The sequence below is a fragment of the Bradyrhizobium sp. WSM2793 genome (assembly GCF_000379585.1).
In the GTDB taxonomy this organism is placed as follows: domain Bacteria; phylum Pseudomonadota; class Alphaproteobacteria; order Rhizobiales; family Xanthobacteraceae; genus Bradyrhizobium.
The window spans coordinates 1-115,343 of sequence record NZ_KB902787.1 but is presented as its reverse complement, the minus strand read 5'-3'; the positions used below and the strand labels follow the sequence as shown (position 1 = coordinate 115,343).

Genomic DNA, 115,343 nt, shown 5'->3' with positions numbered 1-115,343 from the left:
GGAGCGGTGCGCATGAGCCTAGCTGCCCGCAACAAAATTGATGTCACCGTATCGCTTGCTACCGACGTAGTCGCCGCGGTTGAGATCCTGCCGCGAGTCCGACCGCCACTGACGCAGCTGTTCGCCGGCAAACAGGCCTCGTCACTGCTCAACGTGCTGCCGCGGCTCTTCGCGTTGTGTGCCGCTGCGCAGCAAACCGCACTGCTGTCCGCGATCGAGATGGCGCGCGATGAAGCGATCACCCGCGCAACAGAGCAGCATCGTATTGCGCTTATCGTTACCGAGCGCATCGCGGAATTGCTACGCGGCCTCTTTGTCGGACATCTTACGCAAGACGTCGCCAGTGCAGCGGTCATCCGCTCCCTGATGCGGGGAATGTCAGCGCTTGTCGGCTGCGCACAGCCAGCCTGGGGCTCCGCTCAACGCGAAGCAACAGCGCGGATTGTGGGTGCGCTGGCCGCGCTCGGCATGCCGAATGAGGGTGGCGCGCTGAGGTCCGGTAGCCCATTGGCGCTTCGCATTGCAGCGCTTGATGAGATCGACCTGAAGCCAATTCCGGCGGAGCACTCGTTCCTGTCGGTCGCCGACGACCGCAACATCATTAAACGGCTGCTCGTGGATGACGCGACATTTTGCTGTTGTCCCAATCTTGACGGACATGCGCCCGAGACGGGTCCATGGGCGCGCCAAATGACGCGTGATCGGCTCTCGCCGGGTCCCGTCGGTGCGGCCGAGCGATTGAGGGCCAGAATTACTGAAATCCTCCGGCTATGCGTCTGGCTCAAGTCCGGTGCTCAGATTGACTCCGCGGAGCATGGGATTATCGAAAGATATAAGCTAGGGCCCGGCCGTGCAGCGGCCGCGGTCGAATGCGCCAGGGGGCGTCTCTACCACGCGGTTGAGCTTGATTCTCAGGGCCGGATATCCCGCTTCGAATTCCTTGCGCCGACGGAGTGGAATTTCCACCGGCGCGGACCGCTTGTCCGGAACCTGCAGGGCGCGGTGCTGACGGCTAGACGACGTCGGGATGCAGTCCATGCGGTGATTGCATCGCTCGATCCGTGCGTCGGGTTCACCCTCAATTTTCGCGAAGTTGGCGATGCATGAAATGACGATTTGTCTTGGCATCATTCAAATCGTCGAGGAGGAGGTACGTCACCGATCCTTTTCGCGGGTGCGGAGCGTCTGTCTAGAGATGGGAGCGCTGAGCCATGCAGCGCCTGAAGCGATCAGGTTCTGCTTTGCTGTCGTTGCAACGCGAACCGTTGCCGAGGGCGCGGCCCTTAATATCGTCGAACTGCCAGGCGTTGCCTGGTGCATGAGCTGTTCGAAGAGCGTCGAAATTGCACGGCGCGGTGAATGCTGTCCTTGCTGCGGCAGCTATCAATTGCAGGTAACGGCGGGCGAACAGATGCGCGTGAAAGAGCTGGAGATCGATTGATGTGCACCGTTTGCGGCTGCGCCGAAGCGACGCCGTTGACCAAACGCGCGAAGGCGCATGATGCGGAGAGCCATGAGCGATACGATGCCCATGTGCAGGACGATTGCGATCCCGATTGCGCCCATCCGCATGGCGACCAAGGCCCGCAGCGTTCAAACCATGCTGGCGATGGTCATAGTCGCAATCATCGCTCTGCCCATCACCAGGCTCATGGCGTGCAGGCGCTTGTGAGCGGCGGCGCCGAGCCGGCTGGCTTGAAGGTCGGGGGCATGACCAGAGAGCGGGTCATTCAGGTCGAGCGCGATATTCTTGGCAAGAATAATGGGATTGCGGCGGACAACCGCGCGCTCTTTATAGCCGATGACCTCCTTGTATTTAATCTTTTGTCCAGTCCCGGTGCAGGTAAAACGACGTTGCTCGTCCGCGCCGTGCCCGAACTCAAGCGTAGCCGACCGGTCGGGGTCATCGAAGGCGACCAACAGACCTCGAACGATGCCGAACGCATTCGGGCCGCCGGCGTGCCAGCCATTCAAGTCAACACCGGCAAGGGTTGCCATCTCGATGCTGCAATGATTGGCGAGGCTTATCGGCGCTTGCCGCTGCTCACGGGCGGTATTCTCTTCATCGAGAACGTCGGTAATCTGATCTGTCCCGCAGCCTTCGATCTTGGCGAGGCCTGCAAGATCGTAGTGCTGTCGATGACCGAAGGTGAAGACAAGCCGCTCAAATATCCCGATATGTTTGCCGCTTCTTCGCTCATGGTTATCAACAAGATTGATCTGGCGTCGCTGCTTGAGTTCGATTTGGGCAAGACCATCGAATACGCCAGACGCGTCAATCCAAAGATCGACGTGCTTGTAGTTTCGGCGCGTACTGGCGAGGGTTTTGGCGCGCTCTACGCCTGGATCGATAGACAGGCGAGGCATCAGAGGCGCGCCGTAGAGGACACAAGGCGATGAGCGCCGCAACCACCTGCGACCGAACACGGCTGCGCGTGCGCGTGAGTGGGGCCGTGCAAGGGGTCGGGTTTCGTCCTTACGTCTATGGGCTCGCTATGCGGTACGGATTGGCGGGGTTTGTCATCAATGGCCCCGAGGGCGTTACGATCGAGGTCGAGGGCCACCGTGCCTCGGAGTTTGTCGCCACGTTGCCGCTCGAGGCGCCTCCATTGGCACGCGTCGACCACATCTGCGTTCGGGAGACTGCGGCGCTCGCGGCGAAAGACTTTTCGATCGGCACGAGCGAAGGCGGAAAATTGTCAACGCAGATCGTCGCTGATGCCGCGGCCTGCCAGCAATGCCTCAGTGAGCTGTTCGATCCAGAAAATCGGCATTACCTTTACCCCTTCATCAGTTGCTGCCATTGCGGCCCACGCTACACCATCGCCGAACGGCTTCCGTACGATCGCCGCAACACTGTGATGAGGGCTTTTGGGCTGTGCGCCGCCTGCGCGGCCGATTATGCCGATCCGGCGAGCCGCAGGTTTCATGCGGAGGCGATCGCGTGTCCGACATGCGGTCCTCGGCTCAGCCATGGGATCAGCGCCATTGTCGCGGCAATCGCGGGGGGACAAATCGTGGCGATAAAGGGGCTGGGCGGATACCAGCTTCTTTGCGATGCGCGTAACCAGGACGCCGTGCAGCGTTTGCGCAGGAGAAAGCATCGCCTTCAGAAGCCGTTCGCTGTTATGGTCGATTCCATAGAGCGCGTCAGCGACATCGCGGAGGCGAACGCGCCCGAGCTTGCGCTGCTCGAATCCGTAGCACGTCCCATCGTCCTTCTGCCTTCGCGCAACAATCTGGCGCCCGCCATAGCTCCTGGCTTAGCGCGTGTGGGTGTCATGCTGCCTGTAGCGCCGCTGCATCACCTGATCTTTCATGCGCTTCGCTCGGCAGGAGCATGTGCGGGGGCCGGCCCGGTCATCGTCGCCACCAGTGCCAATCTTTGCGGCGAACCGCTCCTGATCGACAACGCGCAGGCGCTGCGGCGGCTCAAGGGGATCGCCGACCTTATCGTGACCCATGATCGCGATATCCTGACGCGTGCTGATGACTCCGTGGTGTCGGTGGTGGCTGGCCGGCCGCAATTCATTCGTCGTGCCCGTGGCTATGTTCCCGAACCTATCCGGCTTACGAAGTCTGTGCCGCCCGTGCTCGCCGTCGGCGGCGCACTGAAATCGACCGTCACCATCACGCGGGACAACCAAGCGTTCGTCTCCCAGCATATTGGCGATCTGGATACGGCCGAAGGCATTCGTGCGTTCGAGGACACGATCCGACACCTCACATCGAGCCTTGACGTGGAGCCCGTCGTCATCGCCCATGATCTGCATCCCGATATGGCTTCCACGCGGTTTGCGGAAGCAAATGGCCGCGCGCTGGTGGCTGTCCAGCATCATCACGCACACGCTGCCGCAGTGATCGCCGAGCATGGCCATACGGGACCTGCGCTTGCCCTGGTGCTCGATGGCCATGGCTTTGGCTCCGAGGGCGGTAACTGGGGTGGCGAACTATTGTTGTGCGAAGGGACGAGGTGCCGACGCATCGGGCACTTAGCGCCCCTGCAAATGCCTGGTGGAGATCGTGCAGCCCGCGAGCCGTGGCGCATGGCGAGCGCAGTATTACACGGGCTCGGCCGGGGTAACGAAATCGAGCCGCGCTTTGCGGCGCAACGGCAGGCCGGATGTATGTCGGCCTTGCTCGATCAGCCGGGCGGGGCCACCACGACCAGTGCGGGCCGGTTGTTCGACGCGGCAGCGGCGCTGCTGGGGATTGCGAGTTTGCAGAGCTATGAGGGCGAAGCGGCGATGAAGCTCGAGGCGCTGGTGCGGCGGACTGCGATTCTCGAAGCCGGCTGGACGATCGATGGCGGCGTGCTGTCGCTTCGTCCGCTGTTTGCGCGGTTGGTTGCAGATGACATTGACGCCGCGGCCGGAGCCGGGCTGTTTCATGGCACCTTCGCTGCCGCCTGCGTTGACTGGGTCACGCGCTCTGCGCGGACAACCGGCGTTAATACCGTCGTTCTGAGCGGCGGCTGCTTCCTGAACGCGGTGCTGGCGGATGAAATCCCGCGCGGTTGCAGCGCTGCCGGCCTTACCCCGCTGGTGCCACGGCGGGTGCCCCCCAATGATGGCGGTTTGAGCCTTGGCCAGGCCTGGATTGCCGCTCTGCAGATTGCTCAACGCTCGTCGGCCTGAGGAGGAAGAGCCTGATATGTGTCTTTCGGTTCCGGCAAAGATTGCGAAAATTCTTCCCAATGACATGGCCGTCGTGTCCATCGATGGCATCAGCCTGGAGATATCGATTGCTCTCATCGACGAGCTCGAGGTCGGCGATTGCGTCCTTGTCCATGTCGGCTATGCGCTGGCCAAGATCGATCCGACGGAAGCCAAGCGCACGCTGGAGCTCCTGCAGGAGCTAGGCAGCGAAGGGGAACGCCGATCATGAAATATTCCGACGAATTTCGCGACAAGACCATCGCGCAGGGACTTGCGCGTGCGATTGGCGCCGAGGTAAGTTCGCAAAGAGCCTATCGGTTCATGGAATTTTGCGGCGGACACACTCATGCGATCTCCCGCTACGGCCTGGAGGATCTGCTGCCCGCGAACGTCCGCATGATCCACGGGCCCGGTTGTCCCGTCTGCGTTCTGCCCGCCAGCCGAATCGACATGGCGATCCGGCTCGTCGACCGACCAGAGGTCACTCTGTGCGTCTACGGCGACCTGATGCGCGCGCCTGGGTCGCAAGGACAGTCCCTGTTGCGAGCTAAAGCGCTCGGCGCCGACATTCGGATGGTCTACTCGACGCTCGACGCTATCCGGCTCGCCGAACAGGCGCCGAGCCGCGAGGTGGTCTTCTTTGCCATCGGATTTGAGACCACGACGCCCCCGACGGCGGTCATGATCCGAATTGCCGAGAAGAAGCGGCTGAAGGGCCTGAGCGTGTTCTGCAACCACGTGCTTACACCCTCTGCGATGCACAGCATTCTCGAGAACCCGAAGATCCGCAACACTGGCGGGGTCCCAATTGACGGCTTCATCGGGCCTGCACATGTCAGCACCATTATCGGTACGCAGCCCTACGAGCCCCTGGCGGAACAATTCGGCAAGCCCATCGTGGTCGCGGGATTTGAACCCCTCGACGTGATGCAGGCGATCCTGATGCTGGTGCGGCAGGTGAACCAAGACCGCTACGAGGTGGAGAACCAATACAGCCGTGCAGTGACACGCGAAGGCAATCGGCGGGCCAAGGAAGAGGTATCGCAGATATTCGAACTGCGTGAGCAGTTTGAATGGCGTGGGCTCGGACTCGTACCCAACAGCGGACTGAAGCTGAAGCGGGCTTACACGCAATTCGACGCCGAGACGCGTTTTGCGATCCACGACCTGCGTGTCGCAGACAATCCGGCGTGCGAGTGCTGCGCGATCCTGCGTGGCGCCAAGCGGCCGGTCGATTGTAAGCTGTTTGGAACCGTATGCACGCCGGAAACTCCCATAGGGTCCTGCATGGTGTCATCGGAAGGCGCTTGTGCGGCGTATTGGACCTATGGCCGAGTTCGCGATGAACAGTTGAGGCCGACGTCATGAGCGTAAAGGCCTATCAACGCAAGCTCGACGTCGAGAACGGACGCGTTGATCTTTCCCACGGATCTGGGGGCCGTGCCATGGCACAGCTGATCTCCGGGCTTTTTCACCAAGCCTTTGGTAATGAATGGCTCGCCCGCTGCAATGATCAGTCGGCGTTTGACGTTGCGGCAGGCAGGATGGTGATGACGACCGACGGCTATGTGGTCTCGCCGCTGTTCTTTCCCGGCGGCAATATCGGGTCACTGGCTGTGCACGGCACGATCAATGATGTCGCGATGTCCGGCGCGCGTCCCCTCTATCTGTCGGCCAGTTTTATCATCGAGGAGGGCTTCCGGTTTTCGGATCTGAAGGCGATCGCGGATTCGATGGGCGCGGCAGCGCGCGGGGCCGGCGTTTACATCATTGCCGGGGACACCAAGGTCGTCGAGCGCGGCAAGGCGGATGGTCTGTTCATCTCTACGACCGGGATCGGGATCGTGGCCGATGGGCTCGATCTCTCCGCCGACAAGGCAAGGATCGGGGATCGTGTACTGGTGTCCGGTAGCCTCGGCGATCACGGAGTGGCGATCATGTCAAAACGGCAGAACGTCGCTTTTCAAACTGAGATCGTCTCGGATTCCGCAGCGTTGCATAACCTCGTAGAGGTCATGGTTGCCGCCGGCGGTGGCGGCATCCGGGTGATGCGCGACCCCACGCGCGGTGGGCTCGCCGCGACCCTCAACGAGATTGCGCATCAATCCGACCTCGGGTTCCATCTGCAGGAAGCATCCATTCCGGTGAAGCCCGCGGTTGCGGCTACCTGCGAACTCCTTGGACTCGATCCGATCCATGTCGCCAATGAGGGCAAGCTCGTTGCGATCGTCGCGCCTGATTTGGCCGATGCCGTGCTTGCAGCCATGAAGGCGCACCCGCTCGGGTCCGATGCAGCTGATATTGGCGAGGCGGTGGCTGACGATCGGAAATTTGTGCAGATGGCGACCGGTTTCGGCGGCCGACGAATCGTCGATTGGTTGTGGGGTGAACAATTGCCTCGGATCTGTTGAACACGCTGCGCATCGTCCAGTTTTTGGAAACCAAATTTATGATCAACGGTCATTAGCCATCAGCCATCAGCTCTGGAAACGATCCCTTCTATGGGCAATCCTGCCCAACCGGCAGACTGCGATTTCGCTCTTTAAAGAAGTTTCGGCGAGGCTGGATTTCAGTTGTTAGCTTTTCCGCGAGCCTAGAACGCAATTCGAAACGATTCATCGGCATCGCGCAGTTTCGACGGTTAAGCTCAGCGGGCATCGTCACACGATCCGCTCGGCACCCGTGGTTGAAATCCTGCGAAGCTTGTCAAATATCGCTGAATTCCTGCGCCATTTTGACGGCTGGGTCGCAATATCGCTGCGCGCTTCCGATTAGAAAGGCGCTTCAGGCAGGGAGTTTTCAAATGAAGGTCGGAGTCCCCAAGGAAATCAAGGCGCACGAATATCGCGTGGGCCTTACCCCTGGAGCTGTCCGCGAATACGTGGCAGCGGGCCACCGCGTGATGATCGAGGCCAATGCCGGCGCTGGCATTGGTGCAACCGATGACGATTATCGCAATGCTGGTGCAACGATTCTAACTTCCGCAGTTGAGGTATTCGCATCGAGCGAGATGATCGTAAAGGTTAAGGAGCCTCAGCCGTCCGAATGGTGTCAGCTGCGGGAAAATCAGATCCTGTTCACTTATCTGCATCTGGCCCCCGACCCGGAACAGGCCAAGGGCCTACTGAAATCTGGATGCACCGCGATCGCCTATGAGACCGTAACCGATGCGCATGGTGGTCTTCCACTGCTGGCGCCGATGAGCGAGGTCGCGGGTAGGCTTGCGATCGAAGCGGCGGGTAGCGCCCTGAAGCGGAGTGCAGGCGGACGAGGACTGTTGATCGGTGGGGTACCCGGTGTTCAGCCGGCCCGAATCGTGGTGATCGGAGGTGGCGTCGTTGGCACGCACGCGGCACGCATGGCGGTCGGCTTGGGCGCAGAGGTGACCATCATCGACCGTTCGATACTCCGGCTCCGCGAGTTGGACGAGCTATTCGAAGGACGCGTTCGCACCAGGTTTTCGACCATCGACTCCGTGGAGGAAGAGGTATTTGCGGCGGATGTGGTGATTGGTGCGGTGCTCGTTCCAGGTGCGAGCGCGCCGAAGCTGGTCCGCCGGAGCATGCTGAGCTCGATGCGCAAGGGGGCGGTCCTCGTGGATGTCGCTATCGATCAGGGCGGCTGCTTTGAGACATCGCAGCCAACCACTCACGCTGAGCCAACTTACGAAGTGGATGGCGTCATTCATTATTGCGTGGCCAATATGCCCGGCGCCGTGCCGCTGACCTCGAGCCAGGCACTGAATAACGCGACGCTGCCGTTTGGTTTGGCTCTGGCCAACAAGGGCTTTTCCGCCGTGCTCGAAAATCCGCATTTGCGCGCAGGCCTCAACGTTCATCGGGGCCGGCTAACTTACAAAGCGGTGGCCGAAAGCCTCGGGCTGCCCTTCTCACCGATCGAACAGGCTGCGGCCTGATCCCAGAGGCCCATTATGGGCGTTTCCTCCCTGACTTAAGGCCACCCTTCGGGGTGGCTTTTTTTCGGCTCCATCAATCTGCTGACCGGCGCCGGCATTTATTTGCCACGCGGAGCGAAGCGGAGGATCACCAGACGAAGGCCTGGCTTCAGTCGCCTGCACGATGCGAGACAATGTACTTTCGCCCCTTACAGCGCACGAATGCCGGTTTTGCCAAGTCATCCAAGGCAATTGAGAATGCCTCCCGCGAGTCCCCAGGGCACCCGCGATCACCTCAGCGACTTTATCTGGCGCGATCGCAGCGACCTTTTCTGACTGGCTGTGGGGACGCGGACCGGACCGGTGATCACTGCGCTGGTTGTTCATCGTGGTGATGTCGCCGAAGCCGCCGCTGTCCCGGTGAGTGGAACCAACAAGTTGCGGCTCGGGGTCGACCTGACACACCGGCGGAGAACTTTGTGAAGTAGCGCGGCGCTTCGATCGTAGCCGCGGCACGGCGGCCTTGGGAAGGATTGCAGATCGTTCCCTGAGGTTGGCTAATGCGGTTCACCTGATCGGCTGACTGCCGTGAGATCGACCATGTGTAAACCACGGCATCGAGATCAAGCTGCTGTCATGCCCGTTGTAGGATTTGCGACACCGTGTCGAGGCGGCGAGTCGCGTTATCGAAAATAGCCCAGACAAATCAAGGTTAAACTGTCTGGCACAAGACTTGAAAGCAAGAAACTGTCCCGCACCTTTTGCTCATGGAATCGCAGTGATGGCCTACAAGATAATCGCATCCCAGTGCACCGTCTGCGGAGCGTGTGAGTACGAATGTCCCAATGCCGCGATCAGCCTGAAGAACGACATATATGTGATCAATCCGACCCAGTGTACCCAATGTGAGGGGCATTTTGACGCGCCGCAATGCGCCGTCGTTTGCCCGGTGCCCGATACCTGCGTGCCGGCATAGGTGGAGTAGCCGATGAGAGGAGCTCCGGCACGAAACATGATGAAGACGCTATCGACAGCCGCCGCCTTTTGGATCCGTCTCCTGTTTCTCTCACTCGCTGGCCCCGAGTTGGCCGTGACTTGCGCGGTCCGCTCGGAGAGATTGCGGCGCAATCCTCGGCGTCGGGAGTTGTCGTTGCACGAGCGGAGCGGGCAATGGTAGCTGTACAAGAGACGGTCGAGCGCGTCCGGCACATCGACGTCGACCAGTATCGATATGGGTTTGAAACGCTGATCGAGTCCGACAAGGCCCCCAAGGGTCTCTCGGAAGAGATCGTAAAGTTCATCTCGCAGAAAAAGAATGAACCCGCCTGGATGCTGGAATGGCGCCTGGAGGCGTATCGCCGCTGGCTGACCATGTTCGAGCCGACCTGGGCGCGCGTCGACTATCCCAAGATCGACTTCCAGGACGTCTACTATTACGCGGCGCCTAAGCCGAAGAAGACGCTGTCCTCGATCGACGAGATCGATCCGGAGATCCTGAAAACCTACGAGAAGCTCGGCATCCCGCTGCGCGAGGTCGCGACCCTCGAGGGCGTCGAGCCGCCACCCGGCGGGGAACAGACGCCGAACCGCAAGATCGCGATCGACGCGGTCTTCGATTCGGTTTCGGTTGCGACCACCTTCAAGGCGGAGCTGAAGAAGGCCGGTGTGATCTTCATGCCGATCTCGGAGGCGATCCGTGAGCACCCTGAACTGGTCCAGAAATATCTCGGCTCCGTGGTACCGACGTCGGACAATTTCTACGCGACATTGAACTCGGCGGTGTTCTCCGACGGCTCGTTCGTCTACGTGCCGCCGGGCGTGCGCTGCCCGATGGAGCTGTCGACCTATTTCCGCATCAACGAGCGCAATACCGGCCAGTTCGAGCGCACGCTGATCATCGCCGACAAGGGCGCCTACGTTTCCTATCTCGAGGGCTGCACCGCGCCGCAGCGCGACGAGAACCAGCTGCACGCGGCCGTGGTCGAGCTGGTCGCGCTCGCCGATGCCGAAATCAAATATTCGACGGTGCAGAACTGGTACCCCGGCAATTCCGAAGGCAAGGGCGGCATCTACAATTTCGTCACCAAGCGTGGCGACTGCCGCGGCGCCCATTCCAAGATCTCGTGGACCCAGGTCGAAACGGGTTCGGCGATCACCTGGAAATATCCGAGCTGCATCCTGCGCGGCGATAATTCCCGCGGCGAGTTCTACTCGATCGCGATCTCGAACGGCTTCCAGCAGGTCGATTCGGGAACCAAGATGATTCATCTCGGCAAGAACACGTCGAGCCGGATCATCTCCAAGGGCATTGCTGCCGGCAAATCGCAGAACACCTATCGCGGCCTCGTCACCGCGCACCGCAAAGCGACCGGCGCGCGCAACTTCACCGCCTGCGATTCCTTGTTGATCGGCGACAAATGCGGCGCGCACACCGTGCCGTACATCGAAGCCAAAAATTCGTCGGCGACGTTCGAGCACGAGGCGACGACCTCGAAGATCTCCGAGGACGTGCTGTTCTACTGCATCCAGCGCGGCGTCAGCCAAGAAGAGGCCGTCGGCCTCGTCGTCAACGGCTTCGTCAAGGACGTTCTGCAAAAACTGCCGATGGAGTTCGCAGTGGAGGCGCAGAAGCTGATCTCGATCTCGCTCGACGGATCTGTCGGATAACCAAACCTCCCGCGAGCCCTCTCGAATGCGGCTCGCCAGATGACGCATTTCAGGGATCGGATCAGAATGGCGCTACTCGAAATCGGAGATTTGCAGGTTGGTGTCGAAGACCGCGAAATTATTCGCGGCCTCGATCTTGACGTCAATGCGGGTGAGGTGCACGCGATCATGGGGCCGAACGGCTCCGGCAAATCGACGCTCTCTCATGTCATCGCCGGCAAGCCCGGCTATGAGATCAACGGCGGACAAATCCTGTTCAGGGGCGAGAACCTGTTGCGGATGCAGCCAAATGAACGCGCCGCCAAGGGCGTGTTCCTGGCATTCCAGTATCCGGTCGAGATCCCCGGCGTGACCAACATGAACTTCCTTCGGGCGGCACTGAACGCCCAGCGCAAGGCGCGCGACCAACGGGAATTCTCCACCCCCGAATTTCTGAAAAGAGTCCGCGAGGTGGCCGGTTCGCTCAACATTCCCCAGGACATGATCAAGCGCAGCGTCAATGTCGGCTTCTCCGGCGGCGAGAAGAAGCGCAATGAAATTTTGCAGATGGCGCTGTTCGAGCCGAGACTGTGCATCCTGGACGAGATCGATTCCGGCCTCGATATCGACGCGCTGCGTATCGTCGCCAGCGGCATCAACGCCTTGCGTTCGCCGGAACGAGCGATGCTCGTGATCACCCACTATCGGCGGCTTCTCGACCATATCGTGCCGGACATTGTGCACGTGATGTCGAAAGGGCGGGTCATGAAGAGCGGCGGAAAAGAACTCGCGCTGGAGCTCGAGGCTTGTGGCTACGCCCAATTCGAAGACGCGGCCTGACGGCTCTAGGGATTCCCCGATGAAGCAGGTTTTTGCCAAAGCCGACGCCGAACGCGCAATGCACAATGTTTTCGCTGCGGCGCGTGGACGGCTGCCTGGTGCAGGCCCTGTCCCCCAAATCCGGGCGAGGGCATTCGAGCTCTACGAGCGTACCGGCCTCCCGCATCGGCGCATGGAGGATTGGAAATACACTGATCTACGCGCCCTGATCGGCGAGGTGCTGCCACTCGCTCCGCGACCGGATGCGGAGGCGCTGGTGCGCGCAAAGGTGTCGGCCAAGCAAGTGGCTGCCGATCAGGCGGTCAAGCTCGTTTTGGTGGATGGCATATTCGCGCCGGAGCTGTCCGATTTCGGCGGGCTTGAAAATGAAGTCGTTGTGCGGTCGCTGCGAGAGGTTCTGGAGAATTCGGCCACTGCGGCCATGGCCGGTCTGGTGCTGTCGACGACGAGCGATCCGGCAATCTCGCTCAATGCCGCAATGGCGACAGATGGCCTGGTGATTACGGTCGCCGATGGCAATGCGGTGAAGCGTCCAATTCAAATCATTCACGTCGCAACCGGACTGTCGGTGTCCACCTTTACACGCTCCTATCTGCAGCTCGGTAAAGGAGCGCATGCGGCCATCGTCGAAAGTTTCGTCCCGGCTGAAGGCGCGAGCGGCTATCAAGCCAACGATGCGATAATCGCCCTGGTTGGTGACGAGGCGAGCCTTTCGCATATCCGCGTGGCAGCCGATGCCTCCGACGCCGTGAACATCTCCTCGGCGATCATCGCAGTCGGCGCCAAGGCTAAGCTCGACCTCTTCAGCATGACCTGCAGCGGCTCCATCAGTCGCTATCAGGGATTCATCACGCTGGCCGGCGAGGGAACCAAGCTTTCGGCGAATGGGGTTAATCTCATCAGGGACAAGCTGCACGCCGACACAACGATCGTGGTCGACCACGCCGTACCACATTGCACCAGTCGGGAGAAGTTCCGCGCGGTCGTCGACGATTGCGGCCGCTCGGTGTTTCAGGGCAGAATCGTCGTTCGTCCCGCCGCCCGCAAGACGGACGCCACCCTGACGACGCGAGCGTTGCTCCTATCGGACCAGGCCGAGGCCGACAATCAGCCCGAACTTGAAATCTTGGCTGACGACGTGACCTGCGGCCACGGAGCGACTTCCGGTGCGCTCGACGACACTCTCGTATTCTATCTGCGCGCTCGGGGGCTACCCGAGAAGGATGCGCAGATGTTGCTGATTAAAGCGTTCCTTGGCGAGTCGATTGAGGAGATCACTTCCGAGAACCTACGCGATTTTGTGGCAGCGCAAGCTGAACACTGGCTGCAGGCGGGGCGATGAGCGCACATCCCGCCGTGAGCAATGGTAGTTACGAGGTCAACCGTCTGCGTTCTGACTTTCCTGCGCTGGCCATGACGGTGTACGGCAAGCCGCTTGTTTACCTCGATAACGCTGCATCCGCGCAAAAGCCCAACGCGGTGCTGGACCGTATGATGCAGGTGTACTCCAGCGAATACGCCAACGTTCATCGCGGCTTGCACTACCTCGCTAACGCGGCGACCGAGGCGTATGAAGGCGCCCGTACCAAGGTGGCGCAGTTTGTGAACGCGCATTTAAACGAAGAGATCATCTTCACCCGGAGCGCCACGGAGGCGATCAATCTGGTCGCCCAGACTTTTGGCCGTGAACGCATTACCCCCGGTGATGAGATCGTTCTCTCGATTATGGAACACCACTCCAACATTGTGCCATGGCACCTTCTCAGGGAACGACTCGGTGCAGTGATCAAATGGGCGCCAGTGGATGATGACGGAAACTTTTTGCTCGATGATTTTGAGCGACTGCTGACCCCGCGCACCAAGATGGTTGCAATCACACAAATGTCGAACGTTCTCGGCACGGTGTTGCCGGTGAAAGAGGTGGTGAGGATCGCGCATGCTCGTGGTATCCCGGTGCTCGTCGACGGCTCGCAAGGATGCGTCCATCTGAGCGCCGACGTCCGCGACATTGATTGCGATTTCTACGTCATGACGGGCCACAAACTCTATGGTCCGACTGGGATCGGTGTGCTTTACGGCAAGTCTGAGCATCTGGCATCGATGCCGCCCTTCAATGGCGGCGGGGAGATGATTCGCGAGGTCTCGCGTTCCGGAGTCATTTATGGTGATCCGCCACACCGGTTCGAAGCGGGTACGCCGCCGATCGTCGAAGCCATCGGTTTAGGCGCGGCTATCGATTACATCAATTCAATAGGCAAGGTGCAGATCCGCAGGCACGAGAGCGTACTGCTCGCTTACGCGCAGGAGAGGCTGGCGGATATCAACTTCGTGCGCATGATCGCGACCCCGGCCGAGAAGGGACCGATCATTTGTTTTGATATGAAGGGTGCGCACGCGCATGATATTGCCACCGTCGTCGACCGCGCCGGTGTAGCGATGCGGGCGGGGGCCCACTGTGCGATGCCGCTGCTCAAGCGCTTCGGCATGCTGGCGACGTGCCGTGCGTCGCTCGGACTTTACAATACACGTGAAGAGATTGATGTGCTCGTGCGTGCGCTTATCAAGGCGCGGCAGCTGTTCTCGTGATTCGGCGAGCCTACGACGTCCTGTGGCGAGGCAGCTCGCATTGAAGTCTGGAGGATGAGGTCATGCACCTCATCGTCATCGCAGCAGGTAAGCACCTGTAGGTCTCAGCAAGCATAGATAGCATTGGCAAGCCTGTGTCGGCCAGCCGGCCTTGCAGCCGGTCTTCCTGCACGGCCGCCTTCGGCGAGCGCGATCGCAGAGTACTGCGATCGCGGACACGCTCGAGAATTGGGCGGGCAATTCACGCATAGCCAGCCCTTGTTCCTTTTCGAACAGGGCCAAACCAAGAGTTCTCTGCCCAAAGCGTGATGTCGGGTTCGCGACAACACCCCCTTTCACCGCACGAGGCGCGCTAAGCGATTTTGATTGCTGTGTTTTTTGTGCTCACGCGACGCTGGCATGCTGGTTGCAAAAGTCTTGGTCAAGAAGCCGCCCTCGCAACAGCTAACCTTTGAAGGACATCAGATGAGTCTCGCCACGACCCAGAGCATCGCAGAAATCAGGGCTCGCAACAAAGAGCTGATCGAGGAGGTGCTGAAGGTCTATCCGGAGAAAACCGCGAAACGGCGTGCCAAGCACCTCAACGTTCACCAAGCCGGCAAGTCTGACTGCGGGGTGAAGTCCAACATCAAATCCATACCTGGCGTGATGACGATCAGAGGCTGCGCCTATGCAGGGTCAAAGGGGGTGGTCTGGGGACCGATCAAGGACATGGTCCATATCAGCCATGGCCCGGTCGGCTGCGGTCAGTATTCGTGGGGCTCGCGACGCAACTATTACGTTGGCACGACGGGCATCGATAGCTTCGTGACCCTGCAGTTCACCTCCGACTTCCAAGAAAAGGATATCGTATTCGGTGGCGACAAAAAGCTGGTGAAGATCCTTGACGAAATCCAGGAGCTGTTTCCACTCAACAACGGCATCACGATCCAATCGGAATGCCCGATCGGCTTGATCGGTGACGACATCGAGGCCGTATCAAGAGCGAAATCCAAGGAATATGGCGGCAAGACCATCGTGCCGGTCCGTTGTGAGGGCTTTCGGGGCGTGTCGCAGTCACTAGGCCACCACATTGCCAACGACGCGGTGCGGGATTGGATTTTCGACCAGCTCGAGCCCGACGGCAAGCCAAAGTTCGAGCCGACGCCGTACGATGTTGCGATCATCGGAGACTACAATATTGGCGGCGACGCCTGGTCATCACGAATTCTGCTGGAGGAGATGGGCCTGCGGGTGATCGCGCAGTGGTCCGGCGACGGTTCACTGGCTGAGCTCGAGGCAACGCCGAAGGCAAAGCTCAACATTCTGCATTGCTACCGTTCCATGAACTACATCTCTCGCCACATGGAAGAGAAGTTCGGTATTCCGTGGTGCGAGTACAACTTCTTCGGACCGTCAAAGATTGCAGAGTCGCTGCGCAAGATTGCGGGTTATTTCGACGACAAGATTAAGGAAGGCGCCGAGCGGGTGATTGAAAAGTACCAACCGCTGGTGAACGCCGTGATCGCGAAATATCGCCCGCGCCTGGAGGGCAGGACGGTGATGCTGTACGTCGGCGGGCTCCGCCCGCGTCATGTGATTGGCGCATACGAGGACCTCGGGATGGAAGTTATTGGCACCGGATACGAGTTCGGTCACAACGACGACTATCAGCGCACAGCTCAGCACTACGTAAAGGACAGCACGCTCATCTACGATGACGTCAATGGCTATGAGTTCGAGCGCTTCGTCGAAAAGCTCAAGCCTGACCTTGTCGGCTCGGGCATCAAGGAAAAATACGTTTTCCAAAAGATGGGTGTGCCGTTCCGGCAGATGCACTCCTGGGACTATTCGGGTCCATATCACGGCTATGACGGCTTTGCGATCTTTGCGCGCGACATGGACATGGCCGTCAACTCGCCGGTCTGGAAGAAAACGAAGGCCCCTTGGAAGGAAGCTTCGAGGGCCAAGCTCCTGGCTGCAGAATAAAGCAACTCATCTCGCTCTCTGGGAAAGCCGGGGCGATACCAATCTCGATAGTGAAGGACTTCAACAATGGCGCAGAGTGCCGAACACGTGCTCGATCATCTCGAACTGTTCCGCGGTCCAGAATACCAGCAGATGCTGGCCAAGAAAAAGATATTCGAGAATCCTCGCGATCCCGCCGAGGTCGAACGTATCAAGGAATGGACGAAAACGGCCGAATATCGCGAAAAGAACTTTGCGCGGGAGGCGCTAGCGGTAAATCCGGCCAAGGCCTGCCAGCCGCTTGGCGCCGTATTCGCCTCTGTTGGCTTTGAGGGCACGCTGCCCTTCGTCCACGGCTCGCAAGGCTGCGTGGCTTATTACCGCAGCCATCTGTCGCGGCACTTCAAGGAGCCTAGCTCCTGCGTTTCTTCGTCGATGACGGAAGACGCTGCAGTATTCGGCGGCCTGAACAACATGATCGACGGGCTCGCGAACAGCTACAACATGTACAAACCCAAGATGATTGCGGTCTCCACGACCTGCATGGCCGAGGTGATCGGCGATGACCTCAACGCTTTCATCAAGACGTCAAAAGAGAAAGGCTCGGTTCCGGCGGACTTCGACGTGCCGTTCGCCCACACGCCGGCGTTCGTCGGCAGCCACGTCACCGGTTATGACAATGCGCTCAAGGGCATTCTGGAGCATTTTTGGGACGGCAAGGCCGGAACAGCGCCGAAGCTGGAGCGCAAGCCGAACGGGGCGATCAACATCATTGGTGGGTTCGATGGCTATACCGTCGGAAACCTTCGCGAGATCAAGCGCATCTTGGCGTTGATGGGCATCCAGCACACGATTCTCGCCGATAATTCTGAAGTCTTCGATACTCCGACAGACGGCGAATTCCGGATGTATGACGGCGGCACGACGCTGGAAGATGCGGCCAACGCGGTTCACGCCAAGGCGACAATCTCCATGCAGCAGTGGTGCACCGAAAAAACGCTGCCATTCGTGGCTGAGCATGGGCAGGACGTCGTATCCTTCAACTACCCGGTGGGCTTATCCGCAACGGATGACTTTCTCGTGGCGCTGTCACGCATCAGCGGCAAGGAAATTCCCGAGCAACTCGCGCGAGAACGTGGCCGCCTGGTCGATGCCATCGCTGACTCCAGCTCGCATATCCATGGCAAGAAGTTCGCGATCTATGGCGATCCGGATCTTTGCTATGGGTTGGCTGCGTTTCTGCTCGAACTCGGCGCCGAACCGACCCATGTGCTGTCCACCAACGGCAACAAGGCGTGGCACGAAAAAATGCAGGCGCTGCTTGCTAGCTCGCCATTTGGGCAGGGGTGCCAAGCCTATCCGGGCCGAGACCTCTGGCACATGCGTTCACTCCTGTTCACCGAGCCGGTCGATTTTCTGATTGGCAACACCTATGGCAAGTATCTGGAGCGTGATACCGGAACGCCACTGATCCGCATCGGCTTTCCGGTTTTTGATCGGCATCACCATCACCGCTCCCCCCTATGGGGCTATCAGGGCGGCCTGAATGTGCTGGTGAAGATCCTGGACAAGATCTTCGACGAGATCGACAAGAAGACAAACGTTCTTGGCAAAACTGACTACAGCTTCGACATCATTCGTTGATGAGCGACCGTGCGCGTGCCATCGCCCAAGCACTCGACGATGGCACAAGCACACGACGGTTGACCATGCAATTAGTTTGCGCTGAGAGGAAAAAGGGATGAGTTCACTAGCGGCCACGGTCCAAAATATTTTCGACGAGCCGGGCTGCGCCAAGAATGGCAGTAAGTCGGAGGCTGAACGGAAGAAGGGCTGCACCAAACAGCTGCAGCCGGGTAGCGCCGCCGGCGGCTGTGCTTTCGATGGCGCCAAGGTTGCGCTGCAGCCGTTCACTGACGTCGCTCACTTGGTGCATGGTCCGATCGCGTGCGAAGGTAATTCCTGGGACAATCGCGGCGCGGCGTCGTCCGGCTCGAATCTGTGGCGCACCGCATTCACAACCGATTTGAGCGAAACCGATATTGTATTCGGAGGCGAGAAGCGGCTCTGCAAAGCGATCAAGGAGATCATCGACAAGTGCGACCCGCCCGCCATCTTCGTCTATCAAACCTGCATCCCGGCGATGATCGGCGACGACATCAACGCAGTCTGTAAGGCAGCATCTCAAAGGTTCGCAAAGCCGGTGATCCCGATCAATTCCCCGGGCTTCGTCGGCTCGAAGAACCTCGGTAATAAGCTCGCCGGCGAGGCTTTGCTCGACTATGTAATCGGGACGCAAGAACCGGACTACACCACGCCGTACGATATCAACCTGATCGGGGAATACAACCTTTCGGGAGAGCTCTGGCAAGTGAAGCCATTGCTAGACGAGCTTGGAATACGGATTCTCTCCTGCATCTCCGGCGATGGCAAATATCGCGAAGTCGCTTCATCTCATCGCGCGCGGGCGGCGATGTTGGTGTGCTCAAAGTCCATGATCAACGTCGCACGCAAGATGGAGGAACGCTACGGGATCCCGTTCTTCGAGGGGTCGTTCTACGGTATTCAAGATTCGAGCGAATCGCTGCGTCAGCTTGCCCGCTTATTGGTTGAACGCGGCGCGCCGACAGATCTACTCCGCCGCACCGAAGCGGTGATCGCGCGCGAGGAGGCGTGGGCCTGGGCTGCGATCGAGCCGTACAAGCCACGATTCGAAGGCAAGAAGGCCTTGTTGATTACCGGCGGCGTCAAGTCATGGTCGGTCGTTGCGGCACTCCAGGAAGCCGGGCTTGAGTTAGTCGGAACCAGCGTGAAGAAATCAACCAGGGAAGACAAGGAGCGCATCAAGGAGCTCATGGGGCAGGATGCCCACATGATCGAGGACATGACGCCGCGCGAAATGTACAAGATGTTGAAGGACGCAAAAGCGGACATCATGCTATCGGGCGGCAAGTCGCAGTTCGTCGCGCTGAAAGCGGCGATGCCCTGGCTCGATATCAACCAGGAGCGCTGCCACGCCTATATGGGCTATGTCGGAATGGTCAAGCTGGTGGAGGAGATCGATAAGTCGCTCTCCAGTCCGATGTGGGAGCAGCTACGTCGACCGGCACCATGGGACGCATTGGCCAAGGCGATGGAGCAGATGCAATCGCCGGTGGCCGCGATCGACTGTGATCCGACGCTCGCCGAAACCGCGCGCCGCGCCAAGAAGATCTGCGTGTGTAACACGGTCGATCTGGGCACGATCGAGGATGCAATCTACGCGCACGGCCTGAGGAGCGTCGCAGCGGTCAGAGAGCATACCAATGCGGTCGGTGGCTGCTGCCAAAGACGCATCGAAGGTATCTTGGTGTCCGAGCCATCTGCCATGCGACAGGCCGCAGAATAGGGGAGGCGTCATGGCCATCGTCACGGCGCCGACAAAGGCCTGCGCTGTCAACCCGCTGAAGATGAGCCAGCCGATCGGCGGCGCATTCGCCTTCATGGGGCTGCGCGGGGCGATGCCGCTTCTGCACGGATCCCAGGGGTGCACATCCTTCGGGCTCACGCTCTTTGTCCGGCATTTCAAAGAGGCAGTACCGCTGCAGACCACCGCGATGAGCGAAGTCGCGACCGTACTCGGCGGCTATGAGAATCTCGAGCAGGCGATACTGAAAATCTACAACCGTACCAAGCCAAAGATCATCGGAATCTGCTCGACCGGTGTCACTGAGACCAACGGCGACGATGTGGATGCCTACCTCAAGCTCATCCGGAGCAAGCATCCGCAACTTGCAAAGTTGCCACTGGTGTATGTCTCGACGCCTGATTTCAAGGGCGCGTTCCAGGACGGCTGGGAGAAGGCTGTGGCGCGCATTGTGGAGGTGCTGGTGGAAGGGCCCAGCGCCAATGGCCTGCGGGATCCATCGAAGGTGAATGTTCTGCCGGGATGTCACCTCACGCCCGGCGACCTGGATGAACTCCGTGTCATATTGGAGGATTTCGGGTTGTGCCCGTCCTTCCTCCCTGACCTCGCGGGATCGCTCGATGGGCATATCCCCGATGAGTTTACGCCAACGACCATCGGCGGCATCGGCGTCGACGAAATTGCGAGCATGGGCCGCGCCGGGTGGACGATTGCAATCGGCGCGCAGATGCGGCGAGCGGCAGAGGTCATGCAGGTCAAGACCGACGTGCCTTTTCGTGTCTTCGAGCGGCTGTGTGGTCTCTGTCCGAACGACGAATTCATGACGTTCTTGAGCGAGATCAGCGGCCGCCCCATACCATTGAAATATCGGCGCCAGCGCGGTCAGCTCGCCGATGCAATGCTGGATGCGCACTTCCATATTGGCGGTCGCAAAGTTGCGATCGGCGCTGAGCCAGACCTTCTGTTCGATCTGTCCGGCATGCTGCACGACATGGGCGCGCACGTGACCGCGGCCGTGACGACCACTCAGTCGGAGGTGATCGAGCGGATCAAGACCAAGGAGGTACTCATTGGCGATCTCGAGGATCTGGAAGGGCTTGCCAAAACAAAGCATTGCGACCTGCTGATCACGCATTCGCATGGCAGGCAAGCGGCGGCCCGGCTGAAAGTGCCGTTCTATCGTATGGGGTTTCCGATGTTCGATCGACTTGGCGCGGGACACCAACTATCCGTGGGCTATCGTGGTACCCGCAATCTGATCTTCGAAATCGCCAATCTCGTGATCGCGCACCGCGAGGAGAACGATCAGCCTACGCCCGATAGATGGCGGACTGCGGCCGGACTACCACGATGCTCGGGGTATCGCAGCTCCACCGGCGCAGCTGAGAGGTCGATTGCATGAAGGTCGCATTTGCCACTCAGGACCTGAGACGCGTCGATGCCCATTTTGGTTGGGCAAAGAATATCGCAATCTACGATGTCACGCCTGGCGGGCACGTGTTTCTCAAAGCGATTGAGTTTGAGGGCGATCATAAGGAAGACGGCAACGACGACAAGTTGGCGCCGAAGATCGAGGCGATCAAGGATTGCGCAATCCTTTACGTCGCCGCCATTGGCGGTGCCGGGGCTGCGCGAGTGGTGGCCAACAAGATCCATCCTATCAAGGTGAATAAGCCAGAAAGCATTCTGGTGTTGCTCGAAAAACTCGAGCGCGTACTGAAGGGCACGCCACCTCCCTGGCTACGCAAGGCCATGGCAAAGGACCGACGGTGTACGTTCGAGTTCGATGAATGAGGTGATATGACCGCAAAAATAGAGCAGCAGGGCAGCGCCGTCGACGCGCCGTTCCTCAAGGAGTTGATCAAGATTTGGCGTGCTCGGGATACCAACGGAGCCTGGGAGGCGAAGAGCGATCTTGACCTGCTCGAACCCTATATCCTTGACAAGGAGAAACGGCGCGCATTGCCGATTATCGGTGATCCTGATCCCGATACGCTGTGGCGGCTTAAGCTGTTCTTCGATGCGGTCGCGCTCTCGATCGAGAGGGAAACCGGTGTGATGATCCAGCCGATCCTGGATCTGCATCATGAAGGCTTCGGCCGCATGGTGCTCATCTCAGGCCGGCTGATCGCCGTGAACAAGCAGCTGCGCGATGTGCATCGCTTCGGATTTCCCAATTTCGTAAAGCTCGCGCAGGAGGGCGACAAATATGTCAGCGACGGAATCGACCTGATTCGGAAATTTCCGGACGTGGCGAACTATTGGGGATACTCATGAGCGATCGTGAAACACTGAAGGCAGAACTAAAGAAGCTGTCTGTCAAGGCGACACAAGCCAAGATGGATCTGCACGATCTTTCGGAAGAATTGCCCGTCAACTGGACCTCAATCATGGTGGTGGCGCAGAAGGCGCACAATGCCTATGCCGAACTCGAGCGCAAGAGCCATGATTTGAAGGCGCTGGAAAATACTTAAAGGGGGCCCGACCCATGTCATTTGCAACGCGCGATGGACGCAACTGGACACCAGAATATCTGATCTCGATCAATAGCAAGAAGTGCATCGGCTGTGGCCGCTGTTTCAAGGTGTGCGGTCGAGATGTCATGACCTTGAAAGGTATCAACGAGGAGGGCGAACTTGTCGACCTCGACAATGACGAGGACGATGAAATCGAAAAGAAGGTCATGATTCTGAACGATCAGGGCGCTTGCATCGGCTGTGGTGCATGCGCCAGGGTTTGCCCGGCCAACTGCCAGACCCACGTTTCAGGCGCAGTCGAAGCTGCGTGAGCGAAGGCGGCTACCAGCCACCGCGTTAGCTCTCCGGCAAATGGTCCAGAAAGGTTGAAGCGCGAAAGCTGCAGCTGCGCAGCCAGCATGGAAAGGGCAGCAAGGCTCAATGCTCGTGCGAATTGGTCTGAATTATGCGCCCGGGCCAATGAAGTGTGCCGCAATGGCGAAGCTTGCGCCTTGGATTGCCAGAAACACGATCCGTTCCGGCACTTGTAGGGTTCTTGCAGGGGTGATTGCACAGCGACAATGAAGAACGTCTTGCAATAAACGAGCGATGAATGCAGCCAAATCCCATCTATGCGATTTGCGGCTTTAACGAGATTCCGAGCCGCCAGGCCATGGGATTCCATCTTATGGTCGTCGAAGATGACGGCAATCACCGGCCGTGGTCCATCATTGTGGTGCGCTGGGGCAAAAAGGTGCTTGGCTATGTCAATAAATGCCCGCACAACAGCGTCAATTTGGACTGGGAGCGGAACGAATTCCTCGATCCATACGGTATCCGGCTGATGTGCGGCAAGCACGGTTCGACCTTCGAACTCGGCACCGGGCGGTGCGTCGAAGGTCCATGTCAGGGTAGAGCGCTCACACCGATCGCGTTGGCGGTTCTGGATGGTGATATCTGTGTCCTCGGCGTGCGTCTTGTCGAAGACGATGCATCTCCCAACAACTGAAGACCGCGCTCAGACCGGCCGGTTCTCGTTGCGGTTTTTCACGGGCTCCATCCTCTTTAGCCCGTCGTGGTACGAGATCTCCTCATAGGACAAATCGAGATCCTTTGCGGCATCGAGGAGGTAATCAAGCTTGCCGCCCGGATCGAGCTTCTTGATGTCGTCCTTGTTGAGCCCGACCAGGTCCATCATCTCCTTCCAAACGGTGGATTCATCGCACGGTAAGACGTGGAAGTTAATATCACCGAGCTTGATTCGATATTTCGCGAGCAAATCTATGTTGTTGCAGAAGATGAAGTAGCTGCCGTTTGGGCTTAAGGCACCGTCAAGGACAGTCGCGACGTCAGCAAGATAGGCGAAGGAATGCAGGTAGCCGGCCAGCACCGGAATAGTGCGTTCTCCGTCCTGCGCGATCGTCAACACCTGTTCGATCGAATAGTCCGGCGGCCGTTTCTCGTCCGCGACTTGGGTCTGGAATTTTAGTGCGACGTCGCCGCGAAAGCCGAACCGGCCCGGCTTGGTAGTCCCGCCTTTGAGTACGGCATTGAGCAGGCGGCCCTCCTTCTCAAGTCTGCCGAGTGCGGTGTTCTCGATTGCAGTCATTAAATTCTTCCTCGATCTAAGCTCTTAACCGACGCCTTGGCCGGTGCCAGATGCGATGCAAATTGCTTGCCGTTGCATGCGTAGGGGCCTCCAGGCGTAGGTCAGAAAGAAAACGCGTCAGTGGGCTGCGATCGCCTCAACTAGCCTTGTCAGGAACCCGACACCGGTCCCAAAGCCAACAGGCGCGATCCGAAAAAGTGAGTATCATCAAGCGTCTGCGCGCTGGCACGTGACTTGCCCTTGGTAGCTAGATCCAAGGTGATGAGGGAAAGCCGTGATCAACCTGACGGATAGCGCAGTGAATGCAATCAAGAGCGCGATTTCATCGTCGACGCACCCGACCGGCGGTCTGCGCATCATGATCGAAGCAGGCGGCTGCAATGGATTCAAATACAAGATGGGTCTGGCCGAGGAAGCGAAGCCTGACGACACTGTGATCGAATGCGACGGGCTGAAGGTGTTCGTCGATAACAAGAGCCGTGAGCATCTGGTCGGCACGACCATCGATTTCGTGATGGCACTGGAGAGCTCTGGCTTTACCTTTCATAACCCGAACGCCACCGCGAACTGCTCCTGCGGAAAATCGTTCAGCTGATGAGAAGCAGACATCGAAGCATGCCGGCCGCACCAGAACAACTAAGGCAATCGTCGTCCACTGCGATAGGCCGAGAGCGTCGCATTCGCGGCGCAATCGAAGAGATCCGACCCAATCTGCAACGCGACGGTGGCGACTGTCACCTGATCGGGATTGATGGCAGCAGGGTCACGGTCAGGCTGACCAGTGCCTGCACGTTGTGCAAGCTTTCGAGGGTGACGCTGGAAGGCATTCAGGCGCGTCTGGTCGATAAACTCGGCGAATTGGTTCGCCTGATCCCCGTTGCTGCTGCAGGCGAGGCAGTGGATTGAGCAAAATTCGAGTGCCGATTTACCTCGATAATAATGCAACGACGCGGACCGATCCATCCGTCGTGCAAGCCATGTTGCCGTTCTTCACCGAGCAATTCGGCAACGCCTCGTCCACGCATGCCTTTGGCAGCGAGGTCGCAGTCGCTGTGAGGCAGGCCCGGCGCAGCTTGCGGGGCCTGCTAGGGAACGCATACGATCATGAAATCGTTTTCACCTCGGGAGGGACCGAGGCCAATAATGCCGCGGTCCTCTCTGCGCTTGCGACGCAGGAAGAGCGCGACGAGATCGTCACCACCTCGGTTGAGCACTCCGCCATTCTTGCGCTAACCGAGCAATTGACGACAAGAGGAGTCAAGACGCACATCGTACCCGTAGATTCCCGCGGCCGGCTCGACGTCGAGGCGTTTCGCTGCGCGCTCGGGCCACGCACAGCGATTGTCTCGGTTATGTGGGCCAACAACGAGACCGGAACGATGTTTCCTGTGGAGTTTCTGGCCGGGTTGACCCGTGAGGCGGGCGCGCTGTTTCACACCGATGCGGTCCAGGCCATCGGTAAGGTGCGCGTGAACCTAAAGGACAGTGCGATCGACATGCTGTCGCTATCCGCGCACAAACTGCACGGCCCCAAGGGGGTCGGCGCGCTATATTTGCGCAAAGGGACAAAATTCCGACCGCTGATCTGCGGCGGATCACAGGAACGAGGGCGTCGCGGCGGGACTGAGAATATTCCCGGCATCGTCGGCCTGGGAAAGGCTGCCGAGCTTGCCGCGGAGCGGCTCGAACCGGAGCGCGTTCGCATTGGCGCGTTGCGCGACCGCCTTGAGCAGGGAATTTTGCACAATGGCGAGTGCGTTGCGCTCGGTGATATCAGCAATCGATTAGCGAACACGGCCAATATTGTCTTCGATCATCTCGAAGGCGAAGCCATCGTTCACCATCTCAATCGCGCGGGCATCGCCGTGTCGATCGGATCAGCCTGCAACTCCGGCTCAATGCAGCCATCGCATGTTCTGCATGCGATGCAGGTGCCGGCGTGGCGGATACGCGGCGCGGTGCGCTTTTCTCTGTCGCGTGAAACCTCCTTCGCGGAGGTCGATGAGGTCGTGTGCGCAGTGTCCGACATCGTGGCTCGCCTGCGCGCCACCTCCCGCGTCACAGTCAGGGAGTAGACCTCGTGAAAATCATGATCCGCCGGTCTCCGGACGCCGGCCTGTCGATCTACGTGCCAAAAAAGGATCTCGAGGAGCCCATCGTGGAATCCGAGTACGAGACGCTATGGGGCGGCTGGATCAAAGTAGCTAATGGCTGGGTGCTCGATTTGCCCGAGATGGCGAGCGACACACGATTACCGATCACAATCAACGCTAAAAAACGGGGCGAGAACGGGGACGATCCGTGAAGGCGCCTCCGCAGATCGACTTTGTCGATGCGGCCGATGCAACGGCCACGCTCGTGGACCTCGCTGCCGGCCTGAGGGCCGCGAGCATTGTTCCCTATCTCGGTCCTGGCCTCACCGAATTGTGCAGATCCGATGTGCCGACCACACCAGAGGCGTTGGCCGGCTTCTTCGGCAGCAAAATTGCGCTGCCGCGGCGGGCTAGGGGAAATGCGTGGGCGTCGGCGCAGCATTCTCGAGATCAGCAAACATCGGTCCGCCGTGACGGCATTGATGACGCAGGCCTTCGCTCGGCCAGTCGAGCTGACGCGGTTGCACCATCATCTTGCTTCCCTGTCGCTGCCCGTCATAGTAGACGCGTGGTATGATGCCGCCATGCGCGCGGCGCTGGGTAAGCGCGATGGATGGGGCGAAGTGCAGGGTATCACCCGCGGCGGGATTGGCGAGAATCGCTGGTATCGCTTTTACGATTCAGTTGGCCAAGAGGTCGACAGTGCCGTGGCCGGCAGCCGGGCGACGGTGTTGTACAAGCCGCATGGCAGCGTGCAGCCGGCCAACAACATGACTATGTTGAGGCGTTGAGCGAAATCGACATTCAGACGCCAATTCCGGGACATCATCAAGGAAAGGCGAACCGGACAGACCTTTCTCTTCATCGGCTGTCGCTTCAACGACCAGCTGTTGCGTAGTTATGCGCGGCAGATCATCAAGCGCTCGGCCGACACCCACTATGCGATCGTTGATCCGGACGCACTCTCTCGCAACGAGCTCCGCTTTCTACTCGAGCAAGGCCTGACACCGCTTGCGATTGGGCTCCCTTGCGCGGTTGAGATACTGCTCACCCATTAGCGGCCTTGTGTAGCCGGATCCCCCAGCTCGTATCGGCATATTGCGAGAGCCGCAACGAGAGAAAACCCGTTCAGGTGGAGCCGGGTTGCGGCTTAGCGCGAGAATGAATGCGCAAGCCATGGAGCTCTGCGTGAGAATGACGACGTATCTGTCGCATTGTCAACAAGCGCATCATTGCTGTTCTTACATGCGCCAGCGCCGATCTTTTCCGCTAGCTCGTTGGCGTATGGTTGCAATTTCATCGTCTCCGCCATGGCATGCAAGTTGCTACCCAGCTTCTTGAGGCTCGCTCACGGATGGTCCTGGGAGGCCGATGATGCCTGCAGGGAAAAATGAAATGAACGCGGTCGTCGAACGCGGAAAATATGCCAAAGCTGCAGTGGATAGCGGCAAATTGATGCAGCCCGCCGCCGAGCATAAGGGCTGCCGCGCCTTGGCGAAGACCGGGCAGGCGAGCTGCGGCTCGCAGGCAGGCCAAGGCGATCTGCCGACCGAAATCTGGGAAAAGGTCAAGAACCATCCCTGCTACAGCGAAGAAGCGCATCATCATTACGCCCGCATGCATGTCGCGGTCGCGCCTGCCTGCAACATCCAGTGCAATTACTGCAACCGAAAATACGACTGCGCCAATGAATCGCGTCCGGGCGTGGTGAGCGAGAAGCTCACGCCGGAGGAGGCGGTAAGAAAAGTGCTCGCGGTCGCGACCACTATTCCCCAGATGACGGTGCTTGGCATCGCTGGTCCCGGCGATCCCCTGGCCAATCCAGCAAAGACGTTCAAGACGTTCGAGCTGGTCGCCAAGGCGGCTCCCGACATCAAGCTGTGTCTGTCAACCAATGGACTGGCTCTGCCGGATCATATTGATACCATCGCCAGGTCCAAAATTGACCACGTCACCATCACCATCAACATGGTCGATCCCGAAATCGGCGCCAAGATCTATCCGTGGATCTTTTTCAACCACAAGCGCTATACCGGCATCGACGCGGCAAAGATACTCACCGATCGCCAGCTGCAAGGCCTCGAGATGCTTAGCGAACGGGGTATCCTGTGCAAGGTCAACTCGGTGATGATCCCAAACATCAACGACGACCACCTGGTCGAGGTCAACAAGGCGGTGAAGTCGCGCGGTGCCTTCCTTCACAATATCATGCCGCTGATCTCCGCGCCCGAGCACGGCACCGTATTTGGCCTCAACGGTCAGCGCGGACCGACGGCGCAGGAATTGAAGGCGCTGCAAGATGCTTGTGAAGGGGAGATAAAAATGATGCGGCATTGCCGCCAGTGCCGCGCCGATGCGGTCGGTCTACTCGGAGAGGATCGCAGCGCAGAGTTCACAACCGAGCAGGTCATGAAAATGGACGTCCAATATGACTTAGAGATGCGCAAGGCATATCAGGACAGGGTAGAGGATGAGCGTGCCGCCAAAGTCGCGGCCGGCCGAAAGGAGCTTGCGGAATTTGCCGGAGAGATGAGCGCGATCACTCTTTTGGTGGCCGTCGCAACCAAGGGCTCGGGGTTGATCAACGAGCACTTTGGGCATGCAAAGGAATTCCAGGTGTACGAACTTTCTACATCCGGCGCCAAATTCGTTGGCCACCGCCGCGTGGACGTTTACTGCCAGGGCGGTTATGGCGAGGAGGACAGGCTTTCCGCCATCATGCGTGGCATCCAGGACTGCCATGCGGTCTTCGTGGCCAAGATCGGCGGCTGCCCGAAAAGCAATCTGATCAAGGCGGGGATCGAGCCGGTCGATCAATACGCCCATGAGTTCATTGAGAAGTCGGCGATCGCCTGGTTCAGATCCTATCTGGACCAGGTGAAACGCGGGGAGATCCAGCACGCGCAGCGCGGCGACGCCGCGATCCGGCAAGGATCTCTGAACTCTGCAGCGTAAGGGGGAATATGTGCCATTCAAGATCATCGCCTCGCAGTGTACGAGCTGCTCAGCCTGCGAACCCTTATGCCCGAACGTTGCCATCTCGGAGAAGGGGGGGAACTTTTTCATTGAAGCAGCGAAATGCACCGAATGTGTTGGCTATTTCGACGAGCCGCAATGTGTCGCCGCCTGTCCGGTCGACAATACCTGCGTAGTTGACACATCCTTGCCTCGCTACCAGGCGCCAGCCTAACGCGTGAGCCCCCATGAACGGCATGCCAAGAGCTGGTGCTGAAAACGTCGCAAGCTTCGTGCTGCGTGTTGGCGGCGGCGCAGGCTCCGACGTTCGGTCCTCCATCACGGAGGGCGACTGCTCTGGATTGCCCTGCAATAGTGCTGTTGCTGGTCGGCAGCGCGGCCCTGGCGGGCATTTCATTCTGCGCGGCGGTCCAAAGGCGCTTCGCGATGCCGAGAGCGGTCTTCCAGGCGGAGCTGCCATCGCCGATGTGACTGACGATGCCGCGCGAGCATGAACTGATGCATGATCTCGCCTGCGATTTCGAAGCGACTCGCTGAATCTCTACGAGGGAGCGATGCGCATGAGGAGCGGTACATGAACAGCATTGTTCGCGACAGCGACGTCGTCGAGCTCAGCGAGGCGCCTGTCTTCAGCTTTGGCCAAAAGCTGCGAGCCAATCGCACCATCCGCAATGATGGCACCTATCGCGGCAAGGAGATTGGCGACGTCTTGGTCAAGAAGGGAGAGGTGGGTTACGTTGTCTCGATCGGCACGTTCCTGCAGCAATTCTACATCTACGGCGTCGAGTTTCTGGAAAGCGGCTACCGCGTTGGCATGAAGCGCAAGGAACTGGAGCCGGTGGACGCCTGCGAGGAGATCGATGATCTGCCATTGCCGGAGGAGTCATGACCCAGCCCGGCTTTCCGAAATATCGGCGCGGCCAGCGGGTCAAAACCGCAGTCGACCTCATCAACGACTGCTCATTTCCCAATAAGGAGCCCGAGGGAGTCTTGCTCGCCGCCGGAGCGACCGGCGAGATCATCAACGTCGCTATCCATACCGAAGCGAACGTGCCGATCTATATTGTCGATTTTGGTGAGCAGCTACTCATCGGCTGTCTTGAAGAAGAAATCACAGTGCTTTGAATGGAGGCTTTCGCCATGAATGCCGCGCTGATGAGAAAGGTAAAGGCCGGGCTGGTGCCTCACCCCAACGAGCTCGATCGCAAACGGATCGAGCGCGGCTTGAGCTCGCGCAAGCGCTATCTCTACGTCTTGCCGAACGTGACGCAGGTGAGGGGCGGCTACCTCATCGAGAGCCCCTGTTGCTCGCGCAACATCGACAAGGATGGCGCTCTCATCGATGTCGCGCTGATTCTTTATGATGCCGTGAGCGGGATCTGGAAGCTGTTTCGCAAGAACCACGCGCGAGGCATCTGGGAATTTTACAGCCTTTACCATCGGTTGACTTCTGCAATCGACGAATTGAATGCGGATCCGGAGCGTCTGTTCTGGCAATGACGAACCACGGTCGAGGAATCATAGAGGAGCCACGATGGCGCTCACCGCGGAGGAATTGATCGAAATCGAGCGGCTGCTTGCAGCCGATTGCGCCGAGATGGGTCCGTTTGTCGAGCTACGGCGCCGCTTTCCGCAGCTTTCTTGGGTGCGCTGTGATGCGTCGGATGTAGCGGATCGTCCGTTCCGGCAGTTTCCTCGTTTCGACCTTCATCTGATCGATGGATCGGATCACTGCGTGCAGATTACGGCCGATCCGACGCGGGCGACCGGCATCGTATTGGCCAAAAGGAATTTGGGCGGTGAGCACTGAACTAGTAGAATATCGGCTTGATGGCGCGCACACTGTGGAGAAGAATACATCATTCATTCCACTGTCCGATCCCGATATCACCTTCGCCGAGCTCTCTGCCGTGGAAAAGTTGCTGTGTTCGCCGCAAATCTCCAACGGGCAGATCACTGAGGCGTTTGAGCACGCTTTCGCCGCCTATCTTGGCCGCAAATATGCTGTTGCAGTCTCCAGTGGTACCATCGGGCTCCTGCTTGCGCTGAGGGCGCTCGGCATTGGCCCGGGGCAGGAAGTTGTTGCCTCGCCCTACTCCTTTCGTGAGACCGCGCATGCCATCAGTCTCGCAGGCGCACGAGCGGTATTTGCCGATATCGACTATTGGTCGGGAGCATTAGTCCCAGCGAAGGTCGAAGAGCGCATCACGGCCAACACGCGGGCCATTGTCGCCGGCAATCCCAACGGTCATCCCGCGCCATGGTCGGAACTGCGCGCGGTCGCGCAGCGCCATCAGCTGCTGCTTTTGGAGGACTCCACCGAGGCGATCGGATCGAGCTACAAGGGTGAGCTCGTCGGCCGGTTTGGTGACCTCGCGGTGTTCGACTTTGCCCAGCCGGCGGCCCTGACCTGTGGCGAAGGCGCAATGGTGGTGACCGACGATATCGACATCGCGGTCGGCATGCGTCGCCATCGCCTCCATCGTCTGGACGAGCGCTCCTCAGTTGTTGTCGGTAGCACCGCACCGTACCAGGCTGGCATGAGCGATCTCACGGCTGCCTTGGGCCTGGCGCAGCTCAAGCGTCTCAATGAGATCCTGGAGCGGCGTCGGTTAATCGACCAGCTTTACAACGCGCATATGCAATCATTTGAGGGCATCAAGCCTCCTTATGTTGGACCCCATGTGACCGAGGTGAACTGGTTGCTTTATCTCGTTCATCTGGGGACGCGCTTTACGCGATCGGGGCGCGACGCCATTATCGATGATCTGCGCGGCGCACGGGTTGAATGCGCCGCCTATAGCCAGCCCCTGCACTTGCAACGCCACTATTTTGATTTCGGCTATCGGCGTGGCGATTTCCTGGTTACGGAAAAAATAGCCGATCGCGCTCTGGCGCTTCCGTTTCACACCCATCTCACGAACGAGCAGATCGAGTTTATCGTCGAGACCATGAAAGATGCGTCGATCAACGTGGGAGCGGGTGCAGCGATTTACTGAGATGCTCGTCATCCACGGCACGGAAGAACGAGGAGTGAATTGCGATGATCACAGTGTTTGTCATCGCAAGTGATGAGCAAGGGGACCGAGGATACGCGTTGCCGGGCGCACATCGTGATCCAAACAAATGCGGGAGCGCGCCGGATGCCGCTGGAGGCATGCACTCGTCTTGACGAAGAGAAATCCTCCGAGCGAGCGCAAAGGAGACCTGCTCGATAGTAGAAAAGGCGCCGCGTCCAAGGCGCGGCTTGAGGCCCACGCGCCAAGGTGCCCGAAACCAAGCACATCAGGGTCGAGAGATTCTCGGTGTCGGCTCGGGATCTTTAGAGTTACCAAAACAGGGGATCGATATGAACTCGCAACAAGTCATCATCCACGTCCGCTTCGGTCCAAACGGGAGGGTGATCCAAATCAGCGACCGTCCGGCGAAGCTCACATCGAACCAATGGTTTGATATCCTCAACGCCCGTGCCAGCTCGGCTTATCGGCCGCTCGCTCGTGGCCGTGGGATTTTTCGGCTGAGCCGGACTGCGCTCGATGCCTTCAAGCAGGAAGCTGCGCGGCCGGGATGAGCGAACCGACAATTGGCAAGCTGATGAGCGATCAGATCGAGGTTTTTGCCGTCTGTCCGGCTGATGCCATCGAGCGGAGCGGCGCCATGGGCTTTAGCCTGTCGCGGATCGATGATAGGGGCGAGAGCCGGCCGTTTCCAATTATTGTGGTGCGCACCTTCGGCAACGACTATTTTGGTTACGTCAATCGTTGTCCGCATGAAAGCGTCTGGCTCAACATCGGCTCCGGTGCGTTTTTCTCGGCTGACGGCTCCTTTCTCAGATGCGGCCGGCACGGTGCAAGATTCGAGATCGACACTGGAATGTGCATCGACGGCCCCTGCGATGGACAATCGCTTGAGCCGCTAGCGCTCGCCGTGATCGAAGGTGACGTCTGCCTGTGCGGCGTCAAGCTGCTGGAGGACGATCGGTTCGCCGACCCGTTCGGGGACAGCGACGAAACCATGGATATCACGATCCACCCGGACTAACGGGCCCATCGCTTTGCTGTTGCTCAAGCTACCTCAGGCGCTTTGCCGCCGGACGAGGCTGGTCGTACTTCTGAGCGTTGGCAGATGCGCGTCACGGCCTTTGACTTGTGAGATAAAACGGGCAGCCCGCCGGATTGCGCCCTTGCACTCCCGCGATCTCCGTCGCACCAAGAAGCTGCTCTTGTTTGCGTCGAGCCGGCAGGCAGGACACCCTTCGTACTGCCGACGATATGTTCGAGCGGGAAATGCCCCCGGCGGCTGGAAGTTCGCCGAGGGCATCGTCTGGGCTGGGGAAATGGAGGGACCCAGACTGACAGGACCGTTTGGGGAGGAATGACGATCCTGTGTCAGAAGTGTTTGGCCGGCCGGCGCAGCTGGCGTTATTGCCTGCTCTGCAACTGCAATGCCAATCCTCCGCTCGCGCGACGCCCTAGCGATTGGCGCCACCATCGTCAGAAGGATCGGTTAGGAGCAGATGCATTACTAGGCACGTGTTCGTTGTTCCGCATGCGCCGCGGCAAGCGCGTTTTGAGGTGTATCGTGCGAAGCGTGGGCCCAATCTGGGACCGCTGTGTTGCCGGTTTGCCGTTGCTGCCAATCAGGATTGCGGCCGGCTTGGCCTGCAGCCTCAAAGGCGCCCGGCGATCTCCTGCCTCGTTGGGCTCTCGCGACAGGCGCTATCTGTCGAGGCAAACGATAATCGGCAGCGGCGGAACGCAGCGTTCAGCTTTCGGGCGAAAAAGATGCTGTGGGCTCGCACTGGACGATGCGGCCAGCCGATCACGCCATGGCAGAACAGAGCGCGCAATTCACCGCGCGATCGTCGAGGATGGAGGCTCCTCGATAGGCGGCAGGAGGATCATGAAGATCGCCGATCGTTCCAAGGCATGATAGCGCAAGAGCTGGGCTAAATAACCGAGAGTCTCGCCCATTCTGCGTACGAACTGCAGACGGTTGAAGCGGTAGGTCAAATGCTACGCGAGGTTTGTCGTGTCCGAAAAGAAGCGAGATTGTCGCAACCTCGACACTAATTGTGACTCGCGACGGGCAGAGCAGGGGATCGTTGCAGAAACGAACGTTACGCATCTGGTGTGCAACTTGCTTTGGAGAAGTTGGACGGCGAGCAAGTGATGCGGGAGTAAAAAGATCGCGATGACGGCAGAAGAGGTTGGAATCGATCAAGGAGGCTGCTCCGGACGCGAAGGTATCTATCGCTGATCGTCAGCGACGACAATCACTATGACGCCCGCTCATTTCGCCTGCTTTCGCAAGCGCGAGTGGGAAACAGTAGCATCAATTGGTCGATGCGGCGTTCAGTCGACGGGGGCGATGTGCTCGCACCTTATCTCTTTTCAGATGAAGCCCATTGATCACAGGATAGGCGCATGAACTCAGAAACCGAATTCGAGCTTCCTCAACTTTATAGGCATCATGTCTTTGCCTGCAACACGCAGCGTCCGCCAACTCATCCGCACGGCAGCTGTGGCGCCTCCGGCGCGCAAGCCCTGTGGGATCGAATGGGCAAGGCGATCGAAGCGCAAGGCCTCAACGATATTGGCTTCACAATGGCAGGCTGCCTTGGCTTTTGTAACTCTGGTCCCTTGATGGTCGTTTATCCCGATGGAGTGTGGTATCGCGCGACCACGCCGGAGGACGTTGACGAAATCGTAAACTCCCACCTCAAGCAGGGCAAACGTGTCGACCGCCTTGTGATGGTGCTAAAGCGAAGCTAGAGGCTTCGCTTAGCGGCCACTTGCCCGGGCTAGCAGCATGGACGGCTTGTCCGTCCATGAGCTGGCCGCTCGGAGCTCGGGTCGTCTGAGGTTGAGCGGAGCCCTTACGCTCCGGGTCTGCGAACAGCAGGTCATTGACCTTGGCGCGGCGTGTCGCCGTTTTTCTCCGGCCCAATAAGCAAATGGCGCCTTCAATGCGCGACGAAACAAGAATATGATCATATGCTGGGTTGATCTGTTTGTGTACCGTCACTCCATGCCGCGCTATCCATAGCTCACAGCGAGAGCAATGCTGCGAATGGCTCCCCGCGTCTCGCGAGATGACGCGTCCTTGACGCGTCATCTCGCTCCTTGTTTGCACTGTGGTGAGGTTAGGGGACGCGCTCGATGAGCTCGCCGCGTCCGGTTGATCAAACGGATTCCCCTTTCTGGTCCTGTTCTAGCGTCAGAACTTGTAAGTGACGCCGCCGCTGACGAGCCATGGGTCGATATTGGCGCGCCCGGTGACGGCAACCGCATTGTTTACGGTCGCGGAGTACTCCGGCCGCAGCCACAGCTTCTTCACGTCGAAGTTGAGGCCCCAGTGACGATCAAGCATGTAATCGAAGCCGAATTGGACCGCGGCGCCGAATTGGTTGCTGATGCGCAAATCCGTCACGGCAAGACCGGCGAGCGACGTATTGGCTGCCGATTGGTTGAAGAATGCGGTGTAGTTGATGCCCGCGCCGATATAGGGCTTGAGCGGGCCGAAGTCGGTGAAGTGATATTGCAGGGTCAGTGTTGGCGGCAACAGCCAGGCTTTGCCGATATCGAGCCCAGTGAGCGCGCCATTGCCGCTGATGTGATGGCTGGTCACGCCGAGGATGAGTTCAGCGGCAACGTTTCTTGTGAAGAAATAGGTGATGTCGAGCTCGGGTATTGCTTGATTGCTTATCGAAAGCCCAGAACTTGGTGAGGACAGTGGGGGCGCGCCGGCAACGTTGACCGAGCTGCCTGCGGTATCCGGCAAAACGCCGAGCACGCGCAGGCGGACCATCCATGGATTGAAGGGTTCGATCGGAGGCGCTTTATAGTAGATCGGCGCCCGACCCAGATCCGCAGCCTGTACCGAGATGCTGGCCAACGAGGTCGCGAGCGCGAGGAGCGATGCCCTCGTCAGAACTGTCCTTGTTCTCATCGAATTCTCCATTCCAAAATCCGCGCGAAGGGTCGCGCGAGGTCTCTGTCACACACGGGGAATGGCGAAGGACTTGATACCGATCAAAATGGGAGGGGCCGTAGCGCAATTATGCCGCTAAGTTGCATAAGGATCACGGGCCGTGAAGCGTGGTGGTCTGTTCTGATCGTTATTCAATTCAAGAGAGCCGAATCTCTTCAAGAAACCGCCTCTCGGCTTGGTGCTCTGATCCAATCCAGGCCGCGGAGGACATGCGTGATAAAGGCAACAACTGCGGCGGCCGCTCACACCTTGCGCAGGCGAGAAGCGCAGCATGCGAGCGCAAATATGGGCGATGCCGCCTTACGGAGTAGCCACTCGCGCCGGCCGTCTCAGCGAAGATCCCCTCGGTTACTAGCCGTGAAGGAAGCCGGAAGTGGGAAACGTCATTCTTTGCCTCGTTTGATGGCCTTGGGGGTACGCTCCGCCGTTTCCTCACGTCTGCGGACAACGCGCGCGGTTTGCTTCGTGCAAGCATTCCTCGAGATTATCTTGCGTGTTGCGGCCAAGCAGCGACAGCACGGGCTCATGATCGAGTCCGGCACATCGTGCCCCGTCTACGTCGATCAGCGGTCGTCGTATCAGGAGCGGATCGCCCACCATCAATGCGAGTGCGCTTGCCGCGTCGATAGTATCGGGATTGACTTCGCCTGACTTGATACGGGGCGCAGCTCGGTTGAACCAGGCTTCGACGGGCATGTTGCCGAAGAACCCGTGCAATTCCTCCGCATCCCATGGCTTCTTCAAGATGTCTTGGGCGATCACGTCGTGGCCGGCGGACTTCAGCGCTTGAATCTGACGCGCGTTAGTGGCGCAGCCGAGCTTCTGATAAAAGATGATTGTCGCCACGACATACCTATGTAGGCGCGCTGAGCTGAACGAATGGCACGGCGCTGCTGCTTTCGTGAGCCAGTGCGAATTTCTTCCCGATCATCTCCAATGTCAGCGCACCAAGCGCTGTACTGTATTTGCAACACTCGCCGCTGGTCCGCCAGGTTTTGAGCCCGACCGGCATATTCACTCTCCTCAAATCGCCCGACTTGCGAGAAGAGCAGCAAGTTCCGTTCCACACCTGAAGGCATCGGAACAGGTCCCGCCAAATCGGCTTTTCGCGTTGATGGTTCTGGTCGTTGTTTGTTTTCTGACAGCCGCGCAGATCCTGTCAGATCCGAAACAACCAGGATCACTCACCGGCCGGTTGGTTTTTAGAAACGTAATCAGAAGCTTAAGGAGCGTGGTCAAGCGTTGGCACGGCGGTTGCTAATAAGCGGCAGCAACACTGAGTGAGGGCTGAGTGCACGCCGACGCGTAAGGCGAGCGATGCGCTCCTTCCCTTGAACCCGTGTGCCCCCCGTTTCTGAGAGAGAAACAAGCTCGCGCGCAAGAAGCGCGCAACTTTTGGCAAATCGGTTGATGGAGAGCAACATGTCTTCACTGAGACAAATCGCGTTCTACGGGAAGGGCGGCATTGGCAAGTCGACCACTTCGCAGAACACGCTGGCGGCGCTGGCCGAGATGGGTCAGAAAATCCTGATTGTAGGGTGCGATCCGAAAGCGGACTCGACCCGCCTGATTCTGCACGCCAAGGCGCAAGACACGATTTTGAGCCTTGCAGCGAGCGCTGGCAGCGTGGAGGACCTCGAGCTCGAGGACGTAATGAAGGTCGGCTACAAGGACATTCGCTGCGTGGAGTCCGGTGGTCCTGAGCCGGGTGTCGGCTGCGCCGGCCGCGGCGTCATCACCTCGATCAATTTCCTGGAGGAGAACGGCGCCTACGAGAACATTGACTATGTCTCATACGACGTGCTCGGCGACGTCGTTTGCGGTGGCTTTGCGATGCCAATCCGCGAGAACAAGGCGCAGGAAATCTATATCGTGATGTCCGGTGAAATGATGGCGATGTATGCCGCAAACAACATCTCCAAGGGCATCCTGAAATACGCGAACTCTGGTGGCGTGCGGCTGGGCGGTCTGATCTGCAACGAGCGGCAGACCGACAAGGAGCTGGAACTGGCGGAGGCGTTGGCCAAGAAGCTAGGCACTCAACTGATCTACTTCGTGCCGCGCGACAACGTTGTGCAGCATGCCGAGTTACGCCGCATGACGGTGCTCGAATATGCACCCGATTCCAAGCAGGCCGATCACTATCGCAATCTTGCGACCAAGGTTCACAACAATGGCGGCAAAGGCATCATCCCGACTCCGATCTCCATGGACGAGCTCGAGGACATGCTGATGGAGCATGGCATTATGAAGCCCGTGGACGAATCCATCGTCGGCAAGACTGCCGCCGAACTCGCGGCCTCGTAAAGGTCGCGAGTCGCGGCCTTGTGAAGGCGCCGCGACGGATGCCGGTCTCCCTCACCGCCCATCCCGGGGAGGCCGGCATTCTGACGATCGACCCTGACCAAAACCAGGATGCGGCGGGGCAAACCTGACCATTGTGGAAACCCGCAAAATTATGTCCGAAGCGCACTTCCTTCCGTTGATGGCTGCTTGTGCCGTTGATGCCAACAGCCAGATGCACAGGGGAATTGCAACCTACAGCCTGCTCACCGGTGTGCCTCCTGCAGATGCCGATATTGCCATTGACAGCAATCTCGATCGCCATGTCCTGGCGTCCATCCTGGCGGCTGCCACAATGGATGGTGGCTCCCTTCCTGAGAAGGCCGGCCTGTGCCGCCTTGAACTGGCGGCCTTGCTGGAGCAGTACTTTCCCTCCCTTGAGATCAAGCTCGCGGGGCAGCTCTCGGCTTTCAAGTGCGAAGAGGACGACGAGATCGCGATGCTGCGCGATTTCTTGCTCAAGCAACGCTCAACTGAAGGGGATATCGGCCGCTGGCTGGCTGCGATGATCGCGCGCCGCGCCATTGAGCCAGACCATCTGTGGGAAGCTCTCGGCTTGCGCAATCGTGGCGAACTCTCTCGGCTGCTGAGCCGCCATTTCGCGCCGCTCGCCGTGCGCAATGTCAACAATATGCGCTGGAAGCGCTTCTTCTACCGCATGCTTTGCGAGGATGAAGGCCTCGTGATGTGCACAACACCCGTGTGCACGCAATGTGTCGACTTCAACCTCTGCTTCGGCGAAGAAAGCGGCGAGAGCCGGATGGCGGAGCGCCGGCGCGATTTTCTATTGCAGGCGACTCGGCCGGTCGTTGCCGGCGACTGGCCATCTGAACTGCCACAAGCGTCCGCGATCGCACCATCATCGGAGAAAGCCTCGCCGGATTTGGTAAGCCGCGCGGAAGGTTGAGCCGCGGCTGACGCCTTTTCGAGCGAGAGACCATGTGTCCAAGGCAGCGGCGGGCTCAAGTGCTCCGCGACAATTCTCACATCCTGCGCGCCGCAATTGCATTAACGTTCGAACTCGGCGGGGCAACAGGCAAGGCGTCCGCTTCATGAGCCTGTCGCATTTGCGACAGTCCTTAAGGTCGAGGACGGAATCGTTAGCTTCGTCAGTGGGTTGCCTAGGACGACGGGCTGGCATGCCGGTTGCTGAAGCTTAGGTAGGTCAAACAATGAGGAGCTCTCGCGTGATTGCCGCCAGCACCGCCGCCAAATCGTCTTGGTCCGACCAGGTGCGCGCCAAGCCCACCGTGCTCAACGACACGACATTACGCGACGGCGAGCAGGCACCTGGCGTTGCGTTCACCACAGAGGAAAAGCTGGCGATCGCGCAGGCGCTGGCGCGGGCCGGAGTCACGGAGATCGAGGCGGGAACGCCGGCGATGGGCAACGAGGAGATCGCCGCCATTCGTGCCATTGTCGAAGCAGATCTTCCGCTGACCACCATAGGCTGGTGCCGGATGCGGGAATCGGATGTCGACGCGGCGATCGAAGCAAAGGTGTCCATGATAAATATGTCGATCCCTACCTCCGATGTCCAGATCGCGGCCAAGCTAGGTGGTCATCGCGACCTGGCACTGGAACGGTTGAAGCGAGTGGTAGGCTATGCCTGTGCGCGCGGACTTGAGGTCGCCGTCGGTGGTGAGGACTCCTCCCGCGCCGACATCGATTTTCTCATCAGACTGATGGCAACTGCAAAAGCCGCGGGCGCGCGTCGCTTTCGTATTGCAGATACGCTCAGTGTGCTCGATCCCGACGCAACCTACGCGCTGGTCAGGAATTTGCGTGCGACCACCGATCTCGAACTCGAGTTTCACGGTCACGATGATCTCGGACTCGCAACCGCCAACACGCTCTCCGCTATCAAGGCTGGCGTGAGCCACGCCTCAGTGACCGTCATCGGGCTGGGCGAGCGGGCCGGAAATGCCCCGCTCGAGGAAATCGCGGTCGCACTCAAGCAGCTCTACGGGCGCGAGACCGGCATCATACTCCCAGAGCTCGAGAACGTCGCCGCGGTGGTAGCAGCCGCGGCCGCACGTGCGATTCCTATGAACAAGGCCATCGTCGGAGAGCATGTATTTACGCACGAATCCGGCATTCATGTCGATGGCCTTTTGAAGGATCAACGCACCTATCAATCGCTTGATCCCGTTTTGCTTGGCCGCTGCAACCGCTTTGTGATCGGTAAGCATTCCGGACTTGGGGCGATCAGCGCGTTACTCGATGAACTGCAGCTCGTCGCCAGCGCCGATCAAGCCAGACAGATTCTGTCGCAAGTCCGCAAATATGCCATCGAGAACAAGCGGCCGGTCGAGCGCGAAACCGTGGCCGCGATCTGGCGCGACGTGTGCGGATGCCTGGCAAACCACCAAGCGTGAAAAGCCGTGTCCAGCAGCGCTTGCGTCGACCATTCGCAAACAGATGCGCCGCAAGGACGGCGTCCGATGTCGCTGATGGGCGCGAACGGCGTCCAGCTTTCGCACGTCAGATCCCCTGGCGCGATCTCACCTCCAGATCTTACTTGCCGTTCCGCCATACATGCTGTGATCTCCTACCCAATGGCGAGCCGTCCCCGGACTGCCAATCGGCGTCTTCTCGCGCGGCTGATTTCCGGTCCGGCGACCGGCCTGACGAGCGTCAACCTCGATCGTGGTTTGGCCATTGATCCCGGATCTTCATCGGGACTGACGTCGTCACCGGCGAACCTGCTGATCTGGGCAGCGAAGTTGAGGGCACGCTTTCCGGAGTCAGGCTTTGGCGATGCGCACCAGCTGTGCGAGGCGGGACAGCAGCAGTCAACAGGGGACACCCATCTCATTTACCGTCCAGAGCTAAACCGAAGGAGAATTTTCCATGATCAACTCGTCCCCGGCAGCCGGTATCCTGGATCGGCTCAGCAAGGCCTCGTCGGCAGAGGATTTTTTTTCGCTACTTGGCGTCGATTACGACCCTAAAATCGTGAATGTCGCGCGCCTTCACATCTTAAAGCGCATGGGACAATATATTGCAAAAGAGCAATTTGCTGGTGTCGCAGAGCCGGAGATCAGAGCTCGGTGCAAGGCGATGCTGGGGCAGGCCTATGCCGATTTCGTGGCATCGTCACCGATCGACCAGCGAGTGTTCAAGGTGTTGAAGGATGCCGTCGCAGACCCTAAGAAAGCGGCGGCCTTTGTCCCGTTGAGCGAGCTGAAGTGATCTAGCGTTCTCACTGCAAGCAAGGTGTGCCCGACGGGGTGCCGGGCAACCCGATGTGCGGCCTTCGTCTTTATCCGGGCCAACTCTCTGCAGCCATCACCCGAGCGGCGGCTGTCGTATTTCCGACCCATGTCTGGACTGGTCGGGTGTCCACGGTATCAGCGGATATTTCAAGGGTCTGCCAAACCATTACTTTCGACCGACTTTCAACGGTTTTTGCAACTGGTACGACACTTGCTGTTGTCCTGCCGATCCGATCATCGATGCCGACAGATGGTAGTCGTCCGAGATGAGATTGAAGGAAGACCCATGATGCTGCTTTTCGTTGCCTGCCGCCCTGCGCCGTCATCGTGGCCTACGATCGCGCCAGGTCCGTTCGAAACGGTCTTTGACGCGATCGAGGCTCCGTATGGACGGTGAGATGGTGGTCAATGGATAAGTCACCCGTTCGCGCTACACCTGGAGAGGATATGCACAGCGTCGTCCGCATCAAACCGGCTCCCGGTTCTGCTCAGATTTGTATCCATCTCATCGCGGATAGCAACATGCGGCAGGAAGAGGGCCAGCGTCGGCCCATACGGGCTGTCCGCGCTGGAGGCTCGGCATGGATTGCGTGACGGGTGCGCTGCCAGGATCGCCCTCGGCTCACAGTCAATGCGGAGGCGCTGGGCCGAAAGTGAGGCGCAGGTATTGCGCAGCGAACGGACTCGCCAACTCAGGAATGGAAGCGACCGGCCAGAATCACCGCGGCGCCCTGGCCGCCGCGGTGGCGCTCGTCGAACCCGGCGCGCAATCGTTAAGTCTGGAAGCCTCTCCAAATCCGGCCGGACCGGTACGTCTATCGCGACGGCGGTCTTGGTGCGCGGCCGGTCCGACCAAGCAGACGGGGCAGAGCAGCCGGCCACTTGCTGACCAAAAAATGATCTTCAGTTAACGAAGCTAAAAAAGCAACCTGTGGCGCGGGCGCGCCTATCCTTGAGGGGACTTTAGAGTATGAGCAATGTCACCAGAACGGCCATGCCGGCGGCGGCCGGCCGCGCAGCAGCCAAAAAAGAACTGCCGGAGCACTTTAAGGCGTACAAGCACGTCTGGGTCTTCGTCGAGCTGGAGCGTGGCCAGGTGCATCCGGTTTCCTGGGAGCTCATGGGTGCGGGGCGCAGGCTTGCAGACAGGCTAAAGGTGAATCTTGCCGCTGTCGTTATCGGTCCGGAGGGGCAGCACACACGTAACGCCGCGCTTGACGCCTTTTGCTATGGCGCCGATCTGGCCTATCTCGTGAGCGACAATGTTTTGTCGGATTACCGCAACGAATCCTATACCAAAGCGCTAACCGAACTCGTCAACACCTACAAGCCCGAGATCCTACTGTTGGGGGCGACGACGCTCGGTCGCGATCTCGCAGGTTCCGTGGCGACGACCCTGTCGACGGGGCTCACTGCCGACTGCACCGCGCTGGAGGTCGACGCCGATGGTTCTCTTGCGGCGACGCGTCCGACCTTTGGTGGCTCGCTGCTCTGCACGATCTATACCTTGAATTATCGCCCGCAGATGGCAACCGTACGCCCGCGGGTCATGCCGATGCCTGAGCGCGTCGTACGCGATGCCGCTCGTATCATCGTCCATCCGCTCGGCCTTGTCGAAGATGATATTGTCACAAAAGTATTGTCGTTCCTTCCCGACCGCGATGCAGAAACGTCCAATCTGGCCTATGCCGATGTCGTGGTTGCGGGCGGCCTAGGATTGGGATCGCCCGAGAACTTTCGGTTGGTGCGCGAGCTCGCAACTCTGCTTGGCGCTGAATATGGCTGCTCGCGTCCTCTCGTGCAAAAAGGGTGGGTTACATCTGACCGGCAAATCGGCCAGACGGGCAAAACCATCCGGCCGAAGCTCTATATTGCCGCCGGCATTTCCGGCGCGATCCAGCACCGGGTTGGCGTGGAGGGTGCGGATCTGATCGTCGCCGTCAATACTGACAAGAACGCTCCGATCTTCGACTTCGCCCATCTCGCGATCGTCAGTGACGCCATGCAATTGCTACCGGCGCTGACGGCAGCATTTCGCGCCCGGCTTTTGCCGAATTCGCGCGCCCGTATCGCGGTCTAGAGGAGATGATGATGATTGAAGAGAGATTCGATGCGATCGTGGTCGGAGCCGGTATGGCCGGCAACGCGGCGGCATTGACCATGGCCAAACGCGGCATGAAGGTGCTGCAGCTCGAGCGGGGCGAATATCCCGGATCGAAGAATGTGCAGGGCGCCATCCTCTACGCCAACATGATGGAAAAGCTGGTCCCCGAGTTTCGCGAGGAGGCGCCGCTCGAACGTCACCTGATCGAGCAGCGGTTCTGGATGATGGACGATCGCTCCCATGTCGGCATGCATTACCGCTCGGAGGACTTCAACGAGGAACGGCCGAACCGCTACACGATTATACGCGCCCAATTTGACAAATGGTTCTCTTCCAAGGTGCGGGAGGCTGGCGCGACCGTGCTGTGCGAGACGACCGTCACCGAGCTCGCACGGGACGAGCGTGAAAGGATCGTCGGTGTTCGTACAGATCGCCGAGACGGCGAAATACACGCCGATGTCGTCGTGCTGGCCGAAGGGGTCAACGGTCTGCTCGGGACGCGCGCGGGCCTGCGCGCGCGCCCGACACCCGATAATGTTGCGCTCGCGGTGAAGGAAATGCACTTCTTGCCTCGCGAGACTATCGAGGCGCGCTTCAATCTCAAGGGCGATGAAGGCGTCGTGATCGAGGCGGCCGGTACCATTTCCCGCGGCATGACCGGAATGGGTTTCATCTATGCCAACAAAGAGTGCATTTCGCTCGGCATCGGTTGTCTCGTCGCCGACTTCCAGCGCACGGGCCAGACGCCCTACGGCCTGCTCGATCAATTCAAGAGGCATCCCTCTGTGGCGCCCCTGATAGCAGGGTCCGAGGTCAAGGAATATTCGGCGCACCTCATTCCTGAAGGCGGTTACAAGTCGATCCCGCAGCTTTATGGGGAAGGCTGGGTCGTCGTGGGCGATGCGGCCCAACTCAACAATGCCATTCATCGTGAGGGCTCCAATCTCGCGATGACTTCCGGCCGCATCGCCGCCGAAGCGATAGGTCTGGTGAAATCGCGCGGCGAGCCGATGAGTGCGACAAATCTGTCGATCTACAAGAAGATGCTGGACGATTCCTTCGTCATCAAAGATCTAAAGAAGTACAAGGATTTTCCGCCCCTGATGCATACCCACTCACAAAACTTCTTTCTCACCTATCCGCAGCTCATCTCCAAGGCGATGCAAAACTTTGTGCGCGTCGATGGTACGCCCAAGGCTGAGAAGGAGAAGGCGACCCTGAAATCCTTTGTCAAGGCGCGGTCATGGACAGGTCTGTTCGGCGATGCTTGTCGTTTTGCCCGGGCCTGGCGCTGACCGCAACAGTGTGAAGTCCAACAATGGAAGGTCAAAGCATGAATGTCGAACCCCCAGTGCGCGTCGAAGACAAGCTGTATTACAACCGCTATCTTGTCGACGTCGGTCACCCTCACGTCAAGGTCCGTGCGCACACGACGCCATCGCCGCAGCTACTTGCACTTTTGAAAGCCTGCCCCGCGCGATGCTACGAGCTCAATGACGACGGCCAGGTCGAGATAACAGTTGACGGCTGCATCGAGTGCGGTACCTGCCGCGTGATCGCCGAGCCCACCGGCGACATCCAATGGAGCCATCCGCGCGGCGGATATGGAGTGCTGTTCAAGTTTGGGTGATGGTGGGACGAAGGGCCGTGGTGCGACCGAGTTAGGCGACAGGATCTCACCGTATCTGCGGCGCATTCCGCGTCACTTGCACGGCGCCTGGAGTTCGAGCAAGACGCTCTTCATGGGGACGCTGCGCAAGACATGACTTGCAGATGTCGCGCTCGTTTGGAAGCCGCGAAGGACTGGTTGTGGCGTCACTGAGTGGCGCCACAACTCATCGATCGGCTGGCAGAGAAAGGATCAGCCCCTCGCCTGAGAGGGATTGGGCCCAGCGACCTCGATTGCGGTCGCCACTGACTGCATGATCGCGGCAAAGCGCACGGCGGTCTGGATCGCTGAGGAATCGACGCCCGCGGCTCTCAGTGTCTTCTCATGGGCGTCGATGCAGGCACCGCAGCCGTTTATGGCGGAGACCGCAAGCGACCACAGCTCGAAGTCGGACTTGTCCACGCCGGGATTGCCGATCACGTTCATACGCAGCCGTGGCGGCATCGTCTTGTATTCCGGGTTGGAAACGAGGTGAGCGAAGCGGTAGTAGACGTTGTTCATTGCCATCACGGAGGCTGCGGCTTTCGCTGCGGCGATCGCCACAGACGTCATCACGGCGGACGCAGCCGCTTCGATCGCGGCAATGAGGGCTGCATTGCGGGTGGCAATCGCGCTCGCCAGCAGCAGCCCGTATTTTCGTTGCGGCGAAAGCGTCTCATCGGCCACCAAGGAGGTCAAGTTAAGCCTGACATCCTTCGCGAAATCGGGAATCCTGTCGCTTATTTGTTCGATCGACGACATGCCTCAAGCAACCTTCAATGTTTCGCCGCCGATTTCGCGGTTGCAGGGACAGAGCTCGTCGGTTTGCAGCGCGTCCAGAACGCGGAGCGTGTCCTTAGGACTGCGCCCAACACTGAGATTGGTCGCATAGACGTGCTGGATCGTGTTTTGGGGGTCAACAATAAAGGTGTAACGATAGGCAACCCCTTCGGGTGAACGCACCCCAAGACCATCGACGAGCGTTCCCTTTGTATCGGCAAATTGCCATATTGATAGATTGTGCAGGTCGGCATGTGAGCGCCGCCAAGCGAGCTTGCAGAACTCGTTGTCAGTCGAACCACCTAGTACAACCGCATCGCGGTCGGCGAAATCCTTGGAAAGCCGGGCAAACTCAGCGATCTCTGTCGGGCAGACGAAGGTAAAATCCTTCGGGTAGAAGAAGATGATCTTCCATTTTTCTGGAAAGCTCGTTTCGGTCAGCGTCTCGAATGCACTCTGTCCTTCTTCTTCCTGCGTTTGAAAACCCGGCTTCACGCCTGTGATTTCGAACGGCGGCAACTGACTTCCAATTCCGAGCATGCTGTCCTCACAAATTTGCTTTTGTGTAGATCGTGACTTCAATGTTGAAGCAATCTATGTGCCATACGTTCTCAGGGTGCATTCCAGCGGCTTTGGTACAGGCATGCTCGCGCGCTTGGCTGGTTGACAGTCGTAGGCAGCGCATACAGAACTCATGAGAACAGCCTTGCTTTGAGCGACCACCTGAGATGTTCGCCTGCAAGCGTCTGGTCAAAGCCCGTTCTGCGTCCTTCAGAGCAAACTGCCTCATCTCGCGATGTGCCGAATGAGTCGCGACTGTCGGTCTGCCGAGATCTAATGAAAATACTGAACCTGACGAGGCCGCGAGGTTTTGTGGAAGCTGGCGCGAACAAGAGCGGCTGTATCGCCGCGAGCAACGGATTGCGCTCATAAGGCCGCAGATGCTCGCCGTTGCCAAACAAGATGCGAGTAATCATAGGCTGAGGCGCCTCGCGCATTGAGGCGCTTGAAGCGACGGTAGATCACCAAGCTCGAGGATTTGCCGGATTCTGAAACGCGTTGAAAGCCAACCAGGCTCGCCGTCGGCCGCGATGGGGGCTTGAACTCTACGTAGCGTCAGGTTGTACAGTCTGGATCATACATGCGGAGATCCCTCTGAAGCTTCATGATCACGAAGGAGATTGACCTCAATGCCTCAAGATCTTAGGTGCATTGGGTATGTGGCTATGCAGGCACGGCCCGGTTTGTCGCGGATGTGAGGGTTTAGATATCGAACCACCACTGCTCCAAGAATTGACGATCACAAGGCAGCAGCGTGCCAACGCCCGCGGTGAAGGTTCGCCAGTCGGCAAGGCATTTCTTCGGAACGGCTGTCAAGACTGGTACGCCTCGGGTGATTGCGTCAACGAATTCGGCGCGCAGGCCCCGGCCCGCTGCATCTTGTTTGGCGAATTTGTTGATCACGAGGGAGATCGATCTTGTTGCGAAGTGCCTGGGAAACGACAGCTGCGGCCTCGGCGAGCCCATTTGTATCGAGATTACAGGACATAGCTCCGCTGCCGAGCGGCTGGGAGATCGAGATCTCTTGTCCCGTCGCAACGTCGATTGCAAGCATGACGTGCGTGCCATTTGCGCGCCTCGAGTGTCGCTGCACGATGCCGCCGATGCGTACGCCTTGCTGCGCGATATCCTGAGCGAAATCGGCCAGTAGCGTATCGACATCGTCTTTTGGGCGATAGAGAATTGCCCCCAGACTATTCGGATCTATCTCATCCAGATTATCGATCACGGCCGAGATCCTGTTGATGTGTTTCTCGGATCGGGGCATGGCTTCGAACGTTCTCATGCGGATGTGGCAGGCGTGCAAGCAGCCGCTCGGCCGCCGCGAGCGGAACGGCGCGCCCGACCTGCGCGAATACGTCCGCTCCATTGCTGAGCCGTAGCGCATCAAAGGAGCGGCGCGTGATGCGCGCCAAAAGCGGCACGCCAGAACGGCCAGTTTCAAGAGCTAGAACCAAGGTGACCTCAGCCTCGTCGAACGGGAGAGAGGCTTTGATGCGTGCCGGAAATACATTGAGAATAGAGCTTGCACGCGGGGGCTCGCACGCAATGCTGACGTCGCCGGCTGCGATGCGCAGCCGCAGCTGCGCGCCCGGTCTAAGCGGCACTCCAGGTATCAGAAGGCGCGCCCCCTTGAGGCGGAGCATGATCAGCCCATAGCGTCCGTCATAGCCGCCGACCACGGTATCAAGACAAACTGCCGCTTCGCCGCGCCTGGCAAACGCCGGATCGCTCTGAACGACATTGAGCGGCCCGGCCGCAGTCACGACGCCATCTTTCATCACGACAAGATGATCGGCAAAACGCTCGATATCAGCGATGTCTTGGCTGATGTAGATCATCGGCAATGGGAGCTTTTCGCGCATGCGCTCGAGAAATGGCAGGATCTCGCATTTGGCGGAGCGGTCGAGCACAATGAGTGGATCGTCCAGCAAGAGCAGCCGAGGCTGGCCTAACAGCGCGCTGCCAAGGGCAAGTCGCTCTCGCTCGGCCGCGGAAAGATGTGATGGCGAACGCTCGAGCAGTGGCGCCAAGGCGAGCAATTCGACCACACCATCAAAATCGATCAGTGTCGGTCTCGATTTTGACGCCTTGTATAGAAGGGTGCGCCGTACAGACCAATGAGAAAGAAGAATTGGTAGCTGGAACACATATGCGACGGGACGCAGATGAGGCGGTCGAAACGTCGTCTCATCCTGCCAGACCTCGCCATCGACCGCACAAAATCCGGTCGGCAGACGCTGCACGCCAGCGATGCAGCGCGCGAGTGTGGTCTTGCCACACCCGGGCGGACCAAAAATCGCTGTGACGCCTTTGGCTGGTAGGCTGAATTGCGCATCTAGCGGAATGTTTGCGAAAGAGCCGTTGAAGGCTACCTCGATATAGCCCGTTTTTGCTTCTCTCATGAATCCCTGCGCCTGTGCTGTATCTTCCCATCCAAGTCACGAGCACAACTGCTGCAATGGAGATGATGGCCATGCCTCCGACAATCCAGTCTGTGCCGCTCCAGCACGGCGTCTCTGCTCGCGTGAGGGCATAAGGTGCTGCGGCGCACTGCAGATCGGTGTTAAGATCGGAGGCTTGTTCATCTCGGCGCCGCGCGCATCGTGACAATCGGACGCTGCCCGGTGCGCTTACCAATGAGAGGCAAAGCGCCTTTCCAGCAGCACGAGGTTCTCAGCCTGCTTGGCCGGGCCGAGGGCTTCTGCTGAATGTCCAAATGGCGCGGCTTGAGAGGTTTGGCGGTAAAGATGTCGGCTCACGCCAGCGCTGAATACTGGCTCGGAGCCGGAAATCCGCATCAAGGATCCCACAGCTCTGGTAGCCGATTTGAAGTTTGCGCCGGTCGCCATAGCCTCTGCATTCTCGGGTGCGAGCAGCATCAAAGCCAAATCGATCAGGATGAATCGGATAAGCCTCATTGGAACTCCGGCTCCGCCGCCACCGCTTCCTTCGCGGCAACTGGTTGATCCCTACCCAGCAATCCGCGTGCCGTTTCAAGGAATATCTGCGCGTCTAGCGGCAAGGGGGCTTTGTATCCGTCTCCACCGGACGTCTTAAATCGCCGCGTCATATTGTACGGCTTTGGACGCTCGCGTCACCAACCGCACATGCAGGAGCTACGAGATCGAAGCTGAGGATGATCCATCGCCTCTTGCGTTGGAGATGGTGTTTTGGCGAACACGCGCCGTAAAACTCGTCAATGATGCACAAGTCCATGCCATCCGATTTGGCGAAGGTTCCGACGTGCGCGCAGGAGAAGGTCGGCTGCCGGGCGCTTGGAAAAAAAGCTGATGTGAGGTGATATGCTGTGCCCTCGAGCTACGGGAGAGCGTCTTCCTCGCGCCGGTTACTGTCGCATTTCAGGGCGCGCGGGCCTTTCGTCGCAACACGAGGTGACCCAGGATTGAGCTGCCAAAGATGGATAATTTGATAGGCCCCTAAGGAATTCTTGCGTCAGCGAAGAACGGGTTGGGGCTCGAGGCTCGCAATGTGGGCCTGCTGAATGCTCCAGCTTGGACCGCGACATCGCCTGATTTCGTTGCAGCAGCGCTATCTTCCTCGTTAATCACAACGTAGCGTGTCGCTATCGTGAAGGCCTATTTGTCTAAGGATGGCTTTGGGGTTGCAATGGTCCGCGTGGGCAGTATCGGGTAATCGATCTTTGGCAGCTGCCCGGTGAGCGAATTCAGAAAGGCGACAATCTCGTCAGCTTCTTCATCGCTGAGCTTTGCGCCAAGCTGAACCTCACTCATCACGCCAACCGCTTGCTTAAGACTCCAAACCTGACCAGAATGGAAGTAGGGGGGACGCAATGCGACGTTGCGCAACGGCGCCGAGCGGAAAACATACTCGTCGCCGAGAACCTTGGTGACGGAAAAACGACCCTTGTCCTCCCTCGGAAGCAGGCTTTCGGCTGGCCTTTCAATTATACCGAACGGGAAGTAATCCTGTCCACCGACGTTGATTCCGTTGTGGCAAGAGGAGCATCCCTTTTCGATGAATAGCTTCAGCCCGGCTTTCTGCTGATCAGTGAGAGCATATCCGTCGCCATGGAGGTACTGATCGAAGGGGGCGGCAGGAGTAGTCAAGGTCGCCTCGAAAGCCTCGATGGCCTTGGCGAAATTTTCAAACGTAACGGGCGCCGCATCGTTGGGAAAAGCCTTACTGAACATAACGACATAATCGGTCATTGAATTCAATGTGCTGAGCACGCGATCCGGCGTCGCATTCATTTCGATGCTGGACTGAACAGGGCCTGCGGCCTGCGCCTTAAGATCCGGCGCGCGCCCATCCCAGAACTGCGCCACGTTGAAGACCGCGTTATAGACTGTTGGCGCACGACGTGACCCCAGCTGCCAGCGATGACCAATCGACGTCGGGCCGGCATCTACCCCGCCCGTCCCAAGGTTATGACACGTGTTGCAGCTAATAACCCCGCTCGCCGATAGCCTCGGATCGAAAAACAAGGATTTGCCAAGTGTGACCTTTTCATTGGTTATGGGATTGTCCTTCACCGCTGGAACGATTGAGGGAATCGGCTTGAAAATCCGCTTGGCCGCGCTCATCAAATCCTCATCGGCGCCTGCTGCTGGCGAAACCAGAATGGCTGCGGCCACAACACTTAACCTGCCGGCCAAGGAAAGCTCGCGTACCGCTAATTTCCTCATGTGAAGTCTCCCTTTTGTCCTAGATCGTGGAATCGCGAACATAGCGCGGTCCGCGTCGGTCCGCGGAAAGACCTGCAGCAGTCAACGACGAATGGTGTCTTCCGAGTCTCGGCTAGGCTGCACCCAGGCTGACGCGCTGCCGTTGTTAGTAGCAACCGGCGTGCCAGCGGGACTCAAGGCCGAAGCTGCTGAGCTGATTTCAAGCAATTGCGCACCGTGAGTAGCAGCGGGCGGCTTGAGGCTGTCGAATCGACGGGACGTGACAGTTGCGACAATCACCATCCAGCCACGGTATCCTGGCCTGTCGGTCCAAACCTCTGTGCTTTTCGGAAAGCCATCGTACCGAACTCTTTGACTCTGCAAGTCAAGGTCTGATTCGGACCGTGAACAAGGCGAGCTGCGTCGACGCAGCTTGTCGCTGATCGTCTCGATGCGTGCCCTTTTCGCCTTCAACCCCTACACTAGGCTAAGCGTCATCCACCAACATCGGTGACGTTCCTACCCGGGGGCAGCCGGTCAGGCGTCCAGTTGTCGGGAGTTCGTCCTCCTGCCCCCAATGTGGTTATGCCCCTCTCAGAACGTGTTCACACATGCCGGACGCTCAAAGTGCTTGAATCGACCGTAGCGTCAGGTTGTAGGCATTGCGAAGCAGAACGCCATATTGGGAGTCAGCATCGCCACACAAGCGCTAAACGGCCGATCTCTGTTGTATCTCGGTCTTCGCAATGAGCGTGTTGCGCGTGGCGGGACGATGATTCGGGAGGCCGTAATCATTGCGGCTGCCCCGCAACAGCGCGACCGTGGCTGCCGAGGCGCCCATCGTAAACAGATTACGCTCGCGGGGCGAAGAATAATAGTGAAGGATATGCAGCTTAAGACAGGTTTGGTGAATCAAGAGCGACGAATGAGCTGGATTTGCAATGCGCCTCGCTGTGCAGCCGCCCTCGCTGCGATCGTGATCGCGATCGCAGCCACGTGGTGCACAGGACACGCTCGTGCGCGAGATCGGCGGGCCGAGGAAGTCTTGACGTCGTGCAGACCAGACCTGATGCGCTTCTGTGACCGCTTTACAGGGCGTAGCGATGTGGACGTAGCCATGTTTTGTCTTAGGGACAATTTCAAGAACTTGCGCGGCGAATGCCGCCGCATGATGCCAATCGCGGCGGAGAGAAACGACGGACCGAGACGACGTCTCAACAGGCTTCCGGTCGTCCTCCATTGAGAGTGAGGGGTCCGAGCGGCAGTTGCAGAAATCGAGCGACAGTGAGGTGTTCAGACTGACGGGTGCCGGAATTTGGCCAGCTTGGTGGCCGAAAGTCGATCGGGCTGGAAGCATCAGCCTGCCGAGTGCAGTTCATCTATCAGGGGGACTGAGCTCCGTGAATTGACGGGCCTCGATCAGCGATCGATAGTGCGCCCACGGGTGTTACGAGGTTGTAATGCGCTCTGAACTTCGACTTCGTACTGCAGCAGTTGCGCTTTATTCAGCGCTGCAGCCATTCGTCGACTTTGAGGCCGTCGTGAGATTATCGGCTCGCTGTAACTGGTCGGAAGGACAATCTGCGTAAACTGTGTTGGTTACAGCCGGACATCTGCAGGAATCCGTGCTGCCCATCAATCTATGGCGTTGTGGTCGGCAACCAGGTATTTTCCGTTAGATGGCTAAATCGCTATAACTGGCAAAAGATTGCCGGAATGTTAGCGTTGGAGGTTTGTTCCATCGCGGTCTTCTCAGATTTATCAGCTGGGGATTAGCTTGGTCGCGACTGCCGGGCTCAAGGTACAGATAGAGCTCGGAAACCTCTGTTGTCAGCCGCCCATCGACTTCCCGCAGGAACCGCTTAATGGGATTGCGGCGTTCTCGATGGGCGCTTGAGGGGAGACGCTTCGCCCGATCGTGGTGCTCTTGGCCGAGCACTTTGGGCTCAAGGTCAAAGGAAACGCCGTCGACAAGAGCCGTTCAAAGGCAGAAAGCTGTTCAAGCAGACGCTTCTCAACCGCCTTGCGCTCCGCGCCAGGTAGATCTCTTTTAAGGAATCGGCGGCAGCGCCAGATTTCGTTCCGCAGCCATCTGATCTCACTTAACGTATCATCAATTGAAGTCATCACAGATGTAGTTCACTTCGTCCCTGGAGTATCAAGCATGGCGATCGTCATCCAGCGGCCATTCCTTGGCTCCGTTCCTGCCGAATTATTCCATCCGAGCACTTGCGACTTCCCGCCCGTTCTTTCGGCGAGCAGCTCGATGTATGAAGCTCTTATCATCAATATCACCCTACGCCGCGCGTGTGACGAGAAATCGCGGCAGATCCTCGCGCTTTCACGGCGCCGCGATCGTGTGCCTTGCACAATTCCTGCGCTCACAGGATTGATGGGTGCGCGCAGAAAAACCGACAACCGGAGAGCAGTTTAATCCATGTCCGACACACAGACGCTCAAGCAGGAGCTATTAACCCCAACGCAGGTCCACATGGTCGATGGCAGCGGAATTTGCAAGCGTTTGGCGGCTTTGTAGCCTGTTCGGGCGCTGGGCGCGACCTGACTTGAGCCACAGCTCGCGACTCGGGTAGCGATGTCGAGCTCTAACGGCCCAAGCGGCGTAAAGCGGTGGCGGCTTCATTGCGATCGCCTCCTCTCTGATGCTGGTCAGCCCTGCTCAGCTACCGGGCATTCGCAATCGCTTACCCAATTAAAAATTTATGGGCGAGGTGGACCTCATCAACAACATGGGAAAGTCATGGGGGCGATTGTTTGAGCAAGGCGAGCCAGCCTGACTGCGATCCCGGCACGCGTCACCGCTCAGCAAAAGGCCGCGGTTGAGTTTCAGTCTAGATTTCTGCCGAGTTTCGAGGAAAGCATCCGCGCCGGAAGTTGGTGGGGCTACGCCACGACATGCAACGTGTTGAGCCGAAAGGCCGGAGGTCAAGCCGGCAGGGACGTTTGCGAGAGAATAGCTTCTCGTGTGTCGCAACTTGATGACGTTCTGATTGGGAAGGTCGGTATTAGGGGCCATTCCATATTTGCACCATCATGCAGTCGGCACTCCCAAAAGAGCGGAAAGCCGCTGTGGAGCTATCAAAATCGTGCAACTCACGCTATCTGAAGCCGTGCGCCTGTGCTGAGGAGAAGCGGTCCGAGCAGCGAGGTAACCGACCAAATAAATCTCTCGATAGCAGCGTTCAACGGGCATGAAGCTGCAATGTCGAAGACGGCTATCCTTCGCAGCGACACTCTCGCGATGTGGTGGCCAAAGATTACAGAACTGAAAAAAAGGACTAGGTCTTGAGCCAGGCGGAGAATGACGTCGTCGAGCACATGCTCTCGTCATTGACGACCAGTGTGTTGCAGAATCGCATCGCGCCCTCGGACGAGCAGGTGATGCACCATTTTTGGTTAGCCTGCGAGAGAGCGGGACTGATCGCGACGGAGGAGATAGCAATACGGATATTGAAATGTGTTTCACGCGAGATCAACGAGGCGCAGTCGATGCTCGAGTTCGTTGGTCGCGGCGCGGATCGACTAAATTGAGCTCGACATACAGAAACTCTGTGTCGCACCAGTGCAGACGCAGCTGTTCGATCATTCAGACGAACGTGTACGGTCAAGTGCCGCCTCGTCAGCGCTTGCCCTTCGAGATCTGCGAGGGTGAGCCGAGGGGGAGGGCCGGTCTTCGTGGCCGATATCAAAAGCTGGGAACTCATCATCGGAGAAATTTAGCTAGCCCGCGCTGTTAAGATCGAGTGCGCGCCGCGTCTCGTAGCCATGCCCGAGCGGCGTTAAGGCGCGATGGACTGCAAGCTTTTTAGCTCAGCTATTTACTAGCGTTAGCTCGCCGCAAGCGACAGCAAAGTTGCCGGCCTAAGCGTCCCGCTACCGCCGTGCCGACACCCGGCTAGCTGCTGTGGCTCGGGGCCAGCAACAACCAGCTGACCAGCGTGCCCGAGACCCTGCTGACGCAGCTAAGCCATAACTCACCTAAACGCTGATGTCGAGGACAGCGTCTATGACGGGCGACTGGGCGAACTGCTCCGGCACGGCCGCGTCATGTTTTGCCTGGAAGCGCTGGACGGAATCGCCCGCGAGAGGGTCAACTCGCTTCGTCTTGCCGATCCCGACGCGGACGTCGATGAAATCGAGGTTTACCTTGCCTATCAGACCCAGCTGCGCGACCCGCTCGAGCTGCGGCACATCGCTCCCGACATGCGCTTCATGAACGTCTCTCACGTGACCGAGGACGATGTGGCCAGCGCCGAGGCATCGGTGCGGAATCAGGAAGCGGCGGAATTTCCGGACTATCTGGCAACGCGCTGGCAACCGTGGGAAAGCGTGACGAGGCGCATCGCGCCCGAAGCTGCCATGCAGGAGCGGCTCGCCGACGCGATGGGCGAAGAGTTTCAAACCCGTCTGAATCTCCGACTGGCCGAGGAAGGTTTGACAGGCGATGCCGAGCGGGTGCTCGGAGCCCAGATCCGCAACGAGATCGCCCGCGAGATCAAAAGCCCGGTCATGTACCAGGTGCTCGGGAAACTCGGCCTTGATCTATGACCGTCCTCTGATGGAAGGGCCCGTCGATCGCCTAGCCGCTCACAAGGTGAAGACAGTCATCGATCCTTTCGAGGACGGGCGTGTCTGCATGAGCCATTCGGCGAATGAGCTGCCGTCAATTGCGCGTCGCGTGGTCCGTGCGGACGATCACGGTAAAGATGCGCGATCCACTGCAGATTGTATACCGAAATTCATGCGTTCGCGTCCCGTTGAGAATGCCATTGAAGACTACGCATAGGCCGGACGCATAGATGGCGAGCAGACCGGAATATCAAGTAGCCCTTGTGCAACGTAGGCTGTCGACATCCGTCCCCCGAGATCGATAGGACTTTCGCAGCATCACACTCGAATCCAGATCGCGAAACATGCTGTAGTTCCGTCGGATCCATTGATGCAGCTCGGTGGACCAGTCCTTCTCGTTGCGCAGATATCCAGTGAAGGAAAAGCCAAGCCGGTCTATATATCTCTTGAGGAACAGGGGAAGCGCGGGAATCCGAAGCACCCGCTCGCCATCCATCGCTTCAGGTAATCCGCCGCGCAGCACGAATTCATTGTGGACGGTGACCAGCGACGCCGGTGGAATTCGCCGACGCAGCATTTCATAACCGCGACAGGAGACGCGGTCAGCGCCCGCGACGAAGAGGATGATAGGGGCGACATAGCAGCGCGCCGTCTCCTTCATGAAGCCGATCTCTTCGCACATCTTGAAGAATTCGTCGAAGGCATGAAAGCCGAGATCGATTACCTTAGCTACCCGATCGTGGATGATAAGAGGGTCCATCAGCTGCATCTTGCCGTAAGTGTCGATCACATCCGCGCTCTCCGTGATGTTGGGCAGGTAGTCGAGCAATGACGGCTCTTTCAAGTTGACATCAAACGACAGCGCTGTGCCGTTTTTCAGCAGCAAGAACTCGGTCATGGCCCGAGCGATGAGGGTTTTACCGACCTGCGGGCTAGGAGAGCAGATGATGTAGATGGGGGTCGCTAACATAGCCAGCAGATCAATTTCGTTTCGGACGTGGGCCGACCTGAGCTCGCCGAATATGCGACTACTGCTCGCCGGCCCGGGTAGCGGACTTGGCCCCGGCCAATTCCGTCAAGTTGATGCGGTCAAACTCTCTCCAGACATTTGCCAGCCAGTGCCGGACATAGCCGCGCAGCACGAAGGAGTTGTTCGCGGGTTCATCGTTCCGCCCCTTGTTTGCGACGAAGTCTATGAATGGGACGGATGCGACTTCCACCTGCTCATAGGCCATCTCGTTGAGCTTCGGTATGGTCAACTCAGTCGCATGTTTGATGCGATGAAAATAGGAATTATAGGTAGCTTGATCCCACTGGAAGAATTGAGTGTCGTTGATGAAGTTTTTGACCAGGTAGTACTTTGCGCCGCTCATGAAGGTCGCGGTCTCCGCGATCTCGTCTAGCGAAGCGATGGATGATCCCAGGATATGGAACACTGCAAATGTGATCTGGCCAGACCGCGCCGAGTCCAGAAATCCGATGTCGCGCAAGGAAGCCAACGCAGAGGACAGTAAGCCTGCGCGAGCATCGATGACAGTGACGGACAGTCCTGAGTTCAGGGTATCGAAGATCTTCATCTGGTCCGCCGTCGTCGTCATGTCGACGATCTCGGTGATCTCGGGATAAAAGCGCTTCAGCGTTCCACGCGGCGACTCTGTGTCGAATGCGCGTGTATGCACGTTGTTGACGCTGAAGTAGTCCAGTAGCGTTCGTGATACGGTCGTCTTGCCGACTCCTCCCTTGTCCGCACCTACCACAATTACAACTGGCTTCACCATGGAAATCTCCTGAGACACTCGCTATTGCCGCGCGCAAAGTGCGCAACCGGCGCGTCTCTGCTTTGGGTGCGAACATGGCAGAAAGAAGGGGCAATGAACCTTCGATGCGAGAGCTCTGCAACCGATAAACTTTTTCAACATCAAGCGAGTGACGATCCTTGGATCGCAACGATGATGCAGGCCGAGAATGGGGAGTAAATCTCTTGTAGTCGTGAACTACGTGAGGTTTGTGGGCGGCTTGAATGCGTGCGCCAAGAATCAACGGTCTGCCTGTGTTGATCGTTGCGATTGCCATAGGTTATCAAATGCTGCCGCTATTTAGATAGGCATGAAGCGACCGAATCTTACGTAGCGTCAGATTGCGAGCTTGGTCGAAGCGCAATCGAGGCGGTGCTAGGCGGTCCGACTATGGCTTGGCAGATCATCAAAGGTCTGCTGGATCAGTCGTTGTATTTTCGGCAGACAGCGAAGTGGCTGGTCAATTCCTGTGAGATGACCCTGAACGACCGATCTCTCACTCTGCTGAAGAATATCGAGATATGCGAGCGCTGAACGGGTTGCTGAGGCAAATGGCAGCCATGCATCTGCTCGCGCCGAGGCGAGATTATTGTATCATGGAGAACCAGATCGAAGGGTGAGCGGGGCGCCGGCCGACGGCGCAACATCGGTGGCGAAGCGATATCGAGGACGCTCCATCGAAAGAAGCCGGCGTCGAGTGAGCGGCACCGGCGATCTTTGTCTTGGGCACAGATTTCGCCGATGACGATACGTGATGCGGGTTCAGAAGAACCTTTAGGGAATGAACGATGGCCTGGCGCATGTGCGCTCTCGCTGGGTCGCTTCGTTGGGTGCGGCAGACGGTGTACATTATCGTTTTAAAGCGCCCACGCTGACCACCCTTTCGATTTGCTCGGCAAGCCTGCCTGAAATGGGGTGCGAGGTGCGCGTCCAGTTCCCGTTTCTTCTGGTCGGTCGCGCTTTAGATAATTGGTCTGCATATTCGCCCTCGGCAAAAGCTACGTCTGCCGTCCTGTTTGGCGACGGGATTGAGCAACGCGGCTCTCGAGCGGCCGCATGGTAACTGCCCGACGAGCGAATATCTCCGCGAGCTAGAGGGGCGTGCGCGCAGCAGCCAGGCGCTTGCTAAGCCCTAGGCTGCTAGAAAGTTAATTGGGTGGCGCCGTCGGGGCCGCGTCTAGCTGCTCGGCGCCTGGCAGGGGCGTGGTCCCCAATGGCATGGTGGTCGGCTGCGCTGCCTCCTTTGGGGAGCGGCCGACGATAATTGTGAGCAGACCCTCGCCCCACAGCCGCTGCGCTGCTCTCTTGGCGTCATCCAACGTCACACCATCAACCGCGGCGTTGTGCTTTTCGAAATAGTCGATGGGCAGCTTGTCAAGCTGATGCTGCAGCAACGTTCGCGCAAGCTTTGATGATGTGTTGAGAGCCAGCACTTGCGAGCCCTTCAGGTAGGACTTTGCATCATCGAGTTCCTGCTGAGTCGGTCCTTCATCGGCGATGTAGCGGACCTGCTTCTCGATTTCTTCCACCGTTTCGCCGGCACGATCGGCGCAGGTGCCGCTATTGCCGAGAAACATGGCTGAACGATCCAACCAGACCAGGTGCTCACGGATGGAATAGGCCAGTCCGCGCTTCTCGCGGACTTCGCGGAACAGGCGCGACGTCAGGCCGGCGCCGCCGAGGATGTGGTTGACGACATAGGCGGCCATGAAATCGGGCTCGCAGCGGCGCACGGCTGGACCCCCAAAAGTCACAACTGTCTGCGGCACGTCGAACGGAATGAAGATCCGCTGCGGCGGCTTTGCTGCAACGATTTCGGGAACCGGCGTGGCGTCCGCTTGGGCTGGCAGGCCGCCAAAGGTCTTGTCGAGCAGTGTGCAGAGGACCCCTGGATCGACGTCGCCGACCACCGCGATTTTGAGTGTGTCTTTTGCTATCACGCGTCGGAGATAGCCTTTGAGATCCCCGACCTCGATCTTCGGCACGCTTTCCAGCGAGCCCCCGGCAGGGCGAGCATAAGGATGATCGTTAAAGGCGACTTCGAAGAACTTGCGATTGGCCACAGACGAAGGATCGGTCGAGTCGTGCCGAAGGCGCGCAAGCACGGTGGCACGGATCCGTTCGACATCTGCGGCGTCGAAACGCGGCGAGGTTAGCGCCATCCGTAAAAGGTCGAAGGCCTCGTCCGCGTTGTCCTCGAGCGTGCGCAAGGCGCCGCGGAAGTGATCATGGGTCGAGCGGAAGCTCAGCTCAATGGCACGACGGTCGAGCCGCTCATGAAAGGTCTTGAAGTCAAGGTGGCCGGAACCTTCCTTGAGGAGGCCAGCAACCATGTGGCCTACACCAGGTTTTTGAGGGGGGTCCTGAGTCGCGCCGCCGGTGAAGGCATATTCCATCGCCATCAACGGGACGGTGGAATCTTGGACGAACCATGCTTTGATACCGCAAGACGAAACCAGGCGCTTGATCCTGGTCCGCGCAAGCGTCCTCGTGGCGGCAAGCGAATTTTGCGAAGCGAGCATCGCGATTGAGAGCGAGGCTCCCCCGAGGAGGATCCCACGTCGTGTGCAAGGATGGATCACTGGAGCTTCTCCCCGTGTTTTGGCTTAGACTCTTTGATGAGATAGCCGGTCACCGCTCGCTTCTTGTCGAGCCATTTCCGCACGGCTTCGTGCACCTGCTGTGCACCGACCGCGCGGATGCCGTCAGGCCAGCCTCGAATATCGTCGATGCATAGTCCCGTTGTCAGGCCGCGGCCATACCAGCGCGCGAGCATTTCCTGATCGTCCTGGGCGTAGGTGACTCGCGCGATCAGCCGCGTTTTGACCCGCTCGAGATCTTCGGTGCTCGCGGGATTACGCGCAATGTCGGCGATTACCTCGTCAATGGAGCGCTCGATCTGGCTGAGTTTGACGCCAGGTTTTGGTATGGCCGAAATCTCGAATAGCGAGGGATCGAGTGCGGCAGAGTGGTAGCGCGCTCTGGCAGTGACCGCGAGCTGCTTTTCGATCACCAGCGAGCGATAGAGATATGAGTTGACGCCGCCGCCCATCAACTGCTCTAGCACGTCAAGCACTGGACCTTCGCCTGCGGCCGCGGTGCGAGCCGACGGTACGAGATAATAGCGGTGCAAGGCTGGCTGCTCGACGCGGGAATCGGCCAACGTCACTGTGCGCAGCTCGGCCGGCGTCAGCTCCTTCGGCCGCACGCGTTCCAGGGGAATCGATGGTTGCGTGGGAATGCCGCCAAACGTCTCCTTCACCATCGAGCGGATTTCCTTGGGGGAGACGTCGCCAGCGACAATCAGGATCGCGTTGTTCGGTGCATAGAAGCGCTTGTAGAAGGTAAGCGCGTCCTCTCGGGTAAGCTTTTCGATTTCCTGACGCCACCCGATAATGGGGCGACCATAGGGGTGGTTGAGGTAAAGCGCCGCCATCATCTGCTCAGCGAGCCGTTCACCTGGATGGTTGGCGACGCGCTTATTGAATTCCTCCAGCACGACGTCGCGCTCGGAAAGCACGTCCTCATCTTTGAGAATGAGACCGGTCATGCGGTCGGCTTCAAATTCCATCATCTTGCCGAGGTGCTCGCGCGGCACGTGCTGGAAGTAGCTGGTGTAGTCGAGTCCGGTGAAGGCGTTCTGATTGCCGCCGGCGCGCAGGACGGCCTTGGAGAATTCATTCGCCGGGTGTTTGGAGGTGCCCTTGAACATCAGGTGTTCGAGGAAATGCGCAAGCCCCGATTTGCCAGGCGGCTCGTCGGCGGAACCGACCTTATACCAGATCATCTGAGTCACAACGGGTGTGCGGTGATCCGGAATCACGACCACCTGCAAGCCGTTTTGAAGCGTGAAGCTAGCTGGTCGATCTGATCTCACCGTGTCGGCAAAGACGCTCCCCTCTTCGGGAAGATATAAGTCAGTGCTATCATCCGTTTTTGTGCTCGACCGTCAGCGCACTGGGCGCGGTCGAGTCGGAGACATTAGCGGCGGTACCTCCCGCCTTGGCGGTGACCGAAATTCGGTTCTTCATGGCGTCGCCTTTCGTTCCATACTGATCCACGTTTATGGCTGACAAATCCGACAAATCCGGAAGCCGCACGTCGTTTGCCAAACAGCAAAGCAAAGGCCGGACCAATTGCCGGAGTGGCGTACTCACGGCCGCGCGCACGCGAACTGGACACAAAACAGAACCGGCGCGTACTATTCTGACCAAGGTGAACCGTCGAGGTCGTGAACACGACATTGCGCACAACGCGTCAGGACAACTTGGCGTCAACTGACAGAATGGAAAACTTGCAGAAAAGGTGGATTGAGCGGCGGTATAACGCCGGTGCAACTTTCGGCAGGTTCGCTGTTACACATCTTGCTCTACGCGATGAGTGGCTTGGCAATATTTCTCATGGTCGCGAGACGGGCGTCGGCGAGCAGCTCCTTGGAGTACACTGCGCCGAAATAGTCCAGGACGAAGGTGCCAGAATAGCGTAGATTATCGGTCGCGCGGATTAGGTTATCGAGAATTGTGGCGGCTTGGTCGATGCGGTCGCGATAGCGTGCGCGGATAACATTAACGGCGTTCATCGAGTGGACCGCCTCGTCGGCAATAACCTCCCGCAGCCAATAATGGAACGTGTTGTTCCCAAGGGCGTCATAAAATGGCTTTTCTGCTGCATAGGCGCGGCAAGTGCACATCTCATCAAACGCGATTATAACCATTAGGGAGAATTCGTCCTTCAGGTGTTCAACGATCGGACCAAAATCATGCGTTCGGGCGTCCAATCTCGCCCGAAGATCCCTTTCCGACCCGTTAGCGACAAGTTCAATGATTCGGATGAATCCGTCGGTGTGGCGCTCTTCGTCAATCGCCCAAGCGTTGAAGAATGCCGCAGCTTCATCGGAAGCAATAAGATGTCGCGCCACTAATTCTTCTTTCAGATACCGGGCGTCATATTCCGTGTACAGATCAGGCCACAATTTGTCCCAACGTGCGCGGACAGCCGACGGCTCGGCGGCGAACATCGCTGGCGTAAGAGCATCGAATAATTCTTTTGGACTCCAGTTCCGTCGAAGCGGCGTGATCATCCGAGTGCCCCTAATCGCGTACCGTGCGAGCGCTCCGGCGCAACATTGTTGTCATCTGTTGTCAGCCGTACGCTCGCACAGCATATGCTACAAACAAACAAGAGATGCCGTCGTCTCCTTGTTTTGGTAGGCTGATGGCCCGAGGCCTTTCGGCTGGCTGACGCCTCCTCTTGAATGGCGCAGTAGCCTTTCGTGATGCACACGGCCGCAAAACCAGGGACGCTCGTCATTGCTAGTCGCCGGTCCAACACGGCCTCACCTGACTCCGGCGTGGCCGCCATGCTGAGAGGCACCATAGTTTCAGCAGATCCACGACGCCGCCTGTTGAGGGGGAGGACTGCGGCACGTTTTGAAGCACAATGAGCGGCACACGTGGCATCGGATGGGAGGCCCGGGCACCAATCGGATGTGGACCAAGGGGTGGTTAGTCTGCGTCCCAGGAGATCCCGGCCGTTAGCCTCGTTCCCATCGCCTTTTACTTTTCGGCACTTGCGGCGATACTACTTGAGATGAGCATCGATGAGTATCTCTGGCCTTCTTCGATTTCGCTTAATGAATCCCTGTGCACTCCGCCGCGCAAGCGCACTGCTAAATCAAGTAAACCGAGCCACGGAAGGTTATGCGATTACCTGCACGACCTGGTAGATCCGCCTAGGGTTGCGAGATTAAGAGGATTTGTCTCTAAGCAGCATTTCGGTTAAACAACTGCTCAGTCTCGCTAGCGTCGATGAGACGGAGGAAGTCACAGTTGCGTGCCGTTTGCTGTTTATGGAGGCAAAGGGATGCCGACAAAGCACCGGCCCTCTTCGTCCTTCAAATCACCAATAATCGGATTGCTCATTAGTCCTGAGGATTCGAAAGACAGGCCAGATCACAAGATTGCAAGCCGAACGTGCCTCGTTCCCGTTAGCTATTTCTACATCCCGCTATCCAACCAATAAACTGAGATAACGGGGTGCAGAAGCGCCCGGATGGAGCACTGCGGAGCCGGGTTTTATGTGGATGTGCTCCTTTTGGAAGATGTTCATTGTCGGTCCCCCTCATGCCGACAAGATTCTGCCAATCATTCACGCCTTCCACTCCGACCGCTAACGGATCGAAAACGGTTTTCGAGCAAGTTCTTCCCCGGGATAGCAGGGGAGGAGATCCACACATGACCGGACCGGCCGTTATGGAAAACGTGCGCCGCTATCGCGCGATAGCTTCGTTGTGCCGTCAGTCCGCCGCATTTCGGCCAATCCAACGGGACTCATTACTGGCGCAAGCTGCAGAGTGGGAGGAACGCGCGATCGCGGAGCTCGAGAGATACTTTAGTTCCTCGGCCGCATGTTTCGTTAACGGCAGCGGGCGCTTCGCAGATCCACGATCGAACAATAAGTAAGGTCACGAGGGAGAACGGTGGCCAGTTGATCCGGTTGCGCAAGCCAGCCCTCGTGAAATCATGTCGGCGTTGGCGCTACTGTCTTCAGCTGCGGCAAAGATATAAGCTGCCTACTCGCGCATTTGACATCTTTGTTCTTGTTCCACTTGTCGCCCTACTTGGCGGGATCAAGCGCCATCATCGAGTCACTTACCTCAGCAAAACCCAACGCTGCTGCGCGAGCTTTCGCTGGGCGATTGAATGTGTAGAGAGGACAAGCGGTTCGTCGCCTACCTCTAACGATACGGTGCGTGCCGGCCATCCGCTTGCAGTTGTGGGCCCGAATTGCCTTTCTGCGTCGTCCCTTCAAGGGCGAGCGACAGCTTGAGATTGTTGCCCAACATCGGATTTTCTGGGTCAATTGCCAGAGCTTGGCGGTACAGCGTTTGCGCCTCGTGATGGCGGCCCTCGTGATCGAGCACAACACCTTTGGCATTCAGTACGCGCAGGTCGCTGGGTGCTGCAAGCAAGATGTTGTCGAGCACCTCAAGCGCCTCATCAGGGCTTTCACGCATCAGCAGGGCCCGCGCAAGAGGAATCGCCGCATCGACATTGTCCGGTCGTTGCTTCAGCGCATCGCGCAAAGCCTTCTCGTCAGCATCCCGACTGAGGGCCTGAGAGATGCGCTCGCGCATAGCTGGATCGACCTCCTTGGCCCCAACCAGCTCTGCCGTAGACGTCGGCTGCTGTGAAAGACCCGACGTGTGCGAGTTAGCGCAACCCGCGAGCAGCACAATGGCAAGCATGGGGAGAAAGGCCGAGCACGAATGGCGACGAAAGTTACGCCGGCGCCGCAGAACATTAATCTTACATGAATTCATAAGCGACCTCACGACCCCACACCTGTGCTCGTCAGCCGGCCGCAGGGAGGAGGTCACGATGCCCGCCTGTAGGAGTCTTGTCCTTGCCAGGCGCAAGTTTTACGGAGCCAATCGGCTGGACGGTGAAATCCGAGGCGAGATCCTGATACGAGAGAACAGGTAGGTCTATTCCATTGCGCGTGAGAAAGCCGCGGACGAAGCGCCGGATATCCATCGAGCCCAGGATAACTGGCTGGTTCTGACTGCGCGCGATGCTCGAATGGATCTGGCGAAATTGTGCAAGTAGCATCTCGCTTTGCCGATCCTCCAAAACGAGGTAGGGACCGACAGCGGTCTCGCGCACCGCACCTCGCACGATATCCTCGGTCTCACGCTCGACGATAAAGGCCGCCACAACACGATGGGCGTTGGCATAGCGGTGACAGATCTGCCGCTTCAGAACGGAGCGCACATATTCGGTGAGCAGTACGGCACTTTGCTCCCGTTCGCTCCATTCTGCAAGCGCCTCCAGAACCAAGCGGGTGTTCCGGATCGGGATGCCCTCGTCCAGCAAGCGACGTAGCACATCCGCAATGCGAGGGATCGGTGTCGTGCGCAGCACCTCCTTCACTAGATCGGCATATTCCTGCTCCATCCGGCTAAGTAACTGACGCGTTTCCTGAATGCCCACCAGGCGCTGTGCATAGCGTGTCAACGTCGACTGGACGCGCAAGGCGATGATTTCGCTCGGACGGTGGTGCCCTATTCCGGCAGCTTTGAGAGCAGGCGCATGTCCTTGTTCGATCCAGATCCGATTCGTGTCTTGGTCCTGCCAAAACGGGATCCCGCTCAGTTCAATGTTCGCCACGTCGTCGTTAAGTAAGAGTTGTGTCGGGTCAATGGCGCCCTCTTCCACCGGCACTCCTTCGACATCCACCCGGAATTGCGATTGGGGCAGGTGCGGTGCGCTTTGGGCGGGAATGCGTGGGATTGTGATGCCAAGATCAGCTGAAACCAGTGCCGAAAGCCGTGCGACGCACTGCTCGAGTTCCCCTACGTCGATTGCCTGCATCAGGCTCGGCGCTAGCAACAGCGTAATCGGAAGTGCCTCCGCGGGCACGGTTTGCTTCTGACCTTGTGCGGAAGCGGGAGCCGAACCGGTGGGACCGGCGCCGGCCTTGGGAGCGGTCTTGCCCTCTTGCACGCCAACCTTGAGAAAGCTGGCGGCGGAGAACAGCGCGGCCAGTATGACAAAGGGCGGCAAAGGGAAGCCAGGAACGAACCCCATCACAAGCAAGACACAGGAGGCCAAGCGTAGCGCTTGTGTGCTGGCCGTAAGTTGGTTGACGATATCGGCGCCGAGATTGAGTCTGGAAGGACCATTGACACGAGTGACAATGGTTGCGGCTGTAATTGATAGCAGCAGGGCCGGAATCTGCGAAATGAGCGCATCACCGATCGTCAGGATGGTGTAATGATGCATCGCATCCTCGAGGGACATGCCCTTGGAGAGCGATCCGATCGTGATGCCACCAAGCATGTTGATGCAGATGACTATTAGTCCGGCTATGGCATCGCCCTTCACGAATTTCATAGCGCCGTCCATCGCGCCGTGCAGTTGGCTTTCTCGCTCCAGCGCGCCGCGCCGGCTGCGGGCTTCGTGCTGATCGATATGGCCGTTGCGCAGCTCCGCGTCGATCGCCATCTGCTTGCCCGGCAGCGCATCGAGCGTGAAGCGCGCCGATACCTCCGCCACCCGTTCGGCGCCCTTGGCGAGAACCATGAACTGCACCATGGTCACGATCAGGAATATGACAATGCCGACGGCGATGTTGCCGGATATGACGAAATCGCCGAACGTATGAATGATGCTGCCGGCATCGCCCTCGGCTAGGATCAGTCGCGTCGTTGCAACGGTAAGAGCGAGACGAAAGACGGTGGAGATGAGGATGACGCCCGGCAGGGACGAAAAGTCGAGCGGCGTGTTGAGATACAAGGCTACCATCAACAGCAATATGGCAAAGCCAAGATTGAAGCCGATCAGCATATCGATCACGACGATCGGGATCGGCATGATCATCATTCCGATCGCCAGAAGAAGCATCAACGCGACCATGAAATCCGGGTGAGCCGGCGCGCGCGTGATGAGATTTCGTAGAAGGTTGGCCATGAGAAGCCTTATTGTTGTTTGATTGCAGCTGTGCTGCCCCGCAACAAAACATAGCGTTTGAAGACGGCTTGCGCTTCGGTCATGCGGCCAGCGTGACGCAGGGCGTGGCTGCGCATCAGCATCAAGGGCGGACACGAAGACGGCTCGTCATCCAGTTTGTCAAGCCTGTCCAATACCGACAGTGCTTCGTCACCGCGACGTTCCGAGATGAGAGCGTAGGCCAGGATGCGGAGCAGGCCGATGTCTTGAGACTGTTCGTGAGCGACCAGCCGCAACAAAGCCAGGCTCTTGTCGCTCTGTCCGCACGCAAGGTAGACGTAAGAAAGCACGCAGAGCAAATCTCGCTCCGGCCCGGAGATCAGCTCGATCGCGCCGGCTTCGGAAACGATCGGCGGCTGTGTAGATGTGAAGTGTTGCACTTTGTCTGGCCCGACCATTGCTAGCCTTTGATCAAGCCGTTGTGACTCTGCCGGAGCAGGATTAAACGTTGCAGCTCCAGTTGCAGAAGGGCGGCCCCTTCACGTGGCACCAAATCCTCTGGCGCGGCTGATAGCGTATCAGCCAAACGCTCCAGAAGAAGGCCGTGTTGCTCTGGACGCAGAACATGCGAATGACGTAAGCGCGGCGTCACGAAGGAGAGCAGACTGTGCGCGAGATTGGGCTCATTAAGCCAAGCGAGTTCCGAGCTTGGCTCGATCTGACCTGGCGGGGCGCGCGCCTCGTCGAGATTGATGCGTGAAACTGCATCGATCGAACTGAGCTCGAGCGCGCTCTCGATCGTGGCGTCCACCAACCGATCCAGCACGACACTATGACGAGAAATTGAGGTGTGGCTCTTGTGATCATTGCCACGCGTCCGGTCAATCCCGATGGACTTGGCTCGAGAATGGACCGGCGTGATGGCAGATGCATGATGATCAACGTTTGGCTCCTGAAAAGAGGTGCCGGGCTCGACGGGATTCGGGGGCAGCCTAGTCATGGCACTTTGCTTCCTTACCTGCGGCCTAAAACGCTAATAGGGTAGAGTGGCAAGCCGGCCATCCCGGCTCAGCAGAACACGCCCTTCCTCAATCCCGTAGACGGTCCATCCATTGCTCAAGAGCGCGCCGACGAAATACTTTTGACCAGCAATGACAATATAGGGGGCGCTCCCGCGCCAAACAGCTTGGACCCCAATTGCGGGAGGCGTCTTCTCATCCTTGATAGCCACCGCATTAACGAGCGTATAAGCGCCATTGCTATTGTGATCAAACCGCTGCTGCACGTCTCGCCATGTGGCGAGCGAGGCGGGCGTAACGGTGCCATCGGCGGTGACAACGCCCGCCCCATAGCCGACCTTGATGCCGACAAGGCCCGCTCTGTCAACTTCCTCTTGCAACCGTTCGGCAGCTGCATCGGTGGCCAGAGCATCAGGAGCGCTGAGCGCCAGCTTGGGCGCAATGTCCGGAGCAGGGGACGACGGACTTGACGCCACGGTGGTATCGGTCTGGACAAAACTGGATGAGACTGCGCCAACCGCGGCAGAGCTGATCAGGACCAAAGCGAGAAAGGCGAGCGATATATGCCGGCGGTCGATGGAGCCAGCTTGTTTGTAGTCCTCGATCGTCCAGCGAATGGACATCGCCCCGGCATGCAAAACGACAGGAAGAGGGACAACAATGGGTTCGTTCGGTAAAACAGTCTCGTGCCCCTCGATCCTAACGTCCCTCGCAAGGGCCTCGATCTCGATTGAATTGGAATGGGGGGTGACACGAAGATGGTGCGGTTCGAGGCCTTGTTCGACGAAGATTAAGTCAGCATCGAGGCTGCTGCCAATCAGACACGATCCGACCCCCAGTTTACTTGTCAGCCCGGAGTAACACCCCGACAACACTTCGAAATGCGGGCAATTTGGTTCATTCACGGTCGGTTTCCTGAACAGCGAACGGAACCGTACGGCAAAACCGTACGGCCCGCTTCACAGACTAAGCAGCCGGGGAAAGTGGGGCGGCGACGTCGCCCCATCTCATCCCTTACTGCACCCGCTCATCGGCCGCTTTCTTGACGGTCGAGAGCTCGGTCGAGACGACGCGAAGCTCCACATCCCTCTCAGCGGCCTTTGTGCTGGTCAAAGTCAGAGCGGCGATTTGCCGTTGGAATGCCGCCTCTCCAGCAGCTTCAGCAGCCGTGGAAGCGGCTGCAGCAGTAGCGGTACCGGCTGCCCCACCTGCAGTCGAGGTATGAGACGCACCAACATTTTTAGTCATACTATTCTCCTGTGTGCTCGAATTTCGCCGCGACGTGCGGCTCCTATTTCCTACGTCGCAATATGCGACGTCAGGAATCCTCCTCTGTCTCGGCCATGACATCGTCGAAATGGCTCATTGCACTATTCGCAAATTGGAGAGCAGCGGCTCCCAAAGCGACGCTGAACGCTTGCTGCATAGCGGCTTCATGCGAGTTGCTGCCCGTGGACGCGCCGCCGTTTACGGGAACGTTTGCATCAGGCGATCGGGCATGATCGTCGCGCTCGCCAGGTTTGTGAGATCCTTTTTTGCCGCCAGCCGCATGGAGGTCAGCATCAACGTGCCCAGCGGCGCTAGAGCTCGTAACGCGCATCGGGTTCTCCTATGTCAATTCGATCGTGCCAATGGAGGCAGTTTCCGCCCTCCACTATGCAAGTATTAGCTTTCGACAAGCTGACGAGTCGTAGAAAATACAATGAGCCGATGGTTGATCCGTCATTGAACGTCTTCACTCGCAGACCGCATTTGAAAGGTTACCGGCGAAAGCTGGAAATCAGATGGTTAAGACAAACATTCGCTTGTGGAGCTTGATTGGGTGAGCACGTTGCTCATCGCTTCGAAAGCGTTCAATTGGCGAAATATCAAAGCCACCACTAATAAGAGCGCTTTGGGCTCGACGTGCTGCAATCTCGGCCTCATGTCTCTTGCGATGCCTCCGAACTCTTTCGACAATTTGCTGCGGTCAGGCGATGCGGCACGAGCTTGACCTGGTCGGAGCGAGGCTGAAAGCCAGAGTGACGGCGATTCAGCGGCCAGAGCGCTCCATCGGCCCTGGCGGACCCATGGCAGATCCGTCAATCGCGACCCATTTCAGGCAGACCCCCGCTACTCGCGAAACAGCCCTTCGGCTCTTACCGCTCTGGACCAATGTGCTCTCGATCCTTGCGCAACCGGCGAGCTCTGCGGCTGTGGCCGGTCTGTCGGGTAGTGTTAATGCATCGCGGTGTTCCAGGCGGCGTATGCAGTCGATGGAGCTTCACAGCGGCAGACTTGGTTTGAGGTCGGATTCGGGCGATCGAGTGCGGCCAAGATAGTTTGTGCGCAGTGAAAAGCCGAAATAAGTTCCTCGGATTCGGGGGCGGTCTCAAGTATGCTGGTGGAGCTTGCGCGACCCACTGCTCGGCAGAGAGGCCCAACCGCGCGGAGGCCGCGCAAGCTCAGTTTCCAGCGTGATCCTGAGAGGATAGCGTCGCTCCGCCTAGGCGTAAGCGCCTGCAGCTGGCAAGCGCTCGGATTCGATGCGAGCCTTCAGGTTATTCAGATAATCCTCCGCGTAGGACTGGGCCACCGAAACCGGCAGGTTGACGCCGGCCGTCGCGGCTTCTTGGATTGCCTGCTTCACCAAGCCTTCTCGCATTGCTAATTTGACTTCAGGTCCGGCGATGCAGCCCACCGCCTGTGCCGCAAGGCTCAGTCCGGCTTCTTCCAGCGCTTGCTTTATGTTGCCGCCACTGATGGCAGTGTGAAGAAGATTTGCAGCTTGCGCCTCGGCTTCGAGCACCATTGACGCCAGGTCGGCCAATTCACCCAAGCCTGGAATGAAGCCAAGTACACCGACTGCTGTCGCGGCCCAGTCGAACACCTTAGAGCCAACTTTGAGCACGTCATTAAGTGCGTGCATGAAGGCGCCACCGTTCTTTTTGGGAGACTTGATGTCGGGCTGGTCTGCCACGCCCATCGTCATGTCCGCGACCGCGTCCTGCTCGGCAGGCGTTCGGACGGCATGCGTCTTCACTTGGTGAACGGTGCGGTTCGCACCCGACATGTTGTTGAAGAACTGGTTGAAGTCGGTGTTGCTGATGTTGCCGGAATCGACCGTATGGCCGCCGCCGAAGTCGAAGAACTTATGGTGGGTTTTGTAGCCCGTAATAGCGTTGTTCATCAACCCGAACAACACAGGATCGGAGAGCAGCTGCGAGGCCGCCTTTCGCACCTCGGGCGCGAGGCTCTTATCATCCACCATGCTCGCCAGCTTCTCCCGGGTCAGATCACCCTTCCCGAAGAAAGCGTTTTGGTTCTTGCTGATCGTATTGAGCGTATCGAGCTCGGCTTGCGTGAGAGTCATCGATGATGAAGCAACCTGCAGGAAGTCCTCTTTGTGGACCTTGTCTATCGAGCCACCGTACAAGTGCTTCCATTCATCCGGGTGGTCGAGGAAGTATTGAGCGGCCGCGAGGACCTGTGGCGGGCATTTGCCGGTTTTAGCTTCGCCGTCGACGATCCGCTTGAAATCCGCAAGGCTTAGGTTCTTAGGCAGGTTGTCGGAATACCGATAGAGCTCGCGCAATGCATCGGTCTGGGTCATAACCGATGGCTCGCCATTCCGGGTGCCGTCGGAAGGGATGTAGTTTTGCGTATAGCTCTTTGCCCGCTGCTCCTGGAAAGCAGCAACCTGAGGGTGGTGATCGGAGAAGCCGGAGAGATCACCTGCTTTGATCTTCCCGCCGCAGCGGCCGTCACCTTGCGAGCCTATCGCATAGAAGAGCTCTGGGTCCTGTTGCAGAGCCTCGATCGCCGCCTTTAGATCCGGCGGTGTGGAGGGATCGTTGGCCAAATCTCCAAGAGATTTCCAATCCAGCGGGCATTTGTCTTTGTGTCGGTTCAGCACCGACACAATCTGCAGCTCGGCATCAGTCAGCGTGCCGCTGTTCCACGTGATCCTGGAGCTTTGTACGGGTGCCTCTGCAATCTTCGGGGCGCTCGCAGCGGAGGAGGACTCCGCGGAGGATGGCTCTGGGGCCTGCTGACATGCGTCCAGTGCGGCCTTGATCTCCGGCGGGAGGATGTTCCGCACCTCCTGCGTGAGTTCCTCCGTCAGCTGCTTGGCTGAGTCTGCGGCCGGCGGATCCTGTGGAGTGGAATGGTCATCGGCATTGTCTTTCAACGAGAAACTAGCCAGCATCGCCTCGAAGTTTGAAAGATCCCGCGCAGATGAGGGCCCGGGGGCCAGCCCGGACAAACTCGAACTGGCGGTTAGCGATAGGTTGTTGACTGACATTATACGTCCTCTGATTTGAGATCGCACCACAAGCCGGTCATGTGGCGCAGCCCGAGAATCGCGACGAACAACGAGCAAGAAATGTCGATAGGCTTCGATGGCTCCTACCACTTGCTTCCGATTGCTCAGTGCGCCCCCAGCGCTCAGTTCCGCTACAATCTATAGGCACATCGCCGTCTAGATATTCACGCCACATGGTAGGTCCGATTAGCTTTCCAAAAGCTGACGGCGCTCAGAGGTTTCACAACGAGACGCGCAATGATGGTGTGAGAGGCGGTGATGGGTTCTCGATATCGGAAGCGGCTTGCTTGTTATGCTCGATCGCTCGACTCCGGGCCAACTAGGTCGAATTAGCGAGGCCGAGTCTGCCGCTCTGCGGATGGTCACGTGCGCTGATTCGTGAAACAACGTCGCAGGTCTCCGCAGCATCTTATGGTGAAATCACCCACGCGTAGCGACCTCGCGCCTGCCCCCAACGAAAGTGTTGGCGCTTGCGTAGATGCTCGAAAGAGTCCGACGGTATTGTGCGGCCCCGAGCGGATCGAAACTCAGCTGGGCTCGGCATTCTTCATGTCATCATGCTTAGCCGCTTGGCGAGTGTTCGCTCGAACCGACAGGCCAAAGGGAAGGGTCCAGCGACGGTTTGAGACGAATAAAGCCTTCTTCTCGCCATTCCGCCGTGTGCGGCACACCCAGGATGGTGAACGTTGTTGTCCGGACATCCCTGGTAGGTATGAGATCGCGGCTTCTTAGCATTTCGATCTGAGCGGGCGTAGCTGTTTGGCCAGTGAAGACCCAGTCGTCCTTGGCGCGACGACCGTTCGCCATGGCGAAATCTCCAATTTCCGGCGGAGCAACTCCTGCGTGCAATGTGGGCCCAGCTTGAGACGGTCCAGCGTGAGGTGACCCGGCCCGCATGAGCGAAGGCTCTAGATCTTGCCAAACAAGGTCGTTGCCGAAATCGGAGGCGTCCGCGCGGTGTTGAGCGATCCGCTGTTGGGAATTGGACCGCTCGCCGCCACTCAATGATGGCTCGACGCGCGATGATCTGCCTCCGAGTTCCTGCCAAATTAGGTCCTGGCTGTATTCGGGTATTTCATGCAATGCCATTAGTTCACGCTCAAACTCCCTTGGACCGGCGGGCGATGAGGACGAGTGGGACGCTGGGCTGTTGTCCGCCCGGCTTAGCGCGTTGAAGTCCATCCTGTTCCTCCTTTTGGACAACGGAGTGGCTTTCATTCTTATGCGACGAAGCTCATTTGCATGACGGACTTCGTGGAGTTGTTCAAAAGCTCGCATGAGGCGCTAAAGTGGCAAAGCACGCTCACCGATGATGCTGGCTAGAATTCTGCATCCGTCGCTCCGGCTTGGACGTTTATTGCGCCACCCTGCGGCATCGGCCCTCTACACATCCGCGCTCTGACAATGGCAGCAGTAGCTTTCGAAAAGCTGACAGAGGGCATAAGCAGACGCATTGCATCTCTTCCAGGCCATCTGTTGTCATCAAGTCATTTCTTACCTGCATCGGGTGTATGGACCACGCCGTCTTGATGTAGTGCCTCCGGCGAAGGAGCGTCATTCGGTCGTCCTTCGCGAATGACCACGCTCGAGGCTCCCCGAAACAGCATCAAAACCGACTCGTGCGGGGGCTTTTCGGCACCGCTCGGGTTTCGCCGTGCCTGTGCCTCCGCCGCAAGTCCTTTTACTGTTTGCTCCACAAGCGCGACAAAGCGGGGTGGACCAGAGGCGAAGACGAGGCCATCTCCCGGTACGGGTCTCACGATGTAACGCTCGTCGGAGATGTTGAGCGCATCGAGTGCCGCCTTGAACGCATCAAAGCTGATTGGACTCAAGACCAAAAGGCGGCTTTGCGCCTCATGCGCATCGGATACGTAGAGCACCAGCCCATCGTAGTACCATTGAAGATTGTAGAGGTTAATCAACCGTTCGAGGAACTCTCGCGGTGGGAGATCGGGCATTCGCCCGCGAATCCGCCCCTTCACCCCGGTGCTGACATTGACTCTGATATTTAGGTTGTTGCCGAATTCCTGCAGTGCGGCCGCGAGGTCCTGATCCAGAACTGTGTAACTATAAGGCGTCGATGGGAGCGCCAGGGGAGCGCCGAGCGCCTCGACGACACCCAAGCAAATGAAAACACCAGCATAGAGAACTTTCTTCAAGATGTGCAGCCTTGTGGATGGGATGGAGCATTCCTGCTATTTTTACACTTGAGAACAAGCACCGGAATTCGTGCCAAAATTTGGAAGCCGATGCTTCGTCCCAAATTGGAAGCTAACCGTGATCATTAGATGACAGATGCTCGTCAGTTTTTGGTCAGCTTGGTTCTCTAATGAGCGGCCCATTCGTGTGAACGAACGGCTCATCTCACCACGTGATAGAAATGATTTCCTCCATGTTGTTTGGCGTTACGTCGGTCTCTGCCAACTCCGTCGCGTGTACCTCCAACGGGTGTTCGCCGGCACACGCTCAGTTTGACGAGAGTCTTGCGCAGGCGGCCTCGAACCAAGGTATCGCCTCTTCTGTGAGCGAGCGCGCGCCAGCTCCATCGCTGCCGGAAGTGCAGCGCGCAGCCACGCCGGCGAGCCCGCTAGGCGATCGCGTCCTTCAGAGCATGTCTGCTATCCACCAGGGCAAACCATTTCCGTCGGGTGCAGTTTCGCCGACGCTCGTCGGCGAGCCTGATCCTACCAAGAGTCTGCAGCTTGGGCCGGCCGCGCAACCGGTCTTGCGTGTGCAGCAAGTGGAGGTGCATCCAGTGGGCAAACCCGAGGGTGCGGATCATTTCGACTCGGTGCTGGCGAATCTGCGGGATGTTTACAACGGCGTCGTCCAGGTTTCGCTCATCTCCAAGGGGACGGGTGCTGTCAGTTCATCTCTGAATAAGCTTCTATCGGCGGGCTGAGCGGGCCGTTGGCTGTCTTGACGAAAGACAAGATCGGTAATGGCCGACCCGCAAGAAGGCGGCTTGATGCTCTCGTCCTGTTGCTGCTTTTGCTGACCCTCGCCGGTTGCAAAGCTGATCTATATACCAAAGTTCAGGAGCGTGAAGCCAACGAGATGCTTGGGCTGCTCCTGAGCAAGGGCGTCGATGCCATCCGTGTCGTCGGTAAGGATGGGACCAGCACAATTCAGGTGGAAGAAAGGCAGCTCGCCTACTCAATCGAGCTGCTGAATGACCATGGCTTGCCGCGCCAATCCTTCAAGAGCCTTGGTGAGGTGTTCAAGGGGGCGGGCCTCGTTGCCTCTCCGGTTGAGGAGCGAGCCCGCTACGTCTATGCTCTCAGTGAAGAATTGTCGCGCACGATCAACGATATCGATGGGGTTCTCTCCGCCCGTGTTCATGTCGTTCTGCCGAAGAATGATCTTTTGCGACAGGATGCAACGCCGTCCTCGGCGTCGGTTTTCATTCGACACGCCTCCAACGCGAAGCTCTCAGCCTTGCTGCCGCAGATCAAGATGCTCGTCGCCAACAGCATCGAAGGTCTATCGTACGACAAGGTGGCGGTCGTGTTCGTGCCGGTTGAGCGAGCTCAGCATGAGGTCTCCATTGTGCCAGCGGCAGCTTCCGTCGAACCAACCAAATTCATCGCAACTCACATTGCGATCGGTGCAGGAGGTGCGCTCGCCGCGTTGGGCATTCTATCTTACGTGCTGCTGAGCACACGTGGGCGACAGCTTCGTCAATCCTGGCGCAAAGTGACAAATCTCGGCAGAGGTGCCAGCAAGCCAGCGGTCCAGTCCGCCGGCAAAAAACTGTCCTCCGATCCGAAATAGGCGGCAAGCAGGTCCGTATCGATGGCATCCACTGACCCAAATCATTCACTCAACCCGCATTCCGATCGCCTGCGCGAGCTTGCCGCTTTGATTCATCCCGGCCGGTTTGCCGGCCATCTTGATGGGCTTCTGTCGGCCGCCACAGTGCTGCAGCTGCAGAAGACTCCGAGACTGCAGCAAAGACTGGTCGAATTGCTGCTGGGCAGCGAGCTGGTCTCGAACGGAGCCGACTGGGGTAGGGACGTTCTGCTCGGGCATGATCCGCGTCGGGCGGCCCTGCTCGCCGGCAGTATCTGGCATGCCCGTTCGGTGATCAAGCTTGTGTCAAAGCACGATGTAACGATTCTAATCGAAAATATTGGTGCGGAAGCTCATGCTTTCGCAATCCGACACTTATCCAGCGCCGTCGCAACCACATCGATTGACGATCCGCAGAAGCTCGCGAGCCAGATTGAACATGACGGATGTGCCTGCCTTGGTGCTTGGCTTAAGGACGCATCAGAGCTTGACCGTGTGCGCGTTCTTTTCCGCTTACCTGTGGGGACCACCGCCGAATCCCCAGCAGCCGAACACCACAATTCAGCGGGTCAGGTACTGTCTTTGGTGGTGGCCCACTTGGCCGTGGAGGAGCGAGCGGCATGACGGCCAATGAAACAGTCTTGCCAGATAGCCCGCGGATACGGCCGCTTGGTCCGCTCATACCAGCCGCGGAACTTGGTATCTGGTACGATGCGGTGCAAACGCGCGTGCTAGTCGAGCGATATCTGCGGCAGGTTCGCAGTTGGGCAAGGAAAGCCTATCAGCAGGAGCGGGAGCGCGGCCATTGCGAAGGTCTTAGGTCAGGCTCGGACGAAATGGCACAGCTGATCGCCCGAGCTGCTTCCGATGTGGCCCGGCGAAAAGCCGTTCTGCAACAGGAGTTGCCACAGCTCGTGATTGAGATACTGACCGATTTGCTGGGCTCCTTTGATCCGGGTGAGATGTTGGTAAGGACCGTTCGTCACGCCATCGAGCAAAGATATGGCAGCGCAGAAGTATGCCTTCACGTGTCTCCTGTGAATGCTGATGCACTAAGGCATGAATTCGTGGCGTTCGATGGAACGGATAGTCGTCCGAAAGTCAGAATTGATCCGGACCCGGCCGTGGGGCCTGACCAGTGCGTTCTGTGGAGTGAGTTCGGCAGTGTCGATTTAGGACTTGCCGCGCAGCTCCGCACATTGCGTCTCGGCCTTAATCCATCTTCTCAGGAAAGCGATCCGTGACGACGCAACGATCAGGCCATGATCAATCGGCCGGAGAAGGAGATGTGCATGCGGCGATAGCATCTCTAAGATTCGCAGCAAAGGATGTCGATACGCGTGCCGTGCGGGGACGGATCACGCGTGCGATCGGCACCTTGCTCCATGCCGTGTTGCCAGGGGCCCGTGTTGGAGAACTGTGCCTGTTGCAGGATCACGCTTCCGGATGGTCACTTGAAGCGGAAGTCATCGGTTTGCTGCCGGACGGGGTGTTGCTGACGCCCATTGGCGATCTGGTAGGCTTGTCCCACCGCGCCGAAGTGCTCCCGACCGGGCGCATGCAGGAGGTGTCAGTCGGGCCCGACCTGCTCGGCCGCGTGATCGATAGCTTCGGCCGTCCACTCGATGGCAAGGGGCCGATAAAGACGGTTCACACGTGTCCGCTCCGCGGCAAGGCGCCCAACCCGATGAGGCGGCGTGGCATCGAGCAGCCGTTTCCGCTCGGCGTTCGCGTGCTGGATGGACTTCTGACGTGTGGCGAAGGTCAGCGGATCGGAATCTATGGAGATGCCGGTTGCGGTAAGTCGACGCTGATGTCGCAAATTGTAAAAGGCGCGGCCGCCGATGTCACCGTGGTTGCGCTCATAGGAGAACGTGGACGCGAGGTGCGTGAATTCATCGAACGTCATATTGGAGATGCCCTCGCTCGCACGATCGTTGTCGTTGAGACATCCGATCGATCGGCAATGGAGCGGGCGCAATGCGCTCATGTGGCGACCGCACTCGCCGAGTATTTTCGTGATCAAGGGCTGCAGGTCGTTCTGATGATGGATTCGCTGACGCGCTTTAGCCGTGCGATGCGCGAAATCGGCCTTGCCGCAGGAGAACCTCCTACCCGGCGCGGCTTTCCTCCTTCCGTCTTTGCGCTGCTGCCTGGTCTGTTGGAGCGTGCCGGTATGGGCGAGCGGGGCTCGATCACGGCATTCTATACTGTGCTTGTCGAAGGTGACGGCACGGGCGATCCGATCGCCGAAGAGTCGCGCGGCATTCTCGATGGTCATATCATTCTCTCGCGCGCGCTGGCCTCGCGAGAGCATTTTCCCGCCATCGACGTGCTGTCGAGCCGAAGTCGTGTCATGGATGCGGTCGCCTCTGGTCCACATCGCAAGGCGGCATCCGTCTTCCGCGATCTGCTCTCGCGCTACAATGAGGCTGAGTTCCTGATCAAGGTCGGTGAATACAAGCCGGGCAGCGACCCATTGACTGATCGGGCAATTGATTCAATCGAGGAACTGCGCGCATTCTTGCGCCAGGGACAGGACGAGCCGTCTAGCTTTGAGGAGACCGTTTCATGGATGTCGCGTCTGACGGCCTGAATCGCGTGCAAGCGTCGAAATTGCGGCTGGTGAAAGACATGAGAGAGCGAAGCGCGCTTCGTGAATTGTCCAACATGGAAGCCAGGCGCCAAATCGCGGTCGAAGCGCTGCAGCGAGCATCTGAGAGTATTGAAGACGCGGAGAATCATCGCGCCAAGCTCGAAGCTGAACTTTATCAGGAGCTGGTGTCGCTCAAGACGATATCCGTGACCGAGCTCGATCGTCGCTGTCAACTCGTCCTTGGGCGACTTGCAGCACAGATCGAATCGGCACGGCAGGCGCGTGAGCAGGCGCGCATCGCGCATGAGCAGGCTCAGCGGTCAGTGAATGAGGCGCGGACCATATGGGCCAAGCGTTCGGCGGCGAGCCAGAAATGGGAGGAGATTGAGGGCGATGTCCAGCGCACTACCGCCGTCCGTTCGGAGTGTGCTGCCGAAATCGATGCCGACGACGAGGTTTTGCTCCGATATCAGGGTGGTTCGCGCAGCCAAGCGGTCGGGGGCTCGAACTGATGCCTCGTTCTCCTATGACGTCGCGAGCTGCGCCCGTGGAACCTGTCGGTAAATGCCGTGGGTGAACCCGCACTATTTCAGCCAGCGGTAAAGTTGTCACATGGCGTGGTCTCGTGGCTCAACGAGGTCGCCGCACCACGCACGGTTCTGCAGAGCCGCCTTGGCGATAAGCCGCTATCGATCCGTATAAGCCGGCTTGTTTGGCAGGCCGAGCCATATGCCATGTCGATGCTCGACTGCGTATTTTGCGCCGGAGGCGAGACCGCTGTCTTGTCCTTGCCCCGCCTTCTCGTCGAGGCGCTGATTTCATTGGTCCAGTATGGCCTTACTTTACCTTCCGACCCAACCCGCTCGCTGCTTCTCGAACTTGCTCTGGAACCTTGGCTCGCTCGATTAGAGATCATGCTCGCGCGGAATTTGCAGCTGATCCGCATCGAAGACGCGACGGCCAAAGACCCCTACTTGGAGCTCGACGTTACTTTCGGACCGCTGGCGGCCAAGGCCCGCCTGTTCTTGTTCGCGCCACTTGATGGTCTGGTTCCGTCTGCGTTTCGTGTGTTAGGCGAGTTGATCGGCCAATTACCGCGAGACTTAGGCAAGATTTCTTCGGAATTGCCGGTCGTGATTGCGAGAGAGATCGGCTCGCTGCGGGCGCCCGTCGGGCTTCTTCGTCAAGCACAGCCCGGCGACGCACTGCTGCCGGACGTCATTCCATTTGCCCATGGCCAGCTCATCCTCGCTGCGGACAAGTTGTGGGCGCCGGCGCAGGTCGCGGGCGACAGACTTATCCTTCGGGGACCATTCCGCCTGCAGTCCCATCCTCTAAGGTATGAAAATATGACGATACGACCCCAACCGGAGCAAGCAATCCCGCCCTCGGAAGCCGACATCGACAGTGTTGAGATCACGCTTGTGTTCGAATGCGGCCGCTGGCCCATCCCGCTGGGTACGTTGAGAAGCATCAACGAGGGGCACGTGTTCGAGCTCGGCCGGCAGCTGGACGGTCCGGTCGACATTGTCGCCAACGGTCAATTGATCGGCTGCGGCGACATCGTACGTGTCGGTGAAGCGTTGGGCATCCGGTTACGTAGCAGGTTGGCGGTCAATGGTTGACATTCAACCGGGCATCCTTGCTCTTGTTGCAGCGACCGTCGGCCTTGGCCTGTTGACGTTCGCAGTCGTCACAACGACGGCGTTCATCAAGGTTTCCGTCGTTCTCTTCCTGATCCGCAACGCGCTCGGCACTCAGTCCATACCACCGAATATCGTTCTGTATGGTGCTGCATTGATCCTTACCGTGTTCATAGACGCCCCGGTATTCGAACAAACATACAACCGCGTGACCGATATGCAACTTCGTTACCAAACCACCGATGACTGGTTGACCGCCGCCAAGGAGGGCAGCGAGCCGCTGCGCGCCCATCTCAAGAAGTTCACCACTGAGGAGCAGCGCACGTTCTTCTTGTCGTCGACGGAACATATCTGGTCGGAGGAGATGCGCGGCAACGCAACAGCCGATGATTTCGCGATCCTCGTGCCGTCCTTTTTGATCTCGGAGCTTAAGCGTGCGTTTGAAATCGGTTTCCTTCTCTATCTTCCGTTCATCACAATTGACCTGATTGTGACGACAATTCTGATGGCCATGGGCATGTCAATGGTGTCACCAACAATGATATCCGTTCCTTTCAAGCTTTTTCTGTTCGTCACAATCGATGGCTGGTCACGGCTCATGCACGGATTGGTCTTAAGCTACGCATCTCCGGGGAGCTGAGATGGACGAGGCCAGCATCCTCACCCACCTGAGCCGATCACTTGTCCTGTTCATGATCTGGGTTCTACCGCCGCTTTTGGCAGCCCTCGTGGCCGGATTGGGTATCGGCATCGTGCAGGCAGCAACCCAGCTCCAGGATCAAACCTTGCCGCTTACCGTGAAGCTCCTCGTCGTCGTCGCCGTGCTCGTTCTGTTTGCTCCGATGCTGAGCGCGCCGCTGATCGAGCAAGCCCAGCATATCTTCACTGAGTTCCCCGCGCTCACAGCGAGGTATTAGGGCGCGGAACGCACGGCTATCTAAGTTTTAGCTATAGCGCGCGTTTGTCGGCCTTGATTGTGAACCACAAAAGGGCGAGTTCGTCAGCTTATCGAAAGCTCGCCTCACTAGCATGAGATTGATAGATATCCGAACTGTCCTGTTCGGCTCCGTGAGCCTGCCGTATTCGGAGGAAGAATGACTCCATTTGGAAGTTCTATCCATTCGATTTAATTTTGCTTACGACGTGATGGAATTACCTGCTGAGACCTGGTCCTCGATGCATTGCCTGGCGAGTTATCGACGCAGTGAACGGGTGAACCGCTTTGATTGCAAGCGGCCCCACGATTCTGGCGTTCTGGTGAATGAGCCTGCGAATGAAGGTGCCGCTCGAGACCGATCTCCATAGACTGCGAAATTGATGGAAGCTTTGAGGCCCTCAGATCTCCAAACCGCGCTGCGGCCGGTGAGAGCGGATGAAGCGTGGCTTGTAGGCCGCGCAGCGGCGCGATTTCGCCGGTGCTCTCATCGAATGGTCATACCTCTGCGCCGGATGGCTGTAGTCATATGGGTGGTTGAAGCCGAAGTCATCTGCCTTGTGGGAGGCCTGTCGCTCTGCAACCGTGGGACACGAGATCTGCAGAGTTCTTGGCGTCTCACATCATGGCGACGTGAGTGCGACGGTTGCATTGGCTGAAGGAACGACGAGCTGGGCTCAAATGGATGCCTTGTCACCCACCGAGACGCAAACTCTGATTCAGACTGCTGTCGAGTTCGTCGTTGCGGCCGGACTCGGCGCGGCCCGGGCCCTCGGCATTATGCTGGTTCTTCCGGTATTCACGCGACCGCACATTAGCGGGATTATCCGCGCAAGCGCGACGGTTGTGCTTGGATTGCCTTGCTTGATGCAGATCAGGAACGGCTTGCAGACACTAGATCCGGGCACCCGTATGGTTGCGGTCTCGCTCCTCGGTTTGAAGGAGATATTTATCGGCCTGCTGTTCGGTTTTCTGCTTAGTATACCACTTTGGAGCATCCAGGCCGTTGGTGACATCATTGATACCCAGCGCGGCATCTCCAGCCAGGTGGACGATCCTGGCACACGCAGTCAAACCGCCCCGATGGGGCTCTTTCTCGGAACTGCCGCAATTACGATCTTCGTTGTATCAGGAGGTCTGCAGACCATGGTCAGATGCCTCTATGGAAGTTATCTGATCTGGCCCGTGTATCGGCTGCTACCGCCCCTGACCCACCACGGGGCAATGGAGTTTATCGGGCTTCTCGACCATATCATGCATACGGCCCTCGTGGTCGCCGGGCCCGTGCTGGCTCTGCTGCTTCTGATCGACGTATCCCTCATGCTGCTGGGGCGCTTTGCGCCGCAAATCAAGCTGAACGATCTCTCTCCAACCATCAAGAATGCCGCCTTTGGCATCATTATGGTCAGCTACGCCGTCTTCCTGATCGAATATATGGGAGCAGAGATCATTCGGTTCAACGGCGTGCTGGAGTGGCTCGAGAAGTTCTTGAAATGAACGACACGAGCGAAGAGAAAAACCTTCCACCAAGTCACAAGAAGCTGAGGGACGCGCGTAAGAAAGGGCAGAGCCCGCGCAGCGCCGACTTTGTGACCGCGGCAAGCCTTTGCGCTGGTTTCGGCTGCCTGTGCTTCAGGGCGGGCCCGATCGAAGACGGATGGCGCGAAGCCGTGCGGCTCATCGACAAGTTGCAGGAACAGCCCTTCAACAGTGCGGCCCGGCAGGCGTTGGTCGGATTGATGGACCTTTCTATAACAGCCGCGGCTCCCATCCTAGGTGCGGCGGTTGTTGCGGCGATTCTGGCCGGTGTCCTGGCCGGCGGCGGGCTGACGATTTCGGTTGAGCCGCTTAAACCCAGCTTTGAGAAATTGGACCCCGTCAAAGGGCTGAAGCGGATTGTCTCCCAGCGGTCGGTTGTCGAGCTTGGAAAGTCTATCGTCAAAGTTTTGGTTCTTGGCGCTACGTTCGTTTTCACTGTGCTCGCAAGTTGGAGGGCACTGGTATACTTGCCCGTTTGCGATTTGAGCTGCTTTGGTTTTGTCTTTAAAGAGCTCAAAGTGCTGATCGCGATTGCTGCCGGCGCTCTTCTGATTGGCGGCTTGGCCGATCTGCTCATTCAGCGTTGGTTGTTCTTGCGCGACATGCGCATGACGCAGAGCGAAGCCAAGCGCGAGTCCAAGGAACAGGATGGTAATCCGCAGATCAAGGGTGAACACCGCAGGCTCCGCCGGGAGTCGGCGAACGAGTCTCCGCTCGGCATCCATCGGGCGACAGTGATACTGACGGGGCGAGCGACATTGATTGGGCTGCGCTACGTTCGGGGTGAGACCGGCGTCCCGGTACTGGTGTGCCGCGGCGAGGGCGAAACAGCTTCACAGTTACTGGCGCAGGCGCGCGCCCAACGTCTGAGCATTGTCGAGGATCATGTGTTGGCGCGTCAGCTGATCCGAAAAGGTGCGATGGGCAAGGCCGTTCCGATGGAGTGTTTCGAGAGGGTTGCAAAGGCAGTCTTTGCCGCCGGCCTAGTTTAGCGTCGCGCAAAACAGCGATGCGCTCAAATCTCTGGCAACGACCCAACTGTCCCAGAACCTGGTCTGCAAGCTGCGCGATCCCAAGAAAAGGACCGAGCAAAGATTGGATTCCAGGAGGCTCGTCGGCCGATTCCAAGACTGATAGGACAAGAATGCCAACCGACGTTCATGCTGCTCGGGTCTTACGAGCCGCTTATTGGGTTTCTGGCGAAACCCTGTTATGCGTTTCATCCTCCAAATTGCTTCTGTTGCCCGCCGACGTGGCCCCACGTGCGGTGATGGGAAGCACTGCACGATCACCACTGGTCGGCATGACAGCGCCATTGCCTAACAAGTCGCCAGGTTCATTGACCATGACCGCAAGGTTATTCCGGACTGAGCAGCCAAGGGTTGGATTGAACGAATTGTCGTTCACTGTGGGACCGACGATGGAGAGCGAGGGGCAGACCGGAGGATGGGCTTCGAAAGTGATCGCTTCGATCCTCACCCCGGAACGAGCCGGCAAATCCACACGAGAAGCGGACAGGCGGATGTTGTAGGTGGCAACGCCCATGGCGCGAGCCTCGTGGGCCACCTGTGCAATCAGTCTGGGTGGGCCGATGACATCCACATGGAGGGCATCCCGCCGGCCGCGGCTGGTCGCTGCAATAAAGCTTCGCAGCCGATGCCGTTCGGGGCCACGAAGGCTCTGCAGGAACAGCACGCTCCTCTTCTGCTCGACCTGGATCTCTTGGTCAGCCGGCGCGGGCTGGATCGAGGCAGTATTTGCGCAGCCCCCCAATGTTGCTCCAATAACGATCGGGTAGCACAGGTGGCGCAAAGTCATTTGGCGATCCTCATTCGATAATAAAGCCGGCGCTGCCGGTCAATCCTGGTGCGCTGGCGCGAGGCGCATCGCGCTCTCGCGGCGGCCGGGCCACCGTGTTCGTCAAAATCCGCCCCGCGTCTGAGGGCGGTGAGATGCGGTCGCTCGGCGCACTCATCCGGTTCGGATTCGGTCCGGGCCGCACGATGTAGGGCGTGACAATAATGACCAGCTCGGTTTCACGTTTTTGAAACGATGAGGAGCGAAAAAGCGCGCCCAGGATCGGCACATCGCCGAGCCAGGGAAACTCGCCGATATCAGTGTTGAAGTTGCGCCTGATGAGGCCGCCGATTGCAAAGCTCTGACCGCTGGCGAGCTCGACCACGGTGCTCGCCCGCCGAGTCGAGAGGGCAGGGACCGCCATGCCATTGATTTTGACTTCGCCTTCGCTCGACAATTCGCTGACTTCGGGCTTCACACGGACATTGATCTGATTATTGCTGAGAACCGTCGGAACGAACTCGAGGCTCACGCCGAACTGGCGAAATTGGACGGAAACCTGCCGGTTGTCCTGCATCACCGGAATGGGGAATTCGCCACCGGCGAGGAAGCTTGCGGCTTCGCCGGACATGGCTGTTAGATTCGGCTCAGCCAGGATTGAGGCGAGGTGCTCGCTCGCGAGAGCGTCGAGAACAGCGCTCAGGTTGGTATTGCCGGCGCTAAACCCAATCCCGATCGTGCCGCCGCCGCCGGCCGAGCCGGACCCGCCCCCTTTGCCGGTCACAAGGAAAGCGCCGTTTGGGCTCGAGGCCGTGAAGTTGATGTTGAGATCCTTGACGGCGCTGCGGGAGACTTCTGCCACCCGTACGCTGAGATTCACCTGCAATGAGCCGGCGACCTGGATTTTGTTGACAACCAGCGCGCCCGCGCCAAGAAACTGCTCAGTGACCTTCCTGGCGGTCTCGACGACATCGGCATTAGGCGCCGTACCGCTAAGGATCGCGCCGCGCGGGGTATAGCTGACCTGAATTGGGTAGTCGCCGACCTCGGCCTTAAGCGCGGCCCGCAGATCCTCGATCGGTTGGGTGACGACAACACGCAGCTCGGCGAGAGCCTCTCCGTTGTCGTTCAGGGCAAACAGGCTCGTTCTTCCAGCCTTTTTGCCAAACACGAAAATCGTGGTGTTCGATGGCGCCTGATAATCCGCAATCGCCGGGTCGGCTATAAAAATGCTCGCAGCCGGCCCGGTCAGATGAACTGTCTTGCCCTGTGAGGAGGTAAGATTGATCGTGCCCGTGGTGCTGCCAGGCGCCGCACGTGGCGGATCCCCTCTGCCATCCCGCTTTGTCTGAGCTGTGACAGCAAGCGGAAATAGCAGAGCGAGTGCACACAGGACGTAGCAGAGGCGGGGAAAAGCGGAATAGTGCGAGCCGCTGGCGACCATCGGCGGCTCGCCGGCGTCATTGTTAACCACGTTCAAGGGAGTGCTGCTTTCAAGTTCGATCGGCTAGGCAGCCGATGCTGCGCCGATGAGTTCGAGGGTGTAACCGACACCGCGCGCGGTCTTGATCCTCAGCGTTGCACCCGCTTGGCTCAAGTGCGTGCGTAAGCGATAAATCCCGACTTCCAGCGCATTGGTCGAGACCTCATCGTCAAATGCATACAAGCTATCTTCGAGCGATGCGCGCGGCACGGTACGGCCCGCGCGGTTGAGCAGATGTTCAAGAATGCACACTTCGCGGCGCGCAATTCTCAGTGCTCGACCACCGACCGAGACTTGTCTTGCGATCGGATCGAAATGCAGATTTCCGAATGTCACAACCGGCGCCATCATTTGCGTTGACCGTCGCAAAATAGCTCGCATGCGGGCAATGAGCTCGTCGATAGACACGGGCTTGGGCAGAAAATCATCGGCGCCCGCATTGAAGATCGCAATCCGCCGGCTAAGATCATTGAGACTGCTCATCATCATAGCCGGCATTGATCGTCCCTCGCGCCGCAACTGCTTCAGCCAGTCCAATCCGTCTCCATCGGGCAAAGCCGATTCGAGCAGGACCATGTGGTAGTTCGCGCAATCGAGCGCGGCCGCCGCCTCATCCAGCGTGCGTGTCACGTCGACGGCGAAGCCACAATTTAAGAGCGCTTCCTTCACGTCGCGGGCAAAGTCCGCATGATGATCAACCAGGAGAATTCGCATTCATCGCCTCTCGTCCATCCTCGGCAGGACTTGAGCGTGTCACGCTGACCATGAGATTCGGTGGAACCCAGAGGCTGCCGCTTTGGCGTGAATTCGAAACGCCGTAAACGACACGCAAGACGTTGTTGGCAGGCGATCCATGTCTGCGCGTCCATCGTCACCGGATAGGTGGCGGCCTGCGACGGATCGCGTGCGCGGGGCGGCGCGGCTCAAAATCTCCCTTACGCCGGCGAGAGCTTTGCAATCTCTCACGAAGCTGAGAGTCCTGGCCGCGCGCTGATGCATCTGTAGGCCGAGCATAGCCGTGCCTGCATGCACTACACGAGCCTCTGCAGTAGCGATCGTGCCAAACCGCCCGAACGAAACGAAAGCGCAGGCGAGAGCGGCTGTATTTGCCGCCGAATAGACTTGCGAAACCGTCATTGGAAACTCCCCAAGTTCGCCTTGACCGCGGTCAGTCCTGCAAGGCTGTTGAGCCCGTAGTGTCGTCAAGTCACGACAACGCAAGTTTTCCGCGTTTGAAGACACTTCACGCGCTATGCATCGACCAATGGCTGGAACAGGTCGAGATGTGCGACGAAACGATCAACACGCCCATCGGCGCGATAGACATCCTCTCGCTAGTCGGTGATAGCCGAGCAAGATGTCAACTGTCCCGAAGTTCGGTCGCTCCGGAGACGTTCTCCGCCGCAGTCGAGCGAATGCTGCCAACGAACGACAAATTGGGTCCGGCGTTGCTGTCGCGCATTGTCTAAGGTGGTTACGCCGCCTCCCTTTCGTCAGACAGGGTGAACGGCGCAAGAATGATCTAATCTCGAGCTTGGACTCGGCCTGTGGTCGGCATAGGCGAAATAGCGATTGCCCGCGTTGTTCTCGCGCGCTGGATCCTGGTCTGGCTGCGAGGAGGACGCTGCGTCCTGCGCTTACAAAGCAGATAAACGACGCAAACTCTGAAGGGGAGCAGTCGAGTAGTGCCACGAGACGGATCGGCCGAGCATTGAGGTTTTGAGACGTTCGCAATTGTTGCTACCTGTCAGGAAGAGTTCACGCGAGCGGATTCTGTCGCGAGGCTGTCGGAAATCCTACAATCTGACGCTGGGTGAGATTCAAGTGCCTTTAAAGGCTCCTTGTAGCGGTGCCCTCAAACTCGGAATCGTTGTGAGGCAACGGCGACACAGTTCGGCCATGCCGTCGACCTGCGCGTGGCTGTCGGTCTCGCTCTGTCCAACGTCGTGAGCATTTGTCCGTCCAATTGAACGTGACGCCAGAAACCCTTTGAAATGCCCGAAAAGGCAGTTGTTCTTACCAAGCTTTGGGTAAGCCATGACGCCACGATCGGGCGATTCGATCCGCCTCATACGTGGCAATTTAGCGGGAAGACCGTGGCGAGGCGCGGGATGAGTCCACGTGACGACAGGAGCTACCGTCCGAGATGCAGACGGCCGATCGCGCGAGCCAAGTTGTTCAGCAAGGGACCGAGGAGAGAATCGATTGCCAGACGTCATCTTGAATGCGGCCTCCATACATTGCGATCGACTATGGAGCTTTTAGGCGTGCTCGGCAAAATCGATTGTTTTGATGGAACGCATCCAGGTGGCGGATCGGCCGTACTGCAACAACGCCGCTTGCTGCGGACGAGTGAATACCTGATACTATTGCGGCCGAAAGACCTGTTGGTTGACCGCGCGGTTAATGTCAGGCCGAGCTAGCTAAGGCGGGGAGCGTTCAGCGGCTTACCTCACCGGGCGATGTCACAACGCATCCAAGATGCCAGGATGCTTTAACGAGCGGGCAGGGGAGAGAGGATGGTCCGGTGTCCTCACAACCGTCGGCGGTGCATCTTCCGTCGCAGCCCTCAACCGCTGTACCGCTCGATCGGCGAATTGATCGGGCCATCGATCACGTCGCCAATATGCTCGAGCTGTTGTTTTTGACGCGGAGCTAGTGCGCCGTTTTCCAGTTCTTCCTTGGGGGTGTTTTGGTACTTGAACGCCAACGAACCTGTCAAATGGCGCAGTCGACAGACGATCTACTCACTACTCTCGCGCTTGTAGGGATTAGCTTCGCTAGCGGTCCGGTAGCTTTCCGAATTGCCGCCCAGGAACAGGCGCTCGATTTCACGGGTTGGCGTTCTGCCCAGTGAGCACATCAAATCGACGTCCTCATCGATGTTGTCCTGATCTTCGGCGTTCATTCCAAGCCCAATGCTACTCAGCACGTCGTCGGGGGGCCAGACAGTTGGCGTCGGTACGGTGCAGGTGTACAGCGCGTCCGCTTCGTTGGCGATCGCTCTCGCCCAATGATCGCGAGAAACGGCGAGTTTTGCCGGATCCTCGACCAACGATACGAAGGGTGATGCCGTTGTCTTGCCGCGCATATGCCAGCCAGCTTGGCGCGCTCGGTCCATAGGATACCGCTCCGGTGGATCTCCGACGGAAGAATGATCCCGAGCCGTGTTGCGGACATGCGATATCGCGCTCGTGTTTTCTTCCATGCGCGGCTTGCAATCATTTTCCTGATTCTGAAAACGCCGCAGTGTGACATATGACGATCCCGCCACCCTCGTCGAATAGGCGGTCCCGATCGACGGGAGCTGCGGTCGCTGATGACCAATGTGCTGCTTGCTGCTCGGCAAGGTCGATCTCGTTCCGAAGCGCTTCAAGAGTGGCACCTGTCAGTGTTGCGGCAAGCTGAGCGCGCGCGCTGACAAATGATGAGACGGGATAGCGACTGGTTTCCGGGGCCACTCGTTTGGCGCAGACGAGGACGTGGCAGTCGCGGAATTTGCCGCTAAGGAGACTGAATCCGAGGTCGGTTAGACCGAATCTGAGTCGTCTAGATCCAAGTCAGTCAGCTGCTGCTTAAAGCTTTCTTGATCTTCTGAACTGTGTGCCGGTGCGCCGGTCTGGGCGCTAAGCTCGTCCGGTTGCCAGTCGACGCTGTGCGCGTGCTGCAGCGCGTCGTGAACCTCAAAGGGAGTGTCTGCGGCATTCCGTGGATCAACGTTCATATATATCTCTCTCCCTTCGAGTGCCGGCTGTCGGCGTAGATTGTTGCAGCTGCAGCTTTCGAGAAGCTGACGGACCAGGAAGGAAGCCATTTAGCTTTAGCCTTTTGAGGGATGCCGAATGGATTCAGTCAGTGAGGCGGTCAGCTGGACGGAAGCCGCGCAAAGTGACGGATCAAAAGTCGGTGCCGCCTTGTGCCTTCTGGTATTGCTGTTTCGACTAGGCCGAGATCGGGTGCCTTGACTGAGCTTGATCCGACCGCCGCGCCAGGTTCGCTCCACCACCTCATTGCGGACACGTCGGCAGATAATCCTTGCACAGCTATCAAGATGGACGAGCTGGCGCATGCGGCTGGTCGAAGTGTTCTTTCGTGGATCGTCTACTTTATGCAGATGGGAGAATTGCATGCTTTCGGTCGTTGCAATGGAGGAGCGCGACCGGTTGCCGTTTTGTGTTTTCCAAGCGGCCGACGCTCGATCAGATCGTTCTAGTCGACGTAGCGCGAGGCTAAGCCACTTCCGCAAACCTGACATACGAGGTTGTGATGTCGGAATAGCCATCGCAACTACTTGCGCCTGGTTGCGACAGGATGTTTTTGTCGCAGGCGCGAGCGCGCTTGATGTGTGGAATCAGCCAAACGGTTTGCGAGCACGACGTCTTGAAAAATGAGATCTGTGGTACTTATCGAGGGAGAAGAGCATATGAAGCTTACTGGCATAGGACTGACGATCCTGTTGTCCTTGCTTTCGGCCGCGAGCGGGAGCGCGCTGGCGAGAGCCGATGAGCCCTCACCGAAATACACCGAGGTCCTCAATGCCCTGCAGGCCGGGAAGAATGTGAAGCTCATACTGGACATGAGCCGCTGTACCACCGCGGAGGCTGGCAAGCCTGCGTCGGCGACGCAGGCCGGTCTGGTCATAAATGCCTTCAGGGTGACCGCCCAGAACGGCATCAGCTTCGCCAATGCGCACCAAACGGTCGACAGCTCCGGACATGCCGTGACCGAGTACATCCGCCATAGCCTCAGCCGCGAAGGCAAGCTGACGGTGCGAGCCTCGAAGCTTGTCGTCGGGACCACCGAACTCGTGAACCAGGGCGAATTCATCTGCGAACTGCCGGATGGCGCAAAGTTCATCTGGTAACGAAGAGCACAGGGCAGGGCGATGCGCTTCGATTAATCGTTTGGACATCTTCGCAAGCCATGACACGGATCGTTTCGATCGTCAGGAACGGCCAGAGTATTTTCTGGCCGTCTTTTCGTTGGGGGAGGCATCGAGTTGCACGAACTTGCTGCAGTTCGATCAAGCTAACTTATGAGAGCCGTCGATCTCGATTCGATCTCAGTGATTGGAAGATCAGCGGTTCAGGCTATCGTGTATGGGTTGGAGCCAAGGCCTCTCAGTTGAACCTCCAGATTGGCTCGCCAAGGTACGTCCGCATGCTGTCCGCGGGTCCTTGTGAGGGCATTGTTCCCCAACCCGATCAAGCGGCGCCCGCGATGATAACGCGCGACCCTTGCCCACCCCACGATGCGCTCGTATCTCGCATCCCGCGTCTTTTGGGGTCCTTTCACCGGAAACTTCCGTGCTGCCGAATACGGCGTGATTGAGAACCATCCCGCTTTAGATCAGGCTGGGCCTCGCCGCTGTGGGATTTGCTTGCCGCTTAAACTGTCTTTCGGACGCAATTCTAAGTTCTTTGAAAGCAAACGATCCGGCGTGGTTCGGGAGCTTGAGCAGCTGTCCGAGGTGCCGACAGGTACCTCATTCACCAAATTGCGGTCGATGGAAGAGAAGGACGCGGCCTCCGGGTAGGCTTTCGGCCGTGTAGGGCTGACTGTGGATCAGAAAACGGGTCATTGGAACCTCCTGGCTCGGCAGAAGGCCCAGGTTTTGGAGCATGTCGATCACGACAGGCGAAGCCTCTTGGGGGCCGTGCCTCCAGTCGTCACCGAACAACTCTCCGAGTTCAGGCACTTGCAGGGACGGCTGATGGTCCGATCCCGGTGCGGCAGACGGCAGTGGAATGTTTGGCGCCAGCGCCAAAGGAGCGTCCTTTCGCAATTCGAACGAGGAGAGCGGATTAAACCCAGGTACAAGGCCGCCGTAGGCATGCGGGGGAGCCGTCGGCGCTACAAGCGCAGCTTCACCCGGCAAAGCGAGCCTTGGGTGATGAATGAGTTGAACGTCGTTGGATCCTCTCGGTCCCAACACGGCCGTGTAGCGATTCCCGCCAATCTCATAGTTCATGACCGGATGTTCTCCATTAGGCAAGAAGTCCCACTTGCCCAACGTGGAAAGCAACATTTCGGGGGCCAACTGGGTGCCATGCGAAAAATCCTTGGGCACGGCGAACGAAACATCAAACGTATCGCCGATAGCAGGAGACCGCAGATGGATGAGCTGAACATCATTGCGCCCACGCGGTCCTAGCACGGCCATATAGCGTTCACCGTGAATGTCGTAGGTCTTTACCCGCTGTGCTGCATCCGGCAACAGACCCCAGCGGCCGAGCCTGGAGCGCATCATATCCGGCGCGGCCTGGGTGCCATGCGAGAAATCCTCGGGAACGGCCAAAGAGGCATCAAAGCTCTCGCCGGCTGCGACGGACATCGTATCACGTGTTGCCGGGCTCGCACCATCTTGATGCATCATCCTCCCAAAGTCTTCTTCAGAGGCGGGATTCTGCGACCGTGAGCTGGGCTGCCAGGTCACGGCATCGAAAGGATCCGCTCGGCCGACGCTTTGGGTGGGCGACCCCATTGCCGTCCATAACTTGGATGCATCCAGATCGACAGCAGGCGCAGACCCGTCTCGATCCGCGGCAACGAAAAGCTCTTCCTGGGCGACACTTTGCACGGGCGAGTGGGTCACTGAACTCGTGGTTGGCCAAAGCACCGGTGCATCGAATGATGTCGCTGGCACGCCCTCGCGATGCGCGACATCGAGAAGCTCTTCATGGACGACACTTTGCACAGGCGGGTGGGCGACCGAACTAATTGTTGGCCAAAGCGCCGGTGCATTGAAGGGCACGGCTGGCAGCAGGCGCTCGCGATCCGCCGCATCGAAAAGCTCCTCCTGGGCGACACTTTGCATGGGCGAGTGGGTGACTGAACGCGTGGTTGGCCAAAGCACCGGCGCATCGAAGGAAGTCGCTGGCAGCAGGCCCTCGCGATCCGCGGCATCGAAAAGCGCTTCCTGAGCAAAACTCTGCACGGGCGAGGGGGCGGCGGCACGCATTCCCCGCCAAAGTACCGGCGCATCGAAGCTGGCACGTGGAGGTACTTCGCTTCGGCGCACAGCGTCGAAAAGCGCATCCTGGGCGACACGTTGCATGGGAGAATGAAGGGTTAAACCCATTTCCTCCCAAACCTGCGTAGCATTGAAACCGTCGGCCGGCAATGAGCCGCCTTGGTCCGCAGCGTTCCCCAAAGGCTGCTCATGATCGAAAAGCTGCACGGGCAAATCGGCGGCCGGCTGTATTGGCTGGCGCGAGTTACCTCCGTCAGCCCCCGAATTGTCCTGTCCGGCGATCCGGCGGTAGTCACTCAGCCTGTTCAACGCGTAGATGAGTTTCTTGTCCTTCGGAAACAAAGCGTCGGCATGGCCGAGCAGCGCTTTGTGACTGAGCTTAGCAATCGACAAAGGTCGCAGTGCTGCCGCTAGCTTCCGAAGACAGCTAGCATAATTTCCGGCGGTTTTTGCATCGAGTGCTCGACCAAAGCCCGCCTCGGTGGCCTTTCTGATGAGGCTCGCGTCTTCCTTGGACGGACGATAATGTGTTGTGGGGGCCGGAGCGGTGTCGCTGGGCTCGCGGTACCTACTAACCATTGACAATGCAGGGGCGATGATCTTGTCTTTTGGCAGTAGCTTCTTGGAGCGGTCGAGCAACGTATCGTCATCGAGCTCAGCAATCGACTGACCAGACTGCTTCAGCGCCTCAGCCAATTTGCGAAGCCGACGGTCGTAAATTTCGATGGTGGTCGCATTCGGCGGTGGCCCTCGGTCAAGGGCAGCACCAGACGCTGCTCGGATGAGGCGATCGTCTTCTTCAGTGATGTCATGAAGATCGTTATGGGAATATATCGGGCCGAGCTGTCGCACCTCTCCCAAGTGTTGCTCAAACACCGCTTGCGGTTGTTGCGGCTGCTCCACGGTGGTATCTGACGCAGCGGAATCCTTATCGGCTGGGTTGATCGCGTTGGATCGGTCCATGGTGCAGTCCACTGGCATCGCTTCCTCGTTCTTTCGCTACTCACGTTAGCTTTCCAAAACCTGACGTGGAGGGGCGGAAAGATAGAATGAATGACGGCGGGCAAGTGCCTTTTCCAACCTGACGACAAGTGCGGCGAATTTGAAGACGGTACAGCTTTCGGCTGAAACTCTGATTGTCCAAGTGCAGTACGCGGCCAGCTCCCGCTGGCCGCTCCGATCGGAGTATTATAAGTGCCGCGAACGCTGCTTCCGATGTTTCCGAGCATCGGAACAAGACAAATCACCCGTTCTGGATCTTCTTACCCTCAGCGACTTGTCCCTGACTTCCTATATGGATTCGATTCGCTAGCGGTCCGATAGTTATTCAGGTTTCCGCCCAGAAACAGTACCTCGCGCTCTTCAGTTGGGGTATCGCTCACCCATGCTAGATTGGGTTCGTCATTCTCAGTCCCGTCCTCAAGAATCGCGACGATCTCTTCGGCCGTCCGTGTGGTGACCTTCGGCACCGTGTAGGTGTGCAACTCTGTCGCGTTTTCCGCGATTGCTTTGGCCGTACTCGTTGTGATCGTCCGGCGAAAGAAGCAGTTGTGAGGCATCCTCGGACAGAGATACAAAAGGCGAAGAATTGGTGTCGCCTCTCATGTGCGCTGCCGCTGCGCGCCCCAGGTCAAGTTGTTGGCCTCCCCAAATATTCCAGGGGCGGCGTCGTAACGCAAAGCCGCCATGGAGCGCAAATGGTCCATCGCGCTTTGATGGTCCAACACATGTGGCTTATAATGGCTGGCGTGGTTTTGAAAGCGCTGCAGCTCCACGTATGACGATGCCATCACGTCGTAGAAAATGCGGGCCACTATCGACGCCGGCTGACGGACCAGTCGCTCTTGACTATTGTGCTGATCTTTGCGCAGCGAGTTCGATTCTCTTCTGAGTTCCGCAATATTCGCGCAGGTCAGCGTTGCGGCAAGCTGAGCGCGCCCTCTCACAAAGGATTCAGCTGCGCACCGTTCGTTCCCCTGGATAGCCTGCGCTCTCTTATTGCCATCCGTTGCAGTCCGGGTCGATCCAGCCCCGGGTGAAGCTGATGTTGGGAGGATTGGCTGTGGTTCTCTAAGCCGCTGCTCAAAGTCTGCTTGCGCTGTCTCTTCCTGTTGCGGCTCAACGTAATTCATCCGAGCCGCGGATAGGTTGACGTTGTCAAATGGCTCCATTCCCTTCTCCCTTTGGTAGCCTCTGTCGATATCATTCGGACAAAGTTGATCCGATGGCGATAAGGATCAGCAACTGAGGCGCGCGCAAATGTCTATAACTGGATCGGATCTGGTTCTCGAACGGGACTGACCCGGATCAAGCTCCTTCTTCTCTTCGAGATTTTGAGCCATCAAGTCGGCCTCCTGTCCGGATAGAGGTGTTGTATGTTAGAGGGCTTAGCTGTCGAACAGCTGACCAGACTCATTGTTTGAATCAAATTCGGTGCCGTTGCGGCTGTGCTGGCGAGCCTATTGTTCATTGCAGAGCTGAGTTTGGCGAGATGGGGCCATCGTCCTGTCCAGCTCCACGGCAGCACCGTGTGAAAGGTCTGGGAGAAGCAGCCCGGCGGAAGCGCAGGCATCGGTGAGCTTGAGCTGCGTGAGGAAGTCTGCCGAGGCCAGCTTGCATCGGCTGCGAGTCGATGTCCTTGAAACGTTACTCGAGACGCTAGCTCTGGTCCGAACAGCCGATTTGGTCGCGGCCATCGGGCTCGTGACCGCGCCGGCGTTCCGTGGAGCTCATTGTGCTCTGTCGGGATTGCTGATGGGCGCGAGGATTCGCGTGGGCCCCGCCGGGGCGCTGGTCGCCAACAAGACCCGCGCGATGCTACTTCGATCCAGGCATCCGCAACACGCGCGGAATAGCCTAAACTCACAATATCAAGGGGGCTGCGCGGCTGCGAGACGTTGGATTGCCGACCACACTTGGCAAGGCCACGAACGATTCGGCTCGCATGAAAGCCGCGACAGCGACGAACCGGCGCACGGGGGCCTCAGCTCGGAAAGACAAAATGGGGAGTTGACGCTTGCAACCAATGCGCCACACGTGCACCACAAGGTTGGTCGCGCCTAACAACCATATCGCGGCGAAAGCCTTGTGGTGTGGCCTGCAGGCGCAGCCGAACAAAAAGACCTAGAGCGATCTGCGCAGGCGGTCGTATCGGCCCCTCCTTCCCATCCTCCGGGCCCGACGCGTTTCCAGTCAAAGTAGCGATAGATCCCAAACCAGTGATGGACGGGCTTCCCGCAACGCGTACAGCCAAAAAGGTCTGAGCTATTCAAAGCGGCGGAGGCCTGCTCCTGAACACTGAATAAGTAGTGCCGCGAATTAGACTATCATTAGTCTTCCTGGGTCGATCCAAAGCGGCCAGTTGGCTGCTGCGATGCCCGAAGGAAGCGGCTCTTGGCGCTCGCGGGTTGCACCCGTGTTGCTAGTGGCAGGACGGCAGCAGGACGGTGATGGCTTAGGTCAGAGCGCCGGACCTGCGGTCGGCCGCCAAGCTGGCGCGGAGCGTGTCGTCCGTGATGTCCCTCGCCGATGATGGCCGCAGACGTCGACGCTGGGCAGGCGATTCGATCTGGCATTGTTGAAGCTGATAGCTCGCGATTCATCACGAGAGGCGCGCCCCACCTCATGTGCCGGTAAGTGACGCGCTCCAATACTCAACTGCGTGATTTCGTGAACGTTGATGCGGGCGATTTTTGACGCTCTGAGGTGGCCTATGTCCAAAGGTAACTGAATCCGTCCACCTATCGGCGCGCTCACGAGAAGGAGCCGTGACGACGGGCATTCTTGCAAAGTCGCGCTCGGTCATACCGATAAAAAAACGCGAGGACGATGCGGCGCCTGCAAGATGATCAACCGAAGGTTCGTAGCATTCTCGAATGCAGCAGGCGGCACAGGTGGAGAAGAGAGTTCAGCTTCCAATCGTTGCCTTAACGAGGCATCGAGAATCTGGAATGTTTCACCGCATTATTAGATGGTTGGGCTTGGCGCGGCCTTATTGGTGTCGCTTTGCAACGGGGCAGCAAGCGGTTGATCAACAATGTCGCGCCAAATCTGTCGTGTGTTCTCGAACGCATCAATTGATGTCGTTCGCTTCGAGCCGGCGCTGCCAATTGAAGCCGCTGCAGTCAGGCAGCGCGTTTTCGGTGAGCCTGATCAGAGACCATTTGGGTTAAGCGATGGAAAGATAGGCATCGCAATAGAAGAGGATGCCAACAGACGATAGTAGATTGAAATACTCAACTATTGCGTTTGCATGGTCTCGACCTCTACAGATCCTTCTAGCTTGATCCTTGCTGGCCCGGTCGGGAGTCCAAATGTTTCGATCGGCGAATGGGCATCCAAAACACCTTCCTGAGAAGGGGCTGGCTTCTTGATGAATTCTGGAGAGCCGATGTGAGTGTACTCGTGTGGAATCAACTAGGCGCTGGAAGCGGGCTGTACGCACGTCGGCGTCAATCGGGGGCCAGCGTCGCCGAAGCTCTTGTCGGCCGCGTCCGCTTGGAGAACATCACAGGACGTAGCCAAATCTTCTTTGGTGACATTCCTCTCACATCAGCCGACTGTTTGTTATCTATCCCTCAAATCGGCTACCCGGGGCACATTCAGGGTGAGCTTGCGCGAAAGCGCAGGGTGGCCGCCGAGATCGACTTATCCTCAAGGCCCACCAAGCGGCTCACAGGCCGCCGCATTAGAGGCTGTGATGTCTTCGGTTAACTCCATGCTTCATCTTGGCTTAAATCTTCATGGCGCTGGTGGTCATTCCGCCGCGTGGCGCTGGCTGGGCACAAATCCAAGCGCCTTTTTCGATATCGAGCACTACGTCCGGGCTGCGAAGGTTGCGGAGCGTGGTCTGCTGGATGCTGTATTCCTCGCCGATACCCCCGCAATAAGTTTCGACATTACGCACCAGCCCCCGCTTAATGGGCTCGAACCTACGCTGGTTCTCACTGTGATTGCACGCGAAACGGAGCGGATTGGCCTGATCGCGACAGCGTCCACAACCTACAATGAACCATACAATCTCGCTCGGCGTTTCCAATCGCTTGATGTCATCAGTGGTGGCCGCGTTGCGTGGAACGCGGTCACGACGTCGAGCCCGGCGACGGTAGCAAACTTTGGCGGTCGAGAAGTCGGGCGAGCGGATCGATACAGACGCGCCGAGGACTTCGTTGAAACCGTCCGTGCTCTCTGGCTGAGCTGGAGCGGCGAGATGGTCATCGCCGATCAGGCTGCGGGAGTTTACGCAGATCCGAGTCAATTCCGCCTGCTCGACCCCAATACGAATAGTTTTGGCATCCGAGGCCCACTTACGCATCCCGCTTCGCCCCAAGGCCAGCCAGTCATCGTTCAGGCGGGTGGTTCGGATCCCGGACTACGGCTTGGTGCCCGCAGTGCAGATGTCGTGTTTGCGGCAGCCGGAGACTTGACAACAGCTTTACAGGAGGCAGGGCGCCTGCGCGCGCTCTCTCGCCAATTCGGCCGCCCTGCGGCTCCGCTCATCCTGCCAGGCCTTGTCACCTGTATCGGGGGCACCGAGGAAGAAGCGGCTCGTCGCAAAGAGAAACTGGACGGACTGCTCGATCTGGAGCGCGCCGTCGCCGCTCTTGCACGAAGCATGGGCGTGGCGGTCGAGAAGCTTAGCCTCGAAAGGCCGATCCCGGAGGAGATTTTACCTGATGCAGATAATGTTCCGTTTTCTGTCGGTCACCATCGCACGATTGAAACTCTGGCGCGTCAAGGTCGGACGGTTCGCGAGATCATCAGCAGCGTTCAAGCTTTTGGCCATCGCTTGCTCGTGGGTGCACCCGAGCAGATCGCGGATTCGATTGAGGCATGGTTCCGCGCTGGCGCGGTCGATGGTTTCAACATCATTCCCGACGTGCTGACAGATGGCACTCCGGCGTTTGTCGACAATGTGGTGCCCATCCTGCAGAAGCGCGGGCTGTTTCGCAAAGAATATCGGGGACAGACACTGCGAGGCCATTTCGGGATTTCCATTCCTTTCGAGCTGGCAAGAGCCACACCTAGCTCACCGCTCTGACGCTTCCTCAACATCAAATGCTCTGGAGCCTGGATATGCCTTTATCGAATTCGCGGTCAACGAGGCGCTTCACTGGCAAGTCGAACTATCCCGCAAGAAAAGTGGCGGCTCCCCTTGTCGTGCTCTTGGGCCTGTCGCAATTGGTGCCCGGCATTCATGCTCAAGAAGGGTTAGCCGGCAGTGTAAAGCGAGGCGGCGTTATTCGTTACGGGCATTTTCAAGAGCCTGCCTGCCTGTTCGGAGGATGGGTGCAGCAATGGTATCTGCAACGCCAATACAGCGATAATCTGGTTGCGCGCAGTGAGGACGGCAAGATTGTGCCATGGCTGGCCGAGTCTTGGACCATCTCCGACGACAAAAAGGTGTACACATTCGAGATAAAGCCGAATGTGAAGTTCACGGATGGGACTTCTCTCGATGCGCAGGCCATCGCTGACAATATCAACGGATGGCTCAGCAACGACCCCGATCTTCGTAATCCGACTGCCGCTCCTTATCTTAGCGATAGCTTCGAAGCGGCAACGGCAATCGCTCCTCTGAGGTTGCAGGTAACCTTGAAGATGCCATTCCAACCCTTGCTGAACGTGTTCGCTCAGTCCTCACAAGGCATTCTCTCGCCATCCGCGCTCAAACGTGGACTTGCGGTGAATTGCGAGAACCCTGTCGGCTCAGGTCCATTCATTGTCGACAAGTGGCGCCATGGGCGGGAAGTCACCTTCCGCCGCAATCCCGACTACAATTCGGCGCCGGCCACCGCGAAACATCAAGGACCGGCTTACGTTGACGGGATCAGCTGGAAGTTTCTGCCAGATCAGACTGTCCGATACGGCTCGCTGATCACGGGGGAGACCGATGCCATATACGATATCCCGGCTGTCGCATGGAAGGACGCCAATTCCCGCTTTCCAGTATTGCGGCACCTTACCGGCGGCACCCCTCTGCGCCTGGCGTTGTATACGGCCCGGCCCCCATTTGACGACGTACTCGTCCGCAAGGCCTTTGCCTATTCTACTGACCGAAAGGCCGCGGTCGAGACATCCTTCCTTGGCTCTTTGCCATTTGAAGGCAACGGTGCGCTAAGTCAGAGCTCGCCGGAATACCTGCCTGAGCTCGCCCAGTCCTATGCGTACGATATTCGGAGAGCCAATCAGCTGCTTGATCAAGCGGGTTGGACTGAGCGTAATCCTAACGGCGTTCGTGTGAAGAACGGCAATCCGCTCATCGTGCGCATTTCCTATTCGAACGCTTTTCTGAAGCCAGATGGCGAGCAAGCCTTGCAAGTTATCCAGCAGCAGGCAAGGGCGGCCGGTTTTGACGCACGTCTTCAACCCACCAATCCGGCTGATTTCTTCGCCGGAAAAAACCTCGGGCCAGATGATTATGAAGTCGTTCTCCTCTATTGGGTTGCCCCCGGCGCTGAGATATTCCGGATCTCGTGGAAGCCCGATCAGAATGGCGAATCCAATCGCTTCAATCCCTCACGCTACCAGGATCTGACGCTTTGGAACGTCATTCAAAAAGCGGAGCAGGATTTCAATGGGGCTGAACGTACCGCCCTCTATCAGCAGGCGGAACGGAAGATCGTGGATGACGCTCCTGTCATTGGCCTCACGGTTCTGGACGTAACTTTGGCGACCAAGCCGAACCTGAAAGACGTTTGGCTGGACCGCGGGTCAGTTGGCGAACCTGTCTTTTATGACGCTCATTTTGACGACAAGAAATGACGCCGTGAAGATAGGACCCCATCATCCCATTGTTTGGTTCGCGCGCCGGATACTGTCCGGCGTGATCGTGGTGTGGGCTGCCGCAACGTTTGCGTTCGTAATTCAGTGTGTGCTGCCTGGTGATCGCGCCCAGATCATCATCAATGTGGCGAGTGGCAACGTCGGGCCGGCATCATCGGCAGAGCTTGCAGCGATCAACGCGAAATACGGCTTCGATCAACCGCTCGCGGTTCAATACGGCAAATACATATTGCGAATCCTGCATGGAGACCTTGGCGAATCGTACCAGCAGCATCGGCCTGTCGCAGGGATCATCGCGGAACAGATTGGCCCCACGATTATTCTGGCAATCGCCGCGCTGCTGATCGCATGGATTATCGCAATCCTGACAACCTTGTTCATCGCCGGCAGAGACAACATATGGTCGAAGCTGCTCAACGACACGCAAGTCTTTTTGGCAACCGTGCCGCCTTACTGGCTAGCCACAATTCTGATGGTTGTCTTTGCGGTAAAGCTGCGCATCTTTCCGGTCATCGGTGGAAATTCGCCGATCGGGCTCGTTCTGCCGACACTTGCGTTGGCTCTTGAACTGTCGGGCTTTTTCGGACAAGTCGTTCAGAACGAGTTCACGCGCGTGCTCGAGCAGCCTTTCGTTACGTCCGCGCGGGCTCGAGGTATGAGTGATTTCGGCGTCAGGCTTCGCCATGTCCTCCGCCACGCCGCATTGCCCGGCATTACTTTATCAGGTTGGGCGCTCGGCAAACTTCTTTCGGGCGCGATTTTGATCGAGGTGGTTTTCGCCCGTCAAGGCCTGGGTGGAGTCCTTGTCGCAGCAACGTCCTCGCGAGACGTTCCGATTGTCTCGGGAGCTGTTTTGATCTCTGCGGGCCTATTCGTTGTTGCCAGTATGATTGTCGATCTGACTTACCGGGTGGTCGATCCGAGGATCAAGTTGACATGAGCATGTTCGCCGAAGTCACCGTGTCTCGGCCGCTCAAAGAAGTCCTGGCAATCGTCCGCCATGTTCCTTTCCGAGTTGCCGTCTGTCTCATCATCATTGGCTTCTTTTCCCTCGCGGCTATGGCGCCAAAGGTGCTGCAGACGCACGATCCGCTTGCTATTGATTTGAGATCGTCATTGCAGTCACCGTCGAACGCCCATTGGTTGGGAACTGATCAATTGGGTCGAGATCTTTACTCTCGAGTAGTCGAGGGCGCAGGCCAGTCCCTGGCCATCGGACTTGGCGCGACGGCGCTGAGCATGTCCATTGCGATCGTTTTCGGCGTCGCCGCCGCACTTTCTGGTGGCGTATTCGACAGCATCCTCAGCCGGATTGTCGACGTGCTCTTCGCAATTCCCACGCTCTTGCTTGCCCTTGTGTTCGTGACCGTTTTTGGGCCGTCGGTACTGACTGAAGTCATAGCTGTCGGAATCGGCACTGCGCCAGGCTATGCGCGCATGATCAGGGGCCAGATCCTTTCCATCAAAGGGACAGGGTATGTGGAGGCCGCCAAGGTGCTGAGCCATCCATTTCCCCGCATCGTCTGGAGGCATATTCTTCCCAACGCCATGAACCCGCTGACAGCAATGATGACGATCGGCGTGGGTCAGGCGATTATCTGGGCCTCTGGTCTTGCCTTTCTAGGTCTTGGCGTTGCTCCCCCGGCCCCTGAATGGGGCGCGCTGCTCAATGCCGGACGCAATTATGTGATCTACGCCTGGTGGCTGGAGATCATACCCGGTCTGGCAGTGACGGCATTTGCCCTCAGCGTCACCATCGTCGGGCGCCATCTACAGGACCGTCTGGAAGGAAAAAGGTGAATGTTGCAGGTTCGTCCCAAGCCTGTCTCGCAGCAGGCAGACCTCCTCACGGTCGATTCGCTGCGTGTTTCGTTCGGGCGCGACATCGCCGAGAATTCGGTTGTCCGCAGTATGTCCTTCTCCCTCCGACCGGGACGGTGCCTTGCGATCGTCGGTGAATCCGGCTCAGGCAAGAGCGTGACTGCGCGTGCTCTCATAGGCCTTGCTGGTCGCCACGCCGACGTCCATGCACGCCAGCTGAGCTTCGACGGGACGGACCTGATCGGCCTTAACGATCGTGCCTGGCGGCGCATCCGCGGCAACGAGATTGGCTTTGTATTACAGGATGCACTCGTCTCGCTTGACCCGCTTCGCCGGATCGGCAAAGAGATTGGTGAAGGCTTGCTCCTCCATGGTGCGGTATCATCACGCGAGGAGCTCGCACAGCGCGTCATTGCTCTCCTTAAGCTCGTCGGTGTCCCTGAGCCCGAGATCAGGGCCGAGCAGCTGCCGCATCAATTATCCGGCGGCCAGCGTCAACGGGCTCTCATCGCTGCAGCACTTGCGCTCGATCCACGCATCCTTATTGCCGACGAGCCGACTACCGCTCTCGACGTGACGGCCCAAGCTCATGTGCTGGCACTGCTCGAGGAGACCAAAACGAGGGGCAAGGCTCTGATCCTGATCAGTCACGATCTGGCAGTGGTCTCCCGCGTGGCAGATGAGATCCTCGTCATGCGAGGAGGCGAGGTCGTCGAACGCGGCACCGCCGCCCAGATATTCAAAGATCCGCGGCACCCCTATACTCGTCAGCTGCTGGACGCCGTGCCATCAGGCCGGCCGCGCGGCTCACGGCTCTCACCATCGACTATTGTGCATTCGCCTGGCCGGCAAACGCAGCCTCCCGTGCAATCGCTGCCGAAATCTCGTTCCATCCTGCTCGAAGCGACAAGTCTGGTGAAGCGCTTCAAGGGCCCGGATGGCGTTTTACGGGCGGCTGTGGACGGCGTCTCCTTCGAACTGCGATCCGGCGAGACTTTGGGCATCGTGGGTGAGTCCGGATCAGGAAAGTCAACGATGGCGCGCATGGTCCTGGCGCTCGACGAGCCTGACGAGGGCGCCGTTCAGTTTGCGGGCCGGCCTTGGACCGCGCTCGCCGAACGCGAACGGCGGGCTCTGCGGCGGTCGATATCGATCATTTACCAGGATCCCCTTGGGTCGTTTGATCCACGTTGGACAGTCGGCCGCATCATATCCGACAGCCTTTCGAGCGACGTTGAGACACGGCGCAAGCGGCAAGAGCGCGTTATCGACCTGCTCGATATGGTCGGTCTATCCCAGGCCTTGCTGGACCGACGACCGCTCGAGCTTTCGGGCGGTCAGCGCCAGCGTGTTGCGATCGCCCGCGCGATCGCACCGAATCCGGCCATAATCGTCTGCGATGAACCGGTTTCGGCGCTCGACGTCTCGATCCAGGCCCAGATCTTGGACCTGCTTGGCCATCTGAAGGACCACCTCGGCGTAAGTTATCTCTTCATCTCGCATGATCTCAGTGTTGTTCGTCATATCAGCGATCGCGTCATAGTTATGCGCCGCGGGCGAATCGTCGATAGTGGGGCCACTGAGGAGATATTTCGCAATCCACAGTCTGAATATACCAAGAGCCTTATCGCCGCCATGCCGCGTCTTGTGCGCGACCAACAGATAGGTCATTCAGCTACGATCCTCGAAGAAGGCATCGCATGAATGCCGTCGAATTCGACTTCCTTTATCACGCAATCGTCTATCCATCGCGGGGCATTCGCCTAAGCGCGCCGAGTTCGTCACGATTACGCGCTCGCTCATCGCTCGGCCAGGACAGTCTGCGGACACGGGTTCCCACTAGGTGCACCGGCCGGCGCGCGGAGCAGGGCTAGCCGAGTTTGAATACTCGCCAACCGTGAGGTCGGCGATCCGCACGTGTCCAATTGCAAGTCATCGATTGCGTGCCCGCAAGGACTGGCGGCTCTTGCTCTCCTGCAAACGAACTCGGAATTTTCGCTTTCACGATAGCCTTGCGATGGTGCGGTCCCTGACAACGGAACGTGTTTGTCAGGTTCAAAACATTCGGCGTGAAATTCGATTTCATGAAGCCAATTCAGCCCCTTGATTGCGACTGATGCGGCTGGCACGGTCGTTGCTATCGAAATGAGATAACGCCCGGCTGAGTGCAGGTAGATGAACGATCACTTTTCCGCCCGCAAGCCGTGGGTCCATTCTGAAAAAGAAGCAAGACCTTGAATTGTTAGCATTCGGTGTGACGGAGAGCGATGTGGATTTTCCTCTAAGAGCCGACGAGACAAATCGCAACTTCTGGACATATCGGCACGGTCAAAAGGTTCTCAGCTTGCCGGGCTTCGTGAACAATCGTACCGAGCGGCAGTGGGGGGCGCATGACTAGAATTCGGCCGACGTCCTCAAGCGTATCGGCTGCGGAGGACACCGACACAATAGGTGTCTCATCGAGGCATCGTGTCGCCATTTCGCAGACGAGTTCGCCACAAATCGCATAGCGCACCGCCAAGGCCGAGCAAAGAGGTCAAACAGGGCCCTCGTAATCCCGGCAATACGGAATATCGACATGCCGCAAACGATCGGCGCTGATAGCGAGTGCACCGCGAATGAAGGGGCGGAGCACTGGTCAGATCCGAAAAACAACCTTTCATCAGATGGCGACTTTGTTCGGTACTGGAGCCGAGCTGCCGATCGGCTGCGCGCGGTGGCCGCTGTCGGGAGGCGAACCGAGGAGGCGATCAGAAGGACTGGGATTGGTTTGCAGCTATCCTCCGAGAACTTTAACGGTCACGACCTGTCAGATTTCCCGTTGCGACGCTGTACCCTCAATCGTGCGCAGCTCTACGGAGCAAAGTTGGATCGGGCAGACCTTTCTGGGGCGAATCTTATCTGTCCGGGGCTAGAGAGGGCAAGTTTCCGCGGGGCCAAGCTCGATTTTGCGTATATGCACGCGATTGCAGCGCAGGTCTGCAACTTCGATGATGCCAGTCTGCGCAATGTAATTGATGCAACCGGCAGTCTGTTTCACGGTTGCAGCATGAAAAGGACACGCTTTGACAACGCGATGCTTAGCGGGCTCCTCGTTTACCAGTGCGACGCGAGTGATGCTGTATTTGATGGTGCGGAATTACAGGGTTCGACCATCAATGAATGCTTCCTTTCTTCTGCTTCCTTCCGCTTTGCCAAGTTGAGCCAAGTCACGATCACGAAGACGCATCTGGCGGATTGCTCGTTCTTCCAGTCAAAGGGGGACTGTTTATCGATCGTGCGTCCCACCTCGGTCGACGGTCTTGTCCTGGAAGGCGCTCATCTTCCGTATCTGAGACTCTCAAAGGTGAGCGGCCGCATTGCGGCGAGAGCCCTGAGCGCTCCATTTGCTGATCTTCACCTGTCAAATCTTTCAAGTACAGACCTTGAACAGGCAGACTTGACCGAGGCGCGGCTTCTGTCCGTAAGTTTGTCCGACGCGAACCTCGTTGGTGCTGTGTTGAACGGTGCCTCTATTCATTCCTGTCAGCTCGATGGAGCGGATCTGTCTCGGGCATCAGGCGAAAGCATTTCGATAATAGAGAGCACAATGCGAGCCGCCAAATTGATGGGCTTCCGTGGCCGCTGTGCCTTTGTGCGCGACTGCGATCTTGAACATGCAGACTTATCCCAGGCTTACCTCTACAGGTCGATGATCACCGGTGATCCCCCGCAATCAATGGCATTGGATCACGCAAATCTCGAAGGATCCAATCTCGTTCAGGCATATCTCGCCGCGGGAATGACCGACAGCAACCTGCAGGGAACGCGCCTCGCATATGTTCGCATGAACCAATCGTCTTTGCGCGACGCGAACCTGAGTGGGATATCGCCGTTCCAGGCCAGCTTCGTAAAGGTCGACTTTTCTGGCGCTAAGATAACCACATTCGAGCCACCGTTTTTTGCCGACCGATGTCCGGGACTGCAGGCCGCTTTAAAGGCGGATCAGCCGCCCGAGCCATCAAGCTATCTGGCTGAATTCTCATCGTTGATCAGACGTGGTCGAGAAGGGTCAACCTGACTGCTTTGGAAACCGCAAAATAGAAGGGACTATAGTGTCCGTGAGCTGAGAACAGGTTGGTGCAGTGGTCCGAGCTGCGAGCGGGCGGTAAGGCTCTTTGGGGCTCGTTGGCGTGCGCGGCCAATACGAGACGCAGGGCGGACCTTCTGCGATCCGGCCGGTCAGACCACTCTTTTGGCGTTCAAAGAAACTGGAGTAAGAAAATGCATCTGGCGTGTCTTTCCGCAGGCAAAGCGTTCATCCGGGAGGTGGCGAGAACAGGTCAGACTATTGGGACGGTACACACTCTAGGCGCCCTGCATCTTGGGCATGCAGAACTGATCAGAAGAGCGGCATCGGAGAATGACGTCGCGATTGTCACAGTCTATCCGAACAAGACCCAGCTTAGGCCAGGTGGGAGCTACGATTTCAATTTGGACGATGATATTGGACTTGCCCTACGTGCGGGAGCAACTGCCGTGATTTCCTCGAACGACACCGAAATGTTCCCGCCTGGCTATCGAACGTTTGTTTCGCAAGGCGACTATCATTTGCGTTTAGATGGGCCTGAGGCGTACTTGAAGGAAGCCGTTACCGGCGCAGTCCGCTGGATCTGTTATGCGCGACCAACTCGCAGCTACTTCGGCCTGAAAGATATCGGTCAGGCGATCCTGGTGAAGCGCGCCGTCGCAGACCTCCTTCTCGATTGCGAAATAAGGTTTGTGCCGACCGTGAGATACAAGAACGGAGTGCCGATTTCGTCGCGCTTGAGGCGATTTAGCCGCTCCGAGCTTGATGAGCTGTCGTATCTCTTCAAGGCACTTAACCATTCGAGGAAAGAGATCGCCCAAGGAGCGTTGAGCGTCAAGGATCTGGTAGCGTCGGCTATATCTCAGATAGAGTTCCGACAGTTTAAACTCGATTTTGTTCGGATTGTCGGCGCTGATAACTTCGAAGACCTAGAGCAGGTCAAGCTCCCTTTCATAATTGTTGGAGCGGCAATGGCACATGGTCTCAGGGTCTTCGATAGTATCTACGTTCCAGATCAAGATACACTCCTGAATGGTCCTGCGGATCTCTGGATCGATCTGCCTGAACAGTCCTAGCCAGACGACTATTCATAGCACGATGTTGACAAACGTAGCCACTCCGGCCGTACCTGAACGCGGGGGCTACCTTATTACTGTACATTCGGCTTGATGTTGCCTCCAAGGCACAACCATCGTCCAGCCAGGGGTGATAGCTCTCACCGATCCACTGAGTAGATCGAGTTGGAAAGTCAATGCGATCCTTACTGCCCGACATGGTAGGGCTAGGCTAGCTGCACTTTGAGATAGTCTGGTCGAGCGGCCCCTCGCCGCCAAACGCTACGGCAGCTCGAAACGGTGAATCGCGACCTTGGATCCGTAAGCTCTCGAGAGCAAAGTCTGCGGAGATGATCATGAAAAGGCGATTGGAAGATCATAGAGCGGACGACGGGCGTATTATCCCGCTGAGCAAGCTGGATGTAAGCGAGGCCAAGCGCTTTCAAGACGACAGCATCTGGGGTTGCTTCGAGCGGTTGCGAAGGGAAGATCCCGTTCACTACTGTCAAGACAGCCCTCATGGTCCATATTGGTCCCTGACGAAATACAGGGATATCGTAGCGGTAGACACAAACCACAAAGCATTCTCGTCGGAGCAAGGTGTCACTATTGTCGACGTGCCTGACAAACACTGGACCCAGAGTTTCATCAAGATGGGGCCTCCGCGCCACGCCGAGCAGCGCAATACCGTCAGTCCGATAGTCGAAGCGGAAAGCCTAACAAAGCTCGAAAGCTTGATCCGCTCTCGGGTCAGGGCGATTCTAGGCGGCTTGCCGCGCAATGATGCCTTCAATTGGGTGGAGATGGTCTCCATAGAGTTGACGACGCAAATGCTCGCCACGCTGTTCGACTTTCCATTTGAGGATCGGCGACTCCTGACCTATTGGTCAGACGTCGCTGTTACAACTCCGAGAGCAGGCCATGCGATCGACAGCTGGGACAAGCGAAGCACAATCTTGTCCGAGTGCCTGGACTATTTCAACCGACTTTGGAACGAGCGCATCAATGCCGAGCCGCGCCTCGACCTGATTTCCTTGATGGCGCACTCGCCCGCCACGCGCCATATGGAGCCGAGTGAGTTTCTCGGGAATCTGATTCTGCTGATCGTTGGGGGGAATGACACCACGCGCAACTCGATTACCGGCGGCCTTCTGTTCATGAATCAGTACCCCTCCGAACTGCGAAAACTAACCGACAATCGCAAGCTGGTCTCAAGCGCCGTGTCCGAGATTATTCGATACCAGACGCCGATCGCACATATGCGCCGCACCGCCGCGACCGATAGCATCGTAGGCGGGAAACAGATCAGGAAGGGCGACAAGGTCATCATGTGGTACATCTCCGGCAACCGGGATGAAGAGATCATTGAGAACGCGAACAGTTTCGTCATCGACCGCAAGAATGTGCGGCAGCATCTCTCGTTCGGATTCGGCATCCATCGCTGTCTTGGTCGACATCTTGCGGAACTGCAGGTGAGAATCCTCTGGGAAGAGATTTTGGACGCGGGACTGCAGGTCAAGGTTGTCGGTAAACCCGAGCGAATTGCATCCAACTTCGTGCACGGCTATTCCGCTCTCCCTGTGCGGATTGCAGCCTAGGCCCCGATCGCTCCAGTCTGGCAGACGGCACGCGGTGGGGTTGGGCTCGTCCTGAACCATCTTCGCTTCTGCAAGCAGCGGAAATGGTGTGATCGACGCGAAACAATTGCTGCATGTCGGGATCTAGTCATCAACCGGGTAGACGTTTGAAGTGCCCGTGAGGAGCGATAGCGCGCGGACCGCTTGCAAGCGCCTGGCAGGCCGAAAAGGCAACCGCAACGGTAACTCCGATGCCCCGTCTCCGGGCTGTCTTGGATAGCCGGAACTGTAGAGGCCGATGAACTTGGTATTGAAGATTGTAGCAGTGGCAGCGATTTTCCTTGGAGAAGCGCTTTCGATATTCGCCGAGTTGATTGCCTCAAGGCAATTTGGAAAGGCCGGCGGTGATCTGGCAATGCTGTTGCCGATGTTTTTCCTGATATCCTTCGGTGGCATCCTCCTCGTTTTGGGATACGCGCTGGGCTACATGCATCTGAAGAATATCTGGATCATTGTCGCGATATCGGTGGGAGCTATTCTGGTATTGGAACCGATACTCACGCTTCTGCTCTTTAGAGACGTGCCGACAGCCGGTTCGCTGATCGGGCTGATGCTGGGTGCGCTTGGTACGCTGGCTGCCATATTTCTATGAGGGAGATCTGACCGCGCCTGGATGGGCGCCGGCTCGGCGAGATGTAGCTTAAGAGGGACTTGCGCAACGTCGATTCTGCTCGATTCGCAGGAGAAATGTTGTTGCGAATCCGCCTTCAGCGTCTCGTCACAATCGGTGCATGGCCATTGGCTTGGTAAGCTCTTTTGTCGAAGTCTCCTTTCGGGATAGTGGACGCGTGCGGCGGCCGTAGGTCTGCCGATCGATATACGCTGGCCATTCCTGCCTGATCACATTCGCCGTTCAGGAAGCGAGCGGTCTCCCGGCTGCTCTGTAGCGTTTGGGATGGCTTGGCCCAGTTCGTGTGGAAAGAGCCACCGGCATAGGCGCGGGACTCTTACGGATCGCCTCGCGGCCGGTGCTGTTGCAGTCCACAGCGCAGATCTTGACCAGTGCACGTCGGCCGCCGTCACGTCTCAGCTGATTATCCCGCAACTGACGCTGTTATCCCGCATCGCTGTCTTCAGCAACACAGGGGGTGCAATGGAAAATGGAACCCAAGGCGACATCGGCTTTCTTGTGCATCCGGAAGAACGCTCTTGGTCAGCTAGCCGTCAGCCAGGCGGTCTATCCAGAGAGGCTGCGCATTCTCGACTTTATCGGAGATAAAATATGACGGGCATTGGCCGAGCTGGCACATCGCAGGTTGGGGCCGCAGGAGCCGACAGCACCGGGCAAATGAGCAGTTCGAGCCTTGAGCCCGGCCTCTTCGCTGGGGAACGCAGTCGTTCCTTCGACGCCGTGGTGGAGCGGATGCGCTCCGGACCTCAAGATAGAACTGCGGCACTTGCGAACCCGCCACCAACTTCGGATGTGGCGGCGCCAACGCGGGATGAGATCAAGGCAGCAAAGCGAAAATTGAGCAGCCTGCTTGAGGAGTTTGAAACTTGTCGTCGAGCGGCCACGCACGCCCGGGACTTTCCCGAGGCCCAAGAGCTGATCGACCAAGTCGTCAGGGCAGGCTCAGCAGTTCTGGACTACTACGCCGATCTGCCCCAAGACTTGGCACGTCGCATTCTGCCCGACGATCGGGCTCGCCGGCTCCGCGATAACACGCTGGACGCGGGCGACGAATGTAACGCCGTGGCCACCAAGATCATCTATCCACTGGAGAAGAGCAGAAGGAAAGCAGCAGAGTGGCTCGAGAAGATCAAAGACGCGGCTACGCCCGACCAGCTGAGCCGCGCGGTTGCAGGCGTGGCGGAACAGTATGCGGCCTGCATGGAGTGGTGGGGAAAGAAGGCATTGCGCTCGGAGCGGATGCAGTCCGTCTGCGCGGCTACTGCCGACTTGCCAAGCAGCACGCCCGAGATGCGCAAGGCCGAAGAGGCCGCACTAAGGCTGCATACCGGCTGGGCCCTCAATACGAAGTGCATGTATCTGCAATCGCGGATCGCTCTCGCGCAGCTCTTGATTAACTCGCAAGCGAGCACGTTGGAACCAGACGTGCGCGGCGCTCTCATGGACGAGAGCGGGCGGGTGCGTCTGCTCGGGACCTTCATCGGAGATGTTTTTCCGGCGTTCGTCTCGACCGCCGAGGCCGTTCTGAACAGCAACGGGACGCCGCTCGACGCTGAGCATCGCGCCGTTCTGGAAGGAGTCATGGAGCGGCTTTCGGAGTTCGCATCGGGGGTGAGTTCCATGGTTGCCACGCTGAGGGCGGCCGGAACGGGAGCTGACCTTCCGTTGCAGTTGCTGGACGAGATCGTGGAAGGTGCGTGGCTTACGGCGAACGAAGTCATGCGGCTGTTGGCAGTGCAGCCACAGATGCCAGCCACGATTGAACCGCCGGCTTGGGCTGCGACTGCGCTGCCGGAAAATACTGCCCTCGTGGGCGAAGGCAGTCCGGCGCGCAGAAAGGGCAAAGGAAGACGCGCAGCGGCCGCAGGCGAGGGGAGTTCGACGGCCCGCCCGCCCGAGCCGCAACTCGCAAGACCCGATGCCGCCACGGCGCCGACAGGCAAGGTTATCGTGCTCTCGGATCTCGGTACCAAGAAACTCGCGACCGCGGAGGAGGCACGCGCGCGGGCGTCAACCTCTGCCACCGAGCATCTCCAGATGTGGCAGGCTCCGCCCTCCAGGAAAGCACTGGCGGGATTGCTCGAGCGACTGGACGAGCTGCTGCAGTTTAATCTGCGGGCTCAGCAAAGCGCCGTCTCGCAAGCGCGCCAGATGAAGCCCGAGGACGCTGACCACGTATTGAATCTCGTCGCTAAGCGCTTGCAGACGCAGGCCACCGAGATTGAGGCCTGTGTAGCCGCGCTCGAGGAGCCTCGCCGACGTGTCCTGCTCACGCCTGTGCAAGTGCCCGAAGTGCACGAAAAAATTGTCCGGCTGAAGGCGATGTGGTCCGAGGTGCAGGGACAGGCAAACTCATTGAACACGCGAAAGGCAGCAATCACGAGCGATTGCATGAAGACCTATGCGTTTCCATCGCAAAAGTACCTTGAACAGTTGCGGGCGGCGGGGGAACTGGCGTCAGTGGATCCACCGCGCGCCTTGAAGGCAGAGCCGGGGACGCTGTTCGAGATCAAGCTGCAGCCCAAGGCGCTGCGCGGTGGTGCGATGCCAAGCCCGATGTGGGTGCACATCCATACCCAGCGGCCGGTACATGCCTGGCAATTGGCAACGCTCGGTGATCGCGAATTCGCCGCTTGCCACGTGAAGTCCGACCAACAGCGCGGCTACAATCAGCACTGGCAGAGCGCTCGAGCCGCCGAGGGGCACCAGAACGTCGTGATCCACCGCGGCAAGCTCACCCCTGCTTTCTGTAGGTCCTTGTTGAGCACCGCCGCTGGCCGCCATGCGTGGCACCCCCTTCCCGATCCGGAGGTGTCGGCGCAGATGGCTCGACTGGGGATCTAGTGAGCTGGTTGTCTTGCGGCAGTGTGCCGTTCGGTGGCAGCTTCATGCCTCCGGATCGGGAAGGCAGATTGCCTGAGCAGCACCGAGGCCTTCAGGCTCCATTTCGCAAAAGGATGGAGCCTTGGGGAAGAGAATACGCACCACGGGAGCCTTGTCAGCCGGCGATCCGGACTATTGTCGATCGCCGGACAAGCAAGCTGCCATCACGAGGCGTGGCGAAGATCGGCGCTCGGGCGAGAAGCTAGGCCACTGAGTGCGGCAGCCGGAGAAACATGTGCCTGATGCCGGCGGCGATCCGCTCGGATGTACCAGCGCTTTCGCCTGTCTGCCCGCCGCGAACTGGCCGCAAATCTTCGGCGGAGCTTGCGCGTGGTCCGGATGCACGGGAGCTGAGTATCCCGGGCGGCTTTGACGAATCGAATCGGGCGGTGCACAACAACGCTGCCTGTTTGCTACTCTTGCATAAGGCTACGACGGCCCCAGCATCCCGCCTCCATGGCCCCCGGAAGATGCTGGGGCTCGTCGTTCTTCGTTGAGCGCCTCAAGCCGAAGACGTCGAAGCTGCTTCTCTTCAAATGACAATGGCGCCGAGCGCCGCCGAGAAAATTCCGTACATGGACCTATAGTCAGGCATGTCCCTGCTTTTTTCAGTCGCCATCACGAGCGACCAACGGTGGCATCGCCGGAAAGAGTAGACGGTGCCTCCGCAGCCCGATCAGCTTGGCGGGGGCTGTCCATTGAGTCATGGCGCGAGCTCACGACAGCAATCCAAATCATGGGCCTGAGCGACCTTTACAGCTCGAGCCGTGCCCCCCAAGCACCCGGTGCATCACCTCGCTTTTGATCTCCCGGGCGATCTCGTTGACAATTTGAGTTCTCGACCATAACGGCCTTTGCAGGTTCCGAGCGGCTTAAGATAAAGCCATATGGTGATGTCCGAACTTATCCATTCCGTAGATAGACCCAATCAAGAAAATCAATTTTACCACTTGCAGCTTCGTCATATAGACGTCGAGGACGGCTGGGGCCAACCTAGGGAAGCGATTTCTCGAATGAAAAGATTCGTGTTTGTGACTACGAGCGCCCTCGCGCTTGCAATGGCGGCGGTGCCGACTTTTGTTGCAAAGGTTGCCGCGCAACCAGCCACCACCAAGGCGCAGGTAGCGGATACGTCATATCCCCAGTGCGCGGATGACCCGTTGGATGGTATCTGCGACCTGTTTTTTTGTTTGACCGATCCGTCGTGCGTACAACACTGAAAACGGAAAACAATCAAGCAGAGAATGAGGATCGAGCCTCGTGCGGCCGCTTGCTCCGACAGCGGCCGCATCCTCTTCTCGTACGGGTACGCCGCCAGATGGAGCAATCCGCGCCATCGTCTTCTGTAAGAGGATCTGAGCGATTGCTCACTAACATCCAGTCGGGTGACGATCGCCAATCGAGCAAATGCTCAATCGGCGTAGGTTGAGTGAACGGAGATGTCGTTTTTGAGCAGCGACGCGTCCGCACGATCTTGCAAGAATTTCTTGCCCCCACGCCCGTTCGCCTGAAGAAAAAAAGCAAAGCACGACATCCGCCTCGGAACCGAGGGCCCCGTATGGTCCACGGTCCACGGCGGTGCATCGCGGGGCCGTCAACCGCGAGCAATCGTGGGGCGGCGAAAGTGCTTCAGATGCGTTGCCGGGTCGCTCGCGCTCGTTGACCGCAAAGTGGCCAAGCTAGATGAATGTCGGGTGAAGAGGTAGCTTCTAGCGTCGCGGCTCCGCCCGCGAGTGCCCCTCCGCTGAAAATGTTCCTTGATGTCTCTTTCCATCGGGGCGAATTGTAGCGCGTCGATCTGGATGGGAAGGCGCGGCAATCTGGATGGCGAGCCAGTGTCGCGGCGAAGTAATGATTGCCGCGCAGATTGTCGCGCGCAAGAGTTTTGTTGAACTCTGATTGTCGCGCAGCGTCAATCAGCGACGGTTTTGGGTGTCGCGTGCGAGGTCGGCCGTCCCGGACCGCGTTTTCGNTCGAGCGCGGTGCGTCTGCGATAGCTCTCGACGTTCATCTCAACGATGGTGGCGTGGTGAACGAGACGATCGATGGCGGCGAGCGTCATGGCGGGGTCCGGGAAGACCTTGTTCCATTCGCCGAACGGCTGATTGGCGGTGATCAGCATCGAGCGGCGCTCGTAGCG

At 58.4% G+C, this 115,343-nt stretch carries 103 protein-coding genes and 2 pseudogenes; 71 read left to right on the top strand and 34 right to left on the bottom strand.

The window, feature by feature from the left end:
• Window positions 1–12 precede the first annotated feature (12 nt).
• The 22 genes from A3AS_RS48400 to A3AS_RS0121440 all read left to right on the top strand — a co-directional run bounded on the left by A3AS_RS48400 (window position 13) and on the right by A3AS_RS0121440 (window position 23,443).
• Window positions 13–1,107 carry a hypothetical protein gene (locus A3AS_RS48400; protein WP_018319638.1) on the top strand — a complete coding sequence of 365 codons (1,095 nt, stop codon included), beginning with the start codon at window positions 13–15 and terminating at the stop codon, window positions 1,105–1,107.
• Window positions 1,100–1,441: a hydrogenase maturation nickel metallochaperone HypA gene (gene hypA / locus A3AS_RS45395; RefSeq protein WP_018319637.1), complete on the top strand. Its 342-nt coding sequence runs from the start codon at window positions 1,100–1,102 to the stop codon at window positions 1,439–1,441. The genes A3AS_RS48400 and hypA overlap by 8 nt, the downstream gene beginning before the upstream one ends.
• Window positions 1,441–2,400, top strand: a complete 960-nt coding sequence (gene hypB / locus A3AS_RS45390; protein ID WP_084674881.1) for a hydrogenase nickel incorporation protein HypB — start codon at window positions 1,441–1,443, stop codon at window positions 2,398–2,400. Before hypA ends, hypB begins: the two co-directional genes overlap by 1 nt.
• Window positions 2,397–4,637, top strand: a complete 2,241-nt coding sequence (gene hypF, locus A3AS_RS0121525; protein ID WP_018319634.1) for a carbamoyltransferase HypF — start codon at window positions 2,397–2,399, stop codon at window positions 4,635–4,637. The genes hypB and hypF overlap by 4 nt, the downstream gene beginning before the upstream one ends.
• Before the next feature lie 64 nt (window positions 4,638–4,701).
• The gene (locus A3AS_RS0121520; protein WP_026202226.1) at window positions 4,702–4,887 is read left to right on the top strand and encodes a HypC/HybG/HupF family hydrogenase formation chaperone; all 186 of its coding nucleotides are present in this window, start codon (window positions 4,702–4,704) and stop codon (window positions 4,885–4,887) included.
• Window positions 4,884–6,026, top strand: a complete 1,143-nt coding sequence (hypD, locus tag A3AS_RS0121515; protein WP_018319632.1) for a hydrogenase formation protein HypD — start codon at window positions 4,884–4,886, stop codon at window positions 6,024–6,026. The genes A3AS_RS0121520 and hypD overlap by 4 nt, the downstream gene beginning before the upstream one ends.
• Window positions 6,023–7,069: a hydrogenase expression/formation protein HypE gene (hypE, locus tag A3AS_RS0121510; RefSeq protein WP_026202225.1), complete on the top strand. Its 1,047-nt coding sequence runs from the start codon at window positions 6,023–6,025 to the stop codon at window positions 7,067–7,069. Before hypD ends, hypE begins: the two co-directional genes overlap by 4 nt.
• A gap of 392 nt (window positions 7,070–7,461) precedes the next feature.
• On the top strand, window positions 7,462–8,574 hold the full coding sequence (gene ald, locus A3AS_RS0121505) for an alanine dehydrogenase (protein WP_018319657.1): 1,113 nt from the start codon (window positions 7,462–7,464) through the stop codon (window positions 8,572–8,574).
• 760 nt (window positions 8,575–9,334) lie between these two features.
• Window positions 9,335–9,529, top strand: a complete 195-nt coding sequence (locus tag A3AS_RS45385; protein ID WP_018319631.1) for a 4Fe-4S dicluster domain-containing protein — start codon at window positions 9,335–9,337, stop codon at window positions 9,527–9,529.
• 194 nt (window positions 9,530–9,723) lie between these two features.
• Complete coding sequence (sufB, locus tag A3AS_RS0121500) at window positions 9,724–11,220, top strand: Fe-S cluster assembly protein SufB (RefSeq protein WP_018319630.1); 1,497 nt, start codon at window positions 9,724–9,726, stop codon at window positions 11,218–11,220.
• Between the two features lie 66 nt (window positions 11,221–11,286).
• The gene (sufC, locus tag A3AS_RS0121495; protein WP_026202224.1) at window positions 11,287–12,039 is read left to right on the top strand and encodes a Fe-S cluster assembly ATPase SufC; all 753 of its coding nucleotides are present in this window, start codon (window positions 11,287–11,289) and stop codon (window positions 12,037–12,039) included.
• Window positions 12,040–12,058: 19 nt separating this feature from the next.
• Window positions 12,059–13,381, top strand: a complete 1,323-nt coding sequence (sufD, locus tag A3AS_RS0121490) for a Fe-S cluster assembly protein SufD (protein WP_018319627.1) — start codon at window positions 12,059–12,061, stop codon at window positions 13,379–13,381.
• Entirely contained in the window at window positions 13,378–14,625 is a 1,248-nt protein-coding gene (locus A3AS_RS0121485) for a cysteine desulfurase (RefSeq protein WP_018319626.1), read from the top strand. Before sufD ends, A3AS_RS0121485 begins: the two co-directional genes overlap by 4 nt.
• Window positions 14,626–15,090: 465 nt before the next feature.
• Window positions 15,091–16,593, top strand: coding sequence for a nitrogenase molybdenum-iron protein alpha chain (gene nifD, locus A3AS_RS0121480; protein ID WP_026202223.1), 1,503 nt, complete (start codon window positions 15,091–15,093; stop codon window positions 16,591–16,593).
• A 66-nt stretch (window positions 16,594–16,659) separates the two neighbouring features.
• Window positions 16,660–18,216 carry a nitrogenase molybdenum-iron protein subunit beta gene (nifK, locus tag A3AS_RS0121475; RefSeq protein ID WP_018319624.1) on the top strand — a complete coding sequence of 519 codons (1,557 nt, stop codon included), beginning with the start codon at window positions 16,660–16,662 and terminating at the stop codon, window positions 18,214–18,216.
• Between the two features lie 97 nt (window positions 18,217–18,313).
• The gene (gene nifE, locus A3AS_RS0121470) at window positions 18,314–19,960 is read left to right on the top strand and encodes a nitrogenase iron-molybdenum cofactor biosynthesis protein NifE (protein ID WP_018319623.1); all 1,647 of its coding nucleotides are present in this window, start codon (window positions 18,314–18,316) and stop codon (window positions 19,958–19,960) included.
• 10 nt (window positions 19,961–19,970) lie between these two features.
• Window positions 19,971–21,380, top strand: a complete 1,410-nt coding sequence (gene nifN, locus A3AS_RS0121465; protein WP_018319622.1) for a nitrogenase iron-molybdenum cofactor biosynthesis protein NifN — start codon at window positions 19,971–19,973, stop codon at window positions 21,378–21,380.
• Complete coding sequence (gene nifX / locus A3AS_RS0121460; RefSeq protein ID WP_018319621.1) at window positions 21,377–21,772, top strand: nitrogen fixation protein NifX; 396 nt, start codon at window positions 21,377–21,379, stop codon at window positions 21,770–21,772. The genes nifN and nifX overlap by 4 nt, the downstream gene beginning before the upstream one ends.
• 6 nt (window positions 21,773–21,778) lie before the next feature.
• Window positions 21,779–22,255, top strand: a complete 477-nt coding sequence (locus A3AS_RS0121455) for a NifX-associated nitrogen fixation protein (RefSeq protein WP_018319620.1) — start codon at window positions 21,779–21,781, stop codon at window positions 22,253–22,255.
• Window positions 22,252–22,452 carry a CCE_0567 family metalloprotein gene (locus tag A3AS_RS0121450; protein ID WP_018319619.1) on the top strand — a complete coding sequence of 67 codons (201 nt, stop codon included), beginning with the start codon at window positions 22,252–22,254 and terminating at the stop codon, window positions 22,450–22,452. The genes A3AS_RS0121455 and A3AS_RS0121450 overlap by 4 nt, the downstream gene beginning before the upstream one ends.
• A gap of 14 nt (window positions 22,453–22,466) precedes the next feature.
• The gene (fdxB, locus tag A3AS_RS0121445) at window positions 22,467–22,766 is read left to right on the top strand and encodes a ferredoxin III, nif-specific (protein WP_018319618.1); all 300 of its coding nucleotides are present in this window, start codon (window positions 22,467–22,469) and stop codon (window positions 22,764–22,766) included.
• A 281-nt stretch (window positions 22,767–23,047) separates the two neighbouring features.
• The gene (locus tag A3AS_RS0121440; protein WP_018319617.1) at window positions 23,048–23,443 is read left to right on the top strand and encodes a Rieske 2Fe-2S domain-containing protein; all 396 of its coding nucleotides are present in this window, start codon (window positions 23,048–23,050) and stop codon (window positions 23,441–23,443) included.
• 9 nt (window positions 23,444–23,452) lie between these two features.
• On the opposite strand, the gene A3AS_RS0121435 is transcribed toward A3AS_RS0121440, so the two are convergent.
• Entirely contained in the window at window positions 23,453–24,043 is a 591-nt protein-coding gene (locus A3AS_RS0121435) for a hypothetical protein (RefSeq protein ID WP_018319616.1), read from the bottom strand.
• 274 nt (window positions 24,044–24,317) lie between these two features.
• Between A3AS_RS0121435 and A3AS_RS0121430 the strand changes: the two genes are divergently transcribed.
• From A3AS_RS0121430 to A3AS_RS0121355, 14 genes and pseudogenes are all read left to right on the top strand, one after another.
• Window positions 24,318–24,638: an iron-sulfur cluster assembly accessory protein gene (locus A3AS_RS0121430; RefSeq protein ID WP_018319615.1), complete on the top strand. Its 321-nt coding sequence runs from the start codon at window positions 24,318–24,320 to the stop codon at window positions 24,636–24,638.
• Window positions 24,639–24,658: 20 nt separating this feature from the next.
• A complete protein-coding gene (locus A3AS_RS0121425; protein ID WP_018319614.1) occupies window positions 24,659–24,949 on the top strand; it encodes a NifU family protein in 291 nt (96 codons plus the stop codon).
• Window positions 24,946–26,118, top strand: coding sequence for a cysteine desulfurase NifS (gene nifS, locus A3AS_RS0121420; RefSeq protein ID WP_026202222.1), 1,173 nt, complete (start codon window positions 24,946–24,948; stop codon window positions 26,116–26,118). The genes A3AS_RS0121425 and nifS overlap by 4 nt, the downstream gene beginning before the upstream one ends.
• Before the next feature lie 5 nt (window positions 26,119–26,123).
• On the top strand, window positions 26,124–26,348 hold the full coding sequence (gene nifT / locus A3AS_RS0121415) for a putative nitrogen fixation protein NifT (protein ID WP_018319613.1): 225 nt from the start codon (window positions 26,124–26,126) through the stop codon (window positions 26,346–26,348).
• A pseudogene (locus A3AS_RS50090) lies at window positions 26,345–27,194 on the top strand (SIR2 family protein). The gene nifT and the pseudogene A3AS_RS50090 overlap by 4 nt, the downstream one beginning before the upstream one ends.
• A gap of 337 nt (window positions 27,195–27,531) precedes the next feature.
• Entirely contained in the window at window positions 27,532–29,091 is a 1,560-nt protein-coding gene (gene nifB, locus A3AS_RS0121405; RefSeq protein WP_018319612.1) for a nitrogenase cofactor biosynthesis protein NifB, read from the top strand.
• Between the two features lie 10 nt (window positions 29,092–29,101).
• Window positions 29,102–29,326, top strand: coding sequence for a 4Fe-4S binding protein (locus A3AS_RS45380; protein ID WP_018319611.1), 225 nt, complete (start codon window positions 29,102–29,104; stop codon window positions 29,324–29,326).
• Between the two features lie 360 nt (window positions 29,327–29,686).
• Window positions 29,687–30,001, top strand: coding sequence for a nitrogen fixation protein NifZ (locus A3AS_RS0121395; RefSeq protein WP_018319609.1), 315 nt, complete (start codon window positions 29,687–29,689; stop codon window positions 29,999–30,001).
• Window positions 29,998–30,237, top strand: a complete 240-nt coding sequence (locus A3AS_RS0121390) for a nitrogen fixation protein NifZ (protein ID WP_018319608.1) — start codon at window positions 29,998–30,000, stop codon at window positions 30,235–30,237. Before A3AS_RS0121395 ends, A3AS_RS0121390 begins: the two co-directional genes overlap by 4 nt.
• Before the next feature lie 15 nt (window positions 30,238–30,252).
• A complete protein-coding gene (locus A3AS_RS0121385) occupies window positions 30,253–30,612 on the top strand; it encodes a DUF3024 domain-containing protein (RefSeq protein ID WP_026202221.1) in 360 nt (119 codons plus the stop codon).
• A gap of 34 nt (window positions 30,613–30,646) precedes the next feature.
• Entirely contained in the window at window positions 30,647–30,922 is a 276-nt protein-coding gene (locus A3AS_RS0121380; protein ID WP_018319606.1) for a DUF6129 family protein, read from the top strand.
• 34 nt (window positions 30,923–30,956) lie between these two features.
• Entirely contained in the window at window positions 30,957–32,111 is a 1,155-nt protein-coding gene (locus tag A3AS_RS0121375; RefSeq protein ID WP_018319605.1) for an aminotransferase class I/II-fold pyridoxal phosphate-dependent enzyme, read from the top strand.
• A 568-nt stretch (window positions 32,112–32,679) separates the two neighbouring features.
• Window positions 32,680–33,153 (top strand): Rieske 2Fe-2S domain-containing protein, encoded by a 474-nt coding sequence (locus tag A3AS_RS0121365; protein ID WP_018319603.1) that lies wholly within the window; start codon window positions 32,680–32,682, stop codon window positions 33,151–33,153.
• A gap of 1,385 nt (window positions 33,154–34,538) precedes the next feature.
• On the top strand, window positions 34,539–34,886 hold the full coding sequence (locus tag A3AS_RS0121355) for a ferredoxin (protein WP_018319601.1): 348 nt from the start codon (window positions 34,539–34,541) through the stop codon (window positions 34,884–34,886).
• Between the two features lie 445 nt (window positions 34,887–35,331).
• Here A3AS_RS0121355 and A3AS_RS0121350 read toward each other — a convergent pair whose 3' ends face one another.
• Together A3AS_RS0121350 and A3AS_RS0121345 are read right to left on the bottom strand one after the other, a co-directional pair.
• Entirely contained in the window at window positions 35,332–36,075 is a 744-nt protein-coding gene (locus A3AS_RS0121350) for an OmpW family protein (protein ID WP_018319600.1), read from the bottom strand.
• 462 nt (window positions 36,076–36,537) lie between these two features.
• Complete coding sequence (locus A3AS_RS0121345) at window positions 36,538–36,951, bottom strand: ArsC/Spx/MgsR family protein (RefSeq protein WP_018319599.1); 414 nt, start codon at window positions 36,949–36,951, stop codon at window positions 36,538–36,540.
• 576 nt (window positions 36,952–37,527) lie between these two features.
• On the opposite strand from A3AS_RS0121345, the gene nifH reads away from it, so the two are divergent.
• From nifH to A3AS_RS0121310, 7 genes are all read left to right on the top strand, one after another.
• Entirely contained in the window at window positions 37,528–38,412 is an 885-nt protein-coding gene (nifH, locus tag A3AS_RS0121340; RefSeq protein WP_026202218.1) for a nitrogenase iron protein, read from the top strand.
• 151 nt (window positions 38,413–38,563) lie between these two features.
• Window positions 38,564–39,355: a nitrogen fixation protein NifQ gene (locus A3AS_RS0121335; RefSeq protein ID WP_018319597.1), complete on the top strand. Its 792-nt coding sequence runs from the start codon at window positions 38,564–38,566 to the stop codon at window positions 39,353–39,355.
• A gap of 280 nt (window positions 39,356–39,635) precedes the next feature.
• A complete protein-coding gene (nifV, locus tag A3AS_RS0121330) occupies window positions 39,636–40,826 on the top strand; it encodes a homocitrate synthase (protein WP_018319596.1) in 1,191 nt (396 codons plus the stop codon).
• 475 nt (window positions 40,827–41,301) lie between these two features.
• Entirely contained in the window at window positions 41,302–41,643 is a 342-nt protein-coding gene (gene nifW, locus A3AS_RS0121325; RefSeq protein WP_018319595.1) for a nitrogenase stabilizing/protective protein NifW, read from the top strand.
• 993 nt (window positions 41,644–42,636) lie between these two features.
• Complete coding sequence (locus tag A3AS_RS0121320) at window positions 42,637–43,746, top strand: electron transfer flavoprotein subunit alpha/FixB family protein (RefSeq protein ID WP_018319594.1); 1,110 nt, start codon at window positions 42,637–42,639, stop codon at window positions 43,744–43,746.
• Window positions 43,747–43,757: 11 nt separating this feature from the next.
• Window positions 43,758–45,065: an FAD-dependent oxidoreductase gene (locus tag A3AS_RS0121315; RefSeq protein WP_026202216.1), complete on the top strand. Its 1,308-nt coding sequence runs from the start codon at window positions 43,758–43,760 to the stop codon at window positions 45,063–45,065.
• Window positions 45,066–45,103: 38 nt separating this feature from the next.
• A complete protein-coding gene (locus tag A3AS_RS0121310) occupies window positions 45,104–45,400 on the top strand; it encodes a ferredoxin family protein (RefSeq protein WP_018319592.1) in 297 nt (98 codons plus the stop codon).
• Window positions 45,401–45,631: 231 nt separating this feature from the next.
• Here A3AS_RS0121310 and A3AS_RS0121305 read toward each other — a convergent pair whose 3' ends face one another.
• From A3AS_RS0121305 to A3AS_RS0121280, 7 genes are all read right to left on the bottom strand, one after another.
• Window positions 45,632–46,180, bottom strand: coding sequence for a carboxymuconolactone decarboxylase family protein (locus A3AS_RS0121305; protein WP_018319591.1), 549 nt, complete (start codon window positions 46,178–46,180; stop codon window positions 45,632–45,634).
• Between the two features lie 3 nt (window positions 46,181–46,183).
• Complete coding sequence (locus A3AS_RS0121300; RefSeq protein ID WP_018319590.1) at window positions 46,184–46,738, bottom strand: peroxiredoxin; 555 nt, start codon at window positions 46,736–46,738, stop codon at window positions 46,184–46,186.
• A 723-nt stretch (window positions 46,739–47,461) separates the two neighbouring features.
• A complete protein-coding gene (locus A3AS_RS49810) occupies window positions 47,462–47,662 on the bottom strand; it encodes a DUF2478 domain-containing protein (RefSeq protein ID WP_256375097.1) in 201 nt (66 codons plus the stop codon).
• Window positions 47,601–47,987, bottom strand: coding sequence for a DUF2478 domain-containing protein (locus A3AS_RS0121295; protein WP_256375096.1), 387 nt, complete (start codon window positions 47,985–47,987; stop codon window positions 47,601–47,603). The genes A3AS_RS49810 and A3AS_RS0121295 overlap by 62 nt, the downstream gene beginning before the upstream one ends.
• Window positions 47,977–49,164 carry a molybdenum ABC transporter ATP-binding protein gene (gene modC / locus A3AS_RS43660; RefSeq protein WP_018319588.1) on the bottom strand — a complete coding sequence of 396 codons (1,188 nt, stop codon included), beginning with the start codon at window positions 49,162–49,164 and terminating at the stop codon, window positions 47,977–47,979. Before modC ends, A3AS_RS0121295 begins: the two co-directional genes overlap by 11 nt.
• 228 nt (window positions 49,165–49,392) lie before the next feature.
• Entirely contained in the window at window positions 49,393–49,680 is a 288-nt protein-coding gene (locus A3AS_RS0121285) for a hypothetical protein (RefSeq protein ID WP_018319587.1), read from the bottom strand.
• Between the two features lie 678 nt (window positions 49,681–50,358).
• Window positions 50,359–51,429: a cytochrome-c peroxidase gene (locus A3AS_RS0121280; RefSeq protein WP_018319586.1), complete on the bottom strand. Its 1,071-nt coding sequence runs from the start codon at window positions 51,427–51,429 to the stop codon at window positions 50,359–50,361.
• Window positions 51,430–53,572: 2,143 nt separating this feature from the next.
• Between A3AS_RS0121280 and A3AS_RS47480 the strand changes: the two genes are divergently transcribed.
• The 3 genes and pseudogenes from A3AS_RS47480 to A3AS_RS0121260 form a co-directional block, all read left to right on the top strand.
• The gene (locus A3AS_RS47480; protein ID WP_157644347.1) at window positions 53,573–53,842 is read left to right on the top strand and encodes a hypothetical protein; all 270 of its coding nucleotides are present in this window, start codon (window positions 53,573–53,575) and stop codon (window positions 53,840–53,842) included.
• An 869-nt stretch (window positions 53,843–54,711) separates the two neighbouring features.
• Window positions 54,712–54,957, top strand: a complete 246-nt coding sequence (locus tag A3AS_RS0121265) for a hypothetical protein (RefSeq protein ID WP_018319582.1) — start codon at window positions 54,712–54,714, stop codon at window positions 54,955–54,957.
• A gap of 447 nt (window positions 54,958–55,404) precedes the next feature.
• Window positions 55,405–55,974: pseudogene (locus A3AS_RS0121260) on the top strand (NEL-type E3 ubiquitin ligase domain-containing protein); the annotation flags it as partial.
• Window positions 55,975–56,245: 271 nt separating this feature from the next.
• Here A3AS_RS0121260 and A3AS_RS0121255 read toward each other — a convergent pair.
• Together A3AS_RS0121255 and A3AS_RS0121250 are read right to left on the bottom strand one after the other, a co-directional pair.
• Complete coding sequence (locus A3AS_RS0121255; protein ID WP_018319580.1) at window positions 56,246–56,965, bottom strand: hypothetical protein; 720 nt, start codon at window positions 56,963–56,965, stop codon at window positions 56,246–56,248.
• A gap of 58 nt (window positions 56,966–57,023) precedes the next feature.
• The gene (locus A3AS_RS0121250) at window positions 57,024–57,773 is read right to left on the bottom strand and encodes a hypothetical protein (RefSeq protein ID WP_018319579.1); all 750 of its coding nucleotides are present in this window, start codon (window positions 57,771–57,773) and stop codon (window positions 57,024–57,026) included.
• A gap of 799 nt (window positions 57,774–58,572) precedes the next feature.
• Here A3AS_RS0121250 and A3AS_RS48795 point away from each other — a divergent pair.
• The gene (locus A3AS_RS48795) at window positions 58,573–58,854 is read left to right on the top strand and encodes a hypothetical protein (RefSeq protein WP_210163481.1); all 282 of its coding nucleotides are present in this window, start codon (window positions 58,573–58,575) and stop codon (window positions 58,852–58,854) included.
• A gap of 85 nt (window positions 58,855–58,939) precedes the next feature.
• On the opposite strand, the gene A3AS_RS48395 is transcribed toward A3AS_RS48795, so the two are convergent.
• The 3 genes from A3AS_RS48395 to A3AS_RS0121225 form a co-directional block, all read right to left on the bottom strand.
• Window positions 58,940–60,313, bottom strand: coding sequence for a pitrilysin family protein (locus A3AS_RS48395; RefSeq protein WP_018319576.1), 1,374 nt, complete (start codon window positions 60,311–60,313; stop codon window positions 58,940–58,942).
• A 56-nt stretch (window positions 60,314–60,369) separates the two neighbouring features.
• Window positions 60,370–61,668, bottom strand: coding sequence for a pitrilysin family protein (locus tag A3AS_RS43655; RefSeq protein WP_018319575.1), 1,299 nt, complete (start codon window positions 61,666–61,668; stop codon window positions 60,370–60,372).
• 492 nt (window positions 61,669–62,160) lie between these two features.
• Window positions 62,161–62,871 carry a hypothetical protein gene (locus A3AS_RS0121225; RefSeq protein ID WP_245283246.1) on the bottom strand — a complete coding sequence of 237 codons (711 nt, stop codon included), beginning with the start codon at window positions 62,869–62,871 and terminating at the stop codon, window positions 62,161–62,163.
• Between the two features lie 1,153 nt (window positions 62,872–64,024).
• Between A3AS_RS0121225 and A3AS_RS49150 the strand changes: the two genes are divergently transcribed.
• Complete coding sequence (locus tag A3AS_RS49150) at window positions 64,025–64,252, top strand: hypothetical protein (protein WP_084674878.1); 228 nt, start codon at window positions 64,025–64,027, stop codon at window positions 64,250–64,252.
• Between the two features lie 275 nt (window positions 64,253–64,527).
• On the opposite strand, the gene A3AS_RS45360 is transcribed toward A3AS_RS49150, so the two are convergent.
• The 10 genes from A3AS_RS45360 to A3AS_RS0121170 form a co-directional block, all read right to left on the bottom strand.
• Window positions 64,528–64,926 carry a tetratricopeptide repeat protein gene (locus A3AS_RS45360; RefSeq protein WP_245283245.1) on the bottom strand — a complete coding sequence of 133 codons (399 nt, stop codon included), beginning with the start codon at window positions 64,924–64,926 and terminating at the stop codon, window positions 64,528–64,530.
• Between the two features lie 217 nt (window positions 64,927–65,143).
• A complete protein-coding gene (gene sctV / locus A3AS_RS0121215) occupies window positions 65,144–67,261 on the bottom strand; it encodes a type III secretion system export apparatus subunit SctV (RefSeq protein ID WP_018319572.1) in 2,118 nt (705 codons plus the stop codon).
• Window positions 67,262–67,269: 8 nt separating this feature from the next.
• Window positions 67,270–67,698, bottom strand: a complete 429-nt coding sequence (locus A3AS_RS0121210; RefSeq protein WP_018319571.1) for a M48 family metallopeptidase — start codon at window positions 67,696–67,698, stop codon at window positions 67,270–67,272.
• A 2-nt stretch (window positions 67,699–67,700) separates the two neighbouring features.
• The gene (locus tag A3AS_RS0121205) at window positions 67,701–68,240 is read right to left on the bottom strand and encodes a hypothetical protein (RefSeq protein WP_018319570.1); all 540 of its coding nucleotides are present in this window, start codon (window positions 68,238–68,240) and stop codon (window positions 67,701–67,703) included.
• Between the two features lie 33 nt (window positions 68,241–68,273).
• The gene (locus A3AS_RS0121200; RefSeq protein ID WP_018319569.1) at window positions 68,274–69,164 is read right to left on the bottom strand and encodes a hypothetical protein; all 891 of its coding nucleotides are present in this window, start codon (window positions 69,162–69,164) and stop codon (window positions 68,274–68,276) included.
• Window positions 69,165–69,273: 109 nt separating this feature from the next.
• Window positions 69,274–69,507 (bottom strand): nodulation protein NopA, encoded by a 234-nt coding sequence (locus A3AS_RS45355; protein WP_084674877.1) that lies wholly within the window; start codon window positions 69,505–69,507, stop codon window positions 69,274–69,276.
• Window positions 69,508–69,577: 70 nt separating this feature from the next.
• Complete coding sequence (locus tag A3AS_RS47465) at window positions 69,578–69,859, bottom strand: hypothetical protein (protein WP_157644344.1); 282 nt, start codon at window positions 69,857–69,859, stop codon at window positions 69,578–69,580.
• Between the two features lie 885 nt (window positions 69,860–70,744).
• Complete coding sequence (locus A3AS_RS0121180) at window positions 70,745–72,544, bottom strand: HrpF/NolX family T3SS translocon protein (RefSeq protein WP_026202211.1); 1,800 nt, start codon at window positions 72,542–72,544, stop codon at window positions 70,745–70,747.
• Between the two features lie 582 nt (window positions 72,545–73,126).
• Window positions 73,127–73,372: a hypothetical protein gene (locus A3AS_RS47460; protein WP_157644343.1), complete on the bottom strand. Its 246-nt coding sequence runs from the start codon at window positions 73,370–73,372 to the stop codon at window positions 73,127–73,129.
• Between the two features lie 680 nt (window positions 73,373–74,052).
• Window positions 74,053–74,724, bottom strand: a complete 672-nt coding sequence (locus A3AS_RS0121170) for a secretin N-terminal domain-containing protein (protein WP_049814939.1) — start codon at window positions 74,722–74,724, stop codon at window positions 74,053–74,055.
• Between the two features lie 221 nt (window positions 74,725–74,945).
• Between A3AS_RS0121170 and A3AS_RS46670 the strand changes: the two genes are divergently transcribed.
• The 11 genes from A3AS_RS46670 (at window position 74,946) to A3AS_RS0121115 (ending at window position 84,061) form a co-directional block, all read left to right on the top strand.
• Window positions 74,946–75,467, top strand: a complete 522-nt coding sequence (locus A3AS_RS46670) for a nodulation protein NolB (protein WP_085964110.1) — start codon at window positions 74,946–74,948, stop codon at window positions 75,465–75,467.
• A gap of 17 nt (window positions 75,468–75,484) precedes the next feature.
• Entirely contained in the window at window positions 75,485–76,339 is an 855-nt protein-coding gene (sctJ, locus tag A3AS_RS0121160) for a type III secretion system inner membrane ring lipoprotein SctJ (RefSeq protein ID WP_157644342.1), read from the top strand.
• Window positions 76,340–76,360: 21 nt separating this feature from the next.
• Window positions 76,361–76,981 carry a hypothetical protein gene (locus A3AS_RS45345; RefSeq protein ID WP_018319561.1) on the top strand — a complete coding sequence of 207 codons (621 nt, stop codon included), beginning with the start codon at window positions 76,361–76,363 and terminating at the stop codon, window positions 76,979–76,981.
• A complete protein-coding gene (sctL, locus tag A3AS_RS0121150) occupies window positions 76,978–77,601 on the top strand; it encodes a type III secretion system stator protein SctL (protein ID WP_018319560.1) in 624 nt (207 codons plus the stop codon). Before A3AS_RS45345 ends, sctL begins: the two co-directional genes overlap by 4 nt.
• Complete coding sequence (gene sctN / locus A3AS_RS0121145; RefSeq protein ID WP_018319559.1) at window positions 77,598–78,953, top strand: type III secretion system ATPase SctN; 1,356 nt, start codon at window positions 77,598–77,600, stop codon at window positions 78,951–78,953. Before sctL ends, sctN begins: the two co-directional genes overlap by 4 nt.
• The gene (locus tag A3AS_RS0121140; RefSeq protein ID WP_018319558.1) at window positions 78,929–79,465 is read left to right on the top strand and encodes a hypothetical protein; all 537 of its coding nucleotides are present in this window, start codon (window positions 78,929–78,931) and stop codon (window positions 79,463–79,465) included. Before sctN ends, A3AS_RS0121140 begins: the two co-directional genes overlap by 25 nt.
• A gap of 57 nt (window positions 79,466–79,522) precedes the next feature.
• Window positions 79,523–80,578: a type III secretion system cytoplasmic ring protein SctQ gene (sctQ, locus tag A3AS_RS0121135; protein ID WP_018319557.1), complete on the top strand. Its 1,056-nt coding sequence runs from the start codon at window positions 79,523–79,525 to the stop codon at window positions 80,576–80,578.
• Window positions 80,571–81,236 (top strand): type III secretion system export apparatus subunit SctR, encoded by a 666-nt coding sequence (gene sctR / locus A3AS_RS0121130; RefSeq protein ID WP_018319556.1) that lies wholly within the window; start codon window positions 80,571–80,573, stop codon window positions 81,234–81,236. Before sctQ ends, sctR begins: the two co-directional genes overlap by 8 nt.
• A 1-nt stretch (window position 81,237) precedes the next feature.
• The gene (locus A3AS_RS0121125; protein WP_018319555.1) at window positions 81,238–81,513 is read left to right on the top strand and encodes an EscS/YscS/HrcS family type III secretion system export apparatus protein; all 276 of its coding nucleotides are present in this window, start codon (window positions 81,238–81,240) and stop codon (window positions 81,511–81,513) included.
• Window positions 81,514–82,211: 698 nt separating this feature from the next.
• Complete coding sequence (gene sctT, locus A3AS_RS0121120; protein ID WP_018319554.1) at window positions 82,212–83,027, top strand: type III secretion system export apparatus subunit SctT; 816 nt, start codon at window positions 82,212–82,214, stop codon at window positions 83,025–83,027.
• On the top strand, window positions 83,024–84,061 hold the full coding sequence (locus A3AS_RS0121115) for an EscU/YscU/HrcU family type III secretion system export apparatus switch protein (protein ID WP_018319553.1): 1,038 nt from the start codon (window positions 83,024–83,026) through the stop codon (window positions 84,059–84,061). Before sctT ends, A3AS_RS0121115 begins: the two co-directional genes overlap by 4 nt.
• A gap of 193 nt (window positions 84,062–84,254) precedes the next feature.
• Here A3AS_RS0121115 and A3AS_RS0121110 read toward each other — a convergent pair whose 3' ends face one another.
• The 6 genes from A3AS_RS0121110 to A3AS_RS49140 all read right to left on the bottom strand — a co-directional run bounded on the left by A3AS_RS0121110 (window position 84,255) and on the right by A3AS_RS49140 (window position 90,073).
• Window positions 84,255–84,887: a CpaD family pilus assembly lipoprotein gene (locus A3AS_RS0121110; protein ID WP_018319552.1), complete on the bottom strand. Its 633-nt coding sequence runs from the start codon at window positions 84,885–84,887 to the stop codon at window positions 84,255–84,257.
• Window positions 84,888–84,897: 10 nt separating this feature from the next.
• On the bottom strand, window positions 84,898–86,346 hold the full coding sequence (locus A3AS_RS0121105) for a type II and III secretion system protein family protein (protein ID WP_018319551.1): 1,449 nt from the start codon (window positions 86,344–86,346) through the stop codon (window positions 84,898–84,900).
• Between the two features lie 27 nt (window positions 86,347–86,373).
• The gene (locus A3AS_RS0121100) at window positions 86,374–87,063 is read right to left on the bottom strand and encodes a response regulator transcription factor (protein ID WP_018319550.1); all 690 of its coding nucleotides are present in this window, start codon (window positions 87,061–87,063) and stop codon (window positions 86,374–86,376) included.
• Between the two features lie 1,855 nt (window positions 87,064–88,918).
• Entirely contained in the window at window positions 88,919–89,059 is a 141-nt protein-coding gene (locus tag A3AS_RS47455) for a hypothetical protein (RefSeq protein WP_157644341.1), read from the bottom strand.
• Between the two features lie 33 nt (window positions 89,060–89,092).
• A complete protein-coding gene (locus A3AS_RS49145) occupies window positions 89,093–89,698 on the bottom strand; it encodes a hypothetical protein (RefSeq protein ID WP_245283243.1) in 606 nt (201 codons plus the stop codon).
• A 180-nt stretch (window positions 89,699–89,878) separates the two neighbouring features.
• Window positions 89,879–90,073, bottom strand: a complete 195-nt coding sequence (locus tag A3AS_RS49140) for a hypothetical protein (RefSeq protein WP_245283242.1) — start codon at window positions 90,071–90,073, stop codon at window positions 89,879–89,881.
• Between the two features lie 663 nt (window positions 90,074–90,736).
• Between A3AS_RS49140 and A3AS_RS0121085 the strand changes: the two genes are divergently transcribed.
• Complete coding sequence (locus tag A3AS_RS0121085) at window positions 90,737–91,213, top strand: VirK family protein (protein WP_245283241.1); 477 nt, start codon at window positions 90,737–90,739, stop codon at window positions 91,211–91,213.
• A 621-nt stretch (window positions 91,214–91,834) separates the two neighbouring features.
• On the opposite strand, the gene A3AS_RS49135 is transcribed toward A3AS_RS0121085, so the two are convergent.
• Both A3AS_RS49135 and A3AS_RS49130 read right to left on the bottom strand, forming a co-directional pair.
• A complete protein-coding gene (locus tag A3AS_RS49135) occupies window positions 91,835–94,285 on the bottom strand; it encodes a hypothetical protein (RefSeq protein ID WP_018319547.1) in 2,451 nt (816 codons plus the stop codon).
• A 638-nt stretch (window positions 94,286–94,923) separates the two neighbouring features.
• A complete protein-coding gene (locus A3AS_RS49130) occupies window positions 94,924–95,493 on the bottom strand; it encodes a hypothetical protein (RefSeq protein WP_245283240.1) in 570 nt (189 codons plus the stop codon).
• Window positions 95,494–98,021: 2,528 nt separating this feature from the next.
• Here A3AS_RS49130 and A3AS_RS0121070 point away from each other — a divergent pair.
• The 11 genes from A3AS_RS0121070 to A3AS_RS49125 all read left to right on the top strand — a co-directional run bounded on the left by A3AS_RS0121070 (window position 98,022) and on the right by A3AS_RS49125 (window position 114,423).
• A complete protein-coding gene (locus A3AS_RS0121070; protein ID WP_026202204.1) occupies window positions 98,022–99,362 on the top strand; it encodes an NtaA/DmoA family FMN-dependent monooxygenase in 1,341 nt (446 codons plus the stop codon).
• Between the two features lie 35 nt (window positions 99,363–99,397).
• Entirely contained in the window at window positions 99,398–101,086 is a 1,689-nt protein-coding gene (locus A3AS_RS0121065) for an ABC transporter substrate-binding protein (RefSeq protein WP_245283239.1), read from the top strand.
• Complete coding sequence (locus A3AS_RS0121060; protein ID WP_018319544.1) at window positions 101,058–102,047, top strand: ABC transporter permease; 990 nt, start codon at window positions 101,058–101,060, stop codon at window positions 102,045–102,047. The genes A3AS_RS0121065 and A3AS_RS0121060 overlap by 29 nt, the downstream gene beginning before the upstream one ends.
• Window positions 102,044–102,907 (top strand): ABC transporter permease, encoded by an 864-nt coding sequence (locus A3AS_RS0121055; RefSeq protein WP_018319543.1) that lies wholly within the window; start codon window positions 102,044–102,046, stop codon window positions 102,905–102,907. Before A3AS_RS0121060 ends, A3AS_RS0121055 begins: the two co-directional genes overlap by 4 nt.
• Window positions 102,908–104,632: an ABC transporter ATP-binding protein gene (locus A3AS_RS0121050; RefSeq protein WP_018319542.1), complete on the top strand. Its 1,725-nt coding sequence runs from the start codon at window positions 102,908–102,910 to the stop codon at window positions 104,630–104,632. It abuts the gene before it with no gap.
• An 874-nt stretch (window positions 104,633–105,506) separates the two neighbouring features.
• On the top strand, window positions 105,507–106,988 hold the full coding sequence (locus tag A3AS_RS0121045) for a pentapeptide repeat-containing protein (RefSeq protein ID WP_018319656.1): 1,482 nt from the start codon (window positions 105,507–105,509) through the stop codon (window positions 106,986–106,988).
• Between the two features lie 203 nt (window positions 106,989–107,191).
• Window positions 107,192–108,073 (top strand): pantoate--beta-alanine ligase, encoded by an 882-nt coding sequence (locus A3AS_RS0121040; RefSeq protein ID WP_018319541.1) that lies wholly within the window; start codon window positions 107,192–107,194, stop codon window positions 108,071–108,073.
• Between the two features lie 335 nt (window positions 108,074–108,408).
• Window positions 108,409–109,650, top strand: coding sequence for a cytochrome P450 (locus tag A3AS_RS0121035; protein ID WP_049814945.1), 1,242 nt, complete (start codon window positions 108,409–108,411; stop codon window positions 109,648–109,650).
• A 277-nt stretch (window positions 109,651–109,927) separates the two neighbouring features.
• Complete coding sequence (locus A3AS_RS0121030) at window positions 109,928–110,281, top strand: hypothetical protein (RefSeq protein ID WP_018319539.1); 354 nt, start codon at window positions 109,928–109,930, stop codon at window positions 110,279–110,281.
• 630 nt (window positions 110,282–110,911) lie between these two features.
• Window positions 110,912–113,164: a hypothetical protein gene (locus A3AS_RS0121020; RefSeq protein ID WP_018319537.1), complete on the top strand. Its 2,253-nt coding sequence runs from the start codon at window positions 110,912–110,914 to the stop codon at window positions 113,162–113,164.
• Between the two features lie 926 nt (window positions 113,165–114,090).
• On the top strand, window positions 114,091–114,423 hold the full coding sequence (locus A3AS_RS49125) for a hypothetical protein (protein WP_018319536.1): 333 nt from the start codon (window positions 114,091–114,093) through the stop codon (window positions 114,421–114,423).
• Window positions 114,424–115,115: 692 nt separating this feature from the next.
• Here A3AS_RS49125 and A3AS_RS43645 read toward each other — a convergent pair.
• On the bottom strand, window positions 115,116–115,343 hold a 228-nt coding region (locus tag A3AS_RS43645; RefSeq protein ID WP_018319535.1), incomplete at its 5' end, for an ATP-binding protein.

Coding starts and splice junctions, on each gene's coding strand:
- A3AS_RS0121385 (WP_026202221.1), top strand. CDS start 30,253: ATGAATGCCGCGCTGATGAGAAAGGTAAAGGCCGGGCTGGTGCCTCAC.
- A3AS_RS0121070 (WP_026202204.1), top strand. CDS start 98,022: ATGTCTTCGGTTAACTCCATGCTTCATCTTGGCTTAAATCTTCATGGC.
- A3AS_RS0121365 (WP_018319603.1), top strand. CDS start 32,680: ATGAGCGAACCGACAATTGGCAAGCTGATGAGCGATCAGATCGAGGTT.
- A3AS_RS49125 (WP_018319536.1), top strand. CDS start 114,091: ATGGTGATGTCCGAACTTATCCATTCCGTAGATAGACCCAATCAAGAA.
- sufC (WP_026202224.1), top strand. CDS start 11,287: ATGGCGCTACTCGAAATCGGAGATTTGCAGGTTGGTGTCGAAGACCGC.
- A3AS_RS49150 (WP_084674878.1), top strand. CDS start 64,025: ATGACCGGACCGGCCGTTATGGAAAACGTGCGCCGCTATCGCGCGATA.
- A3AS_RS45345 (WP_018319561.1), top strand. CDS start 76,361: ATGGCATCCACTGACCCAAATCATTCACTCAACCCGCATTCCGATCGC.
- A3AS_RS0121390 (WP_018319608.1), top strand. CDS start 29,998: ATGACCCAGCCCGGCTTTCCGAAATATCGGCGCGGCCAGCGGGTCAAA.
- A3AS_RS0121125 (WP_018319555.1), top strand. CDS start 81,238: ATGGACGAGGCCAGCATCCTCACCCACCTGAGCCGATCACTTGTCCTG.
- A3AS_RS0121380 (WP_018319606.1), top strand. CDS start 30,647: ATGGCGCTCACCGCGGAGGAATTGATCGAAATCGAGCGGCTGCTTGCA.
- A3AS_RS0121115 (WP_018319553.1), top strand. CDS start 83,024: ATGAACGACACGAGCGAAGAGAAAAACCTTCCACCAAGTCACAAGAAG.
- A3AS_RS0121110 (WP_018319552.1), bottom strand. CDS start 84,887: ATGACTTTGCGCCACCTGTGCTACCCGATCGTTATTGGAGCAACATTG.
- sctT (WP_018319554.1), top strand. CDS start 82,212: ATGGATGCCTTGTCACCCACCGAGACGCAAACTCTGATTCAGACTGCT.
- fdxB (WP_018319618.1), top strand. CDS start 22,467: ATGTCATTTGCAACGCGCGATGGACGCAACTGGACACCAGAATATCTG.
- A3AS_RS47465 (WP_157644344.1), bottom strand. CDS start 69,859: ATGCGCGTTACGAGCTCTAGCGCCGCTGGGCACGTTGATGCTGACCTC.
- A3AS_RS0121395 (WP_018319609.1), top strand. CDS start 29,687: ATGAACAGCATTGTTCGCGACAGCGACGTCGTCGAGCTCAGCGAGGCG.
- A3AS_RS0121225 (WP_245283246.1), bottom strand. CDS start 62,871: ATGATCACGCCGCTTCGACGGAACTGGAGTCCAAAAGAATTATTCGAT.
- sctR (WP_018319556.1), top strand. CDS start 80,571: ATGGTTGACATTCAACCGGGCATCCTTGCTCTTGTTGCAGCGACCGTC.
- modC (WP_018319588.1), bottom strand. CDS start 49,164: ATGAGAGAAGCAAAAACGGGCTATATCGAGGTAGCCTTCAACGGCTCT.
- A3AS_RS45355 (WP_084674877.1), bottom strand. CDS start 69,507: ATGACTAAAAATGTTGGTGCGTCTCATACCTCGACTGCAGGTGGGGCA.
- A3AS_RS49135 (WP_018319547.1), bottom strand. CDS start 94,285: ATGGACCGATCCAACGCGATCAACCCAGCCGATAAGGATTCCGCTGCG.
- A3AS_RS0121255 (WP_018319580.1), bottom strand. CDS start 56,965: ATGTTAGCGACCCCCATCTACATCATCTGCTCTCCTAGCCCGCAGGTC.
- A3AS_RS48400 (WP_018319638.1), top strand. CDS start 13: ATGAGCCTAGCTGCCCGCAACAAAATTGATGTCACCGTATCGCTTGCT.
- sufD (WP_018319627.1), top strand. CDS start 12,059: ATGAAGCAGGTTTTTGCCAAAGCCGACGCCGAACGCGCAATGCACAAT.
- A3AS_RS0121030 (WP_018319539.1), top strand. CDS start 109,928: ATGAACTTGGTATTGAAGATTGTAGCAGTGGCAGCGATTTTCCTTGGA.
- A3AS_RS0121280 (WP_018319586.1), bottom strand. CDS start 51,429: ATGAGGAAATTAGCGGTACGCGAGCTTTCCTTGGCCGGCAGGTTAAGT.
- A3AS_RS0121210 (WP_018319571.1), bottom strand. CDS start 67,698: ATGGTCGGGCCAGACAAAGTGCAACACTTCACATCTACACAGCCGCCG.
- sctV (WP_018319572.1), bottom strand. CDS start 67,261: ATGGCCAACCTTCTACGAAATCTCATCACGCGCGCGCCGGCTCACCCG.
- A3AS_RS0121100 (WP_018319550.1), bottom strand. CDS start 87,063: ATGCGAATTCTCCTGGTTGATCATCATGCGGACTTTGCCCGCGACGTG.
- nifB (WP_018319612.1), top strand. CDS start 27,532: ATGAACGCGGTCGTCGAACGCGGAAAATATGCCAAAGCTGCAGTGGAT.
- hypA (WP_018319637.1), top strand. CDS start 1,100: ATGCATGAAATGACGATTTGTCTTGGCATCATTCAAATCGTCGAGGAG.
- A3AS_RS0121060 (WP_018319544.1), top strand. CDS start 101,058: ATGACGCTCATTTTGACGACAAGAAATGACGCCGTGAAGATAGGACCC.
- nifX (WP_018319621.1), top strand. CDS start 21,377: ATGAAGGTCGCATTTGCCACTCAGGACCTGAGACGCGTCGATGCCCAT.
- ald (WP_018319657.1), top strand. CDS start 7,462: ATGAAGGTCGGAGTCCCCAAGGAAATCAAGGCGCACGAATATCGCGTG.
- A3AS_RS47460 (WP_157644343.1), bottom strand. CDS start 73,372: ATGGCGAACGGTCGTCGCGCCAAGGACGACTGGGTCTTCACTGGCCAA.
- A3AS_RS0121335 (WP_018319597.1), top strand. CDS start 38,564: ATGTCCGAAGCGCACTTCCTTCCGTTGATGGCTGCTTGTGCCGTTGAT.
- nifK (WP_018319624.1), top strand. CDS start 16,660: ATGGCGCAGAGTGCCGAACACGTGCTCGATCATCTCGAACTGTTCCGC.
- nifE (WP_018319623.1), top strand. CDS start 18,314: ATGAGTTCACTAGCGGCCACGGTCCAAAATATTTTCGACGAGCCGGGC.
- A3AS_RS0121140 (WP_018319558.1), top strand. CDS start 78,929: ATGGATGTCGCGTCTGACGGCCTGAATCGCGTGCAAGCGTCGAAATTG.
- A3AS_RS49140 (WP_245283242.1), bottom strand. CDS start 90,073: ATGAACGTTGATCCACGGAATGCCGCAGACACTCCCTTTGAGGTTCAC.
- A3AS_RS0121455 (WP_018319620.1), top strand. CDS start 21,779: ATGACCGCAAAAATAGAGCAGCAGGGCAGCGCCGTCGACGCGCCGTTC.
- nifW (WP_018319595.1), top strand. CDS start 41,302: ATGATCAACTCGTCCCCGGCAGCCGGTATCCTGGATCGGCTCAGCAAG.
- A3AS_RS47480 (WP_157644347.1), top strand. CDS start 53,573: ATGGCGATCGTCATCCAGCGGCCATTCCTTGGCTCCGTTCCTGCCGAA.
- A3AS_RS46670 (WP_085964110.1), top strand. CDS start 74,946: ATGATTTCCTCCATGTTGTTTGGCGTTACGTCGGTCTCTGCCAACTCC.
- A3AS_RS0121450 (WP_018319619.1), top strand. CDS start 22,252: ATGAGCGATCGTGAAACACTGAAGGCAGAACTAAAGAAGCTGTCTGTC.
- A3AS_RS0121180 (WP_026202211.1), bottom strand. CDS start 72,544: ATGTCAGTCAACAACCTATCGCTAACCGCCAGTTCGAGTTTGTCCGGG.
- hypE (WP_026202225.1), top strand. CDS start 6,023: ATGAGCGTAAAGGCCTATCAACGCAAGCTCGACGTCGAGAACGGACGC.
- A3AS_RS0121520 (WP_026202226.1), top strand. CDS start 4,702: ATGGCCGTCGTGTCCATCGATGGCATCAGCCTGGAGATATCGATTGCT.
- A3AS_RS0121305 (WP_018319591.1), bottom strand. CDS start 46,180: ATGTCGTCGATCGAACAAATAAGCGACAGGATTCCCGATTTCGCGAAG.
- A3AS_RS0121065 (WP_245283239.1), top strand. CDS start 99,398: ATGCCTTTATCGAATTCGCGGTCAACGAGGCGCTTCACTGGCAAGTCG.
- A3AS_RS0121355 (WP_018319601.1), top strand. CDS start 34,539: ATGAACTCAGAAACCGAATTCGAGCTTCCTCAACTTTATAGGCATCAT.
- A3AS_RS0121040 (WP_018319541.1), top strand. CDS start 107,192: ATGCATCTGGCGTGTCTTTCCGCAGGCAAAGCGTTCATCCGGGAGGTG.
- sufB (WP_018319630.1), top strand. CDS start 9,724: ATGGTAGCTGTACAAGAGACGGTCGAGCGCGTCCGGCACATCGACGTC.
- A3AS_RS48795 (WP_210163481.1), top strand. CDS start 58,573: ATGAACGATGGCCTGGCGCATGTGCGCTCTCGCTGGGTCGCTTCGTTG.
- A3AS_RS0121315 (WP_026202216.1), top strand. CDS start 43,758: ATGATTGAAGAGAGATTCGATGCGATCGTGGTCGGAGCCGGTATGGCC.
- A3AS_RS0121055 (WP_018319543.1), top strand. CDS start 102,044: ATGAGCATGTTCGCCGAAGTCACCGTGTCTCGGCCGCTCAAAGAAGTC.
- A3AS_RS48395 (WP_018319576.1), bottom strand. CDS start 60,313: ATGCTCGCTTCGCAAAATTCGCTTGCCGCCACGAGGACGCTTGCGCGG.
- A3AS_RS0121205 (WP_018319570.1), bottom strand. CDS start 68,240: ATGACTAGGCTGCCCCCGAATCCCGTCGAGCCCGGCACCTCTTTTCAG.
- A3AS_RS0121300 (WP_018319590.1), bottom strand. CDS start 46,738: ATGCTCGGAATTGGAAGTCAGTTGCCGCCGTTCGAAATCACAGGCGTG.
- A3AS_RS45385 (WP_018319631.1), top strand. CDS start 9,335: ATGGCCTACAAGATAATCGCATCCCAGTGCACCGTCTGCGGAGCGTGT.
- nifD (WP_026202223.1), top strand. CDS start 15,091: ATGAGTCTCGCCACGACCCAGAGCATCGCAGAAATCAGGGCTCGCAAC.
- A3AS_RS0121425 (WP_018319614.1), top strand. CDS start 24,659: ATGCCGGCCGCACCAGAACAACTAAGGCAATCGTCGTCCACTGCGATA.
- A3AS_RS0121250 (WP_018319579.1), bottom strand. CDS start 57,773: ATGGTGAAGCCAGTTGTAATTGTGGTAGGTGCGGACAAGGGAGGAGTC.
- nifN (WP_018319622.1), top strand. CDS start 19,971: ATGGCCATCGTCACGGCGCCGACAAAGGCCTGCGCTGTCAACCCGCTG.
- A3AS_RS0121350 (WP_018319600.1), bottom strand. CDS start 36,075: ATGGAGAATTCGATGAGAACAAGGACAGTTCTGACGAGGGCATCGCTC.
- hypD (WP_018319632.1), top strand. CDS start 4,884: ATGAAATATTCCGACGAATTTCGCGACAAGACCATCGCGCAGGGACTT.
- A3AS_RS0121085 (WP_245283241.1), top strand. CDS start 90,737: ATGAGATCTGTGGTACTTATCGAGGGAGAAGAGCATATGAAGCTTACT.
- A3AS_RS0121050 (WP_018319542.1), top strand. CDS start 102,908: ATGTTGCAGGTTCGTCCCAAGCCTGTCTCGCAGCAGGCAGACCTCCTC.
- A3AS_RS0121035 (WP_049814945.1), top strand. CDS start 108,409: ATGAAAAGGCGATTGGAAGATCATAGAGCGGACGACGGGCGTATTATC.
- A3AS_RS45360 (WP_245283245.1), bottom strand. CDS start 64,926: ATGCGCGAGCGCATCTCTCAGGCCCTCAGTCGGGATGCTGACGAGAAG.
- A3AS_RS0121440 (WP_018319617.1), top strand. CDS start 23,048: ATGCAGCCAAATCCCATCTATGCGATTTGCGGCTTTAACGAGATTCCG.
- nifH (WP_026202218.1), top strand. CDS start 37,528: ATGTCTTCACTGAGACAAATCGCGTTCTACGGGAAGGGCGGCATTGGC.
- A3AS_RS0121320 (WP_018319594.1), top strand. CDS start 42,637: ATGAGCAATGTCACCAGAACGGCCATGCCGGCGGCGGCCGGCCGCGCA.
- A3AS_RS0121435 (WP_018319616.1), bottom strand. CDS start 24,043: ATGACTGCAATCGAGAACACCGCACTCGGCAGACTTGAGAAGGAGGGC.
- A3AS_RS0121285 (WP_018319587.1), bottom strand. CDS start 49,680: ATGAGGCTTATCCGATTCATCCTGATCGATTTGGCTTTGATGCTGCTC.
- A3AS_RS0121485 (WP_018319626.1), top strand. CDS start 13,378: ATGAGCGCACATCCCGCCGTGAGCAATGGTAGTTACGAGGTCAACCGT.
- hypB (WP_084674881.1), top strand. CDS start 1,441: ATGTGCACCGTTTGCGGCTGCGCCGAAGCGACGCCGTTGACCAAACGC.
- A3AS_RS0121310 (WP_018319592.1), top strand. CDS start 45,104: ATGAATGTCGAACCCCCAGTGCGCGTCGAAGACAAGCTGTATTACAAC.
- sctL (WP_018319560.1), top strand. CDS start 76,978: ATGACGGCCAATGAAACAGTCTTGCCAGATAGCCCGCGGATACGGCCG.
- A3AS_RS0121045 (WP_018319656.1), top strand. CDS start 105,507: ATGCCGCAAACGATCGGCGCTGATAGCGAGTGCACCGCGAATGAAGGG.
- hypF (WP_018319634.1), top strand. CDS start 2,397: ATGAGCGCCGCAACCACCTGCGACCGAACACGGCTGCGCGTGCGCGTG.
- A3AS_RS49130 (WP_245283240.1), bottom strand. CDS start 95,493: ATGGAGCCATTTGACAACGTCAACCTATCCGCGGCTCGGATGAATTAC.
- A3AS_RS0121020 (WP_018319537.1), top strand. CDS start 110,912: ATGACGGGCATTGGCCGAGCTGGCACATCGCAGGTTGGGGCCGCAGGA.